General features: G+C 29.6%; 112 protein-coding genes (1 of these 112 running past the window's edge). 89 read left to right on the top strand and 23 right to left on the bottom strand.

Annotated features, from left to right (window positions below; genetic code table 11):
• Positions 1 to 433, bottom strand: partial view of an ABC transporter ATP-binding protein gene (locus tag ACVHXK_RS03675; protein ID WP_461205008.1) — the 5' portion only. The gene continues 179 nt to the left of window position 1, outside the view; only the first 433 of its 612 coding nucleotides appear in the window; the start codon lies at positions 431 to 433; its stop codon lies off the left edge, out of view.
• Between the two features lie 250 nt (positions 434 to 683).
• Here ACVHXK_RS03675 and ACVHXK_RS03670 point away from each other — a divergent pair, with 250 nt between their 5' ends.
• Both ACVHXK_RS03670 and ACVHXK_RS03665 read left to right on the top strand, forming a co-directional pair.
• Complete coding sequence (locus tag ACVHXK_RS03670) at positions 684 to 2,720, top strand: sigma-54-dependent Fis family transcriptional regulator (RefSeq protein ID WP_461205007.1); 2,037 nt, start codon at positions 684 to 686, stop codon at positions 2,718 to 2,720.
• A 386-nt stretch (positions 2,721 to 3,106) separates the two neighbouring features.
• Entirely contained in the window at positions 3,107 to 4,177 is a 1,071-nt protein-coding gene (locus tag ACVHXK_RS03665) for a 2,3-butanediol dehydrogenase (RefSeq protein WP_461205006.1), read from the top strand.
• Between the two features lie 232 nt (positions 4,178 to 4,409).
• Here the strand turns inward: ACVHXK_RS03665 and ACVHXK_RS03660 are convergent, their stop codons facing one another.
• Complete coding sequence (locus ACVHXK_RS03660) at positions 4,410 to 4,679, bottom strand: barstar family protein (RefSeq protein WP_461205005.1); 270 nt, start codon at positions 4,677 to 4,679, stop codon at positions 4,410 to 4,412.
• Positions 4,680 to 4,778: 99 nt separating this feature from the next.
• Positions 4,779 to 5,309 carry a ribonuclease domain-containing protein gene (locus ACVHXK_RS03655; RefSeq protein WP_461205004.1) on the bottom strand — a complete coding sequence of 177 codons (531 nt, stop codon included), beginning with the start codon at positions 5,307 to 5,309 and terminating at the stop codon, positions 4,779 to 4,781.
• A 402-nt stretch (positions 5,310 to 5,711) separates the two neighbouring features.
• Here ACVHXK_RS03655 and ACVHXK_RS03650 point away from each other — a divergent pair, with 402 nt between their 5' ends.
• Genes ACVHXK_RS03650 through ACVHXK_RS03640 form a run of 3 tightly spaced genes read left to right on the top strand, consistent with a single transcriptional unit; the run spans position 5,712 to position 8,553 of the window.
• A complete protein-coding gene (locus tag ACVHXK_RS03650) occupies positions 5,712 to 6,770 on the top strand; it encodes a TRAP transporter substrate-binding protein (protein ID WP_461205003.1) in 1,059 nt (352 codons plus the stop codon).
• Between the two features lie 47 nt (positions 6,771 to 6,817).
• Positions 6,818 to 7,294, top strand: coding sequence for a TRAP transporter small permease (locus tag ACVHXK_RS03645; protein ID WP_461205002.1), 477 nt, complete (start codon positions 6,818 to 6,820; stop codon positions 7,292 to 7,294).
• Entirely contained in the window at positions 7,294 to 8,553 is a 1,260-nt protein-coding gene (locus ACVHXK_RS03640) for a TRAP transporter large permease (RefSeq protein ID WP_461205001.1), read from the top strand. The genes ACVHXK_RS03645 and ACVHXK_RS03640 overlap by 1 nt, the downstream gene beginning before the upstream one ends.
• A gap of 6 nt (positions 8,554 to 8,559) precedes the next feature.
• On the opposite strand, the gene ACVHXK_RS03635 is transcribed toward ACVHXK_RS03640, so the two are convergent.
• Together ACVHXK_RS03635 and ACVHXK_RS03630 are read right to left on the bottom strand one after the other, a co-directional pair.
• Positions 8,560 to 10,161, bottom strand: coding sequence for a response regulator transcription factor (locus ACVHXK_RS03635; RefSeq protein ID WP_461205000.1), 1,602 nt, complete (start codon positions 10,159 to 10,161; stop codon positions 8,560 to 8,562).
• Positions 10,161 to 11,993, bottom strand: a complete 1,833-nt coding sequence (locus ACVHXK_RS03630; RefSeq protein ID WP_461204999.1) for a sensor histidine kinase — start codon at positions 11,991 to 11,993, stop codon at positions 10,161 to 10,163. The genes ACVHXK_RS03635 and ACVHXK_RS03630 overlap by 1 nt, the downstream gene beginning before the upstream one ends.
• A gap of 205 nt (positions 11,994 to 12,198) precedes the next feature.
• Between ACVHXK_RS03630 and ACVHXK_RS03625 the strand changes: the two genes are divergently transcribed.
• Positions 12,199 to 13,218, top strand: a complete 1,020-nt coding sequence (locus ACVHXK_RS03625) for a tripartite tricarboxylate transporter substrate binding protein (protein ID WP_461204998.1) — start codon at positions 12,199 to 12,201, stop codon at positions 13,216 to 13,218.
• A 118-nt stretch (positions 13,219 to 13,336) separates the two neighbouring features.
• Here the strand turns inward: ACVHXK_RS03625 and ACVHXK_RS03620 are convergent, their stop codons facing one another.
• On the bottom strand, positions 13,337 to 14,227 hold the full coding sequence (locus ACVHXK_RS03620) for a hypothetical protein (RefSeq protein ID WP_461204997.1): 891 nt from the start codon (positions 14,225 to 14,227) through the stop codon (positions 13,337 to 13,339).
• A 620-nt stretch (positions 14,228 to 14,847) separates the two neighbouring features.
• Here ACVHXK_RS03620 and kduI point away from each other — a divergent pair.
• The 8 genes from kduI (at position 14,848) to ACVHXK_RS03580 (ending at position 23,584) form a co-directional block, all read left to right on the top strand.
• On the top strand, positions 14,848 to 15,678 hold the full coding sequence (gene kduI / locus ACVHXK_RS03615) for a 5-dehydro-4-deoxy-D-glucuronate isomerase (RefSeq protein WP_461204996.1): 831 nt from the start codon (positions 14,848 to 14,850) through the stop codon (positions 15,676 to 15,678).
• A 27-nt stretch (positions 15,679 to 15,705) separates the two neighbouring features.
• Positions 15,706 to 16,488: a 2-dehydro-3-deoxy-D-gluconate 5-dehydrogenase KduD gene (gene kduD, locus ACVHXK_RS03610; protein ID WP_461204995.1), complete on the top strand. Its 783-nt coding sequence runs from the start codon at positions 15,706 to 15,708 to the stop codon at positions 16,486 to 16,488.
• A gap of 135 nt (positions 16,489 to 16,623) precedes the next feature.
• Entirely contained in the window at positions 16,624 to 17,610 is a 987-nt protein-coding gene (locus tag ACVHXK_RS03605) for a LacI family DNA-binding transcriptional regulator (RefSeq protein ID WP_461204994.1), read from the top strand.
• A 305-nt stretch (positions 17,611 to 17,915) separates the two neighbouring features.
• Entirely contained in the window at positions 17,916 to 18,974 is a 1,059-nt protein-coding gene (locus ACVHXK_RS03600) for a TRAP transporter substrate-binding protein (protein WP_461204993.1), read from the top strand.
• A 67-nt stretch (positions 18,975 to 19,041) separates the two neighbouring features.
• Positions 19,042 to 19,521 (top strand): TRAP transporter small permease, encoded by a 480-nt coding sequence (locus ACVHXK_RS03595; protein ID WP_461204992.1) that lies wholly within the window; start codon positions 19,042 to 19,044, stop codon positions 19,519 to 19,521.
• Complete coding sequence (locus ACVHXK_RS03590) at positions 19,518 to 20,795, top strand: TRAP transporter large permease (RefSeq protein WP_461204991.1); 1,278 nt, start codon at positions 19,518 to 19,520, stop codon at positions 20,793 to 20,795. The genes ACVHXK_RS03595 and ACVHXK_RS03590 overlap by 4 nt, the downstream gene beginning before the upstream one ends.
• A gap of 295 nt (positions 20,796 to 21,090) precedes the next feature.
• The gene (gene dctP / locus ACVHXK_RS03585) at positions 21,091 to 22,059 is read left to right on the top strand and encodes a TRAP transporter substrate-binding protein DctP (protein WP_461204990.1); all 969 of its coding nucleotides are present in this window, start codon (positions 21,091 to 21,093) and stop codon (positions 22,057 to 22,059) included.
• A 43-nt stretch (positions 22,060 to 22,102) separates the two neighbouring features.
• The gene (locus tag ACVHXK_RS03580; protein WP_461204989.1) at positions 22,103 to 23,584 is read left to right on the top strand and encodes a sensor histidine kinase; all 1,482 of its coding nucleotides are present in this window, start codon (positions 22,103 to 22,105) and stop codon (positions 23,582 to 23,584) included.
• Between the two features lie 50 nt (positions 23,585 to 23,634).
• On the opposite strand, the gene ACVHXK_RS03575 is transcribed toward ACVHXK_RS03580, so the two are convergent.
• A complete protein-coding gene (locus tag ACVHXK_RS03575; RefSeq protein WP_461204988.1) occupies positions 23,635 to 25,215 on the bottom strand; it encodes a response regulator in 1,581 nt (526 codons plus the stop codon).
• A gap of 197 nt (positions 25,216 to 25,412) precedes the next feature.
• On the opposite strand from ACVHXK_RS03575, the gene ACVHXK_RS03570 reads away from it, so the two are divergent.
• The 8 genes from ACVHXK_RS03570 to ACVHXK_RS03535 all read left to right on the top strand — a co-directional run bounded on the left by ACVHXK_RS03570 (position 25,413) and on the right by ACVHXK_RS03535 (position 31,906).
• On the top strand, positions 25,413 to 25,820 hold the full coding sequence (locus tag ACVHXK_RS03570; RefSeq protein WP_461204987.1) for a DUF3785 family protein: 408 nt from the start codon (positions 25,413 to 25,415) through the stop codon (positions 25,818 to 25,820).
• Between the two features lie 246 nt (positions 25,821 to 26,066).
• Positions 26,067 to 26,426, top strand: coding sequence for a carboxymuconolactone decarboxylase family protein (locus tag ACVHXK_RS03565; protein WP_461204986.1), 360 nt, complete (start codon positions 26,067 to 26,069; stop codon positions 26,424 to 26,426).
• Between the two features lie 82 nt (positions 26,427 to 26,508).
• A complete protein-coding gene (locus tag ACVHXK_RS03560) occupies positions 26,509 to 26,751 on the top strand; it encodes a biotin/lipoyl-containing protein (protein WP_461204985.1) in 243 nt (80 codons plus the stop codon).
• A complete protein-coding gene (locus ACVHXK_RS03555; RefSeq protein ID WP_461204984.1) occupies positions 26,726 to 27,727 on the top strand; it encodes a lipoate--protein ligase in 1,002 nt (333 codons plus the stop codon). The genes ACVHXK_RS03560 and ACVHXK_RS03555 overlap by 26 nt, the downstream gene beginning before the upstream one ends.
• A gap of 193 nt (positions 27,728 to 27,920) precedes the next feature.
• Positions 27,921 to 28,406 carry an NADH-quinone oxidoreductase subunit NuoE family protein gene (locus tag ACVHXK_RS03550; RefSeq protein ID WP_461204983.1) on the top strand — a complete coding sequence of 162 codons (486 nt, stop codon included), beginning with the start codon at positions 27,921 to 27,923 and terminating at the stop codon, positions 28,404 to 28,406.
• A gap of 62 nt (positions 28,407 to 28,468) precedes the next feature.
• Entirely contained in the window at positions 28,469 to 30,184 is a 1,716-nt protein-coding gene (locus ACVHXK_RS03545) for an NADH-ubiquinone oxidoreductase-F iron-sulfur binding region domain-containing protein (RefSeq protein ID WP_461204982.1), read from the top strand.
• Positions 30,185 to 30,200: 16 nt separating this feature from the next.
• Entirely contained in the window at positions 30,201 to 30,686 is a 486-nt protein-coding gene (locus tag ACVHXK_RS03540) for a hypothetical protein (protein WP_461204981.1), read from the top strand.
• Positions 30,683 to 31,906 carry a 2Fe-2S iron-sulfur cluster-binding protein gene (locus tag ACVHXK_RS03535; protein ID WP_461204980.1) on the top strand — a complete coding sequence of 408 codons (1,224 nt, stop codon included), beginning with the start codon at positions 30,683 to 30,685 and terminating at the stop codon, positions 31,904 to 31,906. Before ACVHXK_RS03540 ends, ACVHXK_RS03535 begins: the two co-directional genes overlap by 4 nt.
• Before the next feature lie 66 nt (positions 31,907 to 31,972).
• Here ACVHXK_RS03535 and ACVHXK_RS03530 read toward each other — a convergent pair whose 3' ends face one another.
• Positions 31,973 to 33,550 carry a coiled-coil domain-containing protein gene (locus tag ACVHXK_RS03530; RefSeq protein ID WP_461204979.1) on the bottom strand — a complete coding sequence of 526 codons (1,578 nt, stop codon included), beginning with the start codon at positions 33,548 to 33,550 and terminating at the stop codon, positions 31,973 to 31,975.
• 367 nt (positions 33,551 to 33,917) lie between these two features.
• On the opposite strand from ACVHXK_RS03530, the gene ACVHXK_RS03525 reads away from it, so the two are divergent.
• Positions 33,918 to 34,823 (top strand): hypothetical protein, encoded by a 906-nt coding sequence (locus ACVHXK_RS03525; protein ID WP_461204978.1) that lies wholly within the window; start codon positions 33,918 to 33,920, stop codon positions 34,821 to 34,823.
• Between the two features lie 31 nt (positions 34,824 to 34,854).
• Here ACVHXK_RS03525 and ACVHXK_RS03520 read toward each other — a convergent pair whose 3' ends face one another.
• The 3 genes from ACVHXK_RS03520 to ACVHXK_RS03510 form a co-directional block, all read right to left on the bottom strand.
• The gene (locus tag ACVHXK_RS03520; RefSeq protein ID WP_461204977.1) at positions 34,855 to 36,129 is read right to left on the bottom strand and encodes an aspartate aminotransferase family protein; all 1,275 of its coding nucleotides are present in this window, start codon (positions 36,127 to 36,129) and stop codon (positions 34,855 to 34,857) included.
• A gap of 102 nt (positions 36,130 to 36,231) precedes the next feature.
• Positions 36,232 to 38,175 (bottom strand): peptidase U32 family protein, encoded by a 1,944-nt coding sequence (locus ACVHXK_RS03515; protein ID WP_461204976.1) that lies wholly within the window; start codon positions 38,173 to 38,175, stop codon positions 36,232 to 36,234.
• A 93-nt stretch (positions 38,176 to 38,268) separates the two neighbouring features.
• A complete protein-coding gene (locus tag ACVHXK_RS03510) occupies positions 38,269 to 39,228 on the bottom strand; it encodes an ABC transporter substrate-binding protein (RefSeq protein ID WP_461204975.1) in 960 nt (319 codons plus the stop codon).
• Positions 39,229 to 39,597: 369 nt separating this feature from the next.
• Here ACVHXK_RS03510 and ACVHXK_RS03505 point away from each other — a divergent pair, with 369 nt between their 5' ends.
• From ACVHXK_RS03505 to ACVHXK_RS03450, 12 genes are all read left to right on the top strand, one after another.
• Positions 39,598 to 41,436 carry an FAD-dependent oxidoreductase gene (locus ACVHXK_RS03505; RefSeq protein ID WP_461204974.1) on the top strand — a complete coding sequence of 613 codons (1,839 nt, stop codon included), beginning with the start codon at positions 39,598 to 39,600 and terminating at the stop codon, positions 41,434 to 41,436.
• 161 nt (positions 41,437 to 41,597) lie between these two features.
• On the top strand, positions 41,598 to 41,984 hold the full coding sequence (locus ACVHXK_RS03500) for a NusG domain II-containing protein (protein ID WP_461204973.1): 387 nt from the start codon (positions 41,598 to 41,600) through the stop codon (positions 41,982 to 41,984).
• 56 nt (positions 41,985 to 42,040) lie between these two features.
• Positions 42,041 to 43,012 (top strand): polyprenyl synthetase family protein, encoded by a 972-nt coding sequence (locus ACVHXK_RS03495; RefSeq protein ID WP_461204972.1) that lies wholly within the window; start codon positions 42,041 to 42,043, stop codon positions 43,010 to 43,012.
• A gap of 147 nt (positions 43,013 to 43,159) precedes the next feature.
• Entirely contained in the window at positions 43,160 to 44,599 is a 1,440-nt protein-coding gene (locus tag ACVHXK_RS03490) for a menaquinone biosynthesis decarboxylase (protein ID WP_461204971.1), read from the top strand.
• Entirely contained in the window at positions 44,586 to 45,455 is an 870-nt protein-coding gene (locus ACVHXK_RS03485) for a UbiA-like polyprenyltransferase (RefSeq protein WP_461204970.1), read from the top strand. The genes ACVHXK_RS03490 and ACVHXK_RS03485 overlap by 14 nt, the downstream gene beginning before the upstream one ends.
• 294 nt (positions 45,456 to 45,749) lie before the next feature.
• Positions 45,750 to 46,319: a UbiX family flavin prenyltransferase gene (locus ACVHXK_RS03480; protein WP_461204969.1), complete on the top strand. Its 570-nt coding sequence runs from the start codon at positions 45,750 to 45,752 to the stop codon at positions 46,317 to 46,319.
• A 62-nt stretch (positions 46,320 to 46,381) separates the two neighbouring features.
• Positions 46,382 to 47,131 carry an ATP-binding cassette domain-containing protein gene (locus ACVHXK_RS03475; RefSeq protein ID WP_461204968.1) on the top strand — a complete coding sequence of 250 codons (750 nt, stop codon included), beginning with the start codon at positions 46,382 to 46,384 and terminating at the stop codon, positions 47,129 to 47,131.
• Positions 47,128 to 47,880: an ABC transporter permease gene (locus ACVHXK_RS03470; protein WP_461204967.1), complete on the top strand. Its 753-nt coding sequence runs from the start codon at positions 47,128 to 47,130 to the stop codon at positions 47,878 to 47,880. The genes ACVHXK_RS03475 and ACVHXK_RS03470 overlap by 4 nt, the downstream gene beginning before the upstream one ends.
• A gap of 3 nt (positions 47,881 to 47,883) precedes the next feature.
• Positions 47,884 to 48,246, top strand: coding sequence for an FMN-binding protein (locus ACVHXK_RS03465; protein ID WP_461204966.1), 363 nt, complete (start codon positions 47,884 to 47,886; stop codon positions 48,244 to 48,246).
• 7 nt (positions 48,247 to 48,253) lie between these two features.
• Entirely contained in the window at positions 48,254 to 49,828 is a 1,575-nt protein-coding gene (locus ACVHXK_RS03460) for an ATP-binding protein (protein ID WP_461204965.1), read from the top strand.
• A gap of 1 nt (position 49,829) precedes the next feature.
• On the top strand, positions 49,830 to 50,555 hold the full coding sequence (locus tag ACVHXK_RS03455) for a response regulator (RefSeq protein ID WP_461204964.1): 726 nt from the start codon (positions 49,830 to 49,832) through the stop codon (positions 50,553 to 50,555).
• 268 nt (positions 50,556 to 50,823) lie between these two features.
• Positions 50,824 to 52,551 carry a flavocytochrome c gene (locus ACVHXK_RS03450; protein ID WP_461204963.1) on the top strand — a complete coding sequence of 576 codons (1,728 nt, stop codon included), beginning with the start codon at positions 50,824 to 50,826 and terminating at the stop codon, positions 52,549 to 52,551.
• Positions 52,552 to 52,648: 97 nt separating this feature from the next.
• On the opposite strand, the gene ACVHXK_RS03445 is transcribed toward ACVHXK_RS03450, so the two are convergent.
• Entirely contained in the window at positions 52,649 to 54,499 is a 1,851-nt protein-coding gene (locus ACVHXK_RS03445; RefSeq protein ID WP_461204962.1) for a glycoside hydrolase family 3 protein, read from the bottom strand.
• A 357-nt stretch (positions 54,500 to 54,856) separates the two neighbouring features.
• On the opposite strand from ACVHXK_RS03445, the gene ACVHXK_RS03440 reads away from it, so the two are divergent.
• The 14 genes from ACVHXK_RS03440 to ACVHXK_RS03375 all read left to right on the top strand — a co-directional run bounded on the left by ACVHXK_RS03440 (position 54,857) and on the right by ACVHXK_RS03375 (position 68,652).
• Complete coding sequence (locus ACVHXK_RS03440; protein WP_461204961.1) at positions 54,857 to 56,095, top strand: ABC transporter substrate-binding protein; 1,239 nt, start codon at positions 54,857 to 54,859, stop codon at positions 56,093 to 56,095.
• Positions 56,096 to 56,797: a GTP-binding protein gene (locus ACVHXK_RS03435; RefSeq protein WP_461204960.1), complete on the top strand. Its 702-nt coding sequence runs from the start codon at positions 56,096 to 56,098 to the stop codon at positions 56,795 to 56,797.
• Complete coding sequence (locus ACVHXK_RS03430; RefSeq protein ID WP_461204959.1) at positions 56,790 to 57,815, top strand: ATP-binding cassette domain-containing protein; 1,026 nt, start codon at positions 56,790 to 56,792, stop codon at positions 57,813 to 57,815. Before ACVHXK_RS03435 ends, ACVHXK_RS03430 begins: the two co-directional genes overlap by 8 nt.
• 755 nt (positions 57,816 to 58,570) lie before the next feature.
• Positions 58,571 to 58,825, top strand: coding sequence for a hypothetical protein (locus tag ACVHXK_RS03425; RefSeq protein ID WP_461204958.1), 255 nt, complete (start codon positions 58,571 to 58,573; stop codon positions 58,823 to 58,825).
• Positions 58,826 to 59,062: 237 nt separating this feature from the next.
• Positions 59,063 to 59,371, top strand: coding sequence for a DUF6897 domain-containing protein (locus tag ACVHXK_RS03420; protein WP_461204957.1), 309 nt, complete (start codon positions 59,063 to 59,065; stop codon positions 59,369 to 59,371).
• Between the two features lie 297 nt (positions 59,372 to 59,668).
• Positions 59,669 to 60,328, top strand: a complete 660-nt coding sequence (locus ACVHXK_RS03415) for a hypothetical protein (RefSeq protein WP_461204956.1) — start codon at positions 59,669 to 59,671, stop codon at positions 60,326 to 60,328.
• Positions 60,329 to 60,513: 185 nt separating this feature from the next.
• Positions 60,514 to 61,047: a VanZ family protein gene (locus ACVHXK_RS03410; RefSeq protein WP_461204955.1), complete on the top strand. Its 534-nt coding sequence runs from the start codon at positions 60,514 to 60,516 to the stop codon at positions 61,045 to 61,047.
• 74 nt (positions 61,048 to 61,121) lie between these two features.
• Positions 61,122 to 61,814: a response regulator transcription factor gene (locus ACVHXK_RS03405; RefSeq protein ID WP_461204954.1), complete on the top strand. Its 693-nt coding sequence runs from the start codon at positions 61,122 to 61,124 to the stop codon at positions 61,812 to 61,814.
• Entirely contained in the window at positions 61,792 to 63,681 is a 1,890-nt protein-coding gene (locus tag ACVHXK_RS03400; protein WP_461204953.1) for a sensor histidine kinase, read from the top strand. The genes ACVHXK_RS03405 and ACVHXK_RS03400 overlap by 23 nt, the downstream gene beginning before the upstream one ends.
• Before the next feature lie 118 nt (positions 63,682 to 63,799).
• Entirely contained in the window at positions 63,800 to 64,264 is a 465-nt protein-coding gene (locus tag ACVHXK_RS03395; protein WP_461204952.1) for a stage III sporulation protein AH, read from the top strand.
• A gap of 75 nt (positions 64,265 to 64,339) precedes the next feature.
• Complete coding sequence (gene mntA / locus ACVHXK_RS03390; RefSeq protein ID WP_461204951.1) at positions 64,340 to 64,804, top strand: type VII toxin-antitoxin system MntA family adenylyltransferase antitoxin; 465 nt, start codon at positions 64,340 to 64,342, stop codon at positions 64,802 to 64,804.
• 10 nt (positions 64,805 to 64,814) lie between these two features.
• On the top strand, positions 64,815 to 65,228 hold the full coding sequence (gene hepT / locus ACVHXK_RS03385) for a type VII toxin-antitoxin system HepT family RNase toxin (RefSeq protein WP_461204950.1): 414 nt from the start codon (positions 64,815 to 64,817) through the stop codon (positions 65,226 to 65,228).
• A gap of 294 nt (positions 65,229 to 65,522) precedes the next feature.
• Positions 65,523 to 67,169: a hydroxylamine reductase gene (gene hcp, locus ACVHXK_RS03380; RefSeq protein WP_461205024.1), complete on the top strand. Its 1,647-nt coding sequence runs from the start codon at positions 65,523 to 65,525 to the stop codon at positions 67,167 to 67,169.
• A 244-nt stretch (positions 67,170 to 67,413) separates the two neighbouring features.
• Positions 67,414 to 68,652 carry a Fic family protein gene (locus ACVHXK_RS03375; RefSeq protein WP_461204949.1) on the top strand — a complete coding sequence of 413 codons (1,239 nt, stop codon included), beginning with the start codon at positions 67,414 to 67,416 and terminating at the stop codon, positions 68,650 to 68,652.
• Here ACVHXK_RS03375 and ACVHXK_RS03370 read toward each other — a convergent pair.
• Positions 68,649 to 68,789 carry a hypothetical protein gene (locus ACVHXK_RS03370; protein WP_461204948.1) on the bottom strand — a complete coding sequence of 47 codons (141 nt, stop codon included), beginning with the start codon at positions 68,787 to 68,789 and terminating at the stop codon, positions 68,649 to 68,651. The two genes, ACVHXK_RS03375 and ACVHXK_RS03370, sit on opposite strands and share 4 nt — an antisense overlap.
• 139 nt (positions 68,790 to 68,928) lie before the next feature.
• Here ACVHXK_RS03370 and ACVHXK_RS03365 point away from each other — a divergent pair, with 139 nt between their 5' ends.
• The 7 genes from ACVHXK_RS03365 (at position 68,929) to ACVHXK_RS03335 (ending at position 78,068) form a co-directional block, all read left to right on the top strand.
• On the top strand, positions 68,929 to 69,153 hold the full coding sequence (locus ACVHXK_RS03365; RefSeq protein WP_461204947.1) for an FCD domain-containing protein: 225 nt from the start codon (positions 68,929 to 68,931) through the stop codon (positions 69,151 to 69,153).
• Positions 69,154 to 69,199: 46 nt separating this feature from the next.
• Complete coding sequence (locus ACVHXK_RS03360; RefSeq protein ID WP_461204946.1) at positions 69,200 to 70,849, top strand: M20/M25/M40 family metallo-hydrolase; 1,650 nt, start codon at positions 69,200 to 69,202, stop codon at positions 70,847 to 70,849.
• Positions 70,850 to 70,892: 43 nt separating this feature from the next.
• Positions 70,893 to 72,041 (top strand): Card1-like endonuclease domain-containing protein, encoded by a 1,149-nt coding sequence (locus tag ACVHXK_RS03355; protein WP_461204945.1) that lies wholly within the window; start codon positions 70,893 to 70,895, stop codon positions 72,039 to 72,041.
• 267 nt (positions 72,042 to 72,308) lie between these two features.
• On the top strand, positions 72,309 to 73,625 hold the full coding sequence (xylA, locus tag ACVHXK_RS03350) for a xylose isomerase (protein ID WP_461204944.1): 1,317 nt from the start codon (positions 72,309 to 72,311) through the stop codon (positions 73,623 to 73,625).
• A gap of 174 nt (positions 73,626 to 73,799) precedes the next feature.
• Positions 73,800 to 74,978, top strand: a complete 1,179-nt coding sequence (locus ACVHXK_RS03345; RefSeq protein ID WP_461204943.1) for an ROK family transcriptional regulator — start codon at positions 73,800 to 73,802, stop codon at positions 74,976 to 74,978.
• A gap of 321 nt (positions 74,979 to 75,299) precedes the next feature.
• Complete coding sequence (gene xylB, locus ACVHXK_RS03340; protein WP_461204942.1) at positions 75,300 to 76,775, top strand: xylulokinase; 1,476 nt, start codon at positions 75,300 to 75,302, stop codon at positions 76,773 to 76,775.
• Positions 76,776 to 77,021: 246 nt separating this feature from the next.
• Positions 77,022 to 78,068, top strand: a complete 1,047-nt coding sequence (locus ACVHXK_RS03335; RefSeq protein ID WP_461204941.1) for a CAP domain-containing protein — start codon at positions 77,022 to 77,024, stop codon at positions 78,066 to 78,068.
• Between the two features lie 330 nt (positions 78,069 to 78,398).
• On the opposite strand, the gene ACVHXK_RS03330 is transcribed toward ACVHXK_RS03335, so the two are convergent.
• Entirely contained in the window at positions 78,399 to 78,599 is a 201-nt protein-coding gene (locus ACVHXK_RS03330) for a cold-shock protein (protein ID WP_461204940.1), read from the bottom strand.
• 217 nt (positions 78,600 to 78,816) lie between these two features.
• Between ACVHXK_RS03330 and ACVHXK_RS03325 the strand changes: the two genes are divergently transcribed.
• From ACVHXK_RS03325 to ACVHXK_RS03275, 11 genes are all read left to right on the top strand, one after another.
• Positions 78,817 to 79,539, top strand: a complete 723-nt coding sequence (locus ACVHXK_RS03325; protein ID WP_461204939.1) for a hypothetical protein — start codon at positions 78,817 to 78,819, stop codon at positions 79,537 to 79,539.
• Between the two features lie 234 nt (positions 79,540 to 79,773).
• Positions 79,774 to 80,733 carry a sugar kinase gene (locus tag ACVHXK_RS03320; RefSeq protein WP_461204938.1) on the top strand — a complete coding sequence of 320 codons (960 nt, stop codon included), beginning with the start codon at positions 79,774 to 79,776 and terminating at the stop codon, positions 80,731 to 80,733.
• A gap of 455 nt (positions 80,734 to 81,188) precedes the next feature.
• On the top strand, positions 81,189 to 81,587 hold the full coding sequence (locus ACVHXK_RS03315) for a VOC family protein (RefSeq protein ID WP_461204937.1): 399 nt from the start codon (positions 81,189 to 81,191) through the stop codon (positions 81,585 to 81,587).
• Positions 81,588 to 82,016: 429 nt separating this feature from the next.
• Complete coding sequence (thiW, locus tag ACVHXK_RS03310) at positions 82,017 to 82,508, top strand: energy coupling factor transporter S component ThiW (RefSeq protein ID WP_461204936.1); 492 nt, start codon at positions 82,017 to 82,019, stop codon at positions 82,506 to 82,508.
• A gap of 248 nt (positions 82,509 to 82,756) precedes the next feature.
• Complete coding sequence (gene thiD / locus ACVHXK_RS03305) at positions 82,757 to 83,575, top strand: bifunctional hydroxymethylpyrimidine kinase/phosphomethylpyrimidine kinase (protein WP_461204935.1); 819 nt, start codon at positions 82,757 to 82,759, stop codon at positions 83,573 to 83,575.
• A gap of 334 nt (positions 83,576 to 83,909) precedes the next feature.
• Positions 83,910 to 85,127 carry a putative hydroxymethylpyrimidine transporter CytX gene (gene cytX, locus ACVHXK_RS03300; RefSeq protein ID WP_461204934.1) on the top strand — a complete coding sequence of 406 codons (1,218 nt, stop codon included), beginning with the start codon at positions 83,910 to 83,912 and terminating at the stop codon, positions 85,125 to 85,127.
• Positions 85,106 to 85,981: a hydroxyethylthiazole kinase gene (thiM, locus tag ACVHXK_RS03295; protein WP_461204933.1), complete on the top strand. Its 876-nt coding sequence runs from the start codon at positions 85,106 to 85,108 to the stop codon at positions 85,979 to 85,981. The genes cytX and thiM overlap by 22 nt, the downstream gene beginning before the upstream one ends.
• Positions 85,982 to 86,191: 210 nt before the next feature.
• Positions 86,192 to 86,812: a thiamine phosphate synthase gene (thiE, locus tag ACVHXK_RS03290; RefSeq protein ID WP_461204932.1), complete on the top strand. Its 621-nt coding sequence runs from the start codon at positions 86,192 to 86,194 to the stop codon at positions 86,810 to 86,812.
• Between the two features lie 455 nt (positions 86,813 to 87,267).
• A complete protein-coding gene (locus ACVHXK_RS03285) occupies positions 87,268 to 87,531 on the top strand; it encodes a hypothetical protein (RefSeq protein WP_461204931.1) in 264 nt (87 codons plus the stop codon).
• Between the two features lie 112 nt (positions 87,532 to 87,643).
• Entirely contained in the window at positions 87,644 to 88,840 is a 1,197-nt protein-coding gene (locus tag ACVHXK_RS03280; RefSeq protein ID WP_461204930.1) for a lysophospholipid acyltransferase family protein, read from the top strand.
• A gap of 187 nt (positions 88,841 to 89,027) precedes the next feature.
• Positions 89,028 to 90,395 carry a sodium/glutamate symporter gene (locus tag ACVHXK_RS03275; protein WP_461204929.1) on the top strand — a complete coding sequence of 456 codons (1,368 nt, stop codon included), beginning with the start codon at positions 89,028 to 89,030 and terminating at the stop codon, positions 90,393 to 90,395.
• 48 nt (positions 90,396 to 90,443) lie between these two features.
• Here the strand turns inward: ACVHXK_RS03275 and ACVHXK_RS03270 are convergent, their stop codons facing one another.
• On the bottom strand, positions 90,444 to 91,931 hold the full coding sequence (locus tag ACVHXK_RS03270) for a carboxypeptidase M32 (protein WP_461204928.1): 1,488 nt from the start codon (positions 91,929 to 91,931) through the stop codon (positions 90,444 to 90,446).
• 235 nt (positions 91,932 to 92,166) lie between these two features.
• Here ACVHXK_RS03270 and ACVHXK_RS03265 point away from each other — a divergent pair, with 235 nt between their 5' ends.
• Both ACVHXK_RS03265 and ACVHXK_RS03260 read left to right on the top strand, forming a co-directional pair.
• Entirely contained in the window at positions 92,167 to 92,364 is a 198-nt protein-coding gene (locus ACVHXK_RS03265) for a helix-turn-helix transcriptional regulator (protein WP_461204927.1), read from the top strand.
• Between the two features lie 3 nt (positions 92,365 to 92,367).
• Entirely contained in the window at positions 92,368 to 92,817 is a 450-nt protein-coding gene (locus ACVHXK_RS03260; RefSeq protein ID WP_461204926.1) for a hypothetical protein, read from the top strand.
• Between the two features lie 177 nt (positions 92,818 to 92,994).
• On the opposite strand, the gene ACVHXK_RS03255 is transcribed toward ACVHXK_RS03260, so the two are convergent.
• A complete protein-coding gene (locus ACVHXK_RS03255) occupies positions 92,995 to 93,678 on the bottom strand; it encodes a DUF4956 domain-containing protein (protein WP_461204925.1) in 684 nt (227 codons plus the stop codon).
• Complete coding sequence (locus tag ACVHXK_RS03250) at positions 93,630 to 94,403, bottom strand: VTC domain-containing protein (protein WP_461204924.1); 774 nt, start codon at positions 94,401 to 94,403, stop codon at positions 93,630 to 93,632. The genes ACVHXK_RS03255 and ACVHXK_RS03250 overlap by 49 nt, the downstream gene beginning before the upstream one ends.
• Before the next feature lie 259 nt (positions 94,404 to 94,662).
• Between ACVHXK_RS03250 and ACVHXK_RS03245 the strand changes: the two genes are divergently transcribed.
• The 10 genes from ACVHXK_RS03245 (at position 94,663) to ACVHXK_RS03200 (ending at position 100,560) form a co-directional block, all read left to right on the top strand.
• A complete protein-coding gene (locus ACVHXK_RS03245) occupies positions 94,663 to 95,340 on the top strand; it encodes a response regulator transcription factor (protein ID WP_461204923.1) in 678 nt (225 codons plus the stop codon).
• On the top strand, positions 95,340 to 96,617 hold the full coding sequence (locus ACVHXK_RS03240) for a sensor histidine kinase (protein WP_461204922.1): 1,278 nt from the start codon (positions 95,340 to 95,342) through the stop codon (positions 96,615 to 96,617). The genes ACVHXK_RS03245 and ACVHXK_RS03240 overlap by 1 nt, the downstream gene beginning before the upstream one ends.
• Positions 96,618 to 96,912: 295 nt before the next feature.
• Positions 96,913 to 97,338, top strand: a complete 426-nt coding sequence (locus tag ACVHXK_RS03235; protein WP_461205023.1) for an EamA family transporter — start codon at positions 96,913 to 96,915, stop codon at positions 97,336 to 97,338.
• Between the two features lie 64 nt (positions 97,339 to 97,402).
• Positions 97,403 to 97,795: an SdpI family protein gene (locus ACVHXK_RS03230; RefSeq protein ID WP_461204921.1), complete on the top strand. Its 393-nt coding sequence runs from the start codon at positions 97,403 to 97,405 to the stop codon at positions 97,793 to 97,795.
• A complete protein-coding gene (locus tag ACVHXK_RS03225; RefSeq protein WP_461204920.1) occupies positions 97,782 to 98,417 on the top strand; it encodes a DUF998 domain-containing protein in 636 nt (211 codons plus the stop codon). The genes ACVHXK_RS03230 and ACVHXK_RS03225 overlap by 14 nt, the downstream gene beginning before the upstream one ends.
• 18 nt (positions 98,418 to 98,435) lie before the next feature.
• Positions 98,436 to 98,762, top strand: a complete 327-nt coding sequence (locus ACVHXK_RS03220) for a DUF3784 domain-containing protein (protein WP_461204919.1) — start codon at positions 98,436 to 98,438, stop codon at positions 98,760 to 98,762.
• A 28-nt stretch (positions 98,763 to 98,790) separates the two neighbouring features.
• Positions 98,791 to 99,315, top strand: coding sequence for a flavodoxin domain-containing protein (locus ACVHXK_RS03215; RefSeq protein ID WP_461204918.1), 525 nt, complete (start codon positions 98,791 to 98,793; stop codon positions 99,313 to 99,315).
• Positions 99,316 to 99,330: 15 nt separating this feature from the next.
• On the top strand, positions 99,331 to 99,750 hold the full coding sequence (locus ACVHXK_RS03210; protein WP_461204917.1) for an NUDIX hydrolase: 420 nt from the start codon (positions 99,331 to 99,333) through the stop codon (positions 99,748 to 99,750).
• Between the two features lie 18 nt (positions 99,751 to 99,768).
• On the top strand, positions 99,769 to 100,206 hold the full coding sequence (locus ACVHXK_RS03205; protein ID WP_461204916.1) for a hypothetical protein: 438 nt from the start codon (positions 99,769 to 99,771) through the stop codon (positions 100,204 to 100,206).
• 93 nt (positions 100,207 to 100,299) lie between these two features.
• Positions 100,300 to 100,560, top strand: coding sequence for a hypothetical protein (locus ACVHXK_RS03200; RefSeq protein WP_461204915.1), 261 nt, complete (start codon positions 100,300 to 100,302; stop codon positions 100,558 to 100,560).
• A gap of 218 nt (positions 100,561 to 100,778) precedes the next feature.
• Here ACVHXK_RS03200 and ACVHXK_RS03195 read toward each other — a convergent pair whose 3' ends face one another.
• Entirely contained in the window at positions 100,779 to 101,732 is a 954-nt protein-coding gene (locus ACVHXK_RS03195) for a 2-hydroxyacid dehydrogenase (protein WP_461204914.1), read from the bottom strand.
• 209 nt (positions 101,733 to 101,941) lie between these two features.
• On the opposite strand from ACVHXK_RS03195, the gene ACVHXK_RS03190 reads away from it, so the two are divergent.
• Complete coding sequence (locus tag ACVHXK_RS03190; protein WP_461204913.1) at positions 101,942 to 102,994, top strand: NADH:flavin oxidoreductase; 1,053 nt, start codon at positions 101,942 to 101,944, stop codon at positions 102,992 to 102,994.
• A gap of 106 nt (positions 102,995 to 103,100) precedes the next feature.
• Positions 103,101 to 103,562 carry a YbaK/EbsC family protein gene (locus ACVHXK_RS03185; RefSeq protein WP_461204912.1) on the top strand — a complete coding sequence of 154 codons (462 nt, stop codon included), beginning with the start codon at positions 103,101 to 103,103 and terminating at the stop codon, positions 103,560 to 103,562.
• Between the two features lie 173 nt (positions 103,563 to 103,735).
• Here ACVHXK_RS03185 and ACVHXK_RS03180 read toward each other — a convergent pair whose 3' ends face one another.
• Positions 103,736 to 104,317: a hypothetical protein gene (locus tag ACVHXK_RS03180; protein WP_461204911.1), complete on the bottom strand. Its 582-nt coding sequence runs from the start codon at positions 104,315 to 104,317 to the stop codon at positions 103,736 to 103,738.
• Positions 104,318 to 104,593: 276 nt separating this feature from the next.
• Here ACVHXK_RS03180 and ACVHXK_RS03175 point away from each other — a divergent pair, with 276 nt between their 5' ends.
• The 6 genes from ACVHXK_RS03175 to ACVHXK_RS03150 all read left to right on the top strand — a co-directional run bounded on the left by ACVHXK_RS03175 (position 104,594) and on the right by ACVHXK_RS03150 (position 109,299).
• Positions 104,594 to 105,397, top strand: a complete 804-nt coding sequence (locus tag ACVHXK_RS03175) for an FMN-binding protein (RefSeq protein ID WP_461204910.1) — start codon at positions 104,594 to 104,596, stop codon at positions 105,395 to 105,397.
• Positions 105,398 to 105,624: 227 nt separating this feature from the next.
• Positions 105,625 to 106,542: a GNAT family N-acetyltransferase gene (locus tag ACVHXK_RS03170; RefSeq protein WP_461204909.1), complete on the top strand. Its 918-nt coding sequence runs from the start codon at positions 105,625 to 105,627 to the stop codon at positions 106,540 to 106,542.
• A gap of 109 nt (positions 106,543 to 106,651) precedes the next feature.
• Complete coding sequence (locus ACVHXK_RS03165; protein WP_461204908.1) at positions 106,652 to 107,272, top strand: MBL fold metallo-hydrolase; 621 nt, start codon at positions 106,652 to 106,654, stop codon at positions 107,270 to 107,272.
• A 219-nt stretch (positions 107,273 to 107,491) separates the two neighbouring features.
• Positions 107,492 to 107,686, top strand: a complete 195-nt coding sequence (locus ACVHXK_RS03160; RefSeq protein WP_461204907.1) for a DUF5320 domain-containing protein — start codon at positions 107,492 to 107,494, stop codon at positions 107,684 to 107,686.
• Positions 107,687 to 107,907: 221 nt separating this feature from the next.
• Positions 107,908 to 108,357 carry a DUF134 domain-containing protein gene (locus tag ACVHXK_RS03155; RefSeq protein WP_461204906.1) on the top strand — a complete coding sequence of 150 codons (450 nt, stop codon included), beginning with the start codon at positions 107,908 to 107,910 and terminating at the stop codon, positions 108,355 to 108,357.
• Positions 108,358 to 108,537: 180 nt separating this feature from the next.
• Complete coding sequence (locus ACVHXK_RS03150; protein WP_461204905.1) at positions 108,538 to 109,299, top strand: ribonuclease H family protein; 762 nt, start codon at positions 108,538 to 108,540, stop codon at positions 109,297 to 109,299.
• A gap of 258 nt (positions 109,300 to 109,557) precedes the next feature.
• Here the strand turns inward: ACVHXK_RS03150 and ACVHXK_RS03145 are convergent, their stop codons facing one another.
• Complete coding sequence (locus tag ACVHXK_RS03145) at positions 109,558 to 111,612, bottom strand: penicillin-binding transpeptidase domain-containing protein (protein WP_461204904.1); 2,055 nt, start codon at positions 111,610 to 111,612, stop codon at positions 109,558 to 109,560.
• A gap of 334 nt (positions 111,613 to 111,946) precedes the next feature.
• Positions 111,947 to 112,441 carry a spore coat protein gene (locus ACVHXK_RS03140; protein ID WP_461204903.1) on the bottom strand — a complete coding sequence of 165 codons (495 nt, stop codon included), beginning with the start codon at positions 112,439 to 112,441 and terminating at the stop codon, positions 111,947 to 111,949.
• A gap of 210 nt (positions 112,442 to 112,651) precedes the next feature.
• On the opposite strand from ACVHXK_RS03140, the gene ACVHXK_RS03135 reads away from it, so the two are divergent.
• A complete protein-coding gene (locus tag ACVHXK_RS03135; protein ID WP_461204902.1) occupies positions 112,652 to 113,164 on the top strand; it encodes an NUDIX hydrolase in 513 nt (170 codons plus the stop codon).
• A 183-nt stretch (positions 113,165 to 113,347) separates the two neighbouring features.
• Here ACVHXK_RS03135 and ACVHXK_RS03130 read toward each other — a convergent pair whose 3' ends face one another.
• On the bottom strand, positions 113,348 to 114,064 hold the full coding sequence (locus tag ACVHXK_RS03130) for a zf-HC2 domain-containing protein (protein WP_461204901.1): 717 nt from the start codon (positions 114,062 to 114,064) through the stop codon (positions 113,348 to 113,350).
• A complete protein-coding gene (locus tag ACVHXK_RS03125; protein ID WP_461204900.1) occupies positions 114,048 to 114,566 on the bottom strand; it encodes an RNA polymerase sigma factor in 519 nt (172 codons plus the stop codon). Before ACVHXK_RS03125 ends, ACVHXK_RS03130 begins: the two co-directional genes overlap by 17 nt.
• A gap of 162 nt (positions 114,567 to 114,728) precedes the next feature.
• Between ACVHXK_RS03125 and ACVHXK_RS03120 the strand changes: the two genes are divergently transcribed.
• Positions 114,729 to 115,343 (top strand): transposase (locus ACVHXK_RS03120; RefSeq protein ID WP_461204899.1); only part of this gene is annotated, 615 nt, incomplete at its 3' end.

Here is a 115,343-nt window from a genome sequence, read left to right as displayed (position 1 = left end):
TAATTCCAAGACGTTGCCTTTCTCCACCAGAGAGTTCTTCTGTTTTTTTATCGAATAAATCTATAGAGAAATCAAATTTTTCAGCTAAAGTCTCGTTAATATTGCCTTCATAGTTATTTCCAGAAAAATTGCTAATTTCTTTAAGTACGGATCTAACGTTCCCTTGTCTTAATGTAACATCTTGATTAACGTAAGCAAACATTTTTCTTGTTTCTCTAGAAGTAGAGGAGTTTACTTTTTTATTTGCAATGAAGAGTTCTCCACTATCAAACTTGGTAAACTCTAAGAGTATTTTAAATAATGTAGATTTCCCAGCACCAGATTTTCCTTGTATAAGTACTTTTTCACCCTCATTTATTTCTAAACTAAAATCTTTTAAAATATTTTTTTCCCCGTATTGTAAATTTAAATTTGAAAATTTAATTAATTCCATTGCGAGACCCCCTCCATATTCAGGATACATAATTATTTATATAATGAGTTTTCTGTTGGTAGTACTATTGAAAATATGGACAACCTAAACAGTAGATATTATAAACAAATTATATCATATTATTCAATAAGCAGGCTCTTTTATAATATTGTTTTAGTTAATTGTGAAAGTTTAAATTATAATGTAAAATATTAATAATGACAATTAGCATAACTACTAAACTATATAGCAAAAAAATGAGGAGATATTCATGATAAAGTACTTAGAATTTGTAGCAAAAGCCTGGGATAAATTCATTGAAGATGACTATTTAGATATTGGACTTAGAGAAGAGATTGCAGCATCATGGCAGAGATGTAAAACATATAATGTGGATTTTATTAATGCAATTGGTGATGATAAAGATAAGATGAAGCTTGCTTCAAAAATTGAGATAAATGAAGATTTGATAAGAGTAGCAAAACCTGTTATGAAAAGTATTTATAGTACCGTTGAGGGTTCAGGTTTTATGATTGTCTTAACAGATAGAGAAGGTTATATAATTGAGATCATTGGCGACGATGAAATACTAGAAAAGGCAAAAAAAATTAATTTTGTTAAAGGGGCCTTTTGGACAGAAAAGGTTATGGGAACTAACGCTATAGGAACAGCAATACACAATAATAAACCACTGCAAACTATGGGTGCAGACCATTACTGTACTAGTCAGCATACATGGACATGTTCCGCAGCACCAATACAAGACGAAGAAGGACAATTAATAGGTTGCATTAATATGTCAGGAGAATATTTAGATGCTCATAGCCATACTTTAGGTGTAGTAACTGAGGCTGCGGAGTCTATAAGAAAACAATTGGCATTGATAATGTCATCTAATCTACTTAACGTTACTTTTGATTCTATAGTAGAAGGGTTAATTGTTTTAGATGAGAAATTTAGAGTAAAAAGAATAAATCAAAGAGCAGAACATATTTTAGGGGAAACAAAAGAAAATATATTAGCAATGAATATAAAAGATACTCTTAAGAATATTGATTTTAGCTATATTGTGGGGGATTATTATAGAGTTTACAACAATATAGAGTGTGATTTTCATGTAAAAAATAGAAAAACTAGATGCATTGTAAATATAGTTCCAATGAAAGAAAATAAAAGATTTATGGGAGTGGTAATTACTTTTAGAGAAGCGAAATATGTACATAAATTAGTAAATAAAGTAGTTGGGTATAGAGCTACTTATAATTTTAGTGATATCATTTATAAAAGTGACAACATGGAAGCACTTATAAATTATGCAAAAAAAGCATCTCAAAGCGATTGTAATATTATTATTGAAGGGGAAAGTGGTACAGGAAAAGAACTGATTTCACAGGCCATACATAATTATAGTAGTAGAGCAAACGGACCTTTTGTTGCAGTTAATTGTGCTTCAATACCAAGGGAATTGGTTGAAAGTGAGTTGTTTGGGTATGATAAAGGAGCTTTTACAGGAGCTGTTAAAGAGGGGCGTCCTGGAAAATTCGAACTTGCAGATGGAGGAACAGTTTTCTTAGATGAACTAGGTGAGCTACCTATTGATATACAAACAAAGCTATTAAGAGTTTTAGATAATAATAAAATTGTGAGAGTTGGCGGAACCTATGAAAAAGAAATAGATGTGAGGATAATAGGAGCAACTAATAAGATTTTAAAAGAGGAGATAAGAAAAAAGAGTTTTAGGGAAGATTTGTTTTATAGAATAAATGTAATAAATTTAAATACTATTCCATTAGTTGAAAGAAAAGAAGATATAGAAGTTTTAGCTCAGCATTTTGTTGGAAAATTAAATGCTAAAAATGTTGGAAGTAATAAAATTATTGAGAAGCAGTATATAGAAAAATTGAAAGAGCATACTTGGCCGGGTAATGTCAGGGAGCTTAGGAATGTTATAGAAAGAGATTATTATTTCAGCGAAGATACTATAGTAAATCATAATTATGAAATGAATAATGAGAAAAAAGACTATAGTGATATTAATGATAGTAATAGTAATGATGATAATAATAATATTAAGAAGAATAATACCAATGTTAATTGTACTTGTAGTGGTGATTTTGATGAGCGACGTTTAAATAATGATTTGGGTAATGATAATGAAATTATTCCGCTAGATATTTTGGAAAAGAATAGTATTATTAAAGCTATTAAATTTTGTGATGGAAATATTATTAGAGCTGCGGCACTACTCAATATTAGTAGGTCAACTATCTATAGAAAATTGAATAAATATAACATAGAGTGTGATTGAAGAAATATTTAAATAAAAAATTAACATAAGAAAAGAAGAAAAGTGTGTCAATATGACAGTTAATAAATTCTAAATCTCATTTTGAGACAAAAATAATGTGTCAAAATGAGATTTTTTTATTTTACAGTAATAAAAGAATTATTATTAAATTAGTAAATCGGTATTTGAGAAAAATTATAATTTGAGTTACAATAGTATCTAAGCACTGAAATTACTTAGATATAGAGGTAAGAGACGGTGCTATTTACCGGTGAATATTAATTTCTAATATCTTTTTTATAAAGTATTTTTAATGAATATATTTTTGGCATGGAGATTGCTATATAGTTTAGTGTGTTAGATAAATAACAAACAAACTAAAATATAATTATGTGGAGGTATTAGATATGAAAGCAGCTTTATGGTATGCAAAAAACGATGTAAGAGTTGAGGAAATAAAAGAGCCAGAGGTAGTAAAAGGGTCAGTTAAGATTAAAGTTAAATGGTGTGGTATTTGTGGTTCAGACCTTCATGAATTTTTAGGAGGACCTATATTTATACCTGTTGGGCAGCCTCATCCGTTAAGTGGAAACAAAGCGCCAGTAGTTTTAGGTCATGAATTTTCTGGAGAAGTAGTAGATGTAGTAGAAGGATCTAAATTTAAAGTTGGAGATAGAGTTGCAGTTGAACCAATAGTTGCTTGTGGAGAATGTCCAGCCTGCAGAGAAGGAAAATATAATTTATGTTCAAGTTTAGGATTCCATGGTCTTTGTGGAAGTGGTGGTGGATTTGCAGAATATACTGTATTCCCAGAAGAATATGTTCATAAGATTCCAGATACTATGTCATATGAAAAAGCTGCTTTAATAGAGCCAATGGCAGTAGCACTTCATTCAATAAGAATGGCTAATTTTAATATGGGAGATACAGCTATAGTATTAGGTTCAGGGCCAATAGGTCTTGCTACAATTGAGTGTTTAAAAGCAGCAGGAGCAAAGCTTGTCGTTGTATTACAAAGAAAATCAGTTAGACAAGAATATGCAAGACGAGCAGGGGCAGATGTAGTTCTTGATCCTAATGAAGTAGATATAGTTGAAGAAGTTAAGAAATTAACAGGTGGAGTAGGAGTAGATGCTTCTTTTGAAACAACAGGAGCTAAAATTGGTTTTGATATAGGTCTTGATAGCATAAAATTTGACGGTACTATGGTTGTTACAAGTATTTGGGAAAACGATATTGAAATAAATCCAAATGCAATAGTATTCTCAGAAAAGAGAATAGTTGGAACAATAGCCTACAGACACGAGTTTCCAGCTACAATAGCGTTAATGAATGATGAAAGAATTAAAGCAGAAGGATATGTTACAAAGAAAGTTCTACTTGATGATATTGTAGAAGAAGGTTTTGGTACATTAACAGGAGCAGATAAGAAAAAGCATGTTAAAATTATAGTAACTCCTGATAAAACACTACTTTAGTATTTATTAAAGCTATATAATTTTCAAATAGTTAATAAATTTAGTTACGCAGGCTCATAATCCTATGGGGTAGAAACTTAGCCGAGGAAATCGCATAGGATGAGAGTCTGCGTAATAAAATTATTATAATAAGAGCATATCTTTAATAAAGGATATGCCTTTTATTTTTATACAAATTATAGTAATATATTCATGAAAAAAGGCCACTATCTAATATAGGAGTGGCCAAAAATTATTCCATATCTAAGAGTATATTCTCATTTTCATTACTAGCTTCAATAAAAACTGTTATAAGTTTTTCAGAATAATCGCCTAAATTAATTTGAATACTTTTTGGGTTAGTTATTGTTATTTTTAATGGATTACTTATAGTGCTAAGAATATCCCAAAGTGCATCAAGGTTACAACCGTAGTAGTTTGGAAAACTAAGTTTTTCTTTTATATATTGATGGGTAGCTTCAATTGATGTCATCATTGTACAGTCTAATATAATTTCTTCCATAATAAATTCCTTTCTTAAAAGAGTGTTTATCTTAGTGATATAATTAAGTAAATTTACTTATATATGAAGCAATTAATATACTGATATGAATTTATCTAATCAGTATAATTGGGTGAAACTTTCATAGTGGTCATCGGTATAGTAAATCAAACCGTCATTAGAATATATAATTCTTTCTGCATTTCTATAGCCACCCTGGTAATTAATATCACATTCATACCATTTGCGGCCGTTTTCTTCTGGCAATAGTTTTTCACGGTTGCCAAAGCTATTTCCGCCTATACTCATGTGGTCAGTTACATCCCAAAGATTGCCTTTGCTATTATCCCAGCCTAAATCATAGGCTTCCTGTTTTGTTAGATAATTTGAAGGTAATTTGTTGTAAGTATGTAGATAGTAAGCAACTTCTTCTTTGGTAGTATATAGGCCATTTTCATCAATGGCGTTATCATCAGTATTGTTAGTAGCACTATCATTAGTATTTTCTTCAGAAGATATAGTTTCATTATTATTTTGATTTGCAGTGGAGTTGTTTGTAATTTCATTGGTGCATCCTGATAAAGTCATTAGGATTGTAAAGACTAAAATAAGTATACTAGATAAAAATTTCTTTGAATTGTTTTTTAACATAAATAATCCTCCTTTAGTTTATAAGATTTCGTTAACTATTTCTCATTTAAAAAAGCTTTATTTAATTTTACCATTGGAAGATTTTAATGACAATTATTATTGACTATTCATAAGATTTTGTAGTGCTGATTTGTGCGTAGTAAAAATTGTTAATTGTATATTGTTTACTTGAGTAAAAAAAATAAAAGGAAAGTAAAGAAAATCATATTATTTAATCGTTTTCATATTTTTATCATAAAAGTTATATGTAATGATAAAAAAATAGTAAAAAAACTAAAAGTTTCAGTAAATATACTTTATTAACTTTAATCATAAATAAATTTATAATGAAATAGAAGAGAAAAGGGTTACACTTTAAAAAAGTGGAACTATTCAAATCAAATCATTTTAGGGGGTAACAATATGAAAAAAATTAGAATTATTGCAATGGTTGCATTATTAGCAACTACTGTAGCATTCACAGGTTGTGGCAACAATGCGGTAACAAACAATGGCAATAGTGCAAACAATGCAAATAATGCAGAAAATGAGGCTACTGCAGATCCAATCAAAATAGTAGCTGCACACAACCAAACAAACACTGATAGTCCATATCAAACAGGTATGTTAGAATTTGAAAAAGTTGCAGAAGCTAATGGCATGTTTGATGTTGACGTACATGCTGGAACAATAGGAACAAGTGAAGAAGAATTAGTTGAAAAATTAAAATTAGGGGCAGCTGACGTTGTATTAGTTTCTCCAGGATTTATGACTAAAACTGGTATTAAAGAAGTAGATTTATTCTCACTACTTTACTTATTTGATAGTTATGAACATTGGGAAAATGTTGTTGATGGTGATGTTGGAGAGGCAATGTCTGATATTATATATGAAAAATCAAATGGAGAATTTAAAGTAATGGGATATTGGACAGCTGCTGTTCGTCATTACTATGGTAAAATACCTCTAAATTCAATTGAAGATGTTAAAGGTTTAAAAATAAGAACTCAAACTTCAGGGGTTGTATCTGATTATTGGTCAAGCTTAGGCGCTATTCCAACATCTGTAGCTTGGGGAGAATTATATCAAGGTTTACAACAAGGTATAGTAGATGCTGCTGAAAATGCTTATCCATATTTAGTTCCAATGGAGCACCATAAAACTGCTAATGGTAAATATTTAACTGAAACAGGTCATGATTATACTACTCGTCTTTTATTAGTAAATGCTAAGAAATTCGATCAGATGACTGAAGAACAAAAAGCTGAATTAATGAAAGCAGCTGAAGCTTCTGTAGCTACTGAAAGACAAGCTATATATGATGAAGAAGAAACATATAAAGAGCAATTGATTGCTGATGGTGGAATAGTAAATGAAATTGATAGAGCTCCATTTATAGAAGCAGCAATACCAATTCAAGATGAACTTGCTGAAGAATTAGGATTAGAAGAATTATTACAAGAGATTAGAGACGCAAAATAATTGTATGAGGGGAGCCATGCTCCCCTTTAAAAATTTGAGGTGATAATATGAAAAAAATAATTGATTTATTAGAGATAATTCAGAAGTATGTGGGCATGGCTTTTTTATCAATATTTATTGTAGTTGTAATAATTCAAATTATAGCAAGATATATAGGAGTATCTGTTTTGTGGACAGAAGAAATAGCGGTATTTTCATTTATATGGGCTGTATTTATGGGAGCAGCAATTATGGTAAGAAAAGAAGAACATTTTAGTTTTGATTTTTTAAAGACGAAATTAACTGGAGTAAAAAAACATATTCTAGATATTATTATTAATATACTTATGCTTGGGTTTTCATTATATATGTTAGTGTACGGAAAAGTGATTATGGTTACATTCTGGAATTATAATTGGTATTCATTACCCGATTTAAAAATGGGATACGTTTGGCTCGTAATTCCACTTACTGGATTTCTTATGAGCATTTATATAATTGAACATTTAGTGAGCAATATTATTGAAATGAGAGGTGAAAAATAATGTTTGCAGTATTATTGGTAATATTATTTATAGGACTTATTATAATCGGAACACCTATAGCTTTTTCTATAGGGATTGTTTCATTGATTGGTATTGCGAACATCGAAAATATTCCAAATCTTATTGTACCATTGAAGATGTTTTATGGACTGAATTCATTTGTATTACTAGCCGTACCATTGTTTATTTTAACTGCAAATCTAATGAATGCCGGAAATATAACAAAGAAATTAATTGACTTATCTAATGCTTTAGTAGGTCATGTTAAAGGTGGACTCGCTCATTCTAATATTTTGGTATCGATGATATTTGCTGGGGTTTCAGGATCATCTACTGCTGATACAGCGGGAGTAGGTAAGATTTTGATACCGAGTATGATTGAAAGTGGATATGATGAGGAAACTGCCGTTGGAGTAACAGCTGCTTCATCAACTATTGGTGGAATAATTCCTCCGAGTATTGTTATGGTTATTTATGGGGGACTTACAAATGCATCAATAGGTAAATTGTTTTTAGGTGGAATGATTCCAGGAATTTTAATCGGACTTGGAATGATGGTTGTAGTAGGTATAATGGCTAAAAAGAAAGATTTCCCTAGATATGATAAGACAGACAGGAAAACTAAAATAAAATTGATTAGAGAATCAATCCCAGCTTTGCTAACGCCAATAATAATAATAGGTGGGGTAGTAACAGGGTGGTATACAGCTACAGAAGCTGCAGCATTTTCATCAGTATATGCGTTTTTAGTAGGTACTTTTTATTATAAAACTATAAAGATAAAAAATATTCCTAAGATTTTAGAAGAAACACTTAAATTAAGTTCTCTATCATTATTTGCATTAGCTACAGCTAGCGCTCTTGGAGAGTTATTAGGGTATTACAAAGTTGGTTCTTATGTGCAAGGGTTCTTTATGAATACTGTTTCATCACCTATAAGCTTTTTGGCAATAGTTATAGTATTCTTCTTGTTTGTAGGAACATTCATGGATGCAATACCTGCAATGATATTATTTGTACCAATAATTTTACCAGCAGCAGTTCTACTTGGGATTTCCAATGTTCACTTAGGAATTATTATAGTAATCACTTTATCTATTGGATTAGTAACACCTCCATATGGTTTATGTTTACTTATTGCAGCTTCAATCGGAAAACTGGGAGTGGAAAGATCTTTTAAAGCAGTTCTGCCATATATAAGTGTTATTTTAGTGGTATTAGTGCTTATTGTTATATTTCCACAATTAGTATTTGTTTAAAGTTCGTTAATTATGTTTTCTGAATTCTGAAGGACTAAGGCCCGTATATTTTTTGAACACTAGTGAAAAATATGCTGGGTCTTCAATGCCTACTTTGATAGCGATTTCATAGGTTTTCATACTACTAAAAGATAGTAAATCTTTTGCTTTTTCTATTCGTATTTTTGCAATTATTTCAGTTAAAGTAGAGCCAGTTTCTTTTTTTATTAAACGACTAAGATAGCTGCTATTTACGTGAGCTAATTCTGCGAGGTCGGTTAATTTTATTTGGTTTTGATAGTTCAATTCAATATATTGCGTTACCTTTTTTATTATGTAATTATCTTGTGAATTTAAATAATACAACCTGTCTACAGTGGATAAGATTACTTTTTTTAAAATATCAATTAAATCACTAATTGAATCACAGTCTAGTATATCAGTATAGGTTCTACTAGAATTCTCTACTATGCCTGATAGATTGATATAGTGATTAATTAAAAGTTTAAAGGAAAGTGAAGAAATTAAAATGCCTACATTTTTGATGTGTTTTATAGGTTGTCTAGATGATTTTAATTTTAAAATAAGAGTGTTCATAGTAGCAATGGCAATATCTGAGTCACCAGATTTTATTGAATCGATAATTTTATCTACATAGTTATGTTCTATAGTTTTATTTAAAGCAGAAGTAGTTGCAGTACATTCGGGATAGGTAAAAATATTATCATCTTCATAGAATCTTAGGGATGAAGATTCTGTTGCCTCTTTGTATGCTATGTGAATTTGATCTAAATTTTGATGTTTACTACTTATACCTAAATAAATTGACAGGTTCATAAAATTACTGAAAAAATCTAGTAATTCCTGACTTTTACTTAAAATAAATTCTGTAGAAGATTCAAAAGTATTTTGTTTTACATTAATTATTGTACAAATGGAGCTGCAATCCATAGTAATATTGTAATGAGTAAGGTCTTTGAATGTCATGAAGACCAATTTCTTGATTTCGTGGAGAATATTTTTTTTGTTTTCTTTAAGGACAATTAATTCATTATATGTATTGGATGAGAATTTGAAGTATAAAATATAATAAGTAGTTAAGTTGATATTTAATTCTTTCATCGTATTTTGAATAGTAGTTTGATTTTGAATAATTTCATGTATATAATCATATAAAAATTTTTCTTGTAAAAGGCTTAAATTATTATTAATTTTATCTTTCATCAATTCTAATTTTTGTGATTTCAATCGTTCTTTAGAGATAATTTTTATAGCCGATTCGATAGCTTCTGTAATTTTATTATTTGAGGATGGTTTTAAAACAAAGTCTACAACATTGTATCTTATAGCTGATTGTGCGTATTCAAAATCTGAGTAACCTGTTAGGAGTATAACTTTAATTTCAGGGAAGTTTTCGTGTATATACTTTGATAATTTTATACCATCCATTCCTGGCATCTTAATATCTGAAATAATAATATCGGGCTTATTACTTTGTATTAGTTCCTTAGCTTCTAGACCATTGGTTGCTTCAGAGGTTACTTTGCAATTTATTGAATCCCATTGTATAAAATTTGTAATCCCTTTTCTAATTATAGGTTCATCATCGACTATCATAATAGAATACATTAATAATCCCCCTTATCTATTGGAATCTTTATAGTTGCTGTTGTACCTTTATCTATTTTGCTTTTTATGGTTAGACCGTAAGTATCTCCATAAAGTAATTTAATCCGTTGATTTATATTTCTAAGGCCTATATGTTTGCGACCGTTTTCATTATTATCAGAGCAATTTGATAAATGAATAGACAAATCTCTCGTATCAAAACCTATACCATTATCAGTAACTACTAAGTATATAAATTTTTCTTCCGAATAAATTTGAATATCTAAATCACCATTACCTAATTTGTTTTCTAGACCATGAACTACTGCATTTTCCACTATAGTTTGGAGAGAAAGTTTTGGTATAAATAAATGGAGCAAATCATTATTTGCAATATTTATATGAATATGTATTTTATCCCCAAAGCGAATGTTTTGTAAATCCAGATAAAAATTTACGTACTTTAATTCCTCTGCTATTTTGATTTTCTCATGATTGCTAAAGGTGAAATTTGATCTTAGTAGCTCTCCTAGAGAGTGTACCATTATAGTGATATTTTCGTTTCCAGACATTTTGGCTTCCCAACTTATAGTTTCTAGTACATTAAAAATAAAATGTGGATTAATTTGAGCTTGTAGCGCTTTTAATTCTGATTCCTTTAGAAGGAGCTGTTTTTTATACACTTCATCAATTAAATTTTGAATTTCGTCAAGCATATTGTTGTAGGTTATACTTACTTGGTCTAATTCCTTATATTTATAATGAGGCATTTTTGATTTGAAGTTTTCATTTTTAACTTTTTTTAAGTGTTCTATTAAATCATTGAAAGGTTTGGTTATGGTAGATGATGCATAAAAACTTATAATTAAAGCTAATAGTATTGTTGCAAGTATTATAAATGTATATTTAGTTATAATGCCTATAGAAGTTATTTCGTTTTTAGGTACCATTATAAATGAAGTCAGACCAAGGTCATCAATCTCCTCGGAGCCTACAAAGTACAATTCGTTATTATATTTAAAGTCTTTAGTGGAATTAACTGCTTTATAAAATGACTTTTCCATTTCGAATTGTGAACCTATTTTTGACCTATCTGTGTGATAAATTATATTTTTATTTTCATCTACGATTAAAGCTATATATTTTTTTTCTTTAAGAGAAGATGTAAAGTTATTATTTAATTCATCTTCATTTATACTAAGAATAAGTTTACCTACCGTTTCTTTTGAGATGAGTGTTTTAATGTCTTTTACAAAATAAAGGGTATTATATTTTTGTGAAGGGAGTATTATTGTTTCTTTGTTTTCCTCATCTTTTAAATTTTTATAGAAATTAATTTGAGCATTTATAAATTCTTCATCAAGTTCATAGTCATGAAGAAGATAAAAAAAGTTATCTTCTTTTTCAAATATGAAGACTGATTTCATTAATCCACTATTCCAACCATAGTCATGAAGAACACTGTATTTTAATTCAGATTCTATGTTTAATTTTGTAAGTGATTTTAAATAGTAAGTTTGTTCTTCTTTGCTGAGGGTTAAGAGGTTTGAGCGTATTTTTTGATTAGATAAAAAAAGATTAAATGAATTATCTATTATTCTATATTTTGAAACTATACTATCTGTAATTTGATGAAGTGGTGCCTCAATTTCTTTACTTAAGTTCTGTGGTAATAAATTGTTATAAACAAAGTAATAAAGGTAACCACCAAAAAGCATTAATGGGAGCATAATAGTTAAGGTGACTAAGAGAATGATTTTATACCTAAAAGAATTTTTTATCCGCATATGAATAATGGTAAAAAAAGATTTCATGTTTATTAAAATATTGGGAATAATGCTTTTTTTGAACATGATATAACCTCATTTCTCATAAGTTTAAAATTTTAATTAATTCGTTATTATAATTATACTATTATTTTTAGGTAAAGTTTATTGTATAATAAATTTATATAAAATGGTAAAGAAATTTATAGAAAAGTAAAATATATTATAGAGATTAGCTGTTTAGGGTTTATAATGATTTTATAGTGAAGATTTCTATAATGGGGGAGTATATATGTTCAGTAAAAAAATAATCTGGATATTAAGTGTAATTTTGTTGTTTTCTCTTGTTGGTTGCAATGGAATACAGGTTAATTATAATTCTTCAGAAAATGATATTGAGATCATACAACCTCAGCAGCAGGAGGAGAAGGCAGAATTTCCTTGTAAACCTATTCAAATAGTAGTTCCGTATGCAGCAGGGGGTGGAACGGATGCTGTTGCTAGAGCAATTGCTGATTCTGCAGAAAAAAAATTTTGTAAGTCTATAGCTATTGTTAATACAATTGGGGAGAGCGGTGAAGAGGGAATATCCGAAGGTATTAAATCAGAGCCGGATGGGTATACAGTAACTATGATTACGTCGGAATTGATTACGTTACCAAACTTAGGACTTGCTAATTTTAGTTATGAAGATTTTATACCAATCCTTCAGCTAAATGCAGACCCAGCAGCTTTAACGGTGAGAGCAGATTCGCCTTGGCAAACTATAGAAGAGTTTTTGCAATATGCAAAATCTCATCCGAATGAAGTGAAAACAGGAAATTCTGGTATGGGAGCTATATGGAATTTGGCTGCAAAAAACATTGAAAATGAAACGCAAGTGCAACTTACTCATGTTCCTTTTGATGGAGGAGCCCCAGCTGCTATAGCTTTACTAGGAGGAGATATTGATGTAGTTACTATAAGTCCTGCTGAAGTAATTTATCATGTTAACAATGATAAATTGAAGATATTAGGAGTTATGGCGGATGAAAGATTAGATAGTTTGCCAGATGTACCAACATTTAAAGAGGAAGGTGTTGATTTATCTATAGGGACTTGGAGAGGACTTGCTGTGCCTAAAGGAACACCGGATGAGGTGGTGAAAATTTTAGAAGATGGATTCACTAAAGCAGCAGAAGACCCTGAATTTAAAGAAATTTTGGAAAAGTTGAACTTAGGATATAAAGTATCTAATTCCAATGATTTTCGAGAAACAATAAAAGAATATGATGAATTTATTAAAGAGTTAGTGAAAAAAATTAATCAATAGATAGTAATATTGCTGCCTTAGAGTGAAATATTATAAGTACCGATGCAACTATCAGAGAATTAGTAGAATTGAAAATATGTATATTAAAAAAAACTGCCTGTGGGCAGTTTTTATTGTTCTAATTTCCAAGATAATCGTTCAATACTTCGGGATCCACAAGAGCAGAAACTTCTTTTAATAATGCCGTTTGTTCTTTAGCTGTCATAGTATCTATAGAATCTAATATTTCATTTTTTGATTGCTCTGTTATTTCGCCTTTTGATAAATCCTCAATAGTTTTATTGCTTATAGTATTATTACAGTGCTTATTAATTGAATTAGCAATTTCAATCCTTGTTGTATCCTCTATTCTATCATCTTGTGTAGCTATATCTAAACTAGTGGATACTGCTTCCGTAACTACTTCGTTAGGTATATCAAAGAAAATATTCAAAGAATCATCTTCTAGAGAAATATTGGTAATATCAATTAAAGAAGAAGTTTCTGCATTAGCTAATTCTGATAAATGCATTATGAACTTCCCATCTTCATTAATCATTTGTGAAGTGTCAATATTAAAATTATCTAAAATACCATATACTTTATCAGGAGATATAGAGAGCCTTCCTAAATAGAATTTTGAAGGAGTTATTATTAAATTATCTTCTACAACTTCTATTGAAGCCACACCTTTAAAACCTACTTTGAAAATACTATATTGGATATTTGCATAAAATTCTATTTTATCGTTTTCAATATTTAAATCTATACCAGTAATATAATCTAAAGCTTCACCTGCCTCTTGTACTACATTTTCTTTTAAAATATTAGTAAGGTCATCTTCTCCTAAAGAAATATTTCCGTTGAATTCTAAGACTTCGTCACTCATTTTTTGTTCTAAATTGATTGAAGTGTAGTCAAGGTCTAGTTTTTCTGTAGGTCTTGCAAGTAATATGGTAGAAATAGGTATTAGAAAAATTACTACAACTACTATAAGTATAATTTTTTTGATAGATTTATTATTTTTCATCAAAAAACCCCCCCCTGTATTTTCTCTATTTTACCTTATTATAGTCAAAAAAAGCAAATGATTCATAAAATTCTGAGGATAAACTCTCTATTTATTAAAAATATAATTTAAAAAAGTAAAATCCTATACTTTAGTATAATAAAAAAATGCTTTAAATCCTGTTGGAGGCTGGTTCTGATATAGTATCAATATTTTGGAATTTTATAATGAGCATTATATCTTAGAATATGCTAAAACAGACAATTAAATAACATAAAAAGTTTTGAAATCGGTCAGTTGTAATCGTGGTTTCCAAGTAAAACTCTATTACAATTGAAATTGAATGTTCAATTAAATGAGATTTTAAGTTGGAAAATATCGATTATAATTGTCTATAATAAATGATATAATTTTATAAGTTGTGTATTATGAGTAAAAAATGATAAATACATAGAAAAAGTTAGCATTATTGAGTAAATCATAGAAAAATATACTAATGGTTTCGTTTTCAAGACAAAACCAGGGTGTCAGTAATTGAATAATATTTGAACCTATGGTATCATTTATTTGACACATAAAGTATCAAATAAATGATACTTTATGATTGATCGGAAAAATAAAAAAATAGGAGGTTTTATATTATGGAAATAAGATATGCATCACATCCAGAGGATTCAAAAAAATATGATACTACGGAGTTAAGAGAAAAGTATTTAATTGAGGGTCTTTTTGTAAAAGGTGAAATTAAAATGGTATACAGTCATATTGATAGAATTATAGCTGGTAGTGTTTGTCCTACAGAAGAAGCACTTACTATAGAAGCTAACAAAGAGATTGGTGCCGATTATTTCTTGGAAAGAAGAGAGCTTGGAGTTATCAATATAGGTGCCGCTGGAGCTGTATATTTAGATGGAGAAAAGTTTGAAATGGAAGCTAGAGATGGATTATATGTAGGTATGGGAATTAAAGAAGTTAAATTTGAAAGTAAAGATCCTTTAAATCCTGCTAAGTTTTATATAAATAGTGCACCAGCACATACTAAATATCCAACTGTGAAAATAGAATTTAGCAAAGCTAACCCAGTTAGTTTAGGATCTTTAGAACAATCAAATAAAAGAACTATTTATCAATATGTTCATCCAGCTGTTTGTGAAAGTTGCCAATTATTAATGGGAATGACTATGCTTGAACCTAATAATGTTTGGAATACAATGCCTTGTCATACTCATGATAGAAGAATGGAAGTTTATTTATACTTTGATATGGATGAAGAAGCTACAGTATTCCACATGATGGGTGAACCAAAAGAAACAAGACATATTGTAATGAGAAACGAACAAGCAGTAATTTCACCAAGCTGGTCAATCCACTCAGGAGTAGGAACTAAGAATTATACATTTATTTGGGGAATGGTTGGAGAAAATCAAGTGTTCAAGGATATGGACCAAGTTGAGATGAAAGATTTATTTTAAAAAATTTATTAAAAAAGGAGATATAATATGGATCATTCATTAAATAGTTTTTCAATGGATTATTTTTCACTAAAAGGCAAGGTTGCTGTAGTTACAGGTGGAAATACTGGACTAGGTCAAGGATATGTAGTTGCTTTAGCTAAGGCTGGCGCAGATTTATTTGTACCTACTTATGATACTAATTGGGATGAAACAAGAGAATTAGTAGAAAAAGAAGGTAGAAAAATCGAGTTTATTCAAGTGGATTTGAGTAAAAGAGAAGATGTAACAGCTGTAGTTGAAAAATGTATGGAAGTTTACGGAAAAATTGATATATTAGTTAATAATGCAGGAACAATTAGAAGAGCGCCACTTTTAGAATATAAAGATGAAGACTGGAAAGCTGTAATGGATATTAATTTAAATGCTGTATATTTCTTGTCTCAAGATGTTGCAAAAGTTATGGTGAAACAAGGTAATGGTAAGATAGTTAATATAGCATCTATGTTATCTTTCCAAGGTGGTAAATTTGTACCAGCATATACAGCAAGTAAACACGGAGTTGCTGGTATTACTAAAGCATTTGCTAATGAATTAGCTTGTGAAAATATTCAAATAAATGCAATTGCACCAGGATATATTGCAACTGCAAATACTGCTCCTATAAGGGCAGATGAAAAGAGAAATGCTGAAATTTTAGGAAGAATTCCTGCAAATAGATGGGGGTACCCAGCAGATTTAATGGGAATAGTTGTTTTCTTAGCTTCTAAAGGTTCAGATTATATGAATGGACATATTCTTGCAATTGACGGTGGTTGGTTAGTAAGATAATTGCTAAGAGGCTTGATCGCTAGGGTTTATCATTGATTAGAATATAGAATTATGATATATTATAATGAGAACAAAGTTTCATTAAATTGATACTTTGTTCTCATTGTTTTTTTATTGGCACTAGGGGGTATAAATATGGCGACTATTGAAGAGGTAGTTAAAGAATCTGGGATATCAAGAAGTACAGTTTTTAGATTCTTAAATGGACAGAATGTAAGAGAAGATAGTAAAAATAAAATAATTGAAGCTATGAAAAAGCTTAATTATAAGACGGATGAACTTAGAAAATATGATAATTTGCATATAGAAATAAGCCTTTACCAAGATTACTATGATTTTCAGGGGTTTGCAGAAATTGTAAATGGAATAACTGAATATGCTGAAGAAACAGGAATAAGAGTGTATTTAACTAGAAGATCAGGGGAACAAATAGATAAATATTATGCAAATATAAATGATGGCACCAAGGTTGATGGAGTTTTAATAGTAGGTAAAAATAAAATTGATGAAATAAAAGAATCGAAACTTTTGAGTGAAAGAAATATTCCTCATATTTTTGTAAATAGAAAAATAGATGAGGATAATATAAGCTATGTTGCTGCAGATGTGGAGATGGGAGCTTATGAAATTATTAATTACCTTATTGGACTTGGACATAAGGATATTCTGGTTTCCGGTAATCCAGATGAACTTTTAATAGACGAGCAAAAAATGAATGGTTATAAAAAAGCATTAGAGGATAATGGGATAGAATTCAAAAGAGAGTTATATATGAAAACAAATAAAAATAACTTAGAAGATGACCTGAGAAAAGTATTTGAGAAGGAAAAGATACCAACAGCTTTCTTTGGAATATGTGATAATGATGCTATAAAATTCATGAACGTTGCTACAAGTTATGGATACAAAATCCCAAAAGATATATCAATTGTTGGGATGGATAATATTAATATGGCAACTTACATTAACCCCTCATTAACAACAATAGATATTCCTTTTAAAAACATGGGTATATTGGCAATGGAGCAGCTGATGAAGCTGATTAGTGAAAATATAACTTCTATAAAAATGATTACTGGACATAAAATTATTGAAAGAGATTCTTGTAGGAAAATAAAATAAATTGTTTTAAATTAAATGATAAAAATTCAGAGTACACAAACTAGTGCTCTGAATTTTTTTATTACATATTTTAGTTTTAGAAAGCAATGAATTCAAAAGATATGTAAACGATAAACCCACTGGAATTTATGCCTTTATAGATGAAATTATGCTATATAAAATAATAAAATGCTATTTCACAAAAAAGGGTAGTACAAAAGAGTAAAAGTAAGCTAAAAAGTGAAGTCGTTAACAATTTTGTGTAGTGTATTCTACACTTAAAAAAGGTAAAATTAACTTATCAAATGAACAGAGGGGGATTTTAAATGAAAAGGATTACTAGTATTATTTTGATTTGTCTTTTAGGGCTAGGTTGTTTAGCAGGATGTGGAAACAAAGCGGTTAATAATAATGCAAATGAAGCAGAGGCGAATGCAGAAGAGGCAACTGCAGATCCAGCACCACAAGAAGAAATTATTATGAAAATAGGACATGCTCAACCAACTACTACACCAAGACATAAATCATTATTGAAATTCAAAGAACTTGTAGAAGAAAAATCAAACAATGTAGTTAAAGTAGAAATATATCCATCAGCTCAACTTGGTACAGAGGCAGAAATGATTGAGCAAATGAAATTAGGAACTATACAAGGTGTTCGTGCAGGTGTAATCGATGCAATTGCTCCTGAAATGTTAATTTATACAATGCCATTCTTATTTGAAGATATAGATGGGTTCCAAAAGGTAGCATCTGGTTCAATAGGTGAAAAAATAGCAAAATATGCTGAAGTAAATAATATCAAAGTTTTAGCAACTGGTGATGCAGGTGGATTTAGACAGATTTCAAATAATGAACATCCTATTACTTCACCAGAAGATATGAAAGGATTAAAGATGCGTACTCCTCCAATAGATTCAATAACAAAAACTATGGAAGCACTTGGAGCGAACCCAGTATCTATTCCTTATGTAGAAACATATATGGGACTTAAAACAGGCGTTGCAGATGGACAAGAAAATCCTTTTGTCAATATTGAATCTATGAAATTTAATGAAGTACAAAAATATTTAACAGTTATCAATTATCAAGTTCATCCAGATCCATTTGATGTAAATTTAGAGTGGTTTGAAAGTTTAGATCCAGAAATACAAACTATAATAGCAGAGTGTGCTGAAGAATCTATGAGATATAGTGATCAATTAATGACAGAGGGTAATACAGAAGCTTATGAAAAAATAAAAAATACTATGGAAATAACAGAACTTACTGCAGATGAAAGACAAGTATTTATTGATAAAGTACAACCAGTATATGATTATTATATTGGCGAAGGCTTGTTCACAATGGACGATATTGATGAAATAAGAGAAGCTACAAAATAGTATTCATCTAGAAAAAAAGATGTTGCTTTGCAACATCTTTTTTTAAAACTCAAAAAGGAGGGTAAACATGAAAAAAGTATTGAATATATTAAAGTTTATAATTGAAAAATTATGTATTTTTATGATGGGATCGTTAGCTATTCTTATTATTCTATCAGTTATTTTAAGATATGTATTTAATATTTCATTTATTTGGGCAGAAGAATTTATTACAATGTTATTTATTGCAACAACTTATTATGGAATTATTATTGGAACTATTGAAGATCAGCATATTAAAATTGATTTTATACATGAAATTGCACCCACCGTGGTAAAAAAGATATTATATACATTATCATCAGTCATTGTTGTATCTATTCAAGTTTTGATTATAAAATATAGTGTAATGTGGATTAATCAGGTAGGGTATCAAAAGACGCCAGGTATGCAAATACCCTATAAGTTTTTTTATATAATGATGCCAATTAGTTGTGGGTTTGTTGCCCTTTTTGAAGTCGTAAAATTAATAAATGAACTAATGAATAAACAGGAGGTGAAAGCATGAGTGGAATAATATTATTGGTATTATTAATTATATTTGCATTAATAGGGGTTCCTCTTTGTTATGCACTTGGTGCTTCTGCTATTAGCTATTTGATATTCGTTAATCCGGATTTTTTAGCCATGGTACCTCAAAGAGTTTGGGCAGGAACTAATTCTTATGTTATGGTAGCTTTGCCACTTTTTATTCTTGCAGGTGAGCTCATGAATAGAGGTGGAATTACAGATAGAATTATTAATTTTTCTCTTTATTTAGTTCGACCATTTAGGGGGGGACTAGGAGAAGTTAATGTTGTTGCAAGCATGATATTTGGAGGTATTTCTGGTTCTTCAGTTGCAGATACATCAGCTATTGGTTCTATATTAATACCTCAAATGGAAAAGAAGGGTTATCCAAAAGGATTTGCAACAGGAGTTACAGTTGCTTCATCTACTATGGGGATGATTATTCCACCAAGTGTGCCTATGCTAACATATGCAATGGTATCGGGTGCTTCTGTAGGTGATTTATTCTTAGCGGGTTTAATACCAGGTGTTTTAATTGGATTATCACAGATGACTGTTGTTTATATGATTTCTAAAAAGAAAAAATACCACCCTGAGTTTGGGAAATTTGACAGAAAAGATTTTAAACGTAAAACTAAAGATGGTATGCTAGCAATTCTTATGCCTTTAGTTATTATTATCACAGTTTCTTTTGGTATTGCAACTGCCTCTGAATCAGCAGGTATTGCGGTATTATATTCTTTAGTGATTGGTTTCTTTGTATATAAGGAATTGGATTTAAAAAGTATTCCTAAGGTTTTGAAGAATACTTTTGTTGCATCTAGTTCGGTTATGATAATAATAGGATTTTCTATGATTTTTGGTTGGATTATGGCAATTGAGCAAATCCCAACTTTTGTAGCTAATTTCTTTATGAGTTTAGAAATCAATCGTATATTTATACTACTAATATTAGATGCAATTATCTTATTTATTGGAACATTTATGGATGTAACACCAGCTTTAACTCTATTAACACCAATATTATTACCTGTAATGAGAGCTTTTGGAATAGACGAATTACAATTTGGAGCTATTATGATTACTGGACTTGCTATTGGACTTGTTACACCACCACTAGGAATGTGTTTGAATGCTGCTAATAAAATTTCAGGGATGTCTATTAGTAAAATATTTAAAAGTGCACTGCCTTTTGTTATATGTAATGTGGTTATTTTACTTTTAGCAACATTTATACCAGAAGTATCTATATGGCTACCTAGTGTGTTTTAAAGTAATGTATAATCCATAATTGGGCAAGATTTCGTAAAACTATTTGTAAATTTAATTATAAAATTAAATTATACTTTGTATAACAAAATATACTACAGTTACAAAAAAAGTGATTTTCTTTGAGAATCACTTTTTCATTGCAATAAAATAGATATAGGAAAACTTAAATATTTTGACAGTGAAAAGTATTTCTTGATAGAATAAAATTGGGAGAATGTACAATGCATAATTGTGAATGATTTTCTTCCCATTGGTCAGAAAATCTTTAATTAATTAAAAGATAAGAAGGTGTGTTATGAAGGATAAAAAAGGAACTTTTATAGGAATTATAGTAGGATTAATTTGTGTAAGTATACTGATTTTTGTTCTTTTAGATAAAAAGGAGGAAATACAAGAAGAGCCAAGAATTGCATTGAGATTTGCAGAGCTAGATTCAGAGGTATATCCTACAACTAAAGTAGATAAAGCATTTTCAGAATTTGTAAATGAAATGAGTGATGGACACCTTCAAATTATAATATATGATTCGGGTAAATTGGGAGATGAAAGAAGTATAATTGAACAGGTTAAGTTTGGTGGGATTGATATGGCTAGAGTTAGCCTCGACAATATGGTTGAATATTTAAACGATTACGAAAATATTCCAGTACCACTAATTTTTGATGATGAATCTTATGATTCAAAAATAGAAAAAATTGAAACTCAGCTATTCCTTCAAATGATAGAAAAAAATCTTGTTCCTTTATTTTGGATTAAGGAAGAGAATAGAGGGATTTGTAGCAAATATAGATATTTAGAATTAGAATCATTAATAAATAATAAGAAAATAAGAGTAGGTAGTTCCCAAATTATGATTGATCTATACTCACAATTAGATGCTCAGCCAGTTACTATGAATGAAATAGATGTATACCAGGGACTTCAGACAGATTATGTTGAATTATTAGAAGATGGCCTATTTTCATACTATTATGAACGATATTTTGAGCAGGCACCATATTTTGTTGAGACAAATTATAGTATTCCTTCTATAGTTTTTGTTGGACGAACTACTTACAATGAATTTAGTTATGAAATAAAAGAATTAATTAGGCAAGCAGCAGAAAAAACAGAGATAGAACAAAAAAATATATATGAAAAAAATTATGAAGAGTTACTAAATAAAATAGAAAAGGAAAATATATTTAGGATAAAGTTGACCAAGGAAGAAAAAGAGAAAATTAAAAAAACAGCAACAGAGATTTATAAGAAAAGTGGAGAATAAATAAAGTTTTATAGTATAAATTCTATGGATGAAAGGAGAACAGATGAAAAAAAAGATATTGTATTGGATAGGGAGTCGTCCATTAAAAAAGAAATTACTATTTGTTTTTACATTCACAATTTTATCCATTGGAGTAATGAGTTTTTTTTCTTTAAATAGCGTTTTCCATTATATTAATGATACAAATCAGCAAAATAAACGATATATAAATATTAGTAATACACAAAAGGAAATTAATAATAATACTTATCTATTAAAGAAATATTTAGATGAAGGGATTGAAAGTGACCTACAAAAATTTAATCAAAGCGTAGATGAAATTCAATCTCTTTTCGATGAAGAATTTGAAAATGAAGAATCTATGGATAGTTATTTGCTTAGAAGAGCAATTAACAAAGCCTTTTGGTCTTATTATGATGAAGGAATAAATGCCATTAGATTAAAAAGCAAAGGAGATTCGGATTATTATACTTATTTTTATAAAGCTAAAAGAATATATCAGTATTTAGACGAGTATATTAATCAATATATGGAGCTGAGTTTAAAAGAAGGGAATCAACGTGTAATTGGAAGTATAGAAAAAGCAAACAATATGAGGGTTTATACTTTTGTGGGTATTGGTGGGATTTCCATTTTATGTTTATTATTTAGTATTTTTTTCTCTAATTATGTAACTAAGTATATAAAACAATTGTTAACTCATACAATTCAAATTGCCAAAGGAAACTTGGAGATAGAAGGAGAAGTTAGCTCTTATGGTGATGAAGTTGGACAGCTTACAAGAAGTTTTAATATGATGTCTAGAAGTATGAAAGAAAAAATTGATGATTTGAATAATAAGGCAGATATAGAAAAAAGGCTCCATGAAGAAGAACTCAAAAACATGGAAATGAAAGAGCTTGTCAGAGAAGCTGATTTTTTATCCTTGCAATCTCAGATAAACCCACATTTTTTATTTAATACGTTAAATAATATTGGAAGGACTGCTATGTTTGAAGAAGCAGAGCAAACTATGGAATTGATTCAAGCTTTAGCAGAATTATTCAGGTATACACTCCAACAAAATACAAAATGTACAACATTAGATAAAGAAGTGGAAATGATAGAGAAATATTTTTATATCCAAAAATATAGGTTTAAAGAAAGGTTGAAGTATGAAATAGATATAAAAGATCTTTCAGTAAAGGAAATAAAAACACCAGCTTTTCTTCTTCAACCTATTGTAGAAAATGCCATCTCTCACGGGTTAGAAGAAAAAGAAGAAGGAGGTAATATAAAGATTATAATAAGAATGAGAAATGAAGTTGTATGGATTATTGTTAAAGACGATGGGGTTGGGATGGACCAAAGTCAAATAGATAAATTAATGAGCGATGAAAACCAAAAGGAACCGGGAAGGAGAAAAAGTATAGGTATCCATAATGTTAAAAATAGAATTAGGTTATTCAATAAAGGTAGAGAAGGATTTTTGATTAGAAGTCATGTGAATAAAGGAACAATGGTGCTTATGAAAATTAGACAATAAGAAACTTATTTTTTAAAATAAGAGTGTATTGTCCATTGTTCTTCTCTTAGCTAGCTAATACTATTTCTATAAGCTAAAGGGGTTATTCCTTCGACACGTTTGAATACCCTATTAAAATAATTTGGGTCTTTATAGCCTATAAGAAAAGTAATTTCTTTGATGCTTTTTTTAGAAGAGTGTAGAAGATGTTTTGCTTGTTTTATTCTGATGATTGTTAAATATTCAATGAAGTTCATATTTTTTTCTGCTTTAAATAACTTAGACAAATAATGTCCACTTAGGCCAACTTTATCGGCACAAGTGTTAAGTGATATATCTTCCATATAATGCTCTTGGATGAAAAGACATAGTTCATCCACTAGAGTGTTTTTATTTTGTTTTTTTATTAAGGTTATATTGTTAAGTAAATGTGTTAGATTGTTTTTAAGATAAGTTCGCATGGTTTCTTTATTTTCAATAGACCAAAGATTTTTAATAAGATGATTATTGACTGAAAAATTTGTATTTAGTTCGTGGTCTACAGTTTTATAAACAATAAGCAGTAGAGAATAGATTTTTTCTAATTTTAAAGTTCTATCTTCAAAATTACTACAAATCCAATCTAATATTTCTAAAGCTAAAGGGATAACTTTTTTTTCGTCAGCTAATAAAATTTGTTCGCACAATTTTTTTTCTTGATCTAATGGATAATGTAAATAGGATGAATGTAATTCAATGCTGTCATAATATGTTATTAATTCGTTTTTATTGGTATAGTTCAATGCTATACGAGCCTCTTGAAAACTAGTAGTAATTTGGCTAAGGGCTTTAAAAGGATTACTTACCCCAATGCAAGCGGTTAGTAAATAATTATTATAAATAAAGGTTTGTAAGTTCTTTAAAATATTTTGAGTGTATATATTGTGATAATAGTCAGCTTCTGACAAAATCAATACATATATACAATTATTTATTGGATGACCTAAAATATAATGGAATTTTGTGCCAAGGAGTTCTTTTGATTTTCTCAATATTTTTTTAAAAATGATTTTGGTCTGTAATTTAGAATTAGACTTATCTAGAATGATTTCATTCAAGTCTATAATTGAACAGAAACCTTCAGTTATAGGAATATCAAGTACACTAAAGTACTCTTTGATTTGATCTTCATCAATATTATTAAAGGCAATATAAGATATTAATTCTTCTTCAAAATAACAAGATATTTGCTGATATTTGAGTTTTGTTGTTTGAAAATTCTTGTTTATTAATTCATCTTTTTCTATTTTTTCTAGCAGCATAGAAATGGTTTTTAAATAGTTATCTTTAGATACAGGTTTGACAATAAAGTCTTCGGCACCAAGTCTTAAAGCGTGTTGTGCATAATCAAAAGATGCAAAGGCTGTAAGAAACAAAATTCTAGTTCTAGGAAGCATTTTTTTGATTTCTTTTGCGGCATCAATTCCGTTTATCCCAGGCATTTTAACATCCATAACAATAATATCAGGGTGGAAAGAAGACGCTACATTTATTGCTTGTTTTCCATTGTAAGCTGTTTCAATATGCTTAATTGGAAGATTACTATGTTTGGTAATGTGTGTAAGTGCTTCTGTTTCTATAATTTCATCATCTACAATTAATAATTTATACATAATAACTCCTCCAAATTGTAAAAATACATATATTTCTAGTTATATTATAAAAGATAATAGGAAGGTCTGCAAGCAAATTAGGTTCTAAGGCAAATCTAAAAAACAAATAAATACTTGAATTATTACAGGATTAGAAGGATAATAAGCAGAGTAGAATAACAGCTTGTATAGAGCTTTAACTTGTGGAGGTAAAACAAATGTACAAATTTAACTTTAAGGACAAAGATTACGAATTAGAAGAAGATAATTGTTTAGATTTTTATAATGATGAAGAGAAACCAGTTACAGGTTTTGAATTAGAAGAGGCAATTCAACTATTAAATGAAGGTGAAGAAGTAAATTTTGAATTAGCGTACTACGATGAAGCTTGTGAAAATTGTTTTGACGGTGAGAGACAAAAAACTTATGAATTTTTAGAGTACCATTATTATATATTTACCAAAGAAGGTACTTATGTAAACAATAGTATATCTTGCAAGAAAGAAAAAACAACTTTAGGTAGATTACTTAGAAGTGGAGAAGTTGATAATAGTTATATTGTCAGTTTTATTGTTTGTGTAAATTGCGGTAGCTATTATGTAGAGATAGAGGAATGTGGAGTTTAAAATTTAATTTAAAGAATAAGTTTAATATATTAGCCAAGTATGAGATAGCGCATACTTGGTTTTTGTATTTTATGTAAATTTTTTAGATACATATATTATTATAACAAAATTATTATAAAATGATAAAAATATTATTATATAACAGTAATATAATAATAAAACATTATTGCTAAATAATAGCAATACTGTTATAATAAATGAGAAATATAATCAATTAAAATAATGTAATTTAAGGAGATGTTAATTATGGCAAATGAACCAAGAGAAATGTTGAATGAATTTGTAAGTGGAATTGAAGAATTTTGTGGTATGGAAGCATCAAAAGATACTATGACTGGTTTTATGGATCTATTAGGAACTACATACGAAGATGGAGCTTTAGATACTAAAACAAAAGAATTAATAAGCATAGGAATAGCTTGTTATAACAGATGTTTATATTGTATCGTGTATCATACTTATAAAGCACTTGAAGCTGGCGCAAAACGTGATGAAATACTTCAAGCTTCTATGGTATCAATAGCATTTGGTGGTGGCCCATCAGCAGCATATAGTGTAACAATGCTTAAGAAAAGTTTGGACGAGTTCGAAAAAGATTTCCAGTAAGAGTTGAATGAAAAGGATACCAATAGAGAATAGAAATAAATTTTTATTCTCTATTGGAAATAAAATAATAGGAGGAATTAAGATGATTACAAAAGTTGTACTTGATAAATTTGCTAAAAACGCAAAACAAGGTAAAATAGGTAAAATATCTAAACAAGTAGGAGATACCGTTAGGATAGGAGAAAAAATTCTTAATACAGAGTGTGTAAAAGGGAATAGTGTTATTAAGTCTAAAGTGAATGGCAAAATAGTTAAAATTTTAGTTGAAGAGGGTTCAAAAGCTAAAGTCGGTGATTTGCTTGCAGAAATCGAAAAAGACGACTAATTCTTTTGTAATATCTACTAGCTTTAATCCCTGGATTAATTTATCAATTGAGGAATTCTTGCTTGATGAGGTAAAGGATAATGAAGTTATTTTGTATCTTTGGCAAAATGAAGATACTGTTGTTATAGGAAATAATCAGAACCCATGGAAAGAGTGCAATGTTGAGAATATTAAGCACAATGACGTAAAACTTGCTAGAAGGTTATCTGGTGGTGGGGCTGTTTATCATGACATTGGTAATTTGAATTTTACTTTTATAACAAGGCAAGAGCTTTATAATGAAAAAAAACAACTAGATGTAATTTTAAAGGCGACAAAAGCTTTTGGATTAGATGCAAAGTTTTCAGGAAGAAATGATATATTGGTAGGAGGGAAAAAGTTCTCTGGAAATGCTTATTTTTGGGGAGATATTTCGGCGTATCACCACGGTACCGTATTAGTATGTTCTGACTTGTTAAAGCTTTCTCAGTATCTTAATCCATCTAAGAAGAAAATTATTTCAAAAGGTATAGATTCAGTAAAATCTAGGGTTGTTAATCTTTCTTCAATTAATGGGGATATAAGTATAGAAAGAATGAAAATTGAATTATTTAATTCTTTTGAAGAGGTATATGGCGAAGTCTCAAAAAAGACTGAGTTTGGTGAAGAAATAATAGAAGAAAAAAGATTTGAAGGATTATATGAAAAATATTCTTCTTGGCAATGGATATATGGAGAAAGTCCATCTTTTGATGTATCTTATGAAGACAGATTTTCTTGGGGTGAAATACAAATAGGCATAAATTTGATTGATGGCTATATTTGTCGCGTGAAAATATATTCAGATGCCCTTGCTACATCTTTTATAACAAAATTAATAAAAGCTTTAGAAGGTATAAAATATGATACGGAATGCATCAAAGAAGCTATTATGTCTATAAAATATGAAGAAGATGAAATGCAAATTTTTCAGGATATAGAGGGAATGTTTAAATAATAATTTGCAATGTGCAATGTGCAATTAGCAATTAGCAATTTGCAATTAGCAAGGTGCAAGGTGCAATTTGCAATTAGCAATTAGCAATGTGCAATTTGCAATTAGCAATGTGCAATTTGCAATTAGCAATTTGTAATGATTGTTGATTTTGTTACGCAAAATCTTTAAGGTTTTAATGAAGGGGGTAGTCTAAGTGATTGAAGATATTACGAAATTATTTTCAAAAGAGCAAATAGAAGAATTAGACATGCTAATTGATGCTCAAGGTAATAAGCCAGGAGGGTTAATACCGTTACTTGAAAAAGCACAAGATATACTAGGATATATTCCAGTATGTGTACAAGCGACAATTGCAGAAAAAACAGAAATTCCAGCCAATAGAATATATGGTGTAGTTTCATTTTATTCATATTTTACTATGGAACAAAAGGCAAGACATAGAATACAAGTATGTCTTGGAACAGCATGTTATGTTAAGGGTGGAAAAGAAATCGCTGAAAAAATAGAAGCGGATTATGGAATAAAAGTTGGAGAAAGCACAGAAGACGGAAGATTTACTTATGAAAAAGCAAGGTGCTTTGGTGCATGTGGACTAGCTCCTGTAGTAGTTGTTGATGGTAAGGTTTTTGGGAAGGTTACTGTTGAGAGTATAGACGAAATTTTAAGTCAGTATGAATAAAGGTAAATTATTAGTTGAAGTAGTTTATCTACAATAAAATTTTTGTATAGTGAGGTAATATTATGCTAAAAAAAACAATAACCGATATTAATAACATAAAAGATAAAGTTCAAAATCAAAAGAACTTGATTGATAATTTCACAAAAGTATATGTGCATATGGGGACGTGTGGAATTGCTTCTGGTGCAATGGAAGTTCTGAATGCTCTAAAAAAAGAAAAAAAGGAAAACAGTTTTAAAGAATTGAAATTAATAACAACAGGGTGTGCAGGAATATGTTCAAAAGAACCTCTCATTACAGTAGAAGTTCCTGGACAAGAACCAATAATATACGAATATGTAGATGCAGAAAAAGTAGCTAGAATATTTAAAGAACATATAATAGACAAAAAGGTTGTTAAAGAATATGCCTTTGCAAGAGGAATGGAATATCAAATAAAAGAGAGAATTAAGAACAATGGGATAATGCCTGGACAAGATGTTATAGATGATAGCATTCCAGGAATTGAAGAAATTCCGTTTTTTAAGTATCAAGAACAAAGAGTTATGAGAAATAGAGGGTTTATAGACCCTAATAAAATAGATGATTACATTGGAAGAGAGGGGTATCAAGGTGCTATAAAAGCACTGAGTTCCATGAATTCTAATGACATAATAGATGAAGTCCTGAATTCAGGCATTAGAGGAAGAGGGGGAGCAGGATTTCCAACAGGATTGAAATGGAAATTTGCAGCTAAAGAAGATAATGATGTTAAATATGTTTTGTGTAATGCTGATGAGGGTGATCCTGGTGCTTACATGGATAGAAGTGTTCTTGAAAGTGATCCACATAGTGTAATTGAAGGAATGATAATTGCAGCAAAAGCAATTGGTTCTCATAAGGGATATATTTATTGTAGAGCGGAATATCCATTAGCAGTTGATATACTTAATAAAGCAATTAAAACCGCAAGAACTTATGGATTGCTGGGTGAGGATATATTAGGAACTGGGTTTGATTTTGATGTTGAAGTATATGAAGGTGCAGGGGCTTTTGTTTGTGGCGAAGAGACAGCTCTTATGAGATCGGTTGAAGGACTTAGAGGAAATCCAAGACCAAGACCACCATTCCCAGCACATGCAGGTCTTTTTGAAAAACCAACTATATTAAATAATGTAGAAACTTTATCAAACATATCTCAAATCATCGTAAAAGGTAGTGAATGGTTTTCTGGTATAGGGACAGAAAAAAGTAAAGGAACAAAAGTGTTTTCTATTACTGGAGATATAAATAATGTTGGCTGTGTAGAGGTTCCAATAGGAACCAAATTAAGTACAATTGTAAATGATATTGGTGGTGGAGTTGTAGAAGGCAAGCACTACAAAGCTGCTCAACTTGGAGGTCCATCAGGTGGATGTATTCCTATACAACATATGGATGTTGAAGTTGATTATGAAACTTTACAAGAATATGGTGCAATAATGGGATCGGGTGGATTGATTGTAATGTGTGATGAGCAATCAGCTGTTGATATTGCAAGATTTTTTATGGAATTCTGTAAAGATGAAGCTTGTGGGAAATGTATACCAGGTCGAGAAGGAACAAAACAGATGCTTAATATTTTAGATAGAATCTGTGAAGGTAAAGGTAAAGTGGATGATATAACTAAACTTGAAGAATTAGGAAAAGTCATTCAAAAGACTGCTTTATGTGCTCTTTGTAAAACATCTGCAAACCCTGTTTTGAGTACTTTGCGCTATTTTAGAAGTGAATATGAAGAAGCCGTATTGAAAAATTAGGGAAAGGGGTGTAATTATGATATTTACAAAAGCATTGGATTATGAAGATATTAAAGTGAATTTAAATAAAGAAGAAGATATAATTACTATCATAGGATGTGAAACCTGTGTAAGAGTTGCAGGTAGCGGTGGACAAGAAAAGATGAAGGAACTTGCTTTACAACTAAGAAAAGATGGATACAATGTAAAGGATGGTTTTATGGTTCCTTCTGCATGTACTCCAAAAGTACTTTTTGCTAAATTAAGCAAAGATGTTAATACTATAATATCCCTTGCATGTGGTGCAGGCACAGCAAATATTGGTAGGTCATTTGAAGGGTATAAAATTATTGAAAGTGTAGAAGACATAGGGCTTATGGTTACTGATACAAAGAAAGAAATTATTAAAATTACAATGCCTTTTAAGAAAGATAGCTGTGAAGTTGGTAAAGAATACGAAGTTATTACAGGAAATAAAAATGATAGTGATAACGGATTACCAATAATGGAGGTAGTAAAATGATAATATCACTTCGATCAATAAGTTATGAAGATTTGAAAAATAAATTATCAAAAGAAGATAAAATAGTAATGCTCAGTTGTAATACTTGTGTAGTTGCTTGTGGAGTTGGTGGTACAGCCATGATGACAACACTTGAAAACATGCTTACAGCTGATGGATATAATGTTATCGGAAAAGATTTAATAAGTATAGCTTGTACTTTGAATCTTGTAGAAAAACATGTTAAGGATATTAAAAAGAAAGAAATGTATGATGAAGCAACAGTAATAATTCCTTTAGTATGTGAAAATAGTCTTGTTGGAATAGAACATATATTTAAAGATAAAAAAGTAATTCCTATGAATAAAACTGTGGGAACAGGAAATCTTACAATGGATAGAGGTGTAGTCCTTACTAATCCATTAGAAACTACAGGATTAGAAAAAAATGCTGAAGGCTATGAATTGTATGAGGTAGCAGAAAAATTAAATCTATATGATGAATTTTTTGACGAAGATGATGCACCATATTTAGAGCGAGAGTATGTTAATATTAAAATAAATGGTGAAGAAGTAACAGCGGAAAAAGGTGCCAATTTATTAAATGTATGTGAAGAAAATGGTTTCTTTGTTCCTCATTTATGTTACGACGAAGAATTATCAGAAGCAGGAGTATGCAGATTATGTCTAGTAAAAATAAAAGGTAGAAGAGACCTTATGCCTTCTTGTTGTACTCATGTAGAAGAGGGAATGGAAATAGTAACAGAGGACGAAGAGCTAATAAATGATAGGAAGGTAATACTTGAACTTGTTATGGCATCACATAATCATAATTGCCTTACTTGTTCAAAAGGGATTCCAAATCTTATGGGAAGTTGTGAACTTCAGAGTCTTATGAGAAGATACGGAATTGAGGAAAGCAGATATGATGAAAATAAAGAGGTTACTGCAATTGACAAGTCTAGCCCAGTAATAGCTTACGATGCTAATAGATGTATACTATGTGGACGATGTGTACGTGCTTGTGAAGAAATAGCTGGACTTTGCAATATAGGCTTTGTAAATAGGGGTTCAGAAACTTTAGTTGCTGCTGGTTTAAATGTTGACATGGATCAAAGTGATTGTGCAGCTTGTATGGCTTGCGTAAATGTTTGTCCAACAGGGGCTTTGACTGAAAGAGTAATTCGTTTTAGTGGTGAAAATTGGGAAGAAAGTAAAGTATATAGTGATTCTTTTGAATAGAAAATTAACTAATTTTTAGAATATTAATGAAGAGCATCTACTGAAAGTAGATGCTCTTCTATTTGTTTATATTTTTAATATATTTTTGATGAGTTCTTTCTTTTCATTATTTGTTTTTGTCAAATTTTCAATTTCTTCTTGAATTTCTAACCTTTGAGTTTCTAAAGTTGAAATTTGGGTTTCTAAAGTGTTTATTTCATCTTTAGTTTTGGTCAGTTCATCTTGAGTTGATGACAAGCTTATATTTATATCTTCAATTTCTTTAGTTAAGGTATCGATTAAACGATAATCTTCATCAGAGACTTCAGTATATACTGTAAGTTCTTTTTTGGAAGAAGAAAAATAACCTTTTACTGTAGATTCTTCGGTTCCTGTGTAGTAGGCATCGATTTTTTGCCACTTATCTAGCTCAAAGCTGGATCTAGTTAAATAAATTATGGCATTCTTTTTGGAAACGAATTTACCTAAAAATGTATTGAAGGGCAGAGAAGTAATATATTTATTGGTATCTAATTTTTCTTCTGGATAAACTTCTATAGCTTCATAATTTGTTTTTTCATTAAGTGCAGAGGTTTTATCGTTTTTGCTTTTCAGTAATAAATCATTGCTAGTTTCTATTTCATTTAGTGATAATAGTATTTCTTGTAGGGGCTTATCTATATTAGCTATGTCATCTTCTATTGGAGATAAGGCTACAAGTAAGTTATCAATAGAAGAGTTATTATTGCGAATTTCACGTGCAGAGCTTATCAACTTTTGAATATCTTCATTTTCAGTAAAATTATATTGGTTATAAAAATTTGAGAGTTTAGCTATTTTATCTAAATTTCTATCGAAGTTTTCTAAGTACATAGTTTTAATTATATTTATAAATGAAACTTCTATGTCTATTTTTGTTCTTTTGGAGATTATATTTGAAATTATAATTTCCTCAGAGGCTTTCAAACTATTCTCTGCGTAATAATAGTTTAATTTATCAAGAGATATATCTAGGTTATTGTAAATATTTATTACACCGTAATTATTTTTAAAATAGTAATCTAGAATATTTATACCTTCAAGAATTTTGTCTTCAGTGATATAGGCAGAGATTTTTATAGCAAAAATATTTTCTATTTCTTCACTAGAAAATTCTTTTATTTTTGATTCAATAGTGGCCCAAAAAGTTGAACTGAATATTTCATCTTTGTCTACAGTACTGATATCACTATTTTGGTTCACTATTTTACTAGTAATCAATAAGGTACAAAGGGTATCTAAATTGTAGTTAGTTTTTTTATATTCTACAATTTTATCTGCAATACATTTTTTAAGATACGCAGGGTTTGATGTAAGTTCAAGTTGGGTTATTAGATAATTTGCGCCAATTTCAATGTTATTTGATAATATTTCATCTACAGCAAGACAAACGGATTCTAGATTTTCTTCTTTGTTTTTATTTTTTTCAATGTATTCAATTAGTTTATCACCATTGCCTTTGTTTCCATAAGAGTTTAATAGTCTACTAGTTGAGGTGTTAGTGGAGATTATCATAAATAATAATATTATTAACAAAATTGTACTAGAGAGTGTTAATAAAAGTCTTTTGTTGTTTGAATTATTGTGGATAAAATCTTCGATTTTTTGACTGTATTTTTTAAACATAGGCCCTCCGTATTTTTGAAATATAGTGTGGCGTAAGAATATTGTTTATACTATAAATCTAATAATATGTATACTATTTTCAAATAAATTCTGAATAAAAGTGTAATTATAATATAGCAGAGAGTTTAGATAGAATACAAGTTTTAAATAAATAGTATAAAAAGTTAAAATAATAATTTAACTTTTAAATAAAATAAAAAAAGGTAAATTAAAGAATATTGTTGATTATTTTACTATGATATCGGTTTATTTCAAAAAAATACGTGAACAAAAAGAACATAAAGAACAAAAAGTACTATACATAGACAGAAAATTAACAAAGTTTTATAATGACAGTATACAAAATATTCTTAAGGGGGATAAATATATGAAAAAAATTATGGTTTTAGGATTAACTGCTTTTATGACAGTAGGATTATTAGTAGGATGTGGACAATCTAATAACAACGCAGACAACAACACAGCTAACAACGCAAATAACAATACAAATGCAGAAGAGAATACTGCAGACGAAGCAAAGTATGAAGATGGTATCTATTTTGCACAAGAAGATACTTTTAATGCAGAAAATGGTTGGAAGAGCATGGTTACTATTGAAGTAAAAGATGGCGAAATCACATCTGTTGACTGGAATGCAGCTAGTAAAAATGCTGGAGATGATAAAAAGACAGCATCTGAAAATGGCGGATATCCAATGGTTTCAGCTGGTGGAGCTCAAGCAGAATGGTATGAGCAAGCAGCTTTAGTAGAAGCTAACCTTATAGAAACTCAAGACCCAACAGCTGTAGAGTATACAGATGAAGAAGGTCATACAGATGCTATTGCAGGTGTATCAGTACATGTTAATGATTTTTACGCTGTAGCTGAAGAAGCTTTAGCTAATGGTCCTGTAGGAAGTGGAATGTATACAGATGGAGCTTATCATGCAGAAGAAGCTGAATTTTCTCATGGATGGAAAGGAACAGTTGATTTAACTGTAGTTAACGGATATATTGTTGCTGCTAACTGGAGTGCTATTAGTGAAGAAGGCGGAGATGATAAGAAAACTGCTTCTATGAATGGCGAGTACGGAATGTTTGAAGGTGGAGAAGCACAATCAGCATGGTATGAGCAAGCACAATTGGCAGAAGCTTATCTTTTAGAAACTCAAGAAATCACTGATGTTGAATATACAGATGAAGAAGGACACACAGATGTTATTGCTGGAGTTTCTGTTCATGTAAGTGATTTTTATCAATTAGTACAAGAAGCATTAAAAGATGCAGCAAAATAAATTATAGCAAAAAAGGCTTTAGAGAAATTCTCTAAAGCCTTTTTATAGTTTCATCTAAATTTTTTATTAGGAAATAGATATCTTCTTTCTCAATGACAAGGGGTGGTTGAAAAGCAAGTACATTTCTATCAACACCATTTTTGCCAAGTAAAATACCTCTATCTTTCAATTCTTCAAGTATTAAGTCGGTATAGGCACTAGCAGGTTGACCGTCTTCTTTTACTAGTTCAACACCTTGCATAAGACCTAGTCCACGTACATTTTTTATGATTGGATATTTGTCTTTTAATTTATTTAATTCAACTCTTAGAATATCACCGAGTTCTTCAGACCTTTGGCATAGATTATTTTTTTCTATAAAATCCAGAACAGCAATGGCTGTTGCAGAAGAAACAGGATTACCCCCTAAAGTAGAAGCAGAAGGTTTGGTAAATGAAGCTGCAATTTCATCATTTGTGCAAAAGGCTGAAATAGGGAACCCGTTACCGAGGGCTTTTGCCACAGTCATAATATCAGGTACAATTCCAAAGTGCTCTATTGCAAACATTTTCCCAGTTCTTGCAAAACCAGTTTGCACTTCATCTATTATCAATAAGATATTATTCTCTTCAAGTAGTTCTTTTAATTTTTTAAAATACCATTTTGGTGGAGTTATAATACCACCATTACCTTGAATAGGTTCCGCTATTAGAGCGGCAATTTTATCAGCACCCTTATCTTCAATTATTCTTTTAATAGATGCTAAAGATTTTTTAGCCCCTTCTTCAAGAGAATCGTTTTTATTATAAGGATTTTTAGCTATATGAACACCTTTATCTAGATTGGGATCAGCTCTCCACATAGGGATGGCAGTTGTACTCATAGTTAAATAGGTACGCCCGTGAAGGCCATTTTCTAGTGCTATGAAGTCATTTTTACCAGTATATAATCTAGCTAGTAAAAGAGCTCCTTCATTAGCTTCTGAACCAGTACAACAGAAAAAGGAATGTTTTAAATTTCCCGGTAGTACTAATGATAATTTTTCTGCAAGGGCTACTATTGGTTCAGTTAAATAAATAGTAGAGGTGTGTTGGAGAAGTTTCATTTGATTTATAGATGCTTCAAGTATTTCATCATTGCAATGACCGCAATTCATTACAGAAACTCCAGCAAAAAAATCTAAGTATTTTTTACCTTGTTCATCAAATAGATATTGCTTTTTACCCTGTACTATTTGTGGCGGATTTTTATAAAAATGTTGAGTGCAAGGGAATAAAAAATCTTTCTTCTTGTCAATTATATTGTCAGGACCTATGTAATTAGGCAATCAGACAACCTCCTTTTTAGTTTTTTATCAGCAGTTAGCAATTTTTAGTTTGCTAACTACTAAGTATAAATAGATATCATTTATATTCCAAACTGTAGTTTATTAATTAAACTGAAAAGCTCCTAATGTATACCCAGCTCTTTTTGAAGGGAGCGTTGTAAATAGTTCTGTACAGTTATCTAAATTATTTATAGCTTTTTTATAAACGCCAATTATTTTTTTTAGTTCATCTTCAGTATAGGTATTTCCTTCAATTCTTAAACGACTTAGACCCAATGAATTAAGTTCTTTTATTAAAGGAAGATAGCATAATTCTTTGTATAGGGTCATATGGTTTCTATTATTATTGTCTATATATACAGGATGCTCATATCCTTTGTCATCTACTAAAACTAGTATATTGTTAGATACATGTGAATTATTTTCTTTTCTTGTAGGCTCAAGGACTTTGAGATTTTCGTATAAGTTATGTTCTAAATACATTACTGCTGGTGAACCATGTACAAGTAACTCCATTGGAATAGGGGCTTTTTTTATAACTTCAACAGCATCTAATAAGGGAGCTTCTATTGATAAAGTAAATACATTTAAACCTTGTTTTTTGTAAAAATTAGCAGCCTTTTCATTATAAATATTTAAACTATAGTCGCCGATTAATTCAAGACCTAAATTTTTGAACTTTGATACTGCACCTAAATTAGTAACTAGTAAACCATCTAGACCTAAAGTATCCTTTTGTAGAATATGTGTATACTTTGAGAAATCTTCTTCAAACATCATTCTTGGGAATCCAAGATAGACCTTTGTATTATTTTTAGTACTAGTTATAGTTTTGATTTCTTCTATACTGAATGGTTTGTTAGGATTAAATACTTCCCCAGATAAATATAGTGAATCTACTCCTTCAGCTATAGCTAATTTTGCTTGATTATAAGAATCTACTTTTACACTAATGACAATTTTATTTTTTTCTACATCAGATTGGTTTTTTGGAAAATTAGAAGTAATGGTTTCTTTTATTACATTTAATCTATCTTGGGATAATTCAAGTTCTTCTATAGGTTTACTGAAAACTTTACCAGTACTGTAGAATTTACCTGTACCTTCCCAACGTCTATTTATATTTTCTAATCCTTGGTTTCCAAAAGCAAAACCTGTTGATAAGTCTCTTTTACGACTCTCGAAAATTTCTTTAGCTTGTTTTTTTCTGTCATAATTAAGTGGGTCTTCAATATATCTATCAATAGCATCACTATAAAAATTTATTAATTTAATTAAATAATCGGATTCTCTCATTCTTCCTTCAAGTTTAAAAGAAACAATTCCTGCATGGATTAATTCAGGAATATGCTCATACATATACATATCTTTAACAGCCATTGGATACTCTGTAGGGTAGACAAGACCATCTTTTTTCATAGTAAAATTCCATCTACAAGGTTTCATACAGAGACCTCTGTTACCGCTTTGGCCGAAAAGTACACCACTATAATTACACTGAGCGCCGTGGGCAATACACATGTCACCGTGAGTGAAATATTCGAATTCTATATCTGTTTTGGATTGTAGATATTTAATAGTTTTTAAATCCATTTCTCTTGAAGCTACAACTCTAGTTATTCCTAAATTTTTTAAAACATTAATAGTTTCTAAATTATTTACATTCATCATTACGGAAGAATGTAAATTTAGATTTAAATTTAAATCATTTATGAGTTCTATAATACTTAAATCCTGAACTATTAAAGCATCAGGCTGTATTGTATCTAAAAATTTAAGGTAAGCCTCAGCATCCTTTAAATCTACTTGACTAAAAAGGTTGTTTACGGTTATATATACTTTTTTATTTAGAGAATGAGCAATAGATATAGCTTCTTTAATCTCTTCGTTTGTAAAGTTAAAATTTTTCCTGTGCATACGCATATTTAATATTTTTCCGCCAAAATAAACTGTATCTGCACCACTTTGAATTACTTCTTTAAATATTTCAAAATTGCCAGCAGGTGCTAGCAATTCTACTTCTTGATTACTAAAAAATCTAGACAAGATTAGACACCTTCCTTAAAATAATATTTTAAAATAGATATAAGTATGCCGTAGCTAATTAGAGTATAAGCTACGACATGTGAATGTTGAAAATTATTTAATTAAATCATAATTAGAGACATCTTCTAGAGTGTAACTACTAGAAGTAAGATCCTTTGAATTTAGCCATTTTAGTACAGCATTAAATTCTTCTTCAGAGGCAGGAGAGGCTTCACTATAATTAGGTATTTCTATAGAATCTTTTACGGATTCTGGGAAACCGGCTTCTTCAATTATAATATCCATATATTCCTCTTTGGCTGTACTATTTAAGTATTGTACGGCTTTGTTATAAGCTCTGTAAAAAGCTTTGATTTCTTTTTCATTAGCGTCTATAGATTCTTCTGTAAATAGCATTATACCTGGATTAATACCTAGGTTATCAGAACTATCTAAAACTATTCCACCACTTATAGAGGCTACACTTGCTAAAGGCTCTGGTAAAGTTGCCATATCTAATTTATCAGTTGAAAGCATTTCTAATCTTGTAGGAATTTGAGGGATTGCAATTTTTTCTACAGACTCTGTAGAAATATTAGATTTCTCTAGCATTCTATCAGTTAAATATTCAATTATTGTATTTTTGGAAATTCCCACGGTTTTCCCTTCAACAGCAGATACATTTTTAATATTTGAATTTTGGCTTGAAATTAATTTGAAACTTCCTTCAGTTTTTGAAGTTATTTTAACTTTAAAATCATTATCATTTAGAAAAACTATGGGAAGCATATCAGAAACAGCACCGTCTAAATTGCCTGTTTGCAATGCTGAATCTCTATCTTGTGCGCTTTTAAAATGTTCAATGGTTACAGTGAGGTTTTCCTCTTCGTAAAAACCTTTTTGGTCAGCAATTATAAGTGGGATAGAATCCAAATCGGGCATAACACCGATTGTTAATGGTTTAAATGTAGATGATTCGTTATTTAAAATGTTACTATTGTTATTATTACTACAACCAATTATAGCAATAGAAATGGTTAATAGCATAAAAATTGAAAGTATTTTCTTTTTCATAATTAACTCCTATAGAATTTTTATTTAAAAATTATATTTATTTAGGGAAGTAAATATAATAGATAGTATTAGATATATAACGCATTGTAAGAGTTAGATATATTGATAATGCTTTATTATTATAGCACTATTTTTTTTTATTATAAAGTAAAAAAAGTATAGTAAACAAATAATGAAATAATACATGAACAAAATGAACAAAAATATCGAGTTATGACCAAAAAAGCTATAAATCTAGTAATTAAAACTGAATCTGATAAAATATTAACATAGGGATGTAATATAGTAAAGAATATCAATATCTTAATAATTTAGATTATTTATTATTTAGAAAATATTAATAAAGAATAGATCTAAGGAGGAAATTTAATGAGCAATACTAAAAAAATAGTTGTTCTTGGTGGAGGGTATGGTGGAGTTTTAACTGCTAAAAAACTTGCTAAGAAATTTAAAAAGGATGAAAATGTAGAAATCACATTAATTGACAAAAACCCATATCATACAATGCTTACAGAATTACATGAAGTTGCAGCCAATAGGGTTCCAGAGGAATGTATCAGGATTAATCTAAAAAAAATATTTGCTAAAAGGAAAGTAAATGTTGTTTTAGATCAAATTAGTGAAATGAATTTTAATGAAAAGAAGTTGATATCAGAGAATGGTGTATACGAATATGATTATTTGGTAGTAGGGACTGGATCAAAGCCTACATCTTTTGGAATTAAAGGAGTAGAAGAATATACTCATAAATTATGGTCTTATGATGATGCCGTTTCTTTAAAGGAACATATACTTGATATGTTCAGAAAGGCAGCTCTTGAGAAAAACAAGAAAAAGAGACAAAAGATGCTTAGTTTTGTAGTTGTAGGTGGTGGATTTACAGGAATTGAAATGATTGGTGAATTAGGAGAATGGAAGAATACACTGTGCAAAGATTTTGACATAGCAAGAGAAGATGTCAAGCTGTACGTTGTTGATGCAATGCCTAAAATTTTACCGATTTTCCCTGATAAATTGATTAGAAAAGCAGAAAAAAGACTTGCTAAGTTAGATGTTGAAATAGTTACTGGAGCAGCTATTTCTGAAGTTTCAAAAGATTCAGTTATGATAAAGGATAAGGGTTCAATAGAGGCAGATACAGTAATATGGGCAGCTGGAATTGAAGGCTGTGAGATTATGGGTAACTGTGATATAGATCAAAAAGGTAGAGGAAGAATTGTTACAAATGATAAATTACAAGCTGAACAATATAAAGATGTTTATGTTGTAGGGGATAATATTTTCTTCATTCCAGAAGGAGAAGAAAGACCAGTTCCTCAGATGGTTGAAAATGCAGAAGCTTCAGCAGCATTAGTTGCAAAAAATATTGCGGCAGACATTAAAGATGAGGAATTACAACCATATGAACCTGCTTACCACGGAGCTATGGTTTGTATAGGCGGAAGATATGGACTTGCTCATTTAGGAATGCCTGGTAAGTTCTTCTGTCTACCAAGTTTCTTTGCTATGTTTGTTAAACATTTTATCAATGTAGTTTATTTTGTACAAGTAGCAGGATTTAATAAATGCTGGTCATATGTTATGCATGAATTTTTCCATGTTAAAGATAATAGAAGTTTCTTAGGTGGACATTTTGCTAAGTCATCACCAAATTTTTGGTTGATACCACTAAGAATTTTTGTAGGATATAGTTGGCTTATGGAAGGTATAGAGAAACTTTCAAAAGTAATAGAGGACCCATCATACATTTTCTTGATACCTGCATCTCCTCTAGCTGATGCAACTTCAGCTGCATCTGAAGTAGTAGAAGAAGGAGCAGAAGTAGTACAAGCTTTAGGGGTACCTGGTTTTATTGAGAATATAGTAAGTTGGTCAATGGATGCATTCTTCTATACAAGTGATGGTGGATATACAGGTTTAGCTACTGTTTTCCAAACAGGCATGGTTGTAGCTGAAATACTAGTAGGTATACTGCTAATAGTTGGATTATTTACTGCAGTAACATCAATTGTTTCAGTTGCAATGGGAGTTATGATCTGGTCTTCAGGTATGGCACCAGCTGAAATGCTATGGTACTTAAGTGCTGGAGTAGCTCTAATTGGTGGATCAGGAAGCACATTTGGGTTAGACTATTATGTTCTGCCATGGCTTAAAGAACGTTGGAAGAAACTAGGATTTATTAAAAAATGGTATTTATATACTGATTAATATGATAATATATAATGTCCTTTTAAAGAATTCTTTAGAAGGACATTTATAGATTAAAATACATTTATTTAATAATTAGAGAAAAAGTTTTATTGTTTTTATATATACCATTTAGTATATTTTAAATATACTAAATAGTAATTGGATAAAGGTGAGTTATAATGAAAAAGACAGATGTACTAATTTTAGTAGGATTATTGATAGTATCTTTAGTATTTTTAGGGTTTAATAAGTATAAAAGTAATGATATAAAAGAAAATAAAAAAGAAATATATGCCGAAATTTATATAGGGCAAGAATTATATAAAAAAGTTACACTAGAAGACGATTATGAAGAAACAATTAATATAGAAACATATGAAGGAATAAATGTTATAGAAATACATGATGGTGGAGTAGAAATTATTGAATCAGATTGTTTTGACCATATTTGTGAAAACACCGGTTTTATAACCGAAGTAGGAGAAATGATAGTTTGTTTACCTCATGCAGTTGTTGTTGAAATAAAGGGCGATGAAGAAACAAAAATAGATGCAATATCTAATTGAAGATAGAGTATCCATAATGGAACTCTTTAATATTAATAAAAAACAAAGGTGATTAAATGAGTGAATTTTGGAAAGAATATACGGAAATATATGATGAACTAAATGATGTTACTAAGATAATGAAGAAAAATATTAAAACTTCAGAAGATATTTTCAAAGATTCCATTGGATTAGTTATGGATAATAGCGGTAAAATGCTTAGACCAGCATTTGTTTTGCTTGCAGGAAAATTTGGGAATTATGAAGCCGAAAAAAGTAAAAATCTCGCTGCAGCAATAGAAATGCTTCACACAGCTACTTTGATTCACGATGATATTGTTGATGAGGCAAAGTTAAGAAGAGGCATTGAAAGTGTTCAATCCAATTATGGAAAAGATTTTGCAGTTTATGCTGGTGATTATTTATTGTGCCAGTGCTTTAATTTATTGACTAAATATGATTATACTATGGAAAATTTAAGCAAGATATCAAAAGCTATGTCTAGAATATGCAGGTCTGAAATAAATCAGCATTATTTCAGATATAATAGTGATGTAAGTCTTAAAAAATATATTAGAGTAATATCAGGAAAGACTGCAGCGCTATTTGCTTTGAGTTTTGTAGTTGGTTCAAAAGAAGCAGAATGCGATGAAAATACTGTTAAACTTTTAGGCAAAATCGGTTATAATCTCGGTATGGCATTTCAAATAATAGATGATTTATTAGATTTTACAGTTAAAGAAAAGAAATTGGGTAAAAGTGCTCAGAATGATTTAAAGCAAGGGTACTATACACTGCCCTTGATATTAGCTATGAAGGAAGATAGTGATAAAGAAATTGCTAGCATTCTTGATAAATCTATTTTTATTAGTGAAGATATAAAGGCTATTATCAATTTAGTAGAAAAACACAATGGAATAAAAGGGGCTAAACAAGTGGCCGATAGATATACAAATAGAGCTCTTATGAATATAGAAAAGTTACCTGAATGTGAGAGCAAAGAAATTATAAAAGAAGTTGTTGAAAAACTACTGAGAAGACAATATTGATAGAGCAATGCACAATTTCAATGCACAATGCACAATGCACAATGCACAATTAAGTTCAAAAGAGTAAGTTCAAAAGAGTAAGTTCAAAAGATTGAGTTCAAAAGATAAGAGCAAAAGATAAGGGCTAAGAGATAGGAGGATTATTGAATGGCTTATAAGGATTTGCAGAAGTTTATAGATGATTTGAAGAAAAAAGATCTTATTTATGAAATAGATGCGGAAGTAGACAGTGAGCTGGAGATAACTGAGATAACAGATAGAGTTTCTAAAAAATTTGGTAAGGCTTTGTTGTTTAATAATGTTAAAAATTCACCATATCCTTTGGTTATAAATGCTATGGGTACTTACGAGAGATTAAATTTAGCACTAGGTGTAGAAAATTTAGATGATATAGCAGATGAGATTGTTGATTTTATGGACATGGCAAATTACGCTACACTTGTGAGCAAGATAAAATCAGCTCCTAAATTAGCTAAAATGGCTTTTATTTTTCCTAAGAAAGTGAAAAAAGCAGCTTGTCAGGAAGTTATAGAAGAACCAGATTTAGATAAACTGCCTATTTTGAAGTGTTGGCCTCAAGATGGAGGTAGATATATAACCCTTCCTTTAGTTATAACTAAAGACCCTGATACAAATCAGCAAAATATGGGCATGTATAGATTACAAGTATACGATAAAAAAACAACGGGTATGCATTGGCATCTTCACAAAGACGGAAGAGAGATATACGAAAAATATAGAAAATTAGGTAAAAGAATGCCTGTATCAGTGGCAATTGGATGTGATCCAGCAACTATTTATTCAGCTACAGCACCATTACCTAAAATGATTGATGAAATGATATTTGCAGGTTTCCTCAGAAAATCTTCCGTTGATCTTGTTAAATGTGTAACTAATGATATATATGTCCCAGCAAATGCAGAATTTATTTTAGAAGGATATGTAGATTTAGATGAAAAGAGATTAGAAGGACCTTTCGGAGATCATACAGGGTATTATTCACTTGAAGATATGTATCCGGTTTTTCATATAGAGAAAATAACAAGAAAAAAAAATCCAGTATATCCTACTACTATTGTAGGAAAGCCGCCTATGGAAGATTGTTATTTGGGCAAAGCTACAGAAAGAATTTTTCTTCCTTTATTAAAAATACAGGTTCCTGAAATTGTCGATATGAATTTCCCATTAGAAGGGGTTTTTCACAATTGTGTTATAGTTTCCATTAAAAAAGCATTTCCAAAACATGCACATAAGGTTATGAGTGCCCTTTGGGGAATGGGACAGATGATGTATACAAAAATGATAATAGTTGTAGATGAGGGAATAGACCCACATGACATATCAACAGTAGCATGGAAAGTATTTAATAATATAGATGCAAAGAGAGATGTGGTAATATCACAGGGACCATTAGATGCCTTAGACCATGCATCTGATACAGCTCTTTACGGACATAGAATGGGTATTGATGCTACAAAAAAATGGCCATCAGAAGGACACACTAGACCTTGGCCAGATGATATTGAAATGAATGAGGAAATTAAGAAATTGGTAGATAAAAGGTGGAATGAATATGGTATTGAATAAGGTATCGGATAAAATTAGAACCTATGGGGAGCTTGTTATGTTTTCTCATACTTTGTTTTCATTACCATTTGCTTTAATTGGAATGTTTTGGGCAGCTAATGGGCTGCCTTCTTTTGGGACAATATTTTGGATATTAGTTGCATTAACTGGGGCACGTAATGGAGCAAATGCATTAAATAGATGGGTTGATAAGGATATTGATAAGAAAAATCCAAGAACAGCAGATCGTCATATGCCAAGGGGAGCAGTTAATTCTTATGAGGTATGGGGAATAGTTTTGTTTTGTTTTGCTATTTTTATTTTTGCTGCATATAAGTTAAATCCATTATGTTTTATGTTGACTCCTGTAGCTTTATTTCTATTTGTTATTTACTCTTATACTAAAAGATTTACTTGGGCATGCCATATTATACTGGGTATAGCTTGTGCAGGTGCACCTGTTGGAGCTTGGTTTGCAGTTACTGGGAAAGTTGCTTTTACTCCTTTTATTTTAGGGGCAGTAGTAGCATTATGGGTTGCAGGTTTTGATATAATATATGGTACACAGGATATTGAATTTGATAGAAATAATGGATTGTTTTCTATCCCAGCTTATTTTGGATTAAAAGGGGCACTTTTAATATCTTCTGCATTTCATTTTATTATGGTTGCTTTACTAATAGGTTTATATTTTATTATGAACTTATCATGGGTATACTTAGTAGGAATTTTTATAGCTTCAATTCTTTTGGCAATTGAGCACTATATAGTATCACCATCAAATAGGAAAAAAATGAAAATAGCTTCTTATGGTATAAATCAGATTATAAGCCCTATTATTTTGTTGTTTGCTACTATAGATGTTTTTCTATTTTAGAGAGAAGTGTGATGTTAGAACAATGCACAATTAAGGTGGATTTTCTTCCCGATGGTCAGAAAATCTTTAATTAATTAAATTATTAAAAATTCTCCATCAAAAGAAGAAAAGGATATTAAATGTATTAATAAATGTTTTAATGTTTTAATCTTTTAACTGCACAGTGAATTCTTTTTTATAAAAAAAGCACTCTGCAAATTGTACTCTTGTATAAAGAGAAGTACTGTGCGCATTGTAATTTTTGAGAAAGAGAACTAGACATTACAATCTTCTTTAGAAAAAAGGGGTGTATTTTTGAAAAAGTATATAATAGGTATTACAGGTGCTAGTGGAAGTATTTATGCAGTAAGATTGATAGAGGAACTTGTGAAGTTAGAAAGTGAAATATTCGTAGTTTCTACAGAGAATGGAAAGAAAGTAATGGAGTATGAAACTGACTTGAATTTTGATGAGTGGATTGGTAATATTAACAGTAAGGCTAAAATAAAAAGTTGTGATATAAACAATATGTTTTCATCTGTAGCTAGTGGTTCATTTAAGACAGATGGTATGGTTATTATTCCTTGTTCTATGGCAACTATTGCTAAATTGAGTATGGGAATAGGAGATAATTTATTGCTAAGAGCTGGAGATGTAATGATTAAAGAAAAGAGAAGACTCATATTGGTTCCAAGGGAAACGCCTTTAAGTGCGATTCATTTAAGGAATATGCTTACGTTAAGTGAGATGAATGTAACATTAATACCTCCTATGCCGGCTTTTTATAATCACCCTAAAAATATAGATGATATAATAAATAGCACAATAGGTAGAATTTTAGAAGCATTGGGTATAGAAAATGATATTTATGAAAAATGGAATTAGGTTTGGAGAAATTTTGCTAAAGTTATTAGATGAAAATCAGTTATTTTTAAAGGGTGTAATTTATGATCGATATTGAAAATTTAACGGTTTATTATGATGAAAAAAATAGCCATATTAAGGCTTTAGATAATATAAGCTCACATGTTCAAAAAGGTAAAATATGTACACTTTTAGGTCAATCAGGAGCAGGAAAATCTACTTTATTAAAGGTTTTAGCAGGCATAAAGAAAGACTACAAAGGGAAAGTACTCGTTAATGGGGATAAGATTGATACTAAAATACATTCAATAGGATATATTCCACAAAACTATGGATTAATTTCATGGAAAACAGTAGAACAAAATATTTTATTAGCATCTAAAATTAAGATGGGCAAAAAGAATATTGATATGAAGTATTATAAAGAAATAGTAGATAAATTGAATATATCAAAATATTTAAAATCATATCCAGATAGTTTAAGTGGTGGAGAAAAGCAGCGGGTTGCTATAGCAAGAGCACTACTTTTAAAACCTAATCTATTACTAATGGACGAACCATTCTCGGCATTAGATACCTTTACAAGAGAAGAAGCACAAAATTTATTTTTAAATATATGGAACGAGCACAAAGTGACAACTGTTTTAGTGACTCATGATATTAAAGAAGCAATATATTTAGGACATAAAATCGTAGTTATGCAGGCTTCCCCAGGAAAAATTATAAAGACTATAGATAATAACTCTTTTGGTAAATCGTACACTGAATTTGATAAGGAAGTAGAAAATATGGTTTTTGATATAAGGGGAATTATTAAAGGAGAGCAATTATGAAGATAAGTGAATATAGAAAAATTAATTTTTTATACTCTTTTATCATTGTGTTTATTTTATGGTATTTTATAGCTTTGCTAATTGATAAAGCTATGTTCCCTACACCAGTAGAAATTATGCAGTATATTGCTGAAAATTTTACTAGTAAATTATATATACATATATTTTATAGCATAAAGAGGATTTTGTTAGGTATTCTTATTACTTTAATTGTTGCGGTACCTTTGGGTATATTGATGGGATATTATAAAAAAATAGACCAGATTTTTTCTCCTATTTTATATTTCAATTACCCTGTTCCTAAAACAGCTCTACTACCGGTAGTTATGTTATTTTTAGGATTAGGGGAGGGGCCTAAAATAGCAATGATAATTTTAATAACTTTTTTCCCTATAGTAGTAAATATTAGAGATAAAGTAAAAAATATACCTGATGAAATTTATTACACTATGTATTCCTTAGGGGCAAGCGACAAGGAAATTATTATGGAAATTATTTTCCCTGGTATATACTCAACAATTCTTACATCGTTACGTATTAGTATTGGAACAGCTATATCAATATTGTTTATAGCAGAAAATTTTGGGACTCAATTTGGTATGGGATATTTAATAATGGATTCATGGATGAGGATTAATTATATTGAGATGTATTCAGCTATTGTTATGTTAAGTTTAGTGGGAGTAGTGTTATTTTTCCTAGTAGATATAGTAGAAATAATTCTATGCCCATGGAAAAAGGTGAGATAAGATATGAAAAAAACAAAAAAACTATTCATAGTAGTTGTGATGCTAGCTATAGTTATATTATTTTCATTACCCTTAAGTAAGATACAGCATATTTATGAAGATGGAGTATACGAGGGTATAGGAGAAGGACACCATGGAGATATTAAAGTATCAGTGTTAATTGAAGATTCTAGAATAAGGGGAGTTAAAATAATAGAAGAACAGGAAACACCTGAGTTAATGGAAATTGTCTATGCTAATATTCCAGAGAGGGTTATAAAAGCTAATTCTAGTGATGTAAAGGTTGTAGCTGGTGCAACACTTACAAGTAAAGGATTGATCAATGCTATAGAAGATGCAATAGATAAAGCTAGAGTTAAGGAGTGAACAATTATTGAAAATTGAATATAAAATTGCTTTATTTGTTACTTTACTTCTGACTTTAGTTGTCGGAAGCGTTGGTTTTTTAACATCTGAACAAATAGGAAAAACAGTAGAGACTCAGATGGGTAATAATGCTATGGATATGGCAAGAACAGTAGCTTCATTAGATACTATTGAGGAAATTCTGGCTACAACTAAAGATTATAATGAAATTCAAGAATTAGTAGAAAGTATTCGAAAAGAGACTAGATTTCAGTATATTATTGTTATGGATATGGATGGTATAAAATATTCTTATCCCTATGAAAATGCTTTGGGTAAAGTTTATAGAAGTGGTGGAGAGAAAAGAGTCCTTGAAAATGGTGAGGCTTATGTTTCAGCAGATAGGAATGTATTGATTTCAGCTATAAGGGCATTTGCACCTATATATTACAATGGAGAACAGGTAGGTGCTGTTTTAGTAGGACTTTTGAATGATACTGTAAATAAAGAAATAGCTCCATATACAAATAATTTTAAATTGTTTTTTATGATAGGTATTATTGGAGGAATTGTAGGGGCAGCATTATTAGCTTTTAATATAAAAAAAGCTATATTTGGACTAGAACCTAAAGAAATTGCACTTTTAATGGCACAAAGAGAAATAGTTCTTCAAAGTCTAAAAAATGGTATATTGGCAGTTGATTTAAATGGTGAAATAATGTTATTTAATAAAGCAGCAAAATTAGTGTTCAATTTAAAAGAGGAAGATATAGGGAGAAATATTTCAGAATTTAGTAAAGCGTATATGGATCAGGTTATACAAGTCTTAGACACAAAAGAATCAGTTTATAATAAAGAGATGAAGATAGGATTGAATAAATATATTATATGTAGTCATACATTATTAAAAGATTATAAGGACGACATAGCGGGTGTTGTATCAAGCTTTCAAGATCTAACAGAAGTAAAAGAAATGGCTGAGGAGTTAATAGGAATTAAAAAAATGACTAATGAATTAAGAGCTCAAAGTCATGAATATATGAATAAGCTTCATACAATATCTGGGTTAATTCAGTTAGAAGAATATGATAAAGCTGTTGATTACATATCAGAGTTATCTGAGACAAGAGAAAAAGTAACAAGTAATTTACACAAAAATATTAAAAAATCTTATGTGGCAGGTATATTATTAGCAAAGTATTATAAGGCTAAAGAACTTAGAATTAACTTGGAAATTGACCCTAATTCTTATTTAGAAGAAATACCAGAAAGTATAACAGAAGGTGATATTTGTTCTATTATCGGGAATTTAATTGAGAATGCTTTAGATGAATTAATTAAAATAAATAATGGTAAAATAAATGTAAGTATAAGAACAGATGAGAGTGAGCTTAAAATACTTGTTCAGGATAATGGACGAGGAATTGATAAAGAAATAAAAGATAAGATATTTGAAAGAGGAACAACCACAAAAGAAGGCAACAGAGGAATTGGTTTATGGATAATAAAGCAAATAATAGATAGGGCAGGAGGAAACATTAATATTATAGTAAATCAAGGGACAACTTGGGATATTACAATACCTATGAAGAGGGGTGTATAAAATGATTAATGTATTAATAATCGAAGACGACCCAATGGTTAGAGAGATAAATGAGAAATTTTTAGGAAAAGTTGAAGGGTACAATTTACAGGCAAGTGTTGGGAGTATTGAGGAAGCAAAAGAAGAAATTACTAAAGGCTCTGTGAATTTAGTCTTGCTAGATATGTTTTTATCAAAAGGAGTAGGCCTTGATTTTCTTAAGTGGATTAGAACAAATGAATTGAATTGTGATGTTATATTGATTACTGCAGATAAAAGTATTGAGACAGTGGAGAGCGCATTCCGTTTTGGGGCAGTGGATTACATTATAAAACCTTTTACTTTTAAGAGATTTAAAGATGCATTAGAACAATATAAAAGTAGAAAGGTTAGTTTTACAGAAAAGAAGAATGCTGAACAAGATATTATAGACCAAGTTGTCTTTAAGGAAAATAAAGATAAAGTAAATGTATTTGAAGATATAAAGGATATAAGAGACGTGAAAGGCGTTAGCCAACACACCTATGAAAAAATAATTAATTGTATTGAAAAGATAGGAGATAAAAGTATTACTGCTAAAGAAATTGCTGAATTAGTAGGAGTTTCTAGAATTACAGCTAGAAGATATCTTGATATCTTAGAGAAAGAAGGCAAAGTGGTTTTAGAAATGGAATACGGTAAGATAGGAAGACCTTTAAATAAATATAAATTTAATAATGGATATAAATTTAACAATGATTATGAATAATTAAGTATAACAGAAGGTGTAGGGTTCAATATATTTGAGCACTACACTTTTTTAGTTTTAAGCAATATATTTATAATATAATTTAAAATTGACAAAAAAGAATAAAATATTGCTTAAAAATAAGATGTATTTAGTAATAATGATATTTATTTAACAAAATGAACAATATAAATAATATTAATTTAAATTGAATAAATATTATTTATATTATACAATACATCTGTAGATAGTTAAAAATTAAACAAACTTAGAACTAAGGGGAGGAATTATGAAAAATTTAAAGAAGTTAACATCATTATTATTGGTACTTGTATTAGCAGTATCATTGGTAGCATGTGGATCATCATCTAAAAGTGAATCTACTGTATTAGCCGGTGAAGCAGAAGGTAAGAATGGAATAATTAAAGTAGAGGTTACAGTTGAAGATGCAGAAATTAAGAAGATAGACGTTGTAGAAAGCAATGAATCAGAGTTTACTGATGATGTCTTTGTACAAGTTATTGATAATGTTGTAGAGGCAAATAGTGCTGATATAGATGTTATATCAGGGGCAACTGTTACAAGTACAGCAATATTAGCTGCTGTAGCAGATGCACTTAGTAAATCAGAAGTTGAATTAGTAGCAAACTCAGTAGAGGTTGACGCAGAAATAGTTGAAGATGTTGACACTGAAGTTGTTATTATTGGTGGCGGTGGTGCTGGTCTTACAGCAGCAATTCAAGCTACTGAAGATGGAGCAAAAGTAATTTTAGTTGAAAAAAATGCAATTCTTGGTGGTAATACTAGTTATGCAACAGGTGGATTAAACGCTGCTGAAACTGTATATCAAGAAGAAGCAGGATATGAAGATAGTGTAGAATTATTTGTTGAAGATACTATGAAGGGTGGAGATAACTTAAATAATCCTGACTTAGTACAAGTATTAGCTGAAAATTCTGCAGAAACTGTTGATTGGTTAGTTGAAAGAGGAGCAGATTTAAGTGATGTTGGTATACTAGGTGGAGCTAGCGTTAATAGAGCTCATAGACCTACAGGTGGAGCAGCAGTTGGTAATCACATAGTTGAAGTATTAAGTGCAAAAGCTGAAGATTTAGGAATTGAAATTAGATTAGAAACAAAAGCTGTAGACATAATTTCTGCAGATGGAAAAGTTACAGGAATTAAAGTTGAAGATGCTAAAGGTAATGAGTACGCTATAAATGCAAAAGCTGTTGTTATTGCAACTGGTGGATTTGGAGCTAATCCAGAAATGGTAGTTGAATACAAAGCAGAATTAGAAGGATTCGGAACTACAAATGGTCCTGGTGCTACTGGAGATGCTATTGGTCTTGTTGAGCCATTAGATGTAGAATTAGTTGACATGGAGCAAATCCAAACTCACCCAACTGTAGTACCTGAAAAGAATAAAATGATAACAGAAGCAGTTAGAGGTAATGGAGCTATATTAGTTAATAGAGATGCTAAGAGATTTATTAATGAATTAGAAACAAGAGCGGTTGTATCAGCAGCAGAATTAGAGCAAGAAGGACAAACTGCTTTCTTAGTATTTGATCAAACTGTAAGAGAAAGTTTAAGTGCTATAGAAACATATGCTAAATTAGGATTATTAACAGAAGCAGAAACTTTAACAGAATTAGCTGAAGCTATTGGTGTAGATGGTACTGAATTAGAAAATACAGTTACTACTTATAACACATACGTAGCAGCAGGCGAAGATAAAGATTTTGCAAGAGATAATATGAAAACAGAACTTAATGTTGGACCTTACTATGCTGTAGAAGTTGGACCAGCTGTTCACCATACTATGGGTGGGTTAATGATCAATACTGATACTCAAGTAATAAATAATTCTGGTGATGTTATCGAAGGATTATTTGCAGCAGGAGAAGTTACTGGTGGAGTACATGGTGCTAATAGATTAGGCGGAAATGCTATGGCTGATATCACTACATTTGGTAGAATTGCTGGTACTAATGCAGCAAAATTAGCAGAATAATAATTAATTGAAATATAAAAAATCTCAGAAGATTATCTTCTGAGATTTTTTAATTAAATAGGAAATAATTTCTATTTATGATAAAAGGACAGTGATTTTAGTATTTTAAGCCAAAATCGTATTCATACTGATAATTACCGCCATTATAATCATCCATAATCACTGAATCATCAGCTTGCTCGATTGTTTTCGGCCAAGTCATTGGAAGAGTCCCTTTAAAATTATAATCTCCAAAGATTACATCGGATACTCCATTTCCTTCTGTGCCAGGTAGCCAAGCCATAACAAAAGAATCCCAATCATTGACATAATCATCTATAAGCAAAGGTCTACCAGCTAAGAGTATTGTAACAATAGGCTTATCTAGCTCTTTAACTTTTTCTAGAATATCAATATTACTTTTATAGCCAGTAATACTATCTAGTGTTAATTCTCCATTATCTCCAAATCCTTCAGCATAAGGTTTTTCAGCTAAGACCACCACCACTATATCTACTTCATCTGCTTTTGAGAAAGAAGTAATTAAATTATCACCAAGCTTATCCTTAAAAGCTTGTCTAATAGTGGTTCCAGAAGTTAAATCATTTTCTTCTATACCTTGCCATTCCATTGTCCATCCACCACATTGCAAGCCTAGATTATTTGCACCGGGACCTACTAGTAAAACTTTTTGATCTGTATTTAAAGGAAGGGTATTAGAGTCATTTTTTAATAGTACTAAGGATTCTCTAACGGCTTCACGAGCTAGTTCTCTATGCTCATCATTACCAAGTACATTTTCTTTTGCTTCAGCTAGTGGATTGTCAAATAGATCTAAATCATATTTTAGTTTTAAGAGTCTGTAAACTGCATCATCGATTCTTTCTTCCGATATTTTATTATTGTTTACTGCATCAATAAGTGTATTGTAAACTTCCATCCAATTGTATGGTTGCATTAATAGGTCAATGCCACTGTTTACTGCTAAAATTACTTTTTCTTCTAAAGTGTCTGCGTTTATTTCATTTATGCCATCCCAATCGGATACTACTACTCCTTTAAAACCAAGTTCATCTTTTAATACATCAGTAATTAGATATTTATTTTCATGCATTTTTAATCCGTTAAAGCTACTGAAGGATACCATTACAGTTTTGACTCCATTTGAAATAGCCTCTTTGTATACAGGCAATTGTATAGACCTTAATTCTTCTTCGCTAATTTGCACATTTCCTCTATCAATGAGATAATCTCCTTCACCTGTGCCAAAGGTAGTTTGTCCATCACCTACATAGTGCTTTGCAGTAGCTGCAATATTTTGCTCTTGAAGACCTTCTATGTAGTTTCCGATTAATCCTTCAACTCTTTCAGGGTTTTCACTTAAGCTTTCGTATGTTCTACCCCACCTAATATCCTGCGCAATAGAGACGGCAGGGTAAAAATTCCAATCTAGTCCTGTAGATGCAATTTCTTCTCCAACTGCAGAGCCAATTTGGTACATAAGATCACTGTTGTTTGCAGCACCTAGCCCAATGTTATGAGGAAAAATAGTAGCATCAAGAACATTACTATGACCATGAACTGCATCTATTCCATATATAATCGGTACTTTAGAAGAAGAGCTTAATGCGGCTTCTTGCATTTCGTTGTACATAGTTACCCATCCAACGACAGTATTAGAACTAGGAGTACTACCTCCACCGCTTAGAATGGAACCAATATTATATTTTTTTATTTCTTCAAGAGTTATTTCTCCACGCTCCGCTTGTATCATTTGTCCAACTTTTTCTTCTAGTGTCATTGATTCAATTTTATTTTCGATGTCCTCATTTTTACCAATTTCTAAGTCAGTAGGGTTGCTTTTTAGATTGAATATATTGTTGTTTTTCATGAAAACTGTAATAATAATAAAGATAACGATTACAGAAAGTGATAAGATAAACCATTTATTACGTTTAAATTTAATCATTGTATAAGTCCTCCTAAAATAGATTTTAAAGTGTATATAATTTCTGATGATTAAATTGTAACATTATATTTTGTAGAAGTATATAAAAATCTTAACCGATTAAGATTAAGTGTTTGTCTAGTTCTATTTGAATAAAATGTATTAATAATGTAATATAAGATTTATTAATGATGAATATAAAATGTAACAATTGTTACCGAATTAAAAAATGTAAAGTGTTATTATGATATCAAGATAAAAGTTGACACAGGGATTTTAATTTAAAGAAAATTAAAAAAAAGTAGATTACAATTAAAGCATTTTATTTGAATTGAAAATACTTATATAGAGAAAAATAAAAATACAAAGGAGAAGATTATGAATAATAAATATTTCAGCGTAGAAGATACAATATTTGATATAACAGAAAAATATGAGGAAGCAATTGATTTATTAGTATCAGTAGGCTTTCATAATTTTAAAGAACAAAAAGGAAGAGAAACATTTGGGAAAGCTATTTCACTAGAAAATGCTCTTAAAATGAAAAAAATTAATGTAGAAACATTTGTAGAAGAGTTAATTCAAAATATTGAAAATAATAAATTAAATAGAGATGAAGCTCAAGGAAAAAATAATGTTGGCAAGGAAGCTGATGTAAGAATTGAAGGAATTCTGCCATGTCCTGTAAAGTTACCGTTATTAGAAGGCTTTGATGCTTGGATGGCTGAAAATGACTTAGGTTTCAAAGTTGATTATGAACTAAAATCTGCATCAATGGGTGTAGATTGGCTTAAAGAGTCCTTAGAAAAATCAGAGTCAGCAGATGTACTAGCAGACATATTTATTTCAGCAGGATTTGATCTTTTCTTTGATAAGAACCTTATAGGAAAGTATAAAGAAAAAAATGTTTTTGAAGATATAACAGATTCCGAAAAATACAATAAAGATTTTGAAAATGATTATATAAGCTTAAAAGATCCAGATAAAGAGTACTCTATGATTGGTGTTGTACCAGCTGTTTTCTTAATTAATAGAGATGAACTTGGTGATAGAAAAATGCCAACTAGTTGGGAAGATGTTTTAAGTCCAGAGTTTGAAAATAGAGTAAGTCTTCCTATAGGTGATTTTGATTTATTTAATGCAATACTACTTAATATTTATAACAAATATGGTGAAGATGGCGTTAAAAGATTAGGAAAAAGTTTATTTAAGAGTATGCATCCATCACAAATGGTTAAATCACATATAGGAAAAATGGATAAACCTATAGTAACAATTATGCCGTATTTCTTCACTAAAATGACTAAAAATGGTGGACCGATGGCTGCTGTATGGCCAAAAGACGGAGCAATAATTAGTCCAATATTTATGCTTACTAAAAAAGATAAGAAAGATAAAATTAAGCCAATAGTTGATTTCTTTGCATCAAAGGGAGTAGGAGAAATACTTTCACATAATGGTAGATTTCCAAGTGTACACCCAGAACTAGATAATATGATTACAGCAGAAAATAAATATATGTGGGTTGGTTGGGATTTTATTAAAAATAATGATATTGGTGCTTTAATTAAGCACTGTGAAGATATGTTTAACGAAAGTGTAAAGGGGGTACAATAAATGAATTTAATAACTGTTTCAGGGCCACCTTCATCAGGGAAGACATCAATTATTATTAAAACAATAAATTCTTTACATCAAAGAGATTTAAAGGTTGGAGTCGTAAAGTTTGATTGTTTATATACAGATGACGATGTGTTATATGAAAAAGCTGGAGTTCCAGTAAAAAAAGGGTTGTCAGGTTCACTTTGCCCAGACCACTATTTTGTAAGTAATATTGAAGAAGTAGTTCAGTGGGGTGTAGATCTTAAGTTAGATGTTTTAATTACAGAAAGTGCAGGACTTTGTAATAGATGTTCCCCTTATATAAAAGATGTTAAAGCAATATGCGTTATAGACAATTTAAGTGGTATAAATACACCTAAGAAAATAGGGCCAATGCTTAAATCAGCAGATATAGTTATTATCACAAAAGGAGATATAGTATCTCAAGCTGAAAGAGAAGTATTTGCATCAAGAGTTCACTCAGTAAATCCTAAAGCTATAACAATGCATATAAATGGACTTACAGGTCAAGGAGCATACGAACTTAGTACATTACTTTATGATGAAAAAGATAATATAGATACTGTAAAAGGTAAAAAATTAAGGTTCTCAATGCCTTCAGCACTTTGCTCTTATTGCTTAGGTGAAACTAGAATTGGAGAAGACTTCCAGATGGGTAACGTTAGAAAAATGGACTTAGGAGGAAAAAATGATTAATTATAAAGATATAGAAAATAAAACACTTCCGAATATTGAAAAAGAATACCCTTTTATTACTTCATTTTTCGAATCTAATAAACTAGTAGTTGAAGGAAATGAGAATACTACATTAAATGAATATTTTAATAGTTTTAGTGAAGAAGAGATTGAAGAATGGGCTATAGACATTGACAAAATAAAAGAAGATATGATTATTTTTATAAATGAAATGTTATCATTCCTTGGAGTTGAAGAAGATAAGGGAGTGAATTCCTTAACTATCCTTCCAGGGCAAGATAAGAGTGGAAATAAAGAGAATTTCGAAGAGTTAACCATAAATAAGAGTGAGATAATTTCAATAGTAGGGCCTACAGGTTCAGGAAAAAGCAGATTACTTGCAGATATAGAATGGACAGCTACAAAGGATACTCCTACAAATAGAACTATATTGATTAATGGAGATATCCCTGATAAAAAATGGAGATTTTCTTCATCAAACAAATTAGTAGCCCAATTATCTCAAAACATGAACTTTGTAATGGACCTAACAGCAAGAGAATTTATAGAATTACACGCTAAAAGTAGGATGGTTGAAGAAGAGGAAGAAGTAATAGAGAAAATAATTGAGGCAGCTAATCATTTAGCAGGTGAAAAGTTTGATTTAGAAACACCAATTACAAGCTTGAGTGGTGGTCAATCAAGAGCATTAATGATTGCAGATACAGCTATTTTAAGTACATCACCAATAGTTTTGATAGATGAAATCGAAAATGCAGGAATAGATAGAAAAAGAGCTTTAAATTTACTTGTAAGTAAAGAAAAGATAGTTTTGATGGCAACTCATGATCCGAGTCTAGCACTTATGGCTGATAAGAGGATTGTAATCAAAAATGGTGGTATTCACAAGGTTATTGAAACAGATAAAAAAGAAAGAGAAATATTAGTTCAATTAGATAAATTGGATGCTATAACTAGTAAGCTTAGAGCAGAACTAAGAGCTGGAAATAGTTTGAAGGCAGAGGATATAGTTTTATAAGACAATGCACAATTCACAATGTACAATGCACAATTAAGTTCAAAGGAAAAGTTCAAGAGATAAGATTAAAGCAATGCACAATTCACAATGTACAATGCACAATCAAGTTCAAAAGATAAGTTCAAGAGATAAGATTAAAGCAATGCACAATTCACAATGTACAATGCACAATCAAGTTCAAGAGATAAGTTCAAGAGATAAGATTAAAGCAATGCACAATTCACAATGTACAATGCACAATCAAGTTCAAGAGATAAGATTAAAGCAATGCACAATTCACAATGCACAATGCACAATCAAGTTCAAAAGATAAGTTCAAGAGATAAGATTAAAGCAATGCACAATTCACAATGTACAATGCACAATCAAGTTCAAGAGATAAGTTCAAGAGATAAAAGACAAGTTCAAGAGATAAAAGAGAAGAGATAAAAGAGAAGAGATAAGATACAATAGACAAGACATAACAGACAAAAGACAAAAGACAAGAATAAAAGATAAGTGCACAACAATGTTGATATTAGAGACAGTATGCGGTTTATAGTGGTGTTGTGTGTGTAAGAGAATCTAGGTTTTTAAGCTTAAGCATAGATGGTGATTATTGGGTAAGGTTTTCGTAACATAAGATACGGATTTTATATTTGATTTAGTTTATAATTATAAGGACTTACAAAATAGTAAATAGTGAATTATATATGTATCATTGAATGAGTTTCAAAGTAGGAACTTTTAACTAAAAGAAGAGAGGAGCAATAAATATGAGCGAAAATGTACACGCAGGATGTTCAGGAGAGTTTGAAAATGGTAAGCAAACAGTAGATAAGGTTAGAATGATGGGTTTTAATACTCAGTTTATGCCGATAGCATTAACTATTAATTGTGAAGAATGTGGAGATACTTTTGAGATGGAAACTTTTGAAAGCAAATGTCCAAAATGTGGCATGGTATATGGGGTAACCCCTTGTCATGCTCACGATCCAGAGAGTGTAAAACCGGCAGGTATTGACTACTAAAAATTAAGTTGAACCAAAAAAGGACAGGTACTATCATATAGTAACCTGTCCTTTTTATACTATACCACCTAAATATGCCCGAAATGGAATTGAACTGAGATTTATATTAATAATAAGAAATATTTAGTAATAATGAAGGCGTAACTTTAGATATAAAAATATTTTAATAAAATTTTAAGAATTAATGATATAATTTAATTACAATGATTTATGGGCAGTTGGATTGGAGGAGATTTGTTGAATACAGTAACATGGATTGCAATTTATATGCCATTATTTATTTTATTTTTTATTATTCTTCCTCAGCAGAGACAAGTAAGAAAAGTTTTATTAATAAAAAAGAAAAGGATGGGATTAAAAAAAATGACAAACGAAATTTTGCAAAAGTATATAGGAACTACATGTACAATATCAACAGGTTCTTTTGGAACGGCGCTAGTTGGAGAAATTATCACTATAAATGAAAACTGGATTGAAGTTCAGACAAAAAAAGGAATAGAACTTATTAATGCGGAGTTTGTACAAAGTATTAAGATTAAGAAATAAAGTATATTAGAAGACTATAAATAGAAACTTATTTATAGTCTTCTTTTAAGATTAAACATTACATAATCAATGGAATACTGATAAACAGTTTTAAAATCTGGTGCCTGGTAGCCAGAGTTTTTATTTTTGATCCAGCTCATTGTGCAAATTGTAAGAAATTCTTAAGAATTATGTTTATTTCTTTTAATAATCACTTAGTATTATTGAATTAGGAGAATTAAAGATATACCAGTGTCCGACTAGCATTAATTTATATTGAAATGGTATATCAAACTAACTCAAAATAGGGGAGATATTATGAGTACAATGCAAATAAATAGAAAATTAACAAGGATAGAGAAAAGAAAAAGAAAATCCGGCTTTTTTCATAAGTTGATAATTACAATCATTACTATTATGGTAGTTGTTTCTTATTATAATTATAATGAAAATCAACAATGGGAAAAGGGTGCTTATAATTCTATAGTGTCAGAAAAAATGTATAACTCTATGGGAAATTTAGGAGATAGGTTATTAGCATATAATGCAGCTGTAGACTTAAATGGAGGAAGTTCAGCTAATACTTGTGTTTATTTTGTATCAGAAGTTCTTAGAATGAATGGAGAATATGTGGACAATAGTATTTGTAACACACTAGAATTGTTAGATGTATTGAACGAGAAGGGTTGGAAACGAGAATATGACTATAGCAAACTAAAGCATGGAGATATTTGCTTTACGACGGATATAAATTTAAATGATGATGGTAAACCAACACATACTTATATATTTATGGGGTGGGTAGAAGAAGGTAACTATGACTATGCATACATATGTGATAATCAGGCAAAAGATTATGAGGGTAAGATATATCACATTAGAAATCTTGCAAATGTAGAAGAGGTTGATGGTAATACAAAAGAACCTTTTAGCTTTTTTATGTATAGGAAAAATACTTTTCCTATACATAAAAAATGAAGGGGTGCAGGGGAAGTATTTCCCCGCTTCTTTCAGGAGGGTGATCAGACGCGTCAGCGGCTGCCTACGGGAACCTAAGGTTCCATAGCGAAGCAGCTTTGCTGCTTTTTATGTATAAGGATAATTCGATATTTACTTTTTAATATAGAATAATTGTATATCACTTTTGAAGAAGGAGAATTTTTATGAGTAATAACATAAAATGTTTGATAGATTTTGTAGTGCTTGGATTAATATATTATATTTTATTTTTTAAAGGGTGGAAAAGTAAAGGAAAAGATAAATTGTTTATAAACACTCTGATGTTTGTATATGTATCTTTTGTTATGTATTATACGCTAATGCCAATTATAGTGTCACTTCCATTTATTTTTAACCATCCCTATGTGCCAATGAATATGCATCTTTTCGTAGATTATTTTTATAATATAAGGGGTTCAGAACGTCAAATTTTACTCAATATCATTATGATGATGCCATTTGGATTCCTATTTCCCATTGTTAAAAAGAAAAAATTATGGTCTTGTGCATTATATACATTTTTATTTAGTTTGGGAATTGAAATAATTCAGCCCTTATTAAGTGGTTCTAGGGTATCAGATATTACTGATTTAGTAACAAATACAGTTGGTGGTATTTTGGGTTATGTTGTATATATGATTTTTAAGCCATTAGTGGAAGCGATAATAAATAATCTGAAACTTAAAACTGCTAATTAGAATAATGTTGAATTATAAACATTATTTTAAAACAAAATATAAATGTTATAATAATGACGTGAGGGGTGAGAAGATTGACAGAGTACAATATTTTAGTAGTAGATGACGAAGAGGAAATTAGAGAAGCTATAGAGATATATTTAAGAAATGAAGGTATGAAAGTTTTTAAGGCTGAAGATGGGATAGAGGCCTTAAAAATCTTAGAGGCTGAAAAAATACAGTTAATATTAATGGATATTATGATGCCCAAAATGGATGGAATTAGAGCTACATTTAAAATAAGAGAAAGTAATCAGATTCCAATAATAATGCTTTCAGCCAAATCAGAAGATACTGATAAAATACTAGGACTAAATATTGGAGCTGATGATTATATTACAAAACCATTCAATCCTTTAGAGCTAGTCGCAAGAGTCAAATCTCAATTGAGAAGATATGTGGATTTTGGAGAGCAGAAAGTAGAAAATGAGGAAATAGTAGTTAGAGGACTATCGTTAAATAAAAGCACAAAGACTGTGACAATACATGATAAAGAAATAAGACTTACATCTACTGAGTACAAGATATTAAAATTGCTTATGGAGAATAAAGGCAGGGTATTTTCAATAAAGGAATTATATGCAAGAGTTTGGGAAGAAGATTTTTATAATGCAGAGAACACTGTTTCAGTACATATTAGAAGAATTAGAGAAAAGATTGAAATAAATCCAAAGGAACCAGAATATTTAAAGGTGGTATGGGGAATTGGCTATAAAATTAAAGAATAGATATTTTAAAATTGTACTTTTTATTATAAGTGTATATATGGTGGCTTTTTCATTGATAGCTGCTTTTGATGTTGACTCTAATAGAAGATATCTTGATAAAGAAATATATTTTAGTACTCAACAATTTCAAACGGAATTGGAAAGAAGTTTTACTGATATAAGAAAGCTTATAGAGAACGATGAGATTAATGATGTAAATATTAATGAAGAAATGAATAATAATTTTATTAAATATTATATAGAGGATAGTCAGGGTAATGTAGTATATAGTGATTTCAAGGAAGGGACAGACATTTCGGATTTATCTAAAGATGAATTTGTCTATATGATGAATTTAGAGAACAATAGGTATTATTATATCAATGAATGGTTTTATGAAAATGATTTTGAAGGTGTTTTTTTTGTTCAAAAAGGTTTTGGTGGTAATGATGATGTTATAAAAGACTATAATTATTATCTTTCTCTAAGAGAAAGAGTAATTAAAGAAATTATTTTAGGAAGTATAGCTTTTATAATGGGAATAATTATTTTGATTTATACTAAGAAAAAATATAATTTCAAAATAAAGCAGTTTAAGTACGTTGAGAATATTAAGAATAAATATCAAGATAAGCCCATAGACCTAAGAATAGCTATATTTTTAATAATTTTATTTATAATAAAAATGTGGCTAAATAATATAAATTTCTTTTATTTTCCTATAGGAATAAGGCATTCACTGATACTAAATTTAGTATCTATATATGTTATATATGTAGTATTTAGTATAAGCAATTTTATAAGTGTGATAGTAAAAGATAAAGAACTTAATAAAGAGTTGAACAAAAGTTTTATAAATATGATTAGAATTAATATTATAGATTGCTTTAGAAATATAAAGACAGTAATTAAGGTACTTTTAGTTTTAGGTTGTACAGTTTTTTTTGGAATTATGATAGGTGTTGTATTATCATATTCGGGAGATGGATTTCCGGTAATTTATATACTGGTATATTTAATTTTCATACCGTATTATTTAGTAAAAAAATTAGGATTATTTAATAGAATAGTTGAAGCTAGTAGAGGGACTTCTCTAGTTAAATTAACATATGAAATGGATAAAAGTGGTGAAGGGTCTTTGTACGAATTAGCTTCTAATATAAATAACATGAAAGAAGAATATGAAAAATCAGTAGACAGTCAAGTTAAAAGTGAAAGATTAAAAACTGAATTAATTACTAATGTATCTCATGATTTGAAAACTCCACTAACTTCAATAATAAATTATGTTGATTTCTTGAAAAAAGAGGATTTATCCCCTGAGGAAAGATTAAAATATATTAATGTTATTGATACGAAATCGCAAAAGCTCAAGGTGCTAATAGAAGATTTATTTGAAGCATCAAAAATGTCTAGTGGGAACGTTGAGTTTAATATTGAAAAAATAGATATAGCGGCTATTTTGAGTCAAGCTTTAGGAGAGATGAATGAGAGGATTAAGAGTTCTTCACTTATATTTAAAGTTGATATACAGGATGAAAGTATATATCTGAATTTAGATGGTAATAAAACTTGGAGAGTTATAGATAATTTATTAAACAATATACTAAAATACTCAATGCCAAATACAAGAGTATATGTTGAACTTAAGGATTTTGAAGATTTTGTGACAATAACAATGAAAAATATTTCGTCTTATGAAATGAACTTTGATGAGAACGAGATTTTTGAGCGGTTTAAAAGAGGAGATAAAGCTAGAAACACTGAAGGTTCAGGACTTGGACTTGCAATTGCAAGAGATATAGTTGAGCTTCAAGGGGGAAGTATGAATATTTCTATAGATGGAGATTTGTTTAAAGTGGTGGTTAGTTTTCATAAAAACATATAAAATCATTAGCAATTAGCAATTAGCAATTAGCAATTAGCAATTAGCAATTAAGGTGGATTATAAGATATATCTTATGATGCGTAAAATTTTTGAATTAATTTATTATAGGGAGATAACTATGTATATTATTGATATTAATTCGGAACCTAAAGATAAAGTTTATAGAGATTTAATCAATTTAGCTTTTAAAGTTTGTGACGAGTTTATTTTGGTGGTAAGAAAAGACTTTAAATTATCTAATGAAGCTAGTTCGATAATGGACAAATTACAACCGTATTTGAAGAAAGTAAAAAAACAAAATGAATGGCCAGGTACTTGGAGTGCCAGGGAAGTAAAAGTACATTATTATGAAATGGATGAGAGAGCCAAAGAAATTCTAAAACAAGAAGCTAACTCATTATATTCTTGGATGCAACCAAATAAACCAGAAGATTTATGTTTTTTAAAGAACGGGGAGCCGTGGTTAATAAATACTGCACACGAAGGTGAAAGCTATATATTAATTAGCGATAAAAAAGAAATTGATGGATTAGAGAAAATAGATGGATTGAAGATTTCTATAGAACAATACTCTAATAAATAAGTAATGAGATGTGTTTAAAAGAGCTGCCCAGTGGTATAATTATGATAGAGATGTTAATTTAAAGGAAGTGATAAAATGGACAATTCTAGTTTAAATAATAATTCTGTTAAAGTAGATAATAGTGATGACTTGCTAATTAAGACTAAAGAGTTTATTGATAGAATAGATAAAAAATATCCTATCAAATTTGCATACCTTTTTGGATCTTATTCTAGGGGAGATAACAATAATAATAGCGATATTGATTTGGCCATATATTTTAAAAATAAATACTCTGATATAGAAGACGTGTTTAATAGAGGAACTATTATTGAAGAAGCTAAATTATTATTTAGTAAAAATGTAGATATTGTTTCTTTAAATAATGCGCCGCTATTATTAAAATATCAAATTATACATGATGGTATTGTTATTAAAGACTCAATTGATAGAGCTTCCTTTGAATCTTTGTATTTAAGGATGTATTTTGATTTTAAATATTATTCAGATACTTATGATGAAATGATGATAAATAATATTAAAAAAGATAATTATTTTTAAGGAGGGCTAAATGGTAAGGAGAGAAGTTGTTTTAGTAAGATTGGATAAGCTTAAAGAATATATGAAAACTATTGAAGAGATTAGCCTTAGTTCGAAAGAAGAGTATATAAAGAATCCTTTGTTATACGGTTCATGTGAAAGATTTTTACATTTGGCTATTGAGTGTATTTTAGATATTGGTAATCATATAATTACTGACCAAGGATATAGAAAACCTGATAATAACAGAGATATTTTTGAGGTATTAAACGAAAATAGTGTTATTAATAATGATTTAAAGGAGAATTTATGTAATATGGCTAGTTTTAGAAATATATTAGTTCATGATTACTTAAACTTAAATAGAGGAATGGTATATAACATAATTAAAAATAATATGGATGATATAAGAAAATTTGTTGCTATAATTGCAGATTATATTTAAGTAGAAATCAATTTTTATAGATATATAAATAACTATATAGAAAATAGATGAAAAAAGCTGAGATTTTCAGCTTTTTTTATTTTTGTAACATATGTTACGGATTTGATATGAAATTTACCGTATAATGAAGACAGTGTTAGAGCAAGGCACAATGCGCAGTGCACAATCAAAAAAAATATATGAAATAAAATACAAAAGCATAAGATGAAAATTTACACAAATGAGGAGTAATTATTTATGAACTTTATGGATTCAATAAAGAATATTTTTAATAAAAAAGAGGAGGCAACAAATATGAGTATGTTTTGTTATCAATGTCAAGAAGCAGCAAAAGGAACTGGTTGTACAATACAAGGGGTATGCGGTAAGAAGCCAGAAGTAGCTAATCTTCAAGATTTATTAATGTATACAGTAAAAGGAACAGCCCTTTTAGCAGAAATGGGAAAAGAAGCAGGAGTTAAATTCCCTAAGAATGATTACTTCACAATGACTGCTTTATTTATGACAATCACTAATGCAAACTTCAATGATGAAACATTTGTTGAGAAGATTAAAGAAGGTTTAACTCTAAGAGAAGAAATGAAAAAAGAATTAGAAGCAAAAGGTGTATCTTTAGATAACTTACATGACTGTGCTACTTGGTCTGCTGAAACAAAAGTAGCTATGGAAGCAAAAGCTGATTCAGTTCAAGTTGGAGTACTTTCAACAGAAAACGAAGATGTAAGATCTTTAAGAGAATTAATTATATATGGTCTTAAAGGAATGGCTGCATATGCAGAGCATGCTTATAACTTAGGACAAGTTAATCAAGAAGTATTTGATTTCACAACAAAAGCTCTTGCAGCAACTTTAGATGATTCATTAACAGCTGATGAGTTAGTAGCTCTTACATTAGAAACTGGTAAATTTGGTGTGGATGTAATGGCATTATTAGATGGAGCAAACACTGGTGCTTATGGTAACCCAGAAATCACAGAAGTAAATATTGGAGTTGGAAATAAACCAGGTATATTAATATCAGGGCATGATTTAAAAGATCTAGAGCAATTATTAGAGCAAACAAAAGGAACTGGAGTAGATGTTTATACTCACGGAGAAATGCTTCCAGCTCACTACTACCCAGCATTCAAGAAATATGATAACTTTGTAGGAAACTACGGAAATGCTTGGTGGAAACAAAAAGAAGAGTTTGAAACATTTAACGGACCTATTCTTTTCACTACAAACTGTATAGTACCACCAAAGAAAGACCATATGGCAAGAATTTATACAACTGGAGCATCAGGTTTCAAAGGATGTACTCATATAGAAGCTGATGAAAATGGTAAGAAAGATTTTACACAAATCATCGAACAAGCTAAAACATTAGCAGCACCAATAGAAATAGAAACAGGATCAATTGTAGGTGGATTTGCACACGCTCAAGTATTTGCTTTAGCTGACAAAGTTGTAGATGCAGTTAAAACTGGAGCAGTTAAGCAATTCTTCGTAATGGCTGGTTGTGATGGAAGAATGAAATCAAGAGATTACTACACTGATTTTGCAAAGCAAATTCCTGAAGATACAATAATATTAACAGCAGGTTGCGCAAAATATAAATACAATAAATTAGACTTAGGAGATATCGGTGGAATTCCAAGAGTATTAGATGCTGGACAATGTAATGATTCATACTCACTTGCAGTAATCGCTCTTAAATTAAAAGAAATCTTCGAGTTAAATGATATAAATGAATTACCAATATCTTATAACATAGCTTGGTATGAGCAAAAAGCTGTAATAGTATTGCTTGCTTTATTATACTTAGGAGTTAAGAACATCAAGCTTGGACCTACATTACCTGCATTCTTATCACCAAACGTAGCTAATGTATTAATAGATACATTTGGGATTAATGGAATAGGTACTGTAGAAGAAGATATCGAGCAATTCTTAGGATAATCAATATTTCCTGAAGAAGTATTTAAAATGGCCCATAATTAAACCACAACAATATATAAGATTTATTGAAAAAGCAGCGGAGTTTCCGTTGCTTTTTATTTTTGTAATTATTTATGTATAAAATAGAGTAAAGAAAGCAAATAAGTAGAATAAAATCAGTATTGTATTAGTAATAAATTAGTAGTAAAATAGTATAAAATTCATTAAATTGAACATACTTAAAATATAGGAGGGGTCTTTATTTATGAATGATTTAATAAATAGTTTTAATAAAAGATATTTAACAAAACAAGAGATTGAATATCGTATACCTAGAAATATAAACATAAATGATTTTTGGAATAAATTAATGGATACAAGAAAGAATTCTAAAATTGAGATACCACTTATAGACCAATCTAATATGAAATTTTGGTATAATTTAACGGATGAAATAAGTAAGGCTATTGATATAATAGATGATTCTGCTACTGAGGATTTATTTAAATCAGTACCAATAGATATAGAAGCATCAGTTATTGCCGATGCGTTGATTGATGAAGCATTTAACTCAAGTGTTATAGAAGGTGCTTTTTCAACTAGGAGAAGGACTAAAGAGATGATAGAAAAAAATCTTCAACCTTCAAATAAAAGTGAGATTATGATAATAAATAATTATCGTGCTTTACGATATATATTAGATCACTTAGATGAGCCATTAAATGAAGAGGTTATATTATCAGTGAACAGTTTGCTTACAAAAGATACACTTATTAAAGAGGATATTATTGAAAAATATAGGACAGATACAGTATATGTTTGGGATACTAAAACTAAGAAACCTACATATACAGCGCCTCCACATGAGCAAGTTCAAGAATTAATGGATTCATTACTTGAATTTATTAGTGAGAATAATAAATATCACCCTGTTATCAAAGCTTGTATAATACATTTTTATTTTGTTTATATTCATCCGTTTTTTGATGGTAATGGACGGACTGCTAGAGCAATTTCATATATGTATTTAATTCAAAATGGATATAATTTTTTTAAATTCTTTTCTATTTCAAGTGTAATTAATGAAGAAAAGAAAAAGTATTATGAAGCTATTGAAAATACAGAAATATATGAAAGTGATATGACTTATTTTATTAAGTACTATGCTAATATGATTGTACGTTCTATCGATAAAACAAAAAATAATTTCAATAAAGAATTTGGAAGAAAACTATTAAAAGATACATTAGAGAAGTCAGGAATTGTATTAAATAAAAGGCAAACTAGAATTATTAATTATTTTATTACTAATGAAAAAAACTTCATAACAATTGAAGATTATAGAAAAAGATTTAAGATATCATATGAGACAGCGAGAACCGATTTGCTTGACTTAGAAACTATAGGCTTTTTCAGAAAAGCTAAAAGAGGAAAAAAATCTATATTTATTTTTAATGATATAAATAAAATAATTAGAAATATTAAGAATGATTTTATACTTTAATATTTATTTCTGATTTTATATCCATTAAATCTTTTATCTACTGAGTCATTAATTGAGCAAGTATAATTCTTTTCTTTCTCTGAATTTAGAAAAGTAAAGGCTAATGGTAAATCAGTATTTGATATAATTGTATTCATGGAGAGAATTCCTTTGTTTGCATAATTGTAGTGATTCAATTATGTAAAATGTAGGATTGTTCTTACATTTTTTATAAAGAGGATACTGAAATCACAGGATAGCGCATTAAAATACAAGTTCGAAAATTGAGTTACTAAATTGTCTAATTTCACAACAAATAAGTGGTTAATAAAAATGAGTAATTCAGTTCATACAATAGTACAAAGATATTTAATATTATCAGGTAGTTTGAAAAAATATTCTGTAGATGCAATAAAAGAGCATAAAGCAATTTTAGAAGCAATAAAGGAAAATAATTTTATTAAAGCTAAAGAATTAACAAGTAATCATATAAGTTTTGTGAAAGAAAGAATTCTGAAATAGATTTCTTTTAGATAATAATTGTATACAAATACAATGGAGGGGTTTTATGAGTAATTTATATAAGGAAATAGAAAACTTGACTATCGAATTAGTAAATATACCAAGCGTTAATAATACAAAAGGGGAAGTGGATTTAGCAAATAAAATCTATAAGTATATTAGCCAGATAGATTATTTTAAAGAGAATGAAGATTTAATATGGAAACAACCATTAAAAGATGATGCTTTAGGAAGAATGAATATAATTGCACTATTAAAAGGCAATGGGAATAAATCAAATAAGACAATAATACTACATGGTCATATGGATACTGTTGGTGTAGAAGATTTTGGAGAACTAGCAAAATATGCTTTTGACCCATTAACATTAGAAGAAAAAATGAAAGAAATGAATTTGGATACAGATGTTAAAAAGGATTTAGAGAGCGGAGATTGGATGTTTGGACGGGGATCTAATGATATGAAATCCGGTGTAGCTGCTCATTTGGTTTTATTAAAGGAATTATCAAAGAATAGAGATAAATTAAACGGTAATATTTTATTTATGTCCAATCCTGTTGAAGAAAATCAACATACAGGAATTATTGAGTCAGTTGAATTTTTAGAAAAACTTAAGGAAAAAGAAGAGTTAGAATATGTTGTAGCAATTAATAATGATTATACTACTGCATTATATCCCGATGACCCTAGTAGGTACATTTATTTAGGGGCAGTTGGTAAGCTACTACCTTGTTATTATATTGTAGGTAAAGAAACACATGTAGGGCAATGTTTTGAAGGTTTAGATCCCAATTTAATAGCATCAGAGTTAGTTAGACTTATTAATCTCAATAGTGATTTATGTGATGAGTACGAAGGAGAATTCACCTTGCCTCCAGCTGCTCTAAAAGTTACTGATTTAAAGTCTAGTTATAATGTACAAATGCCTTTCGCTTCTTATGTATATTTTAATTATTTTGTACATGATGCATCAGTAGATGAAATTACTAATATTTTATTACAAAAAGGAAAGATAGCCTTCGAAAATGTAATTGAATATTTAAGTATTCAATATAAAAATTATTGTGAAAAAGTTAATCAAGAATATAAACCATTAAAATGGGAAGCTAAAGTTACAACTTTTGAAGAATTATATAATAGGGTAAAAATAGAGATTGGAGATGAACTTGATACAATAATATACGATATAACTAAGGGATTAAAGGATCAAGGATGTGATACTAGGGAAATTGGCCTTCAAGTTGTTAAAAAGGTAAAACAATTAAGTTCTGAAAATGAACCAGAAGTAATTCTTTATTATTCGCCACCTTATTGTCCACATAATACTTTAAAAGAAAATAAAAATCCTCAATTAATAAAAATTTTAGAAGAGGTTGTAGATGAGGTTGGTAAAGAAGAAAATGAAGACTTCAAAGTTATGAAATTTTTCCCTAGTTTATCAGACAGTAGTTATTTAAAAATTGATGATGAGGAAGAATCTATAGACACATTGATTGCAAATTTTCCAAGTTATAAAGAGATATATAATATACCAGTTAAAGAAATCAAAAAGATAAATATTCCTGCAATAAATTTAGGTTGCTATGGTAAGGATGCTCATAAATCTACAGAGCGAGTTTATAAACCTTATTCATTTGGAGTGTTACCAAAACTATTAAAAGCAACAATAGATAAAATTTTGAATACGAGTTTATAGGGGATTGAAGATGGAGAAAATATACTAAGAAACAGGTGATTAAATGAAATGCAATGTACTTGTAAATATTTTAGATGAATATAATGAGAAAAATATACTAGCTACCTATTATTTTAAACCAGAGAAGGTAATTTTTCTTTCTGCAAAGAATAGTATAGATAAAAATGTTTGTGCCGATGTGGAAAAATTCTATCAATATAAAGGGCTAAAATTAAAAACTGAATTTATTGAGGTTGAAGAAATTGATTATGAGAATATAAAAAAAATTATTTCTAATTACGAAAGAGAAGATACTATAATAAATTTATCTAGTGGTGAAGGTGTATTGCCGATAGTCACCAATAAGGTGGCTTCGTTACTAGAGTTTACATCATGTTATATAGATGATGAAAAGGAAAAGATATTCATACTAGGTACATCAGATATGAAGGTAATTGAAGATGAGTTTTATGATTTTACTGTGCGTGATTTTATTAACTTTACTGGTGGGAAAATTATTGTTGATGAAAGTGATAAATTAAAAGATAAAACAATAACTATGATTACTAATTTTATAGTATATAATTTCTCAGAATGGAGAAAGATAAAAGGGGATTTGATTAATCCTAGGATTTTTAGACATGATAGAAATGTTAATAATAGAGTTATAGTCAATTTTAAATTATTATCATCTTATAAGAAAAGTTTGTTAAATTCCTTTTTTATATTTTTGGAAGAAAACAAGATTATGACAAAAGGAAAGCTTAAAAATGATATAATCTTTTTAGATTTTTATAATCATAAATATAAGGACTTTATTTTTAAAACAGGTACTTGGCTTGAGATTTTTACACATGAAATTGTTAAAGGGATAGATTCGATTAATAGTGTGGAAAATGGCGTTTTATTTCTTTGGGATTCAGATGATAGAATTGTAAGAAATGAAGCCGATGTATTAGCTACTACTACAAATTCTACTTTGTTTTATATATCTTGTAAGGATACAGCCTACTATGATGTAGATGATTTAAATGATATACAGGTTTATTCAGAAAAGTTATCTGGAGATGATGTAAAAAAAATATTAGTTACTACATATGAACCTAGCAAAAGGAGTACTTTAGAAAGGGCTAAGCAAATGGATATTGAAGTGATTATTTTTGATGGGGATGTAGATAAATTTAGAAATGAATTAGAAAAAATTATAAGGTAACTAAGAGCATCGGGTAGAGTAGATGGCAATTAACAAACTACGCTATTCGGTGTTTTGTTATAACTTAAGAATTGTATAGTTTTGTAGAGTATAAATGGTATAAAAACTTCTTAAACCCAACTTAATAAATAGGGTTTACAAAGTTAATAATTTGAGGTATACTTATTTTATAAAGATTAAAAGGTTTTCATAAGAAAATAAAATAAAAAATAAAATAAAAAATGATGGACTAATGGAATTAGGATATCAAATTAGGAGGGTTTATTAATGGAAGTTTTTACAGGGATTGAAAAGATTAAATATGAAGGTGCTAAGTCAACTAATCCTTTAGCATTTAAATACTATGATGCAGAAAAGGTAGTGGCTGGTAAGAAAATGAAGGATCATTTACGTTTTGCTATGAGTTATTGGCATACATTAACAGGAGCTGGTAATGACCCATTTGGTATGGCTACTATGGAACGTCCTTATGATAATTTAGATGGAATGGAATTATCAAAAGCTAGAGTTGAAGCTGGATTCGAATTTATGCAAAAACTTGGCATCGAATATTTTTGTTTTCATGACCTTGATATTGCACCAGAAGGTAATTCTTTACAAGAAAAATTAGATAATTTAGATGTTATAGTTGATTTAATAGAAGAGAAGATGAAAGAAACTGGTATTAAGTGTTTGTGGGGTACATCGAATGCATTTAGTCACCCACGTTTTATGCATGGAGCATCTACTTCTCCAAATGCTGATGTATTTGCTTTTGCAGCAGCACAAGTTAAAAAAGCTTTAGAAATAACAAATAGACTTAAAGGCGAAAACTATGTATTTTGGGGTGGACGTGAAGGTTATGAAACATTGCTTAACACAGATGTTGCCTTAGAAAATGATAACTTTGCAAAATTCTTAAGAATGGCTAAAGATTATGCTAAAAAGATTGGTTTCGATGGTCAATTCTTAATAGAGCCAAAACCAAAAGAGCCAACAAAACATCAATATGATTTTGATACAATGACTGTTTTAGGATTTTTAAGAAAATATGATCTAATTGATGATTTTAAATTGAATATAGAAGCAAACCACGCAACTTTGGCAGGACATACTTTCCAACATGAATTGAATATGTGTAGAATTAATGGGGTGTTAGGGTCTATCGATGCTAATCAAGGAGATATGTTACTTGGCTGGGATACAGATCAATTCCCTACAAATATATACGATTCTACAATGTGTATGTATGAAGTACTTAAAAAAGGCGGAATTGCACCGGGTGGACTGAACTTTGATGCCAAAGTACGTCGTGGATCTTTCCAAGCTGATGATTTATTTATTTCATATATTGTAGGAATGGACACATTTGCTAAAGGCTTATTGGTTGCAAATAACTTATTAGAAGATAGAGTATTAGAGGATTTTGTTGAGGATAGATATTCTTCTTATAAAGATGGTATAGGAGCTAAAATTGTAGCAAATGATACTGATTTTGAAGAATTGGCAGCTTATGCTTTAAAGAATGATCAAATTAAGAATAAATCTGGACGTCAAGAATTATTAGAAGATGTTGTAAATAGATATATATATTCTGCTGAATAAGAAATTTTTATTGATTTAGATAGCTTTAGATTAATAAATATCGTATCTTCCTTAAGTGAATATCTTTACTTAATATTATTATACTTTTCAATAGACAAGAAGGCTAAATAGGTCTTCTTGTTTGTTAAATTCTAAAATAGTATAATGAGTTAAACAATGCGGAGGAGAGATTACATGAATACCATTGAAGATTTAACTCAAGATCAAATTCGAGAAATAAATCGTGTGAAAATATTGAATTATATAAAGAACAAAGAAACTATTACTAAGCAAAGGATATCCAAAAGTCTAAAACTTAGCATACCAACCGTAACTTCTGTTATTAATCAATTAATAGAGGATGGATTTGTAAGTGAAGCAGGGGTTGCAAAATCAACGGGAGGAAGAAAGCCTGTTGTATTACAATTCGAAAAAAATGCAAAATACTCTATAGGGGTAAATATAATGACAGATCGAATTCAAGTGTTGTTGGTTAATCTGGCAATGGAAGAAATTGAGGATGTAAATTTTACTTATAATAAAGCTTTGGAATTTGAAAGAGTTCTTGAAAAGTTGAAATCAAAGATTAGAGTTATTATGAAAAAAAATAAAATTGATAAGAATCAAGTTATAGGTATGGGTATTTCTTTACCAGGTATTGTTGAAGAAGATGCTTTAGTACTCCAAAATGCACCAAATTTAAATATACGAGATTTTGATTTTAATTCTCTGAAAAAAGAATTAGATATACCTTTGTTTATAGAAAATGAAGCAAATGTTGCGGCACTTGCTGAAGTCAAATTAGGTAATTATAAAATGGCAAGACATGTTGTATATATTTCTATAACAGATGGGGTTGGTACAGGAATTGTTATAAATCATCAGATTTTTAAGAGTATTAATAAAAAAGCTGGTGAGTTTGGACATATGCGAATTTCAAATGAAAATAAAAGATGCAATTGTGGAAGAACAGGATGCTGGGAGTTATACGCTTCGAAAGAGGCACTGTACTGTATTATTGAAGCTAAGACTGGAAAGCGTATTGAAAATATAGATGATATTGTTGAAGAATCTTTAAGCAATATGGATAACTATAAAGATGCTCTTCAAGAGTATATGGATAATGTTCTTATAGGTATCGAGAATATAATTTTGGCCCTCAATCCTGAATATGTAATCATTGGTGGCGAGATGGGGAAATATGAGGAGGCTCTACATAAGTATATTGAGTCTACTCAAAATTTGAAAAGTAGTATTTTAGAATATGAAGGAACTCGAATTGTATTTGCAAGTCTTAAAGACCAAGGTGCTAAAATGGGAGCAGCCTTACTTCCGTTAGAAACTATTTTTAGTGCGGGGAAAAGCGTTATATAAACATTTTCAAATATAGAGTGCAATTTGTAGAGTGCTTCTATGTAAACAAGAGTTCAATTTGAAGAGTGCAGAGTGCAGTTAAAACATTTAAAAATAAAGTTATGAGCAATTAGCAATTTGCAATGAAGGATGATTTTGCTATGCAAAATCTTTGAATTAATCAAATGATTAAAGATTCTCGACCAAAGGGAAAGAATCAACCTTAATTGTGCATTATGAATTGTGAATTGTGCATTATCAATAAACAAAACTTATTTATACAAATAATGATTTATTATTAACAGCTATTTGAAACATAGCAAAAAAAAAGGGGTGCATATTATGTATTTTTTAGGAATAGATTTAGGTACTTCAAGTGTTAAAATTTTGGTAACTAACGAAAAGGATGAGATTGTTGGTTCGGTTACAAAAGAATATCCTGTTTCGTATCCTAAACCAAAGTGGTCTGAGCAAAATCCGGAAGATTGGTGGAATAGGACTAAAGAAGGTTTGATAGAGTTAATTGAAAAATATGAAATTCCACGTAATGAGATAAAAGCTATAGGATTTAGTGGACAGATGCATGGATTAGTAGCTTTGGATAAAGAAAATGAAGTTCTTTTCCCTGCTATTTTGTGGAATGATCAAAGAACAGAACAAGAATGTGCTGATATAACAGAATATTTTGGACAAGAAAAATTGACAGAATATACAGGTAATAAAGCTATAACTGGATTTACAGCACCTAAAATACTTTGGGTTAAAAAGCATAGAAAAGAACTTTTTGATAGAATTGAACATATTATGCTGCCTAAGGATTATGTGCGTTTTTGCCTTACAGGTGAATATGCTATTGATTATTCTGATGCATCAGGTATGTTGCTTTTAGATGTGAAAAATAAATGTTGGTCTAAAGAAGTTTGTGAATTTATTGAGGTAAAGGAAAGCCAATTACCTAAGCTTTATGAGTCTTATGAAGTAACAGGAGTAGTAACTGAAGAAGTGAAGAAAGAACTAGGGCTTCAAGGAGAAATATTGGTGGTTGGTGGAGCTGGAGATCAAGCTGCTGGTGCGGTAGGAACAGGAACAATTGAAGAAGGTGTTATTTCAGTTACTCTTGGTACATCAGGAGTTGTTTTTGCAGCACATGAAGAATATGCAGTAGATAAAAATAATCGTCTTCATGCATTTGTACATGCAAATGGAAAGTACCATTCAATGGGAGTTATGTTATCAGCTGCAAGTTGTCTGCAATGGTGGGTAGATGATGTTAATAAAGGGGTAAGCTTTGAAGAATTGTTGAAGGAAGCAGAAGAAATTGCACCAGGTTCTGAGGGTCTTATTTTCTTGCCATATCTTACTGGCGAAAGAACACCATATCCAGACCCTGATGCTAAAGGTTCTTTTGTTGGTATGACAACAACAACTAAACGGGGACATATGACAAGAGCTATATTGGAAGGTGTTTCTTATGGACTTAAGGATTCTTTGGAGATTTTAAAGGATATTGGTGTACCAATAAATGAAATAAGAGTTATTGGTGGAGGAGCTAAAAGTCAATTATGGAAGCAAATTCTTGCAGATGTATTTGATGAAGACCTTGTGGAGATTAATACAAATCAAGGGGGAGCTCTTGGAGCATGCATATTAGCTGCAGTAGGAGCAGGTCAATATAAAAATGTAGCAGAAGGATGCAAAAGAATGATTCGTGTTACAAATAAAATTAATAAAAATTCTGAGAATTCTAAAGTGTATCTACAGAATTATAAAAGATATATAAAATTATATGGCGCTCTAAAAAAATGGTTTAAACTATAGCCTTTAATTTAGAATATTATTTTGCATAAAAACTACCTCAAATTAAATTTGAGGTAGTTTTTTGCGGTATCAAACAATAAAAACATTAAATATTAAATAATAATTATAATTTAATTAAAATTACTATTTAATTTATTCGAAAATAATGTTATAATTTAAATAACAAACAGATTAGTTTGTATTTGGAATGAAAAATAGTTTATTTTAATATAGAGTTGAAACTTAAGAGTAAAGGTGAGTGATTTTATGAGCAAACGTGAAAGGGTCCTATTTGTTATATTTCTTTTATTAAGTTCAGTGGCATTAAATGATACATATCAAGTAGTTAATGCTGAAGATTTTTTTAATAACAACGTGAGTAGGGAAGATGTGTTATTAACCAGCGAAAGAGATAATAATTCTGATTTGATGATTTCAGATAATATAGAAGAAGAAACAGTTGCTAATCCAGAAACATTAGAAGTACAGGCTACTACAGAGAACACATTAGATGATGATTCTAAAACTTCTAAAGAATTGTTTAAAGATAGTGCTGAGGAGAATGTTACTTTAGAAGAAAATGAAACTGCTAATAATGAGCAGACTTCAATTGTTACAGAAAAAAAAGAAACCATAGTAGAAGAGCCGGTAGAAGTTACACCAGTAGAAACAAAAACAGTAACAACAACAGAAACTAACGCAGCAGAAAAAGCAGAATTAGAAGCAAAAGCAGCAGCAGAGGCGAAAGCGCAGGCAGAAGCAAAAGCAGCAGCAGAGGCGAAAGCAGAGGCAGAAGCAGCAGCACAAGCCAAAGCGCAGGCAGAAGCAGAGGCTGCGGCGCAAGCAGAGGCAGAGGCTGCAGCAGCAGAAAAACAGAATACTGGGTACTTTATCTCTAGTATAGAACAAGAAATTTTAAAATATACAAATGAAGAAAGAGCAAAGAATGGATTAGATCCAGTAGTTTGGGAATCAAGTATGAATTCAATAGCTAGATTTAAAGCAGAGGATATGCTTGAAAATAGTTATTTTGCACATCCAACCCCTTCACTTGGAAATATTAATTGTCTTCAATTAGCGCAGCATTTTGGTTATTCAACATCTTCTTATGGAGAAAACTTATTTACAATTGGGGTAGATGGAGCAAGTGTACTTAATTATACATCAGCTCAAAAAATAGTAGATGCTTGGATGAACAGTTCAGGGCATAGAGAAAATATTTTAAGACCAGAATGGAAAAAAATGAGTGCCGGAGTCATTTGTAGTGATGATAATTCAGTTATTTACGCAGTACAGCATTTTTCAGTAGACTAGTTCTTTTTGAAACGAGAGTGATTCTTAAAAGAAGTTTGCAGAGTGCAGAGTGCAGAGAAAAGATTAAAAGACTAAAAGACTAAGAGATTAAAATATATGGACAGGTAGATTCTTTTGAGGGATCTACTTGTTTTTGGTTTATAAGTAGTTGTATAGAACACATAATTAGCTGAGTAAATATATTATGAGGGATAGTGTGGGGAATGTTAATACTTATTTTAAATACAACAATAAAAGTGCAATAAAAAAAACCCTAATAGAAATCAGGGTTTTTTCTCGCTTGAAATGTTGCTATAACCAATTTATATTAATCTAATATAAAAGTCGAGATTATAGTTTTGTTACATTAGCAGCTTGAGGGCCTCTAGCACCATCAGTTATTTCGAATTCAACTTTTTGACCTTCGTCTAAAGTTTTGAATCCATCTCCTTGGATAGCTGAGAAATGTACGAATACATCATCTTCCCCATCTACAGATATAAATCCGAATCCTTTTTCTCCATTAAACCATTTAACTGTTCCTTGTTTCATATAAAATCCTCCAAACAAATAATTTATAACATCGTTATGTGTTAAGATTATCATAACTTTCAATAAGTGTCAAATGGTTTTTTATAATATTTTGAAATGATTTCAAAAAAAAGTCTATTTTATGTAGGAAATTAATTATTTTATTAGTGTGCGTTAAATGTTATACTATAATACTATAGTTATATTAATATAATATAAACATAGAAGGGGGATTACTATGGAAAAAAATAAAATAAAATGGCAAGTAAAATTAGTAATAGGACTTATATTATTATCTGTAGTGTTGTATTTTGCAACATATGTGGTGTTTCATGATACACATCATATGTTTGAATTTTTAATGGAAGATTTAGCTTTTATACCAGTTGAAGTTTTAGTTGTTTCATTAATTATTGATAGGGTCATCGAGAAAAGAGAGAAACAGAATCTAATGGAAAAATTAAATATGATTATAGGAGTTTTTTTTATTGAAGTAGGTGGAGAAATATTAAAAAACTCACCAAGACTAGATTCTAATTTAGTTAGTATTAAAGATGCTTTAGAAATAAAAAATGAGTGGAATGATGCAGATTTTAATAAAGCAATAAAAAAAGTTAAAAATTATGAAGCTAAGGTCAAGGTCAAGGACCTTAACTTGATTGCTATCAAAGAATTTTTAATAGGCAAGAGGGATTTCCTATTAAGGTTATTAGAAAACCCCAATCTATTAGACCATGAAACATTTACTTATTTATTAAATTCTGTGTTTCATTTAGAAGAAGAGCTTTCATGTAGGAATTTAAATGAATTAGCAAAAGATGATGAAGAGCATCTGTATAATGATATGCTTAGAGTTAACAACTATATTATAGTTGAATGGCTTCAATATATGAAGCATATAAAGAATAACTATCCATATTTGTATTCAACTGCTGTTAAAGATAATCCATTTAAGTTTTAGTTATTAAATATAAAAGTATAGAGAAAAAGAGGACGATTCTTTAATAGAAGTCGTTCTTTTTTTTATTAAAAAAAATGATCAATAAATACTAAAATTATTGACGCAAAGTATTTTGTGTAGTAAAATAAAATCATAAATGGAACACTGTTTCATAATACAAAACGGCGTGTTTAGGTGATGTATTTAATTTAATATAATTATTCTATAAGTCGAGGCTAAAGGGAGTTTTAAAGTATGGAGAAGATATTTGATATAGTGACTTTTGGAGAAAGTATGGTTTTGTTTAATCCTGATAGTACAGGACCTTTGAAATATGTAGATGGATTTACTAAATCTATAGGAGGTGCAGAATCTAATGTATCCATAGCTCTATCTAAGCTGGGACATAAAGTAGGGTGGTTTTCTAAACTTGGGGATGATGCTTTTGGTAGATATATTCTTTCAGTTATAAGAGGCGAAGGGGTAGATGTTTCAAGAGTAGTATTTGATCCAAATCATAGTACTGGAATTTTATTCAAGGAAAGATTTGAGCACGCTAATCCTAATGTTTATTATTATAGAAAGAACACTGCAGCTAGTAATCTTGTGTGGGAAGATATTGATGAAGAATATATTAAATCATCAAAAATACTTCATATCACAGGGATTACGCCTGCTATATCAGATAGCTGTAGGGAAGTTGTTTTTAAGGCAATTGAAGTAGCTAAACAAAATAATGTTTTAGTATCTTTTGACCCAAATATTAGATTGAAATTATGGGATGAAGAAGTAGCAAGAGACGTAATTTTGAAGATAGCAAGTAATGCAGATATAATGCTACCAGGTGACGATGAAGGTGAATTACTATTTGGAACAAAAGATCCTGAAAAAATAGCAGAGGAATTTATTAAGTTAGGCTGTAAGATTATAGCGGTGAAGCTTGGTAAAAAAGGGTGTTATGTAACTGATTCAAATGAAAAAATATATGTTGCAGGCTATCCAGTAGAAAGAGTTGAAGATACCGTAGGAGCTGGAGATGGTTTTGCAGCAGGATTTTTATCAGGTTACTTAAGAAATTTATCATTAACCGATTGTGCTAAACAAGGAAATGGCGTTGGTGCAATGGCTGTTCTTGTAAAAGGCGATATGGAAGGTTATCCAGATATGGAGCAATTGAATAACTTTACTGGAATAACAAAGTCAATTGAAAGATAAATTATAAATTAGTTAAATCAACTTAAATATAGGCTAAAAAAATCCACCTGTACTTCTATTTTAGTTGTTTTAAATACATAAAGCCAAAGATAAATGATGTATTTTAATATAACTATATTTAAGTGATTAATAGGAAGGTAGTTTTTCTACCTTCCGTTTAGTGTATAGTTATAAGTGATAATGCACAATGCACAATGCACAATGCACAATGCACAATGCACAATGCACAATGCACAATGCACAATTAAGGTGATTTTTTAGCAGAGCTAAAAAATTTAATTTTAATAAAACATTAAAACATTAAAGATTAAACATAAATTAATAAAACATAAATTAATAAAACATAAATAAGTAAATAAATAAATAAATGGTCAAAAAATATAATTAAGATTTTTCTAGAAAATAAAGAAAAGTGATCTTAATTATATATTTAAAAAAATAATGAGGTGAATGTAATGATAGGTATGGAACATGTTGGTATTTGCGCTAATAATACTACTGAATTAAAGGATTGGTATGTAAAGCTTTTCGGGTTTGAAGTTGTTTATGATAATAAAAAAGAAAAGCCTACTTATTTTCTATGGTTAGATGATGGAAATATGATTGAAATTTATGCTGCAGATGAAGACGAAGAAGTTTATGGAAATAATAAAAAAGGAATAAGACACTTAGCTTTTAGTACAGATGATATTGAGAAAGAGTATAAGAATTTAATGGATAACAAAGTAGAAATAGTAAAAGATTTTGCTGAAAGCGCAAAAGGTATAAAAACTGTTTTCTTTAGAGATTTAGAGGGAAATATAATCCACTTTATTAGTAGACCAGAAGAGCAGAAATTAAAACCAAAGGCTTAATAAATTAGCCCTTTTATGTAATGATGCTCAGGCTGTTGACAAATATGATTTGTCAACAGCTTTATAATTTTAAATGAAGTTATAAGTTGACAAAACATTTACTTTTATGATAGATTTATAGTATGAAAACTATATAAAGGACACAGGGGAGCTGGATATTGGCCAGCTGAGAGTAAGAACCTATTCTTTGATCCTCGACCTGATCTGGATAATGCCAGCGGAGGTAGTTGTAACAGTGCGTAAGTTAAATGGTTTGCCTTACTGAACAATACGGTCAAATAATTTAGCTTATTTTAACGCTTAAAACTATATGGTAAATATGTAATTAATTTACATATTTATTATTATGTAAAGTGCCACTTAAAACACAAATCGCTGAGATTTGTGTTTTTTTTATTTTCCACAAATAAAAATAAAAGGAGTTTTACAATGAAAACAAAAAAATTAACATTAACAGCTTTATTAATTGCCATAGGTGTTTATACTGGAAGTTTAATTTGGATTCCAATAGGTGTATCAAAATGTTTTCCGGTGCAACATTTGATTAATGTAATTGCAGCGGTTACTTTAGGACCTGGTTACGCAGTAGCAGCAGCTTTTTCTATCTCATTTTTGAGGAATATACTGGGCGTTGGGTCACTGCTTGCTTTTCCAGGGAGTATGATTGGGGCATTTTTAGGGGCAATGTTGTACAGAAAATTTAAGACTAATATTTCAGCTGTGATAGGGGAGATAATTGGTACAGGCATTATAGGAGGAATAGTAGCGTACCCAGTAGCAAAGTTATTGATGGGTAAAGATGTAGCAGCTCTGTTTTTTGTAGTACCATTTTTAATAAGTACCGTTGGTGGAAGTATAATTGCTTATGTTTTGCTTAAAATCCTTGAAAGAACTAAAGTGCTAAGTAGTATTGGGAAATAGTTAATGATTTGATTAATAGTGTGAAGTGTGAAGAGTGGAGTGTGAAATGATGGAAGATTTTCTTTCTAGCGTGCAGAAAATCTTTAATTAAATATTGGATTTTGCGTAGCAAAATCATCATTAACTTCAAACTCCACATTTCACACTTCACATTAATTTAAACTAAGTATTTTATATAAAAACAACACTTATTTATAGTAATAAAATTTAAGAATATAGTTTTAGTGAAAAAAGAAAGGGTGATTTAATTGAAAAAAGTATTAACAATAGCTGGGTCTGATTCTTCGGGTGGAGCTGGAGTACAAGCAGATTTGAAGACAATGTCGGCACATGGAGTTTTTGCTATGAGTGTAATTACAGCAGTTACTGCTCAAAATACTCAAGGCGTTTTTGGAGTTGAAGATTTATCAAAAGAGATTATTAAAGGTCAAATTGATGCAATATTTACAGATATAAAGGTAGATGCAGTAAAAATTGGTATGGTATCAGCAATAGATACTATTGAGGCAATTGAAGAGAAATTACTTGAATATAAACCAGAAATTGTTGTGTTAGATCCTGTTATGATTTCTAAAAGTGGTTTTTCTCTTTTAAAACCAGAGTCTAAGGATGCTCTTATAAAAAGGCTTCTACCACTAGCATATGTTATTACACCAAATACTCCAGAAGCTGAAGAAATTATTTCAGAAAAATTAGGAGAAAAATTTGAAATTAATACGGTAGAGGATATGGAAAAAGCTGCAGTAGAGATATTTGAGTTAGGGCCTAAAAATATACTTATAAAAGGGGGACATATAGAAGGAGATGCTATAGATGTACTTTATGATGGAAAGAAATTTACTCACTTTACATCAAAACGAATTCCAACTAAAAATACTCATGGTACAGGATGTACTTTGTCTTCAAGTATAGCTTCAAATTTAGCTTTAGGATATCCAATTGAGGAAGCTATAAGTAAATCTAAAGAGTATATTTTAGTAGCAATTAAACATTCATTAGATATTGGGAAAGGTGTGGGACCTACTAATCATTTTTATGAGCTTTATAAAAAGGCGGGAATGATTTAATTTAATGCACAATGCACAATGCACAATCAAAAGATAAAAGATGATTAGCAATTTGCAATTTGCAATTTGCAATTTACAATTAAAAGATAAAAGATAAAAGATAAAAGGAAGTTCATAGTCCGTGGTCACAGTGCACAGTTGTGGATTATTTTCTTCATTATTTAGAGATTTTTTAATTGAATTATAAATTTTGCGTAGCAAAATAATCCATAATTGCAAATTGAATATTGCAAATTGCACATTGTTTTTAAAGGTAAAAGTAATTACATAAACAATACTTAAAATATTAACATTATTCTAAAATACAGCAAATAAAAAAAGGGGTAATTAAAGGATGAATGAGTTAAAAGAAAACAAGTTATCGTTTTATAATTTTATATTTTTATGGTTTGGAGCGGCAGTTTCTATTGCAGAGATATTGACAGGAGGGTTTATAGCGCCTTTAGGATTTAAATTAGGCTTTGTAGCTATAGTACTTGGACATTTAATAGGAACAGTTATTTTAGTGCTTGCAGGGCTTATAGGAAGCAGAGAAAAGGTTCCGGCAATTACATCTACAAGAATGTCTTTTGGTCTCTATGGAACATATATTTTCTCGATTTTAAATGTTCTTCAATTGATAGGATGGACCGCTGTAATGATTAAATCAGGTGCATCATCAATTAATGGCATTAGTAATATGCTTTGGAAATTTGATAATCAAGCAATATGGTCTTTAGTTATTGGTGGGCTTATTATTTTGTGGATAGTGTTTGGTAAAAATGGTCTTAAAAAAATAACTACAGTCTCTGTAACTTTGTTATTTATACTTACTATTGTTCTAGGATTTATTATTTTTAAAGATGGTAGTGTTTTTAATTCTGCTAGTACTGGTGAAATGAGTTTTGGTGCAGCTTTAGAGTTGAGTGTAGTAATGCCTATTTCATGGATACCTCTAATTGCAGATTATACAAGATTTGCAAAGAGTGATAAGGGTGGAGCTTATGGTAGTTTTATAGGGTACTTTGTTGGTAGCTGTTGGATGTATGTTATTGGACTTGGAGCTGCAATAGTTTCAGGTAATCCAGACCCTTCAGCGATAATGTTAGCTGTTAATTTGGGAGTTATTGGTCTTGGAATAGTTTTATTATCAACTGTAACAACAACATTCTTAGATGCCTATTCAGCAGGAGTAACTTTCCTCAATATTATGCCTAAACTTGATGAAAAAAAGATAAGTGTTATTATGACAGTTATCGGGATTGGGGCAGCTCTATTAGTGCCGATGGAAAATTATGAAAGTTTTCTATATGCAATAGGTTCAGTATTTGCACCGCTGTTTGCAATAGTAATAGCTGATTACTTTATAATTGGTAAAAATAGAAAAGTTGAAGAGAAGTTAATTATTAATTTTGGTTCTACATTAATATGGGTTTTAGGTGTAATTCTTTATAATGTAATGATGGGAATTGATTTGCCATTAGGATCAACTGTACCAGTAATGTTAATAACAGGTATAGTATACACTATTAGTTGGAAGGGGATATCAAATTGGAAACTAATAAGGAAATAGGATTAGTTATTGAAAAAGTAAGAAAAAATAAGCCGTTAATACATCAGATTACAAATTATATTACAGCTAATGATTGTGCAAATATTACATTAGCTTTAGGGGCATCGCCTGCTATGGCTGATAGTATTGAAGAAGTATCGGAAATGGTGAGTATTGCTTCAGCTTTGGTAATTAATATGGGTACTTTGAGTAGTACTACTTTAGAAGCAATGATAGAGGCAGGAAAAGCAGCAAATAAGATAGGCGTACCAGTAGTGCTTGACCCAGTTGGTGTAGGAGCTACAAGTTTAAGGACAAAGAGTGCTGCTAAATTATTAGAAGAAGTTAAGTTTGCTGTGATTAGAGGTAACCTTTCAGAGATTAAAGTTTTGGCTGGATATGAAGCTTTAACAAAGGGGGTTGATTCTAATGAAGAGTTTGATAGTATTGAAGAAGAAGTTTTAGAAACTATAAAAGTTGGAACTTATTTAGCAGCTAGCATAAACACTGTAATTGCAATTACAGGTGAACAAGATTTAATAACAGATGGAAATACAAGTTTTTTAGTTAAGAATGGGGCTGCTATTATGGCCAGTGTAACAGGGACAGGTTGCATGTGTACTGCATTAATAGGAAGTTGTTGTGGTGGAGTATATAGTGAATTTAAAAATTCAGACGAAGAACAAACTCCTAAGTATTTAATGGCTGCCTTAACAGCAGTGAGTACTATGAGTATATCCGGAGAACTTGCAGCAAAGAGGTTAGATGAAAAACAAGGGACTGGAACTCTAAGAATGTTTATAATAGATAATGTTTTTAATATGAATAAAGAAACTATTTCTACAGTGGGGAAGATTGAAACAATTTTCAATTAGCAATGCTTTTTAGAAGATAATTTGCAATTTGCAATTAAGGATGATTTTGCGTAGCAAAATCTTTGAATTAATTTGATTATTTGAAGATTATGAATTAGAGGAGAAAATTAGCATTATTGTATAGTAGAATTTAATATTGTTGAGATTTAAATGTTTTAATTGTAAATTGAACATTGTAAACTATATTTTTAAAAAAAAGGAGGAAGTATTATGGAAAAAGAAATTAATTATTCTCTCTATCTTGTTACAGATAGAGGGATGGTATCAGATGATAAATTTTTAAGTACAATAGAAGAAGCTATTTTAGGTGGTGTTTCTCTTGTTCAAATAAGAGAAAAGCAAGCAAATTCAAGAGAGTTTTATGAAATAGGGTATCAAATTAAAGAAATAACTGATAAGTATAATGTACCTCTTATAGTAAATGATAGAGTTGATATTGCAATAGCACTTGATGCGACTGGGGTGCATGTAGGACAAAGTGATCTTCCTGCAAAAGAAGTTAGAAAAATAATTGGGGAAGATAAAATTGTGGGTGTTTCTGTTGCTAATATAGAGGAAGCTTTAAAAGCTAAAGATGATGGGGCTGATTACTTAGGTGTAGGAGCTATGTATCCTACTGGGACAAAACAAGACACTAGAGATGTGACACTTAAGGAACTTAAAGAAATAAAAGAAATCGTTGGATTACCTATAGTTGCAATTGGAGGCATAAACTTAGGAAATACCATAGAGGTAATGGAAACGGGAATAGATGGAATTGCTGTAGTATCGGCAATTATGAAAAATGAAAATCCTAAAAAAGTAGCAGAAGAATTTATTAATATTATTTAATTTCTAGTATATTTTTTAAAATATTATTGACATCAATAAGCTATGTTTTGTACATAATTCCAAGCTAAACAATGATTGTTAAAATCATTATTTAGCTTGGAATTTTTAATTTCTAAAAAAGTATCTCCACATTAGTGGAGATAAAAAAATATTGAAAGATAAGGGAAAGAAAATTCGAATAAGTTTCATGAAATATGAGTGCATATAAGTTAATGTGATATACTAATAAATTTCTTATATGTATAATTTTATCATATTGAAGTTGGATTCTAAATATTGAAATAGCATATTAAAGATGAGCATATCTTACTAATGAAGAAGTAATTTAAGTAGAAGAGAAAAAATAGTAAAATACTAAATATTAAAAATATTTTAACAATTAATAGATTAGTTGAATTGTTAAAAACATAAGAGTATAATTTATACAAACACTTGTTCGATTAGAGAGGGGCTTAATGAAAAAAGTAAATAAGATAGTTGAAATGGTTGTGTGGTTTGAAAAAGATGGGACACCTCACCCAAAAAGATTTAGAATAAAAGATGAGGAAGAAGTAGAAAGGGTTATATATATTGAAAAGGTTATTTGGAGAAGAGAAGAAATAGTAAATAGAAGAAGATACTTATATTTTAGATGTAATAGTATATTTAATGGGGTAAAAAAAATTTATGATATCAAGTTCGATTGCAAAGAATGTAAATGGTATTTATACAGAATGTAATATTTTAAAAATAATGCTAAAATCGAATTTTTACATGATTTTAAAGATAATTATAAGTAATAACATTGAAATTCTGATATTATATAAAGTATAAGATAAAATGGAGGGGACTATGAGAAAAAAAGTAAGATTGGCAAGTTATTCATTTCATCGATTAGCAAAAAATACTTTAGGAAGATATTTAAAAAAAAGATATAGAGTATCTATTAATGATGAAGAGGTTAAAGAATTGAAACCTCCTTATTTGATTTTACCTAACCATGTGAATAATTGGGACCCTTTTATGGTAAGTGTCTTTATGGACAACCCAATTCACTGGGTAGCATCAGATGAACAGTTTAGAAATCCTATAAAGGCAAGCTTACTGCGAAATTTGGCAGGAGCTATACCTAAAACGAAAAATAAATCAGATATGGATACAGTTAGAACTATACTTAAAATAAAGAAGATGAATGGGGTAGTAGGTATTTTTCCAGAAGGCGCTAGAAGTTGGCAGGGGAAAACACGTCCTCTTGTTTATTCAACAGCAAAATTAGCTAAATCCTTAAAGATACCTGTTGTTACTGTACTTATAAAGGGTGGGTATATGAGTAAACCTAGATGGGCATTGAAAACCAGAATTGGGAAAATGCAAATTGATTATAAAATAGCTTTAATGCCTGAAGAAATTAAGAGGTTATCAGTTGAAGAAATACACGAAAATTTGACTGAAAGCTTGGAATATGATGAGTATCAAGATAAATGTTTAGATATGATACCGTTTAAAGGGAAAAGGTTAGCTGAATATATTGAGAAATATTTATTTGTTTGCCCCAAATGCGATGCAGTAGCTTCTTTAGAATCTATGGATGATATTGCTTATTGCAGAGAATGTGATTACAGTGTTAGGTATAATGAATATGGTTATTTTGAAAAATTGAAAGATCAAATATATTTCAAGCATCCGGGTAAATGGGATCAGTGGCAGCTTTTACGAGTAAGAGAGATGTTAAAAGCAGTTGAGGGCAAAAAAAACAAAGGCAATTTAGTTGAAGATGATAAAGTAAAATTATTTACAGGTCAAAGAATGAAGGCACTAGTAAAAAAAGATGTTGGCAATATTATATTGAATAATGATGGTATATTTTTTGAAGGTTATTCTAGTGAGATTATTAAATTTGATGCAGAAAAAATAGTAGGAATTAATGTTGTATTAAATAGAGAATTTGAGTTTTATTATGAGGATGTTCTCTATAGATTTAAGTTTAACAGTCCAAGAGTATCACCTTATAAATGGGTGGAATTTATTAAGGCAATGAAGGAACATTAAGAATACACAATGCACAATGCACAATGCACAATGCACAATGCACAATCAAAACATAAAAGATAAAAGATAAAAGATAAAAGATAAAAGATAAAAGATAAAAGATAAAAGATAAAAGATAAATTATAAATTATAAAAGATAACTATTATAGAAATGCATTATAAAAGAAGAAAGACAAGGAGGATTTATATGGAGAGTACTTGGAATTCGATGTTAGATTTTATTTTTTTGACAGTTTGTTTAGCTTCTGCAGCACTTTTGAAAGATAATCTTAAAATTTTCAAAAAATTAGTTATTCCTACGTCAATAATAGCTGGGTTTATTGGATTATTTTTTGGACCAGAATTTTTGAAAGTAATACCATTTAATGTAGATGTATTAGGTAATATGGTATATCATCTTATGGCAATTGGATTTATTGCTTTAGCATTAAAAGAAAGAAAGGGAGGAAATAATCCCTATAGTGGTAAAACAGGTTTTTATATTGTGTCTATGTATCTAGTTCAAGGGATAGTAGGATTTGGGGTAACATTAATTCTTGCGGCTACTGTGATGAAAAAATTATTTCCGGCTTTTGGATTGCTTTTACCATTAGGATATGGACAAGGACCTGGGCAAGCATACTCAATAGGTACACAATGGGAAGCATTAGGCTTTGAATCAGGATCACAGATTGGGTTATCAGTAGCAACAGCAGGATTTTTATGGGCATGTTTAGGCGGAATTATATTACTTAATTTTTTAATAAAGAAAAGAAATATGAAACATGAACATTTAGAAACAGATGAAGCAAAACCTAGGATTACCGAAGATTCTGAAGCAGGTGAAATTCCTTTAAGTAGTGGACTTGATAAGATAACTGCTCAATTATTTTTAATAGGTATAGTTTATTTAGTTACTTTCTTGACTATCAAGGGCTTGGAAATTGTATTGACGCCAATGGGTCTATTTGGACAAACTTTAGCGCAGTTATTTTGGGGCTTTCATTTTTTAATAGGAACAGTATACGCAATTTTATTAAGAGTTATATACGATAAAGCTAGGGAATCTAAGGTCTTAAAAAGTAATTATCCAAATAATTATTTGCTGCAAAGGATATCAGGAGCATGTTTTGATTTGATGATAACAGCATCTATAGCTGCTTTGTCTATAAGTGCTATAAAAAAGGTATGGCTTCCTTTATTGATAATAACTACAGTAGGTGGACTTGTAACTATTATGTGGACTACATTTGTTTGCAGAAGAGTATTTAAAGAACATACACTAGAATATATACTCGCTTTTTACGGAATGCTTACTGGTACAATTTCTACAGCATTAGCATTACTTCGAGAAGTAGATAGCGAGTTTGAAACAGGAGTCGCAGAAAATCTTGTGTTTGGTAGTGCTATAGCTTTACCTTTTGGACTGCCATTAATGGCTATATTGAACATACCGACAGTAGGGTATGTTAATAATCAGCCGATAATGTACATTTATACAATTGGGGCTTTTGTACTTTACTTGATATTTATTTGTTTCCTATTATTTAAGAAAAATAAAGAACATGAAGGATAAAATAATGGCGTATTTGGTGACTAGCACTAAATACGCCATTGAAACTTATTAGAGGTTGTATATTTCTTTATATTTATTGTTTAAATATTCGATGAAGTACTTAGCATTAAGTTCTTCACCAGTTATCATTTTAATTAAGTGAGCTGGTTTGTAAATTGACCCATGTTTATGAACATTTTCTTTAAGCCAGTTGTGGATATCTGATAGATTACCATTTTCAATTTGTGTATAAAAATCAGGCATATCTTTTTTCATCTTATTTAGCATTTGTGCTCCATATAGATTACCAAGAGCATAACTAGGGAAATAACCGAAGCTTCCATCAGCCCAGTGCATATCTTGAAGAACTCCTTCGCTGTCAGTAGGTGGTTCTACACCAAGGTACTCTTTATATTTTTGATTCCACATTTTAGGCAAATCTTCCACTGTTAATTCATCGTTTATAAGCATTTTTTCAAGCTCGTATCTTATAATAACGTGAAGAGAATAAGTAAGTTCGTCAGCTTCAACTCTTATAAGAGAAGGCTCTACATGATTAATACCTTTATAGAATGTTTCGAGATCAACATTTTTAAATTCAGGGAATGTTTTTTGAGCTTCAGGATAAAAGAACTTCCAGAAATCTTTTGATCTACCCACTATATTTTCATAAAATCTTGATTGAGATTCGTGAATTCCCATAGAAACACCTTGGCCAAGAAGAGTTCCCTTAAGATTATCAGGTATATCTTGCTCGTATAAAGCATGGCCGCCTTCATGGACACAACTAAAAAAAGATGGTCTAAAATCATTTTCGTAATAATGAGTAGTTATACGAACGTCTTTATTACAGAACTCCGTTGTAAATGGGTGCGTGGATTCATCTATTCTACCCATATTTTCATAATCATACTCCATATGGTTTAAAACATATTTTGAAAATTCTTCTTGTTTGTCTTTAGGGAAATTTCCATTGAAAAATGATACATCAGGTTTAGATTCAGAAAGTTTGATTTTATTTAGAAGTTCAACAATACCATCTCTTAATTCAGAGAAAACTTGGTCTAGTTTTTTAACTGTAATGCCTGGTTCATACATATCAAGCAAGGTATCATATTTATTTTCTTCATAGCCTAGATAATCAACAAATTTCTTTTTATAATGGATCATCTTCTGAAGATGAGGAGCATAAATACTATAATCATTACTTTCTTTGGCATCTTCCCAAGCAGCCATTGAAGTAGAAGCATCTATAGCATATTGAGTATATAATTCTTCTGGGATTTTTTTAGTTTCATTATATTCCTTTTCGCATTTATCTACCATTGCTTTTGTAACATCATCTAGATTATCTTCTTTTATAAAATACTCAATATAGCTAAGCATTTCATCTGATGTAGTCAATTTATATAGTTCTCCTGATAAATAACCTAAAACTTCGCCTCTATAAGCTTTACCTAGTTTAGGGGTATTGACCATCTCATCCCAAGAGAGTACTGCAATAGAGCTATTTAAATACTCTATTTTCTTGATATATTCTTTGAAATTTTCTAACATAAAAAACACTCCTTTTTGAAAATATTAAATTCATTGTGAATATTAACACGTGTAAATATAATTATACATTACTAATCTTTATTTACAAATAATGATTAAGAAAATAATACTATTTATTGAATTTTTAGTTTAAATATTTATTAATATGTGCAAATTTAGACGACTAAAAGTAATATATAATTGACATTAATTAACATATATGATAATATCATTATAAAGAGAGGACGGATGAGAAATGTCAAAAAACTTAAAAATAAAAATTGCAAGAGTGACATTAGATATGACGCAAAAGGATTTGGCAGAAGCCGTTGGAGTTACGAGACAAACAATGAATGCAATAGAAAAGGGTAACTACAATCCTAGTATTAAATTATGTATTGGTATTTGTAAGGTATTGGGTAAGACTTTAGATGAATTATTTTGGGAGGAGTAAATTATGAAAAAGAATTGTAAGTTAGACGAGCGTCAATTGTGGATAAGAGGAGAAGTTTACAAACATGCGTTGATGGTCATGGGAGGACTACTTATATTAGATGCTATCTTAAAAGATTTTGGTATGATTTGGGCAGATAGTATGAGTTCTAGCATGATTATTTTAATGGTTTCTATTATGGTAGGCTCTGTTGAGATGATTTGTCGAGATGTATATATGGTGCCAGGAAATAGACAGAAATATCTTATTGCTTTAATGGGAATATGTTCATCTATTGTAGTAGTTCAAGCAGTAATTGAACTAGCAATTGGGAAATATAAATTTGTGGTAGAGGGACAACTTACTAATGATGCTTCAAAGGCTATAATGGTTGCTTGTGTGTTTATTATTTTTATTGTTTTTCTAGTGAAAAATCATCAAAATAAAAAGATGGAAGTGGAATACGATAATTAGATAACAACAAGAAAACCTTATATTTCTTTTAATAATATGATAATATACAATTCAAAATGTGCAATGTGCAATGTGCAATGTGCAATGTGCAATGTGCAATGTGCAATTGTGGATGATTTTCGTTTGATGCCCATAATTGCTAACTGCTAATTGCACATTGCTAATTAATCTTTAATATTAGTATGCTGCATCTCTTGATACTAGTGAAAGAGTAATATTCAAGTTGCTATTTCTAGTTCTTAATTCATCAATAAATACTTTTGTACTTACGGTATCTAGTAATTCTATTTCATAATATAGTTGATATAAACTTCCGAGGGATGTTGTTTTAACTTGTTTTAAAGAGTGGTGAGTTACATATTCTTCAAATACATCTTCAAAAGCTTTTTCGTAATCTAAATCTTCAGGTACTGTAATACGAAGTGCTTTAGTTGCTGTTTTTTTTGCTCCAAAGTTAGCTTTGCTTAAAACTAACATTCCAGTACATAAAACAATTGCAAATATCAAAGCATAAACATAAACACCCATACCAGCTGCGAGTCCAGCAGCCATTGAAAATAATACAAAGGCAATATCTTTAGGTTGACCAGGTTCACTCCTAAATCGGATGATGGAGAAAGCTCCTGCTAAACTGAAAGCTTTTGCAACATCACTACCAATTAACATGATTAAGATAGCAATAACTGCGGGAAGTAGGATTACTGTTAGAGCAAAGTTCTGTGAATAATCCCCATTTGGATAAGTTTTCATATAGGTTAAGCTGATAATTATACCAACTAAAAAAGCAACTAATATTGTTAAAACTACAGTTGTTAAAGAAATTGTGGTACTAGTTGAGGTGGTAAGTATGGATTCAAACATGGTTTATAAGCCCCTTTCAAGTTAGTATTAGTTAATTGTTTTAAATATTCTCTACCGTATTTTGAAAAACTAGTTGGAAATATTTCATATTCGGATAAAATTTCTGTAAGCCATAGAGGGTAAGCCCCTAATACCTTTATTTCCATAAGCCATTGACCTTCTTCTAATAATTGTTCACCATAATCCCCAAGTTCTAAAGCTAAATCATAACGCCTTGTTCGGATATTAGTGTCAAAGGTAATTCTTAGATCATCATCAAATAAGGCTTTTCTATCATAAGCAATATATACTGATGGCTTAAGTTCGTAGCGTGTAAGGAAAAAATCTATTTCTTTCATTACTTGGTGGTTATGATATGGTTTTTCTTCTGGCATTGAACCAGTAGAGACAAATTCATAAGCGTCTTCAATAGTCATACTTGTTCTTCGTTTATTAACTACACCATTATATTTTTTCTTAATTTCAAGGTAGGCTTTAGTTTCTATATTAGGAATCCCGTAAGACCTTAATCTTAATTTTTCTTTGTAAACTGGTTTGGCTAATGATTTCTTTATAAGTTCATTAGAATCAGTATCATAGTAAAGATTACATATAGTATAAAATCCATTATCTTTATTGTAAGCATCCAGTTCCATTCGTTCATTAAGTTTTTCTGTTAAAATTTTATATTTCTCTTCATTTATTAAGAATTTTTTTTCATATCGGTTAAAAACTTCTTTTCCCATAGTTATTCTCCTTTCATTTGATGTTGCATTTCTTATCTATGAGTTCATTATAAATTGCCTACCTTAAATCAACCTTAAAGAATTAACATAGAATTAACTTTATGAAATAAAGTTAATTCTATTTATTTAAGATAGATTTAAGTTTTCTATTATAAAGTTAAAATAGGAGTAGTATTATTGGGAATATATTAATGTAAGGTTTATAATTGCTATGATATAATTTGGTTAATATAAACTTTACTTGAAAAGGGGATATGTTATGAAAATACTTATTGTAGAAGATGAAGTTCGTCTAGCAGAAGCAGTTTCGCATATATTAAAGAAACAAAATTATTCTGTTGATATGGTACATGATGGCGAAGAAGGTCTTGATTTTGGATTAACTGGAATTTATGATTTGATTATATTGGATATTATGCTACCTAAAATGGACGGTTTGTCAGTATTAAAGGAGCTTAGAGAAGAAAATATTCTAACACCGCTGCTATTACTTACAGCAAAAGGTGAGATTCAAGATAAAGTTATTGGTTTAGATAGTGGAGCGGATGACTATCTTCCTAAACCTTTTGCAACAGAAGAACTTTTAGCTCGAATACGTGCATTATCAAGGCGTAAAGGCGAAGTGGTATTAACAGATGAACTTAAATTTGGAGATATTACTTTAAATCATGATGAGTTAAAACTTACTAATGAAGATAGGGAAGTTAAATTAACATTGAAGGAAGCAGATCTGTTAGAATATTTGATACTTAGAAATGGAGCAATAGCTTCTAAAGAACTTATTATTGAAAAGTTATGGGGATTTGATTCAGAAGCGGAACATAATAATGTTGAAGTTTATATTTCATTTTTGAGAAAGAAGCTAGCCTATTTACATTTTAATACCACAATAATAACAACACGTGGTGTTGGTTATGCATTAGGGGTGAAAGAATAATGTTCAAGAAATTAAGATTTCGGCTTCTTTTTATGAATTTAAGTATTATCATCATTTTAATGCTTACTTCTTTTTCTAGTATTTATATAATTACTTACAACAATATTCATAATACTATTAATGAAGATTTAAATAGGATTTCAGATGTTAAGAAAGAATTTAATATAGGACAAGAAGTAAATCCTTTATACAGTGCTAAAGATAATATTAATATGACATCTGATTTAGATGAAAAAGATAGAGAGTTACCAGAAAAATTAGTTTCTTTTGTTATTGAAACAGATATGGAGGGTAATATTTTAAAAGTAGTATCCTCTTTTGAGGCAGAGGATAGTTTTTATGAAGAGGCGTTAACGCTAGTTCAGGAAAATAGTTATATAGGTAATAATTTTACTTTAGATAGCAATGAATGGGCCTATAAAATTAAAGAAACTGGATTTGGTAATCTTTATTTTTATTTAGATATTACATCGCAACAAAATGTTTTGGATAAGTTAGTAATTACTTTTATTATTGTATCTATTATAATGATATTTTTTATATTTTTAATTAGTAACTTTCTAACCAATCGTTCTATTAAACCAATTAAAGAAGCTTTTGAAAAACAAAAACAATTTATTTCAGATGCATCACATGAATTAAAAACACCCTTAGCAGTTATTAGAACTAATGTTGATGTTTTGATATCAAATCAACCGTCTAAAGATACTCTGGATTCAAAATGGCTTTCTTATATAAAATCAGAAGTTGATAGAATGGGTAATTTAACTAAAGATCTTTTATATTTGACACAAATGGAATCAGGTGAAGAAAGAGAGCTGTTAAAATATTCTTTCAATTTAAGTGAAAAGATAGAGCAACAGCTCTTAGGAATGGAAGCTTTAGCTTTTGAAAAAAACATAGAAATGGACTATGAAATTGCGCAGAATATAAATATAGTAGGGAATACAGAACAACTCATTCAAGTTGTTATGATTTTATTAGACAATGCTTTTAAATATACACCTGAGAAAGGTAAGATAAATCTATCTTTAGTTAGAACTAATCATCATGTAGTTTTTTCTGTTACTAATACTGGAGGAGGAATAGACCCTAAGGAGGTTAATAGAATATTTGAAAGATTTTATCGTGTAGATAAAGCTAGGTCAAGAGTTAATGGAAGTCATGGACTAGGTCTTTCGATAGCTAAAGCTATAGTAGAGCAGCATAATGGTAAGATTTATTGTGAAAGCATATTGAATGAAAAGACTACTTTTACAGTAAAACTAAAGATATAAATTGTAAAATACTAAATCGACAATTATGAACAAACTAAAATAGACAGCGAAATGCTGTCTATTCCTACGTAAAGAAATAATATTACAAGGTGTAATAAATGGATAATTTAGTATTAATAGTGTATAATTTAGAGATATAATTAGGGCTATTTTAGTTTGAATTTATTAATAAATTAGTTAAATAAAGGTGGAAAAACAAGCAAAAACTCATGGAAGAATTTATGGAACAGCTATCATATGATCTAGGAATAGACGGAGATTCCTAGATTAGATAACAAATACTTAGGAGGAAATTATAATTATGTATGTATTTTCAATTGTACTAATAATTGCATCAAATGTCTTGTATAATATCAGTCAAAAGTCAACACCAGAGAAAGCAAATCCTTTTGTAGCACTTTTTATTACCTATACAATAGCAGCTATAGTAACTATAATTGCATATCAATTTAACAAAGGGGAAAAAGGATTTATTCAATCAGCTTTAGATTTAAATTGGACAAGCATAGCGTTAGGATTTTCTATAGTTGGACTTGAACTTGGGTATATATTAGCATATAGAGCAGGTTGGAATATTAGTGTAGGATCTTTAGTAGCTAATATAATTCTTGCTATTGTTCTTATACCAATAGGAGTAATCTTTTTTAAGGAAGGATTTGAGATTAATAAAATAATAGGTACAATGATTTGTATTGTGGGATTGATAGTTATAAATAAGTAAAATGAAAATTGCTTTAGAATAGTTAAAAGAATAGTATATTAGTTATTATGTTAGGAGGAGTAATATGTTTATATTTTCTTTAATTATCACAATGGTTATAGTATTACCTATGATAGGATTTGGACTTTTATTTATGAAGAAACCACCTAAGGAGATTAATTCTATATTTGGATATAGAACTAGAATGTCATCAAAAAATAAAGATACCTGGGATTTTGCACATAGATATGCTGGACGAGTATGGTTTATTAGCGGAATTGTTACTGCCGTTATATCTACTGTATTGATATTTATTTTAAAAGATTCAGTTATATTAGAGAAAATAGTACTTCCGCTGTATTATCTACAATTAGTTGTATTGCTTTTAGTGATTCCTTTAACGGAGATACAGTTGAGAAAGGTTTTTGATAAAAATGGGAATTATAAAGAAACGGAGGCGAATAATGGTGGAAATTAATAAATATTTAATGCCTTTAGGAATGGTGGGAGTTATTTTTTATTTTTCTCATACGATATTAGGTAGGATTTTATGGTCAGAATATAGTCCCATAACAATGGATATTAGTTCTCTTACAGCAGATGGGGCACCTAATGCATCACTACTAAAAATATTTACTGCTATTTATGGAGTTTGCATGGTATTGATGGTAGCGGCTTTGATTGCTAAAGCTTTTGAAAAGTATCACAATTTATTAAAAATCGGATTCATAATAATGATGATAATGCAATTAACATCAATGTTTGGTTATAGTCTTTTCCCATTAACCGGAGATAAAACTGAGATGAATTTTCAAAATATGATGCATATTATTGTAACTATTATAGTAGTATTTACTACAATTATATCTTCATTTTTGATTTCCATAGGATACTTAAAACAGGAAAAAACAAAGAGGTTAGGGAGAGTAACTTTAGTATTTGCAATATTTATTACCAGCTTTGGGATGCTTAATCCTATTTCAATGAATTTACAATTGAATATACTAGGTTTAACAGAAAGATTAGTTATTTACACAATACAAGTTCTTATGTTTACATTATCTTATTATTATACTTTTATCGAGGATAAAAGAATATAAATAAAGGAGGCAATAATTATGATAATTGCGTGGATTATAATTGTTATTATTGTAATAATGAGTATTTTTCTTATTAATGGAAAAGGTAGTTGGATGATTTCAGGTTACAATATGATGAGCAAAAGAGAAAAAGAAAAATATGATAAAAAGAAACTTTGTCGTGCTACGGGAATATATTTATTGATTGTGGCAGCTTTGATAGGTATGTTAATGCTTGTTACTAATTATGGTATTGAGCATAATAATGAAAAGATTATTTCATATGCAGCATTGGTTTTTGGCGTTATTTTGATTGTACTAACTATTGCATTAATTATAATCATGAATACTTTTAAGAAAAAGTAATTTTATGAAAATTTAAAGAGGTGAAATTATGAAAACTGTTGTTGTTTATAAATCAAAAACAGGGTTTACAAAAAAGTATGCTGAATGGATTGCAGAGGAGTTATCTGCTGATATTTTTAGTGTTTCAGATGTAAATGTGAATAGTATTACAGCTTATGATACTGTGATTTATGGTGGTAGTTTATATGCTGTTGGTATAGTTGGAGTTAAATTTATAGTCAAAAACTTTGATAAACTTAAAGACAAGAATATTGTAGTATTTGCAACAGGTGCTTCGCCTTATAGAGAAGAGATAGTAAATGAAGTGAAAAACAAGAATTTTACTTTAGAACAGCAAAAATATATAGAGTTCTTTTATCTTCGAGGTGGTTTTAATTACAATAAATTAGGACTTTTTGATAAAATACTTATGAATTTATTAAAAAGGAAACTTAAGAAGAAAAAAGAGTTAACTCCTGATGAAAAAGGTATGCTTGCAAGCTATGATCATCCAGTAGATTTTACAAAAAGGAAAAATATAGATGAACTAATTACTTATGTAGATAAAAAATGATTGGAAGGTACTAATATGATAAAAGTAAATTTTTACGACCTAAATACAATAGAAGATAGTAAACTGCTATTTGCAGTTATTATGGCAAAATATCAAGGAAAATGGGTATTTGCTAGACATAAAGAGAGAAGTACTTGGGAAATTCCAGGTGGGCATAGAGAGGAAAATGAAGATATTAATGTAACAGCTTCGAGAGAATTAGTTGAAGAGACTGGAGCAAAGGATTTTAAGATTACCCCTGTTTGTATTTATTCTGTTGAAACGGAAGAAGAGGAATCATTTGGAGGATTATTCTATGCTGAGGTGCAGTCGCTTGAAGAACTTCCAGATTATGAAATAGAAGAAATAAAGCTATTTGAAAGAATACCAGAAAAATTAACATATCCGTATATTCAACCATACTTGTTTAAAAAAATTGAACTACTAAAAAATTAGTACGGAAAGGATATAAAAATGAAGAAAACAGGCAATACAAAGCTAGAAAGTTCAGTAGTTGTAAAGCAAATACTTATAACTCAAATATTAAGTATTATCTTTGCGATTGTGGGGGAAATCCATATAAGGTTGATAATAGCTCATGATTTTTTATTTACTAATATTATGTTACTAAATTTAGTTATTATTTCATTAACAATACTTTATACAATTGCAATAAGATTTTCTTTGAAAGGAAGTTGGAAAAATGTTTTATTAATTTCAATTCCTTATGTAGTATATGGATTCGTTGTTTTATGGTATGGAAGTGAAATTTTTCCTGTTGAAACTGATTCAAATGATTATGGGGTAGGAATTATGGGGATATTGGTGAGTATGTATCAATGGATAAGTGTAATTGTAGCCAGTGTAATTGGGACATGCTTAAGTAAAATAAGATTAAAGAAAGAAATATAGTATAAATTAAAAAAAGAATATAAATTTTAGTGAAAAATATGTTTTTAGAAAATAATATAAGTTATCATTAGAATTTAAAAAGGGGATAAGTATATGGATACTGAAAAGAAACAACGGGAATTTCAGAAAAGGGTAGTATATAAAAAAATAGGATTTTCAACATGGTTTTTTGCTATAATTCCTATGATTTTTATCGAAGGGGCTTTTAAATATGCTATAACCATAATTATATGCGCTATAGCTATATATTTTGAGCGTCAGTATAAATGCCCTTATTGTAACAAAGTATTTGATCCTAGATTAAAATCAAGTGAATTAACCTATTGCCCAAAATGCAACGAAAAACTCCAATAAAAAGGACAACTTATATTTGATATGACTCTCCTCATAGTAAACAGCTTTTATTATTTAAATTGTTTACTATAAGAAGGAAATATCATACTTTGAAGTTGTCGCTTAATAGTTTTATTTTTTGAACTTTTAATTTGAACTTTTAAGTTAAAGATTTTCTGACCAAAGGGAAGAAAATCCCCCTCAATTGTGCATTGTGCATTGTAAATTGTGCATTGGTTTTAAAGCATCACATTCTCTGGTTTTCCATTTTCAAAAGCTTTTATATTATTAAATACCATATCAGCTCTTCTAAATATTGACTCACCAGTTGCAAAAGCTACATGTGGAGCAACTAATGTATTTTTTGAGTTTAGTAGTGGATGGTCATTAGGAATTGATGGCTCCATTTCGAATACATCTATCCCAGCTCCAGCTATTTTATCATTATTTAAAGCTTCAGCAAGTGCAGTACTGTCTACAACAGCTCCTCTAGCTACATTTATCAAAATTGATGATGGTTTCATTAGAGCTATATTTTCTTTGTTTATAAGTAATTTAGTTTGAGGAGTAAGTGGTGTATGTAGAGAAACGATATCACTTTCACTCATTAATTCTTCTAGAGATACATATTTCATACCTAATTCTTTTGCTTCCTCTTTTTGAGTTCTGCTATATCCAAGTAAATTACAACCGAATACTTTTGCAATCTCGGCAACTCTTATTCCGATTGCACCTGTACCAACTATTCCAACAGTCTTACCATATAATTCATTTCCAACTAATCCAGCTCTAGTTTTTCCTTCTCTTGTAGCTTTATCACAAGGAGTAATGTTTCTTAAAACAGATAGCATAAGGCCGTAAGTAAGTTCAGCTACTGAATGTGTACAATATCCTGCTGCATTACTTATAGTAACGCCTTTTTCCTTGCAAGCTTCAATGTCCACGTGGTCAATTCCAACAAAAGCAACAGAAATAAGTTTTAAGTTTTCGCTAGCTCTTATAACATCACCATCTAATGGAGAGTTGGCAATTATAAATACATCTGCTCCTTTAGCAAGGGCTATTTTTTCTTCTTTAGTTTCAATCTTTTCGTAGCATGGTACAAATTCATAACCTTTGTCGACAAATGGTTTTGCAAGAGATTCTACAGCTTCTTTGCTAATTCCTAGAGGTTCAAGCATAACAATTTTCATAGTATACACTCCTTTTATTTTTAAATCTTAATAATCTTTTTCACTTTATTATTACTACAAATAAAGAATATCATTGTTATGAAAACATTGTCAACCTTAGATTTTTTTCTGTTTATTGATTGATATATAGTATTGTGCTAAACTTATTTTATTGTTATTTACAAATTATAATAGGATAATAATTTATTACAAAATAAAGGGGAGTTAAGATGATTAAATTATCTTTATTTGATAAAACAAAAATTAATAATATGGAACTTAAAAATAGATTTGTAAGGTCTGCTACTTGGATGAAGATGGCGGATGATAAAGGGCATTTAACAGAAAAATTATTTAATATATATGAAGATTTAGCTAAAGGTGGAGTAGGGTTAATAATTACAGGATATGCTTATATAATGGAAGAAGAAAAACCCAATGAAGGAATGCTTGGAATCTATGAGGATAGCTTTATAGAGGAATACAGAAAACTTACTGAAATGGTACATAGTTATGATAGTAAGATAATGCTTCAAATTGTTTATGGAGGGTCTTCAACAAGATATAAGACTGAAGAAAGAGTAATATGGGGTATGTCTTCTGTAGAAAACAAAAATACAGGAGTTATACCTAAAGAAATTAGTAAAGAAGAAATAAATGAATTAGTAAAATCTTTTGGAAATGCAGCAGAAAGAGCAAAATTAGCGGGTTTTGATGCAGTAGAAATTCATGGTGCTCACGGATATCTTTTATCACAAACATTAAGTCCCTATTATAATAGAAGAAAAGATGAATATGGGGGCAGTATAGAAAATAGAGGAAGAATGATATTAGAAGTTTATGATGAAGTAAGAAATAGAGTAGGAAAAGAGTATCCTGTGACAATAAAACTTAATTGTTCAGATTTTGATGAAGATGGAGCTACTTTTGATGATTGCAAATACATAAGTGGAAAGCTACAAGAAAAAGAGATAGATGCTATTGAAGTTAGTGGAGGAGTATGGAAAGATAAAAGTAAAGAAGAAGCTATTTTCAAAGATTACGCAGCAGAGCTAGCCCAAAACCTTAATATCCCAATTATATTAGTAGCATTAAATAGAAGTCTAGAGAATATGGATTCCATATTAAATAGTACAAAAATACAGTACTTTTCAATGTGTAGACCATTTATAAGAGAGCCTAATTTAATAAATAGATGGCAGTCAGGAGACAAAAGTAAAGCTAAATGTATATCCTGTGGTAAATGCTATTCTGAGAATGGCGTAAGATGTATTTTTCAATAATGTGAAGTGTGAAATTTGAAGAGTGAAGTTAAGGTTAATTTTGCTGTGCAAAATTTCACACTCCACACTTCACACTTCACACTATGTTTTAAGAAAGGGGATTAATATGAGTTTAGAAAGTGTTAAAAACTATTTTACAGAAAATAATTTGGATTTAAAGGTTATTGAATTCAAAGAAAGTACTGCAACAGTAGAGTTAGCAGCAGAGGCTTTAGGGGTAGAGCCAGGACAAATTGCTAAAACCATGGCCTTTAGATTAAAAGATAGGGATATATTAATTTTATCTAAAGGTGATGCTAGAATTGATAATAAAAAATTCAAAGAGTATTTTAGTACTAAGGCAAAAATGGTGAAATTTGAAGATGTAGAAGAAGCAACAGGCCATCCTGTTGGAGGAGTATGCCCTTTTGGGTTAATAAAACCATTGGATATTTATTTAGATGAATCTTTGAAACAATATGAAATAGTATTTCCAGCAGGTGGTTCTCCAAATACAGCAGTAAAAATTGAAGTTGAAGAATTGGCTAAAATAACAGATGGAGAGTGGATAAATCTTTGTAAGGAATAATTGAATAATAATATATCTGTTTAAGATTTGATTATTAATTATGAAAAAGCATAACTGTAAGGTATATACTACGTAACTTAATTTATACTTGTTCAAAATCTAGATGAATCTGTGAGTTTGGACGAGTATAAATTAATAGTTTTATTTAGAAAAGTACGTACAAGTATATTTTTTTATTCTAAGATATGCTTCAAGAATTCCATAGCCAAATCTTTATTTGAAGAAAGAGCAGCGATTGCTATTACTTTATCTTTAGTATCATAATCAAGACTATCTAAAACAGTATTTTCCGGTAGTTTTATTCCATATATATTTTCAGAATCAGTCAATGATTTCCCTACAAATTGAAGTCCTTTTGTTGATATAGAGTCTTTTTCTTTTGAAATGTCTATAAAAGCTCCATCTTTTGCGTATGCATAAAAATCTTCTTCATTTAATACTAGAACATCAATTGAACCAGTAGAAAATTTCACAGAAAATGCAGTTTGTATATCAGCATTAGTCTCTCCATCATTAATGGAGCTTATTGAAATAATTTGTTTATTAGGTAGTTGTAACTGAGAGGCTAATTGTTCTTCTAAAGCAATGGTTTTTGTTTTTTCTGCATAGCCATTTAATAAATACGCTTGCAAAACTATATCATCTTTGTTTATCATATCCATTATTAATGAACCTATAACAAATATTACAATTATACCTATGATGGTTTTAGTTTTATTATAGTACCAAAAATTTTCTAGTTTTTTCTTATCCATAGTTAACATCCTTTATTGTATGATTATTTGATTAAAATATAAAACAATAGCTAAGTCAAATGAGAAATAGCTAAATTACATAATATATATTATTATACATTACTGAGTATAAAGCTATCTCATTAAAAAATAAAATTCATAAAATATTAATAATGTGGAAAATAGATATCTTCATATTTGCTTAATAATTTATAAATATAATATGGTTATAAATTATTAAATACTTGTATTTGAAGTAAGCAAAATAATAATTATAACAATATGGAGGAATACAAAATGGATATGTTTTTAAATATTGGATTAGCAAAAATAAGTACGGGTTTAGCTATTATAATGAGTGCTATTTATGTTTTAAGGGTTATTAATAAGAAGGTTTTTAATAACGAAAAGAATTTTTTATATAGTTTAAATAGAGTATTAAGAAAACATCATAAAACTTTAGGCATTATATTGGTTATTATAGGATTGGTACATGGTATATATTCATCAGATAGTGTACTTAGTTTTAACTGGGGTACAGTAGCTTGGGTTTTTAGTTTATTATTAGGGCTCAATTGGATGCTTAGAAAAAAACTTAAAACAAAGAAGATATGGATATATTATCATAGGATTTTAACTGTATTATTTTTATTAACAATGGTTATACATATTGCTGTTGTAAAAGATGTCTTTAATTCAAATAGTGAAGGGTTTAATCAATCTACTAGTATATCAGAAAGTGCAGATAGTAATGATTTAGCAAGTAAAATTGATAATGATGATACAGCAATAGAAAATAATAATGAAGAGATAGAGAATTCAGATGGTAGTAGTTTATATAATGATGGTACATACTATGGTGAAGCAAATGGATATAGACCTAATTTAAATGTAGAAGTAATTATTGAGGATGGAATGATACAAAGTGTAGAGGTAACTGATAATAATGAAACACCTAAATTCTTAAGAAGAGTTGTCCCTACATTAACAGATGATATTGTAGAAACTCAAAAAACAGACGTGGATACTATAACAAGAGCTACTATGACTTCTGATGCTATTATAGAGGCTACAAATGAAGCATTAGAAGATGCAAAGTAAGATTAATAGTAGAGAACTCTAAACTAAAAAATAAAAACAAACAAAAAAGCCTTCTGTTTTTAATTTAGAAGGCTTTTTTATATAGTGTTAGTTTAAATGAATTATTTCAACAAATACAAAAATTTTCCTATAAACTATCTTAATAATGTAGTAATATTATTATTAGGATAGTAAAGAAAAGGTTTTCTTAATAGAGTAAATTTATATTTAAAGAATATGAGATAAATATGAAAAAGGGGGTGCTTTGTATAGAAATTTTAACGTTTATAAGTTTAAATAAAGAAAAAAGAGAAGCGTTGTTCTGTTTTTTGAATGATATTAGCGATGAGCCACCCTTCAATAATTTTAATACTATGATAAAAGATTTTTCAGGCCATCTATTTAATTATGGCAAAGAGTATTTTACAGTATGGGAAAATGACCAATTGAAAGCAACTCTAGGATTGATTACTATAGATATTGAAACTAGAGGAGAGGCATTTATTACTTCGATTTTTGCTTATAAAGATGGGGATAAATATATTTTTAATTTGCTTGAAAAAGTAAAAGAAACGGTAAATAAAACGGATGCAAAATTCATAAGGTTAGGTGTTAGCAAAGGTAGAGAATATCTTATACCAACCATAATTAAATTAGGATTTGAAAAATCATATGATATGGTTACATTAAAATTTGAAGACATGAATGCTTTGAGCAAAATAGAAGAGAATAGTAATTTTGAGTACAGAAATTTAACCAAGGAGAATACAGAAATATTTAGAACAGTACATAATAAAGCTTTTATTGCATCTCCTAATGGCGGAATGATGAGAATAGATGAGGCAAAAGAAATTGCTAGTTACAATAAGAATACTGATTGGTCAGGAATATGCTATTTTAAAAAAAATCCTGTAGCTATATATCAATCAGATGTGAAAGAAGATACTGTGTGGATAGAAAATATTGGCGTATTACCTAAATATCAAGGAATAGGGATAGGAAAGTTACTTTTGAAAAAAGCTGTTAATATAGCACAAAGAGAGAAGTATAATAACATAAAGCTTTATGTGGTTACAAGTAATGAAATTGCATACAAAGCTTATTTAAAGTATGGATTTAAGTTTTATGAACAAAGAGCAGCTTGGTTTTCAATGAAAATAAACTAATTGTAAGAACATAAGGGTAATTTCAAAAGCAAACTACAGTTTATTATTATTAAGTAAATTTATATAAACAATGTAACTTTAAAAAATAGGCTGAAAAGGGGTGGTATTTATGTTTAATATTGTTCCAACGGGAAGGATATTTCAAGATGTATATGCAATTAGGAGTATTTTCGTTAATTATTATGTTATGAAAACTAGTGAGGGTTATATTGCCTTTGACTCTGGTATATTTACTCCAATAGTAGCAGAGCAAAAGCTTAAGAAAATCAGTGTGGCACCAGATGAGATTAAGTATTTATTTTTGACCCACACAGATTATGACCATACAGGTGGAGTAAAATTATTTAAAAATGCAAAAGTATATATATCAAAAGCAGAAGAACAAATGATAAACGGTAAAAAATCAAGGTTATTAGGAATTAAATACAATAGGTTAAAGGTTGAATATACTACGATAGAGGATGATGAAGAAATTATTATTGGAGATATAAAGATTAAAGGTATTCTAACACCAGGGCATACGCCAGGGTCGATGTGTTATTTGGTAAATGATAGATATATTTTTGCTGGGGATACAATGTTGCTTTCAAAAGGAGAAATCAAACATTTTGGTAGACTTCAGAATATGGATACAAAAACTCAGATTAAATCTTTGGAAAAGATTGAAAAACTAGAGGGGTTAGAAATTATTTGCACTGGACATGGAGGGATTTATTTAGATAATAAATAAAGTTATTTGATTAGTGAATGTTAATTAAATAAACGTAGAGTGGTAGTAGTAATAATTAAATATGAGGAAAAATATTGATAAAGAGTAGAATTAATTCTATTTTTTATTTTTTAAAACTAGTTATTGACATATACCTAAAACTGAGTATAATAATAAGTGTAATGGGTATATGTTCATTACATGAATATAAAATAATAAATAATTTAGGAGGTACAAATTATGCCAAGAAGAGATGGAACAGGACCTCAAGGACAAGGCTCAAAAACAGGAAGAGGATTAGGTACATGCGACACTGACAGTAATAATCAGAATAATTCAAGACCTTTAGGTTTAGGTTTAGGTTTAGGACGTGGCGCTAGAGGTAGTGCTGGTAGAGGCAGAGGTTTTGGGTCTGGAAATACAAATAGTAGATAGGTAAAATAGAATGTACAAGAATTAACAGCTGATGTATAATTTATTTAGCAATTAGCAGCAATTAGCAATGTACAATCTACAATGAGTGAAAAATTTCTTTTCATTAGTTTGAAAATCTTTGATATAATTAAAGAAATATTTTAGCTTTGCTAAAATATTTTATCCTTAATTGTGCATTGTAAATTGTGCATTGTGCATTGAATTAATAAGGGGTGTTTAAATTGCCAAGACCTAGAAAAAGAAGAAGAGTATGTGAAGTCCCAAAAGTAAAAAATTATGGACCTATTTTTGAAAATGAAGATATTACTAGTGAAATAGATAAAGATAAGATAATATTTATGACTGTGGAAGAATACGAAATAATTAGACTAGTAGATTATTTAGGTTTAAATCAAGAGCAAAGTTCTGAAATTATGGGAGTAGCTCGTTCGACTATTCAAAGAATCTATGAAGATGCTAGAAAGAAAATTGCCGATTCTTTAGTTAATGGCAGAAGGATTAGAATAGAAGGTGGAGATTACAAACTATGCGAAGAAAATGACGATATGGAGATTTGCAGAGGGTGTAATAGAAGAGGTAAACAATGTGGTAATGGTGGCCATAGACTAAGAAATAATGAATCATGGAATAATAAAGAAGATATTAATAAGGTAGATAATAATGAAAAATAAGAGTATTAGCTTTATAATAGTGCTAAATTATCAAAATTAGAATAACCAATTCGAAAATGATTTTGACGCTAAATATCAACAATAACGATGAACTATAGATTTTAAACTGTGACCTGTTCACTGTGAACTGTGACCTAACTAAGTATGGAGGTGAAAATCTTGGAGATGCAACTGTTCAAAATGAAAATAGTAAATATGAGCGAAGATAATTATACTATAAATATTATTAAGGGTGAAGAATTATCACAAATTTATTTTAACCCTTATGAGAAAAAGCTTGAATTCATTACTGAAAATAATTTATCCTCATACCTCCAAGAGAATGAGTACCAACTTAGAAAAATACTTCACAACAAAAGACCACATACTTATTATGTAGGATTTGAATTGACCATTGCCTTAAGAGATGAAAAGGATGTGGCTAGTTTCAATGATAGAAGTAAAATTGTTGTTTTAGATAAAAGGAATAATTCGATAAATAGTTATGTTGTAGATGAAGGTGAAAAAATAATTAATGAAATCTATATAGATGGAAGTTATCAAGATAAAAGAAAAAAAGGTGCTTATACCATTATTATAAAAGATACAAAGGGCAATTATAAAAGTTATATTGAAGAATCATTGGAAATAGGATCTTCTCAAACAGAACTAAGAGCGGCAATTAAAGGGGTAGAATTATTAAAAAATACTAAGAAAATACGGATTATCACAGATAGTCAATATGTAAGAAAAGGACTAACAGAATGGGTTATGTGTTGGAAACTTAATGGTTGGAAAACAGCTAATGGGGAAAGTGTTAAGAATATAAATAATTGGAAAGAATTTGATAAACTAACAGATGGGAAATATATAGAATTTAAATGGGTAAAAGCTCATACAGACCATTTTGAGAATACTTTATGCGATTTATATGCGAAAAATAAATTAGAAGAATTATTATGATTTTCAACTTAAAAACCAGGCTAATAGCCTGGTTTTACTCGATTTTACATCGAATTATAATATAGGTTAAATTATATTAACATAGTTTCCACAAAGTTACACACAGGCTTATCCACAGAATTGTGGATAACTTATTTAAAACAAAGATATCGTTAATTTGTTATTGATTATAGAAAAAATTAGGCAGTAGATATTTTTCATAAAAATATCTACTGCCTAGCTGTCATTAAATTTAAGTGTTTTATAGTCTATTTATATTTAGTAACTTTCTAAAAATGATTTTACTTTTCCTACTACGTAGTGGCTACCACCTCTGTTTTGAACTTCTTCAATCATCATTGTAGTAATGTATGGTTTTTCATCACTATTTTCAAGGGCTATAAACCAACCATTTTCAGTTCCGTTTGCATCATCTTTACTTGCCTTTAATTCTGCAGTACCCGTCTTACCTGCAATTTCTCTCCCTGCTATCTTAGCAGCATTAGCTGTGCCATTCGGATCCTCCACAATTTTAAGTAAGAAAGAATATATTTTGTTAGCTACATCAGGGGATATTGCAGTTGTTGCAGCTTCTTTGTTTGTAGCTACATCATTATATAGTAATATAGGTTCAATTACTTGTCCTTCATTCATAAATGCAGTATATGCTTTGGATAGGTATAAAGGATTTACTTCAACTTCACCTTGGCCATATCCAGTATCAGCTAATAAAGTTTCTTTAATTGTAGTATTAGGGTCAGATATAAGTTGAGATGAATCTATAGAATAGCCAATATTTAAGGAATCACCTATACCAAACTTTTTAGAGTAATCAACAAAATTTTGTTGTCCGATTTTTAATGATAATTGAGCAAAATATATATTATCAGAATAAATATAGGCTTTCTCCATATCTACATTAGCATTTGAGGATACTCTAGTAACAAAATAATTTCCCCAAGAAGGATCGGCTTGCCAATCAACACCATCTACATTAATCGAAAAATTTTCATCAACAACGCCAGTTTCTAAGGCAATAGCGCCTGTAAGAGCTTTGAAAGTTGAACCTGGTGCATATACTTTAGAAAACTTATTAACCATTGGAAGGTAAGGATTATTAGTTAACTCATTATATTCTTCACTACTTATGCCAAGTACAAATTTATTTGGGTCATAAGAAGGAGAACTTACAAGAGCCATAATTTCACCAGTTTTATGATTCATAACAGAAGCTGTACCTGAGTCTTTTTCCAATTGATTAAATAAGCTTTGTTGCATAGTAGAATCTATAGTAAGTTTTAAATCTTCTCCATTTATAGCTTCTTTTTTCAGTAAATCAGTGGAATTATCTCCAACTTTTAAAGAAATAGCTATACCACTTTGTCCATGAAGTTCTTCCTCATAAAGAGCTTCCATACCTGTTTTACCAATATAATCTGTTGAAGTATATCCTTTATCTTTGTGTTTTTCTAGTTCTTCAGCTGTAATCATTCCGATATAACCAGTTAAGTGAGCTGCACTTTCACCGAGGGGATAAACTCTTCCTTCAATTGTGTCGTAAGTAGCAGGGGATTTACCGTCATCATTTATATATTTTTCATTGATTGTTTTAATCCGAGATATTTGAGATACGGGTATATTTAATAGAACTACAAGAGAGTCATCTTTAACCCAACTTTGGTCTAATTTACTTTGTATAAATTCTTCAGTTAAATTAAATTCTGTAGCTAAATCTTTAATAACGACATCTTTATTATTGTTAAACCTACCAGGAACTATAGCTACTCTTATGACATCTCCATAACCAGCTAAAAGGGCATCATTTCTGTCATAGATACTTCCACGAGTAGGAGAAAGTATTTTAGTAGAAATAGATACTTCTTCATCAGTATAATCAGATAAGAAATATGTATTATTCCAAACTATATTCCATTTGTTTTCCTTATCTTCTTTTTCTTTTACAATTTTAGCATTTGAATACATAGAAAAATCTCCATAGCTTGTACTAACTTTTATTTCAAAAGGCATTATAGCTTCAATTTTATCTTTTAATTCATCTTCTATTTCTTCATAAGTTATATCAGTTGAAATTTCAAGATTGTCCACATATGCATTTTCAAAAAATGCTTCGTTGTTAGCTATAAAATCTTCTTCTGTTAATTTTGATTTAGTGGATGAATCCATCATTGAGTACATACTACTAAAATCTTTCTTCATCCATGCATCTGAAAACTCATTAAAAACCTGAACAGGATCTTTTTCCTTTGAGCAAGAAGAAAACATAAATACAGCAGTTATTAACAATACAATTATCAAACTTTTTTTCTTAAACATATCTTTACCTACCTTTTAATTTACCTTGATAAATTTTTATAGAATAACATAATTTTATCACTGTATAATATTACAAGCAAACATTAAATTATAATGCATAATAAAAAAAACAATGCACAATGCACAATGCACAATGCACAATTAAGGATGAAATTTTTTAGCGGAGCTAAAAAATTTCTTTAATTTATTTTAAAGATTAATTAAGAGTTAATAATTAATCTTAGATTATTTTTAAATTGGATTAGTTGTTTTATAAATTAAAGATTTTCTAACCAAAGGGTAGAAAATCATCCATAATTGTGCATTGACAATTGTGCATTGTGCATTTGAATTTTTAATACATTCCGTGTTGCTCCATATAGTTATACAAATCATAGCCATGCTCTTGTTCCTCTTTTTGGATATGGTTCAAAACATCTCTTGCATTTTGGTCTTTAAACTCAAAAATTGAGGTATTATATGCAGTAGAGACATATTTTTCCGTCATTAAAAGGTCCTGGCAAATTTTTTTGTCTTCAGCAATTTGCATTGCAGGTGCTTGCGTAGGTTGAACTGGTATATTTGCTTGTTGCTGAGTTGGTTGGGATTGAGTAGTTTGCTGGTTTGGTTGACTTTGTTGCTGGGCGTTCATATCTGGCACAGTTCCATTTAACATTTGATTTAAAGTATCAAAATGTTCTTGTTCTGCGTTAGCATGGTCTGTTAAAATCTGTTTTAATTGTGGGTCATTAGTTATTGATGCATAATTAGTATACTTTTTCATGCATACTTCTTCGTCAGCTCTAGCGTCTTCTAGTAAGGTACGCTCTTTATTTGTCCAAGTTACCATAATATCACCTCGATTTTAGTATTGCCAGAGGTAGAATATTTAAACATATTATAGGTGACACTTTCTGTAATATTGTAGAAAAGCTACTGCAATTAAAAGATTTATGAACACTGAGAAAATCATCAAGTATTTCACACTTCACTCTTCACATTTCACACTATTAGTAATAAAATCTTAGTATTAGACTAATACAATATGGAGGAAGAAAAAATGGAAAAGTGGGATTTATTTGATGAAAATAGACAAGCTTTATACAAAACGCATAATAGAAAAGATAAAATGGTAATTGGAAATTATCATGTCGTTGTAAGTATTTGGACTGTTAATTCAAAAAATGAGATATTATCTACATTGAGAGACCCTAAAAAAGATGTATATCCGAATTTCTGGGAAAATACTGCGGGCTCGGTTTTGGCAGGAGAAACAAGTGTTGAAGGTGCGTTAAGAGAATTAAGAGAAGAGACAGGAATACTTGCAAATGAAGAAGAAATATTATTTTTAGGCACTAAAAAAGAAAAAACAGCATTTATTGATAGCTATATAGTGAGAAAAGATTATGAAATATCTGAATTAAAAATGCAAGAAGATGAAACTGTAGATGCAAAGTGGGTGACATTAGAAAGATTTGATGAAATGATAGAATCAGGGCTTGTTGCATTACCTGTTGCAGAGAGGTTAGAATATTTTAGAAAAAGAATTTGTGATTTTATATTTAATAAATAGCTAATAAGAGACAAGTATGAATTATACAAAACAGATTATTAATTTTGTTTCTAAAAATGACTAATAATATTAAGGTGAAAATAGTTATTGGATATGTAGGAAAGGTTAGCAGGGCAGTAGATATATTTGGATAAAGATATCTATTGCCCTGTATTTATTAATTACGCTTCAAAAGTTGTTAATTTATTTAGTAATGTATCCACTTATTGCTTTTTCAAATTCAGATTTTTCAGTACCATCATTTAAATTGCCTACTTTCCAAGTTCTAAACCATATAGGACCTATTAGTATGTCACTTGTTGGTCCAAACCATATAGAAGTTTCAAATGTTTTTTCTTCACCATTTTCAACCAATGTTAATTCGAGTTTACCTATTGCATAGCTATCATCAATTCTAACTTGTAATTCATTATAGGATTTTAAGTAAGTCCCATTTTCTTTTAAATCTTTAATTCTATTAATCCAAATTTCTTTTGCATCTTCATAAGATATATTCGGTGGAAGGTCTGAAGCTTGGTCATAATAATATAAATATTCAAAAGCTTCTTCATAGTTTTCTTCTTTTATATTTTTGAAAAATTTTGTAGCAGAATTTTTTGCAGATATAGAAGAATTTATAGTAGGTCCCAAAATACCTATCAAAATACCTATTAGTAATGCAATACCAACATATTTAAAAGTTTTTTTTCTTACTCTTTTAAATAATTTTACTGATGAGTCGTTTAAATTTGCAGATTTTTCTTCGTTTTTTTGTAAATCTCCCTTCAATAGTTCAAGGGTTTCTTTGCAATTTGTACATTCTTGTATATGATCTTCAATAATTTTATTACTATCATTACTAGTTAAACCCTCAACGTATGATGGAAATAAATCATTTATAACATCACAACTGATTTTCAAAATTTTCGCTCCTTTCAATATCAATTAAAATTTCTTTTAGTTTAAGTTTTCCTCTGTAAAAAGTAATTCTTGCCCAATTCTCACTTTGGTTAAATACATCGCCGATTTCTTTGAATTTCAATTCCCCGAAAGTTCTTAAATTAACTACTTCTTTATAAGGTTCTTTTAGTTTATGGATTGCTTTATATAATTTAAGTTTATCTTCACTATTAATTAAAATATTTTCAGGTGTTTCTATAGCCTGTATGTATATATTTGTATTTTCAAGTTCATTTTTCCTTTTACAGTGATTGTTTCTATACTTATAATATGAAAATTTTGCAATTTGGCATAACCATACTGATAATTTACATTCTCCTTTGAAGTTATTTATAGATTTAATGGCTTGATAGAATGTCTCTTGTGTCAATTCTTCTGCTAGTTCAATATTACCTGTTAGGCAAACTAAGTATTTAAATATTTGATCTCCGTACAGCCTATATATTTCATCAAAATCATTCAATCTTAAACCTCCTTTTAAATATAAGTACAGAAATAGCCGATTGCAGAATACTGCAATCGTTGCTTCTACTATCTTTTAGCCGTTAGGCTTTTATATTTTCCTCCAATGTGGCATTCTATAAATAGCCCTATCTATAAAAAACACACAAAGGAGGACAATAACATGTTTTGTCTTAATAAAAATAAACAAATTACTATTTTCGAACAAGTATCTGAATTAAATGACTTAATCACCAAACAACCTACCGGTTTTTTAAATCTGCTTCGTGATAATTTCGATCTTAATACTTTTATACCTGAATCTTTTACCAAAAATTATTATGCCGATTTAGGCAGGGGGCGTAAGTATTCACTTTCTTCAGTACTTTCAGCTTTGATAATAATGCAGATATTTCATATACCTACAACTGTTTTATTAAATCTTTTTCTTGTATTTTCTACCGAAATAAGAGAATTCTGTAGTTTCGACGATACCATTCCTGATGAATCATTTTTCAGTAGATTTAAAATAACATTTGAAAGTGATATTGGTAACTTATTTAATGCAATGATTCCAAATATTATTGATATTTGCGAGAAAATTAATAATGATCTTCCAGATAATTCGCCACATAAAAATCTAAATTCTATGCTAATTTATGATACTTCTGGTTTAAAACCAAGAGTTAAAGAAAATAATCCTAAAACACTTGTTTCAGAGGTTAATCGTCAAAAATATTATGCAAAAGTTACTAAAAATGAGAAACATAATGCCTATGCTGCCGCATATAAAAATATG

The organism is Clostridium sp. DL1XJH146, from assembly GCF_054819755.1.
This window is presented reverse-complemented; position numbering and strand designations above follow the sequence as displayed.

Coding starts and splice junctions, on each gene's coding strand:
- ACVHXK_RS03670 (WP_461205007.1), top strand. CDS start 684: ATGATAAAGTACTTAGAATTTGTAGCAAAAGCCTGGGATAAATTCATT.
- ACVHXK_RS03665 (WP_461205006.1), top strand. CDS start 3,107: ATGAAAGCAGCTTTATGGTATGCAAAAAACGATGTAAGAGTTGAGGAA.
- ACVHXK_RS03660 (WP_461205005.1), bottom strand. CDS start 4,679: ATGGAAGAAATTATATTAGACTGTACAATGATGACATCAATTGAAGCT.
- ACVHXK_RS03655 (WP_461205004.1), bottom strand. CDS start 5,309: ATGTTAAAAAACAATTCAAAGAAATTTTTATCTAGTATACTTATTTTA.
- ACVHXK_RS03650 (WP_461205003.1), top strand. CDS start 5,712: ATGAAAAAAATTAGAATTATTGCAATGGTTGCATTATTAGCAACTACT.
- ACVHXK_RS03645 (WP_461205002.1), top strand. CDS start 6,818: ATGAAAAAAATAATTGATTTATTAGAGATAATTCAGAAGTATGTGGGC.
- ACVHXK_RS03640 (WP_461205001.1), top strand. CDS start 7,294: ATGTTTGCAGTATTATTGGTAATATTATTTATAGGACTTATTATAATC.
- ACVHXK_RS03635 (WP_461205000.1), bottom strand. CDS start 10,161: ATGTATTCTATTATGATAGTCGATGATGAACCTATAATTAGAAAAGGG.
- ACVHXK_RS03630 (WP_461204999.1), bottom strand. CDS start 11,993: ATGTTCAAAAAAAGCATTATTCCCAATATTTTAATAAACATGAAATCT.
- ACVHXK_RS03625 (WP_461204998.1), top strand. CDS start 12,199: ATGTTCAGTAAAAAAATAATCTGGATATTAAGTGTAATTTTGTTGTTT.
- ACVHXK_RS03620 (WP_461204997.1), bottom strand. CDS start 14,227: ATGAAAAATAATAAATCTATCAAAAAAATTATACTTATAGTAGTTGTA.
- kduI (WP_461204996.1), top strand. CDS start 14,848: ATGGAAATAAGATATGCATCACATCCAGAGGATTCAAAAAAATATGAT.
- kduD (WP_461204995.1), top strand. CDS start 15,706: ATGGATCATTCATTAAATAGTTTTTCAATGGATTATTTTTCACTAAAA.
- ACVHXK_RS03605 (WP_461204994.1), top strand. CDS start 16,624: ATGGCGACTATTGAAGAGGTAGTTAAAGAATCTGGGATATCAAGAAGT.
- ACVHXK_RS03600 (WP_461204993.1), top strand. CDS start 17,916: ATGAAAAGGATTACTAGTATTATTTTGATTTGTCTTTTAGGGCTAGGT.
- ACVHXK_RS03595 (WP_461204992.1), top strand. CDS start 19,042: ATGAAAAAAGTATTGAATATATTAAAGTTTATAATTGAAAAATTATGT.
- ACVHXK_RS03590 (WP_461204991.1), top strand. CDS start 19,518: ATGAGTGGAATAATATTATTGGTATTATTAATTATATTTGCATTAATA.
- dctP (WP_461204990.1), top strand. CDS start 21,091: ATGAAGGATAAAAAAGGAACTTTTATAGGAATTATAGTAGGATTAATT.
- ACVHXK_RS03580 (WP_461204989.1), top strand. CDS start 22,103: ATGAAAAAAAAGATATTGTATTGGATAGGGAGTCGTCCATTAAAAAAG.
- ACVHXK_RS03575 (WP_461204988.1), bottom strand. CDS start 25,215: ATGTATAAATTATTAATTGTAGATGATGAAATTATAGAAACAGAAGCA.
- ACVHXK_RS03570 (WP_461204987.1), top strand. CDS start 25,413: ATGTACAAATTTAACTTTAAGGACAAAGATTACGAATTAGAAGAAGAT.
- ACVHXK_RS03565 (WP_461204986.1), top strand. CDS start 26,067: ATGGCAAATGAACCAAGAGAAATGTTGAATGAATTTGTAAGTGGAATT.
- ACVHXK_RS03560 (WP_461204985.1), top strand. CDS start 26,509: ATGATTACAAAAGTTGTACTTGATAAATTTGCTAAAAACGCAAAACAA.
- ACVHXK_RS03545 (WP_461204982.1), top strand. CDS start 28,469: ATGCTAAAAAAAACAATAACCGATATTAATAACATAAAAGATAAAGTT.
- ACVHXK_RS03540 (WP_461204981.1), top strand. CDS start 30,201: ATGATATTTACAAAAGCATTGGATTATGAAGATATTAAAGTGAATTTA.
- ACVHXK_RS03535 (WP_461204980.1), top strand. CDS start 30,683: ATGATAATATCACTTCGATCAATAAGTTATGAAGATTTGAAAAATAAA.
- ACVHXK_RS03530 (WP_461204979.1), bottom strand. CDS start 33,550: ATGTTTAAAAAATACAGTCAAAAAATCGAAGATTTTATCCACAATAAT.
- ACVHXK_RS03525 (WP_461204978.1), top strand. CDS start 33,918: ATGAAAAAAATTATGGTTTTAGGATTAACTGCTTTTATGACAGTAGGA.
- ACVHXK_RS03510 (WP_461204975.1), bottom strand. CDS start 39,228: ATGAAAAAGAAAATACTTTCAATTTTTATGCTATTAACCATTTCTATT.
- ACVHXK_RS03505 (WP_461204974.1), top strand. CDS start 39,598: ATGAGCAATACTAAAAAAATAGTTGTTCTTGGTGGAGGGTATGGTGGA.
- ACVHXK_RS03500 (WP_461204973.1), top strand. CDS start 41,598: ATGAAAAAGACAGATGTACTAATTTTAGTAGGATTATTGATAGTATCT.
- ACVHXK_RS03495 (WP_461204972.1), top strand. CDS start 42,041: ATGAGTGAATTTTGGAAAGAATATACGGAAATATATGATGAACTAAAT.
- ACVHXK_RS03490 (WP_461204971.1), top strand. CDS start 43,160: ATGGCTTATAAGGATTTGCAGAAGTTTATAGATGATTTGAAGAAAAAA.
- ACVHXK_RS03485 (WP_461204970.1), top strand. CDS start 44,586: ATGGTATTGAATAAGGTATCGGATAAAATTAGAACCTATGGGGAGCTT.
- ACVHXK_RS03475 (WP_461204968.1), top strand. CDS start 46,382: ATGATCGATATTGAAAATTTAACGGTTTATTATGATGAAAAAAATAGC.
- ACVHXK_RS03470 (WP_461204967.1), top strand. CDS start 47,128: ATGAAGATAAGTGAATATAGAAAAATTAATTTTTTATACTCTTTTATC.
- ACVHXK_RS03465 (WP_461204966.1), top strand. CDS start 47,884: ATGAAAAAAACAAAAAAACTATTCATAGTAGTTGTGATGCTAGCTATA.
- ACVHXK_RS03455 (WP_461204964.1), top strand. CDS start 49,830: ATGATTAATGTATTAATAATCGAAGACGACCCAATGGTTAGAGAGATA.
- ACVHXK_RS03450 (WP_461204963.1), top strand. CDS start 50,824: ATGAAAAATTTAAAGAAGTTAACATCATTATTATTGGTACTTGTATTA.
- ACVHXK_RS03445 (WP_461204962.1), bottom strand. CDS start 54,499: ATGATTAAATTTAAACGTAATAAATGGTTTATCTTATCACTTTCTGTA.
- ACVHXK_RS03440 (WP_461204961.1), top strand. CDS start 54,857: ATGAATAATAAATATTTCAGCGTAGAAGATACAATATTTGATATAACA.
- ACVHXK_RS03435 (WP_461204960.1), top strand. CDS start 56,096: ATGAATTTAATAACTGTTTCAGGGCCACCTTCATCAGGGAAGACATCA.
- ACVHXK_RS03430 (WP_461204959.1), top strand. CDS start 56,790: ATGATTAATTATAAAGATATAGAAAATAAAACACTTCCGAATATTGAA.
- ACVHXK_RS03425 (WP_461204958.1), top strand. CDS start 58,571: ATGAGCGAAAATGTACACGCAGGATGTTCAGGAGAGTTTGAAAATGGT.
- ACVHXK_RS03415 (WP_461204956.1), top strand. CDS start 59,669: ATGAGTACAATGCAAATAAATAGAAAATTAACAAGGATAGAGAAAAGA.
- ACVHXK_RS03410 (WP_461204955.1), top strand. CDS start 60,514: ATGAGTAATAACATAAAATGTTTGATAGATTTTGTAGTGCTTGGATTA.
- ACVHXK_RS03395 (WP_461204952.1), top strand. CDS start 63,800: ATGTATATTATTGATATTAATTCGGAACCTAAAGATAAAGTTTATAGA.
- mntA (WP_461204951.1), top strand. CDS start 64,340: ATGGACAATTCTAGTTTAAATAATAATTCTGTTAAAGTAGATAATAGT.
- hepT (WP_461204950.1), top strand. CDS start 64,815: ATGGTAAGGAGAGAAGTTGTTTTAGTAAGATTGGATAAGCTTAAAGAA.
- hcp (WP_461205024.1), top strand. CDS start 65,523: ATGAGTATGTTTTGTTATCAATGTCAAGAAGCAGCAAAAGGAACTGGT.
- ACVHXK_RS03375 (WP_461204949.1), top strand. CDS start 67,414: ATGAATGATTTAATAAATAGTTTTAATAAAAGATATTTAACAAAACAA.
- ACVHXK_RS03370 (WP_461204948.1), bottom strand. CDS start 68,789: ATGAATACAATTATATCAAATACTGATTTACCATTAGCCTTTACTTTT.
- ACVHXK_RS03360 (WP_461204946.1), top strand. CDS start 69,200: ATGAGTAATTTATATAAGGAAATAGAAAACTTGACTATCGAATTAGTA.
- ACVHXK_RS03355 (WP_461204945.1), top strand. CDS start 70,893: ATGAAATGCAATGTACTTGTAAATATTTTAGATGAATATAATGAGAAA.
- xylA (WP_461204944.1), top strand. CDS start 72,309: ATGGAAGTTTTTACAGGGATTGAAAAGATTAAATATGAAGGTGCTAAG.
- ACVHXK_RS03345 (WP_461204943.1), top strand. CDS start 73,800: ATGAATACCATTGAAGATTTAACTCAAGATCAAATTCGAGAAATAAAT.
- xylB (WP_461204942.1), top strand. CDS start 75,300: ATGTATTTTTTAGGAATAGATTTAGGTACTTCAAGTGTTAAAATTTTG.
- ACVHXK_RS03335 (WP_461204941.1), top strand. CDS start 77,022: ATGAGCAAACGTGAAAGGGTCCTATTTGTTATATTTCTTTTATTAAGT.
- ACVHXK_RS03330 (WP_461204940.1), bottom strand. CDS start 78,599: ATGAAACAAGGAACAGTTAAATGGTTTAATGGAGAAAAAGGATTCGGA.
- ACVHXK_RS03325 (WP_461204939.1), top strand. CDS start 78,817: ATGGAAAAAAATAAAATAAAATGGCAAGTAAAATTAGTAATAGGACTT.
- ACVHXK_RS03320 (WP_461204938.1), top strand. CDS start 79,774: ATGGAGAAGATATTTGATATAGTGACTTTTGGAGAAAGTATGGTTTTG.
- ACVHXK_RS03315 (WP_461204937.1), top strand. CDS start 81,189: ATGATAGGTATGGAACATGTTGGTATTTGCGCTAATAATACTACTGAA.
- thiW (WP_461204936.1), top strand. CDS start 82,017: ATGAAAACAAAAAAATTAACATTAACAGCTTTATTAATTGCCATAGGT.
- cytX (WP_461204934.1), top strand. CDS start 83,910: ATGAATGAGTTAAAAGAAAACAAGTTATCGTTTTATAATTTTATATTT.
- thiE (WP_461204932.1), top strand. CDS start 86,192: ATGGAAAAAGAAATTAATTATTCTCTCTATCTTGTTACAGATAGAGGG.
- ACVHXK_RS03285 (WP_461204931.1), top strand. CDS start 87,268: ATGAAAAAAGTAAATAAGATAGTTGAAATGGTTGTGTGGTTTGAAAAA.
- ACVHXK_RS03280 (WP_461204930.1), top strand. CDS start 87,644: ATGAGAAAAAAAGTAAGATTGGCAAGTTATTCATTTCATCGATTAGCA.
- ACVHXK_RS03275 (WP_461204929.1), top strand. CDS start 89,028: ATGGAGAGTACTTGGAATTCGATGTTAGATTTTATTTTTTTGACAGTT.
- ACVHXK_RS03270 (WP_461204928.1), bottom strand. CDS start 91,931: ATGTTAGAAAATTTCAAAGAATATATCAAGAAAATAGAGTATTTAAAT.
- ACVHXK_RS03265 (WP_461204927.1), top strand. CDS start 92,167: ATGTCAAAAAACTTAAAAATAAAAATTGCAAGAGTGACATTAGATATG.
- ACVHXK_RS03260 (WP_461204926.1), top strand. CDS start 92,368: ATGAAAAAGAATTGTAAGTTAGACGAGCGTCAATTGTGGATAAGAGGA.
- ACVHXK_RS03255 (WP_461204925.1), bottom strand. CDS start 93,678: ATGTTTGAATCCATACTTACCACCTCAACTAGTACCACAATTTCTTTA.
- ACVHXK_RS03250 (WP_461204924.1), bottom strand. CDS start 94,403: ATGGGAAAAGAAGTTTTTAACCGATATGAAAAAAAATTCTTAATAAAT.
- ACVHXK_RS03245 (WP_461204923.1), top strand. CDS start 94,663: ATGAAAATACTTATTGTAGAAGATGAAGTTCGTCTAGCAGAAGCAGTT.
- ACVHXK_RS03240 (WP_461204922.1), top strand. CDS start 95,340: ATGTTCAAGAAATTAAGATTTCGGCTTCTTTTTATGAATTTAAGTATT.
- ACVHXK_RS03230 (WP_461204921.1), top strand. CDS start 97,403: ATGTTTATATTTTCTTTAATTATCACAATGGTTATAGTATTACCTATG.
- ACVHXK_RS03225 (WP_461204920.1), top strand. CDS start 97,782: ATGGTGGAAATTAATAAATATTTAATGCCTTTAGGAATGGTGGGAGTT.
- ACVHXK_RS03220 (WP_461204919.1), top strand. CDS start 98,436: ATGATAATTGCGTGGATTATAATTGTTATTATTGTAATAATGAGTATT.
- ACVHXK_RS03215 (WP_461204918.1), top strand. CDS start 98,791: ATGAAAACTGTTGTTGTTTATAAATCAAAAACAGGGTTTACAAAAAAG.
- ACVHXK_RS03210 (WP_461204917.1), top strand. CDS start 99,331: ATGATAAAAGTAAATTTTTACGACCTAAATACAATAGAAGATAGTAAA.
- ACVHXK_RS03205 (WP_461204916.1), top strand. CDS start 99,769: ATGAAGAAAACAGGCAATACAAAGCTAGAAAGTTCAGTAGTTGTAAAG.
- ACVHXK_RS03200 (WP_461204915.1), top strand. CDS start 100,300: ATGGATACTGAAAAGAAACAACGGGAATTTCAGAAAAGGGTAGTATAT.
- ACVHXK_RS03195 (WP_461204914.1), bottom strand. CDS start 101,732: ATGAAAATTGTTATGCTTGAACCTCTAGGAATTAGCAAAGAAGCTGTA.
- ACVHXK_RS03190 (WP_461204913.1), top strand. CDS start 101,942: ATGATTAAATTATCTTTATTTGATAAAACAAAAATTAATAATATGGAA.
- ACVHXK_RS03185 (WP_461204912.1), top strand. CDS start 103,101: ATGAGTTTAGAAAGTGTTAAAAACTATTTTACAGAAAATAATTTGGAT.
- ACVHXK_RS03180 (WP_461204911.1), bottom strand. CDS start 104,317: ATGGATAAGAAAAAACTAGAAAATTTTTGGTACTATAATAAAACTAAA.
- ACVHXK_RS03175 (WP_461204910.1), top strand. CDS start 104,594: ATGGATATGTTTTTAAATATTGGATTAGCAAAAATAAGTACGGGTTTA.
- ACVHXK_RS03170 (WP_461204909.1), top strand. CDS start 105,625: ATGAAAAAGGGGGTGCTTTGTATAGAAATTTTAACGTTTATAAGTTTA.
- ACVHXK_RS03165 (WP_461204908.1), top strand. CDS start 106,652: ATGTTTAATATTGTTCCAACGGGAAGGATATTTCAAGATGTATATGCA.
- ACVHXK_RS03160 (WP_461204907.1), top strand. CDS start 107,492: ATGCCAAGAAGAGATGGAACAGGACCTCAAGGACAAGGCTCAAAAACA.
- ACVHXK_RS03150 (WP_461204905.1), top strand. CDS start 108,538: ATGAAAATAGTAAATATGAGCGAAGATAATTATACTATAAATATTATT.
- ACVHXK_RS03145 (WP_461204904.1), bottom strand. CDS start 111,612: ATGTTTAAGAAAAAAAGTTTGATAATTGTATTGTTAATAACTGCTGTA.
- ACVHXK_RS03140 (WP_461204903.1), bottom strand. CDS start 112,441: ATGGTAACTTGGACAAATAAAGAGCGTACCTTACTAGAAGACGCTAGA.
- ACVHXK_RS03135 (WP_461204902.1), top strand. CDS start 112,652: ATGGAAAAGTGGGATTTATTTGATGAAAATAGACAAGCTTTATACAAA.